This window comes from Pelagihabitans pacificus (assembly GCF_009371985.2).
Taxonomy (GTDB): domain Bacteria; phylum Bacteroidota; class Bacteroidia; order Flavobacteriales; family Flavobacteriaceae; genus Pelagihabitans; species Pelagihabitans pacificus.
In genome coordinates, this window is sequence record NZ_VIKU02000002.1 from 115,344 (window position 1) to 230,686 (window position 115,343).

A 115,343-nucleotide genomic window follows, 5' to 3' on the forward strand; every position below is an offset into this window, starting at 1 on the left:
AGAACCGGAATACGGTCACCAACGCAAATGGGTCGATGCCTGTAAAGCCGGTTTCGACAGTCCGGAACACAGGGCCCTTACCTCCTCGTTCGACTATGCGGGGCCCATGACCGAAACAGTGCTGATGGGGAACCTCGCCATTCGTAGTTATATGCTCCGTGAGGAAAACAGTGATGGGAAGATGGAATTTTTTGCCCGTAAAAAGTTGTTATGGGACGGGGAGAACATGAGAATCACCAATTTGGAGGAGGCCAATCAATTTGTAGGCCGTACTTATCGTGAGGGCTGGAAAGTATAGAAAATAGAACGTCGGAACGTTTCGATTCGATATAGTAGGATGTTGCCTCCGCTGATATCTTTTGGGACGCCTGCCAGTTCATTTGACCTCTCTACCTACTATTCACAACCCTCGGTGCGACGGGTATCGATGAGGTATACGATTTTCCAATCTTCCTTGTGTTTGACCAATTGAAACGAATTCACGCCGCAGTGGTGGAAGGCGTTGTTCAAACGAAACTCATAGGGAGTCCATGCATTGGCCATTGGTCCGTCGATTTGAATCGAGTACCCTTTGATCACTTCCTGAAATTGAGTGGTTTTGGGTATGCCTACAATCGATTTAAGGAATTTGGAAAACGCCTCCGTACGCACAAAATTATTTCCAGCGGAATCCTTGGAAATAGTTTGCAGTACCATATCCCGGGTCGCTGTTTCTTTGATCATTAAAGAATCTTGTCGATGAAAACCTTCAAAGAAAGCCTCGATGGTTTTTTGTACCGCTACCTCGTCGGAATCCTGGGCTTTTACAGAACCTACAAGAAGGAAAAGAAGAACTAAGAAGCCATTTTTCATATGGAAGTATTGGATTAAAATAAGCAAAAAAAACCAAATCATCATTCCCTAATCCCACTTGTACAGAACCCTTAAACAAATTCCTTACTTTTATCCCACTTAAACAAAACCGAATGTCAACCGCAAAAAAAGAATACAAAAGGGTCACCGTAAAGTCATTGGTCGAGATGAAAAAGAACGGTGAAAAAATTTCGATGCTTACCGCCTATGACTACTCGATGGCAAAGATCGTCGACTCTGCCAACGTTGACGTCATCTTGGTAGGCGACTCCGCCAGTAATGTGATGGCAGGTCACGAAACCACCTTGCCGATTACCCTGGACCAAATGATCTATCATGCCTCCTCGGTCATCAGGGCCGTAGAAAGGGCTTTGGTAGTGGTCGACATTCCTTTTGGCAGTTACCAAAGCGATCCCAAAGAGGCGTTGCGTTCCGCAATTCGAATTATGAAGGAAAGTGGTGCCCATGCGGTAAAATTGGAAGGTGGCGAGGAAGTCAAGGAATCGGTAAAGCGAATATTGAATGCAGGTATTCCAGTAATGGGCCATCTGGGATTGATTCCCCAATCCATCTATAAATTTGGCACTTACACGGTACGCGCAAAAGAAGAACACGAGGCAAAAAAACTGATAGAGGATGCCAAACTATTGGAAAAACTAGGTTGTTTCGCTGTAGTTCTTGAGAAAATACCCGCCAGCTTGACAAAGAGGGTTTCCGAAAGCCTCTCTATCCCGACCATCGGAATCGGTGGTGGCAAATATGCCGATGGCCAGGTATTGGTCATACACGACCTTTTGGGGATGACCCACGAGTTCAATCCAAGGTTTCTAAGAAGGTATATGAACCTTTATGAAGACATGGGAAATGCTATCTCGCAGTATGTAAAAGATGTGAAAAGCAGGGATTTTCCCAGCGACGAGGAACAGTATTAAATACATCCGTATGAAAAACACCACCTTACTAAAACGATGGGGGATTGTTTTTTTGGTATTCCTGAATATTGGCTGTGATCAAATTTCAAAGGAAATTGTTCGTAAAAGGGTAAATCCCAGTGATTATATTCAGTTGATAGATGATCATTTTATACTGACCAATGTAGAGAATACGGGCGCCATGCTGGGGTTTGGGGATACCCTCCCCCCTATCCTCAAAATCATCTTGCTTCAGATACTTCCGGTACTTGTTCTGATGATCCTACTCGTACGCGTTTTTCGGAAAACAAATATGGACCAATGGTTGATTGTGGCATTTGCTTTTATCATTGGCGGTGGTATTGGAAATTTGATCGACCGCATCGCATATGGTTCAGTGACCGATTTCTTGCAAATCAATTTAGGCGTTTTTCGAACAGGAATCTTCAATATGGCCGATGTTTCGGTCACTATGGGAGTATTATTATTACTGTTTTTATCGCTCACCGATAAAAAGATGTCATTTTAGTGGCGGCCAAAATCCATTCTACACCTCAAAACCTTCAAGTCTTGTACGAAGACAATCATCTGATCGCCATTAATAAGCGTCCCGGTGATATCGTACAAGGTGACAAAACCGGTGACCCACCACTAAGTGAAGTGGTAAAAGCCTACCTTAAAGAGAAGTACCGTAAACCAGGCAACGTGTACCTTGGCGTGGCACATCGGCTGGATCGGCCAACCTCGGGTATTGTAGTTTTTGCCAAAACTTCCAAGGCACTGCCCCGTTTAAATAAGATATTCGCTGAAAAAAGTGCAAAAAAAGTATACTGGGCCATTGTAAAAAAGCGACCCGATCCGGAGAGCGGAACACTAACCCATTGGCTGAGGCGCAATCCGAAACAAAACAAGTCGTATGCCTTTCAAAAAGAGGTTTCCGACAGCAAAAAAGCCATTCTGGAATATCGGTTAATCAAACAATTAAATTCCTATTTTATGCTGGAAATCGACCTAAAAACCGGAAGACACCATCAGATACGGTCACAATTGGCCGCCATCGGAAGTAGTATTAAAGGTGACCTGAAATACGGTTTTGATCGAAGCAACAAAGACGGAAGCATTCACCTGCACGCCAGAAGTCTGTCGTTCATACATCCTGTAAAAAAGGAAACGCTGACCCTCGTGGCGCCTCCACCAGAAGACACGATTTGGAACGCTTGTTGCAAGATTTAGTACATTTAATGACATTAACACTATACGCCATGTTGAGAAGAACACTATTCCTTTTTTGCCTAACCCTCTTGATTTCCTGTAGTAGCTATAACTCTATCGACAGTTTTTACAATGCCCATAAAAATGACAATCAGGTCACTGCCGTTCGAGTACCGCGGTTTATGTTATCATTGATTAGTAATATATCGCCGGAAATGAAGTCGCTTGTCGGCAATACCAAAGACCTTCGTTATATGCAGTTCCCGAGCGCAACTCCGGCGCGAACCGAGTTCCTGAACAAACAAATGAACGGCATCACTGGAAATTCGTTCATCGAAGTGTATCGCAAAAACGACAATTTAAAGCGAAACGTGGTGTCAATTCGAGAGAAAAGGAATGCCGTGAAGGAAATATTGATTTACAATAACAATGCGGTAAACGGTTCTTTTTTATACTTCAACGGCAATTTTGACCCGGTAAAAGTACGTGAAATGGCCAAGAGCGACGAATTTCAGAAGCTTGGGGATGGTTTGATCGACCAGTTCAATATGGGCACACCCGGAATCAACAGCCAGGAAGGAGATAATCAATCCGATGGAGGTTCCTAAAATCGCTTTCTTTCTTTTGAAAGTCGATTCTCATCAAAGAATACTAGCTGAAAGGCGTTCAAAAAATTTTCTGATGAATGGGGCAGATTCGTTGGAACCTCCTCTAGGTTTTAATCCGTAAATTCAAGATTGGCTACAACGCCGATGTACGATATCATCATATATGAATCTGCATAACTACCACGATAGAAGCCACTATATGGTTTACCGATACGATCGAATGCTTTCAATTACGACGGAAAACAAAATCAATATGCCACCAAGAACGGTAGACCAATAGGGGATTTCTGCCATGAAAAGAACGCCGATAATAATTCCATAGACGGGTTGAATACTACTTAGTATGCTGATAGTGGTTACGGAAAAACTCCTAAAAGTGTTGATGAACATGGTATGGCCCATGGCCGTAGTTATCAAGGCCACCCCCAATAAACCTTTCCATTGGCCGACTACGGGCCCCAAATCATAAAAGAAGTAAGTTGGAAACAATACAATACATGTAATGAACAATTGATAGCTCATTAAAACCGACCCTTGATAGATTGCCACCTTGGTCTTCAAAATCAAGTTTCGCACGGCATAGCAAAGCGCCGAGCAAATACCAAACCCAATGGCCAAGGTTTGGGAATTGCCGAAGCTTATCTCCGGAACAAGCAAGTAAATGCCGGCTAAAACCAAAATGCCCAGAAGTAAATGTATTTTTTGAAATCTCGTTTTTAGAAACAGTGGTTCAAGGAAAGCGGTCCACACGGGGTAAGTGAACAAAGACAACATTCCTATAGCGACGTTCGATAATTGAAGCGATTTAAAATAAGTGGTCCAATGCAGGCACATTAAGAATCCGGAAAGTATGATCGGCCATACATCCTTCTGTCTTAGTCGAAAGGATAGTCCCTTCCATTTACAATAACCAAGCAAAAATAACAAGGCCAGTAAAGCCCTGATCTCAATAGTAAGCGGCACGGGCAGATCGATGTACTTCCCAAAAGGACCTGAAGTGCCTAACAACAGCATCGCCAAATTGATCTCGATAAAACTTCTGGTATTAAAAGTAGTAGGGGTATTCAAAGGCTATCGCGTATATGCCATTGCCTTTTCACGAATAATCTGGGCCACAGGCTTGTTTTCCAAATGGCTTTCCAACCAGGAAATAATGTCGAGGTATAGAAAGGCCCTTTTTTCGTAAGGATGGTCTTCATATTTTTTCAGTTGGGTATGCAGCTTTTTAAACTCATCCTGCAATTCGTGCGGATATATGTTTCCCAAATTCCTCAAAAATTTGATCATCTCCTTTTGGACAGCGTGCAAATCGTTCATTTTCAATAAGAACTTATAGGTACTCTTTAGCTGCACTTCCAAGTGGTAGTCCATTCCAGCTTCATAATGCGCAAAAAGACTCAGTACCCTCGCAAAGCACATCAGGTCTTCGCGCATTTTAAGGTTTTTGTTGTTAATGATCTTTTTGAGGTAAACAATACAGTTCCTATGGTCTCCCGCCCCAAAATACAAACAAGCGATTTTGTAGTACAGTACCATGATATGATGTGCATCGATACGATCTTGGTGTTTGTTGATGCCGTACTCCACGATTTTAATGAGATAGAGGCCCTTATGAAAAGTACCTTCCAGAAAATGAAGGTTCAGTTTGTTGGCATTGATGTACAGAAAGGCCAACGAGCCAATGTTGTCGTTTTTGGGGAAATCCTTACTGGCCACGACTGTTTCCAAATTTTCAAGTACTTCCCTAAACTGGGAACTGTACTTTACATAGAACAACGATTCGAGAAGATAGTGGTTTCCCTTTAAAAAGAACACAGGGTTTAGGTAGATCTGTTCCTCTTGATCGTAAAAAAGATCTACCCATTTACTGGCATATTTGTAGGAAGATAGAAAATCCTGAATTAAAAAACTGTACCATAGATGGGCTTTGTAAAGCCACAATTTCTCCCGGAAGCCTAAATCGCCTAATCTGTATTTGGGTAGATGGCTTTCAAAATATTCCTTGACCCTTTGATAATCGGCATCGTTCTGCACGTAACCTACCTTCAGCATAATCCCATACAGTTGAAGCGACAGATTTGAAAGTTTGCTGGTCATTACATTCATCGCTGAAAGCTCTTTGGCCTGCACTGCAAGTTCATCGGCACGGTCTGGAATACTTCGGGTAATATACTGGGTTTCTATAATCTTTTCCAGTTCCACTATTTCATAGGCGATGTTCTTTTCCTCGTTTTCAATGGCAACAGCCTTGGCTTTGTCCAAAATCTTCAGGCTCTGTTTGTAGAGTCCCTTCTGATAGAGAATGGTCGCGAAATCGAGTTGTTCCCTTATCTGTATCCGGATGTTCTGATTTACCGGATTCAGTCGTAGGCTTACCAAAATCTGTTTGTACAGGTGGGCCTTTAGATTCGAAAGCTGGGTTTTCTTCACGATTCCGCTATCCAAAATCACTTTTTCATCGTACTTCTTGATCTTATCGAGCAAATTGAAAAGAGCCAAAAATTTGGCGTCGGTATTTACCCCCAAGCGACCCACATACAACTTGAACTGACGCTTTTCGGATTTCGAAAGCGACTTCACCAATACAAAAAGGGCATCCCTGTGGGTACTTGTCATCGTAATAAACCGTATTTAAACACTTCTTTTTCAAATCGTTAAACTACCCTGAAGGTAATTTAACGTTGTAACTATTTTTTCGTAATTTCGATAGTTGTATCCTTATAAACTTATATTCGTAGAGGGTACTTAAAACTACACAAAAATAATGAGTAAAGATAAGGTAGATATTTTTGATACTACGCTAAGGGATGGGGAACAAGTGCCTGGCTGCAAATTAGACGCCGAGCAGAAACTGGTCATTGCCGAAAGGCTTGATGAGCTGGGTGTGGATATTATCGAGGCGGGATTTCCCATATCGAGTCCAGGTGATTTCAATTCAGTGAACGAAATTGCAAAGCTTGTCAAAAATGCCGCTGTTTGTGGGCTTACCAGGGCGGTAAGGAAAGATATCGAAGTAGCGGCCGAAGCCTTAAAACCAGCTAAAAAACCACGAATACACACCGGTATCGGTACATCGGATTCCCACATAAGGCATAAGTTTAATTCCGATAGAGAGAGTATCATCGAACGGGCGGTAGCGGCAGTGAGTTATGCCAAGAGCTTTGTAGAAGATGTCGAGTTCTACGCCGAAGATGCCGGGAGAACCGATAACGAATTCTTGGCAAGGGTCTGCGAGGCCGTCGTTAAGGCCGGCGCCACCGTGCTGAATATTCCAGATACGACAGGCTATTGTCTTCCCGAGGAATATGGGGCGAAAATAAGGTATCTGAAAGAGAATGTTACAGGGGTACATAAGGCCACACTCTCTTGCCATTGCCATAATGACTTGGGTTTGGCAACCGCAAATAGCATTGCAGGAGTAGTCAATGGAGCGCGACAAATAGAATGTACCATCAATGGAATTGGAGAGCGTGCCGGCAATACCTCCCTGGAAGAAGTGGTGATGATCTTGAGACAGCATCCTACCCTCGGATTGGACACGAATATTAACAGCAAACTATTGTACGATACCAGTCGAATGGTCTCCGAGAAAATGGGAATGATCGTACAGCCTAACAAGGCCATCGTAGGGGCCAACGCATTTGCCCACAGCTCTGGCATCCATCAAGATGGGGTCATCAAAAACAGGGAGACCTATGAGATTATCGACCCCGCCGATGTAGGGGTGAACGAATCCTCCATTGTACTTACCGCGAGAAGTGGTAGAGCCGCATTGGCTTACAGGGCTAAGTTGGTGGGTTATGAGCTTACCAAATTGCAACTCGATGAGGTGTATCAAGAATTTTTGAAATTCGCCGATCGTAAAAAGGAAATTCTCGATAGTGATATCCATGAAATCATCGAGGCGACCGAACTTGATATCGAAAGTGTATCATAGATGCAACTCAAAATAGCACTTTTAGGCGGGGATGGGATCGGCCCGGAGGTTTTGACCGAATCCGTCAAATGCCTCCAAGCGGTCGCTGAAACTTTTGATCATAGTTTCACTTACTCCAAAGCGTTAATAGGTGCGGCCGCCATGAAAAAGTTTCGCACACCCTTACCAGACCAAACGTTGGAAATCGCTTTGGAGGCCGATGCACTTCTTTTTGGGACCATCGGCACCCTACAATACGATAACAACCCAAGTTCGCCCATACGACCGGAACAGGGCTTGTTACGGCTGCGAAAGGAATTAGGCCTATACGCAAATATCAGACCAGTCAAAATGTTTCCGGAAATTATCAAGAACTCACCCTTGGATCGAGCGCTTGTTTCCGGCACCGATTTTGAAATATACCGGGAATTGACCGGTGGCATTTATTATGGGGAAAAGAAATTGAGCGACGATGGAACCGTTGCCACCGATATTTGCACGTACTCAGAGAAAGAAATTAGTCGTATTGCCCATAAAGCCTTTAAAGCCGCCAAAAAAAGGCGAAAAAAACTGACCCTGGTCGATAAAGCCAATGTATTGGAAACCTCAAGGTTATGGAGAAGGGTAGTCAAGACCCTATCGGAAAGTTATCCCGAAGTCACTTTGGAGTGTCTTTATATTGACAACGCAGCGGTACAGCTGCTTTTGAACCCCACGCATTTTGACATCATCCTCACCGATAATATGTTCGGAGATATGCTGTCGGATCAAGGTAGTGTTATCATTGGCTCTCAAGGGTTATTACCCTCTGCGTCAATTGGGGAAAAGCATTGTATGTTCGAACCTGTTCATGGTTCGTATCCGAAGGCGGAAGGCAAGAACAAGGCCAATCCCGTGGCCTCTATACTTAGTACGGCCCTTTTATTGGGACATTTTGGAATGAAGGAAGAATCCAGGGCGGTTATTGCCGCGGTACGCAAATCGTTCAAGAAAAAAATCGTCACCCCGGATATTTTGGGAAGCAGTAAATATGGCACCGACTATGTTGGTGACTTCATTGCGGACCATATCAACGATATCGACGATGACATGAATATGAACGACGAGAATATCGGATTGGGTAAATCCACGATTATCTAAAGGCTATTCGGCCAGTAGTTTTCTTACAAATGAATCGAACTCGTTCTGAAACTCGATGTATTTATCCCCGGTTGCCGGTCCGTTGAAACCTGTATGAATTTTTCTCACCGTTCCTTTTTTATCGATAAATATCGTTGTAGGATAGGAAAGCACATGGTTCAACATCGGCAATTTCTCTTGCGCCTTTCCCTTATCCGAAGTACCATATTGTGCCAAAACGATCGGATAGTTCACCCCTATGCGATCTTTTAATCGTTGTATGCTGTTAAAAGCCCCTTCCTTGGTCCTTGCATATTCGAATGCGAGCGCAATGACTTGCAAATCATCAGAGGGATTATTTTTCAGGTAATCGACGTAGAATTTGGTTTCGTCGAGGCAATTGGGACACCATGTTCCCATAATCTGCACCAACACCACTTTCTCCTTGAATCGCTGATCGCTTAGTGATACAAGCTTCCCCTCGGTGTCAGGAAAACGAAAATCCAGCCGGTCGTAGCCTTCTTTTAGAAAAGTCAGCGAATCGGCACTCGGTAATTCATAGGCTTCATTACGTTTGCCTTCAAAAGGCTCCTTAAAATGGTTTCCCGAATAAAATGTACCGATTAAGGTACTATCGGTTGCCTTCGCGGTAAACAAAAATGCATGGGCCCCGTCAAATGCCGATAACCTCAAGGAATCACCATCCATAACACCCTCAAGAAACCGGTAGTCGCCGGTGGTGGTACGGAACGTCCCGGTAACCAAATCTCCTTTCTGGGTAAAAATACCCTTACCCATATAACGCTCCTCCGTATTGGGACTGAACTCTGTCTCCCAGATACCGTTGATATCCTCGGTTGCCGAATGTGTTATATCGAACCGTGCCGCTTCGCCATAAACAGCGGTGAAAGGAACGATACGATCTAGACTTTCCTTTATGAATTCACCCTCTATGCGATTCTCGGTAAACTTTCCGCGGACAAAGCCCTCGAATACCGGCGTCTTGAATAGAATACTATCGCCGTTCGTTTCGATTTCATCAACATTTATGACCTCCTCCGCATTGTAGATTTCCATGGCATAATCGCCCGATCCGGTCTGGATGAGTTGAAAGTTAAAAGGAAGCACCTGATTATCCATCACCATCAGTTCGGCGCGCCATATACCCTCAGAAAGTTTTACCGGGGCCGATTGTTGGCATCCAATCAATCCTACAGTCAATAAAAGAGACAGCCATAGTTTCCACATGGTTTGAAAATTTAATTAAGAAATCGAAATAACGATTAAAAACTTACAATAAAAAATTAAAGTCAAATCGAAGATTCCGAAGTTGAATGTCTAATCCCATTGTTTTATCTTTACGCCCTTTAATACCGACCAATGAACATTTCATATAACTGGCTCAAACAGTTTCTAAAAATAGACTGGGATGCCCAAAAAACGGGAGAGCTTCTTACCGACCTAGGCCTTGAAGTAGAAGGTATTAGCCATTTTGAATCTGTCAAAGGCGGTCTTAAGGGTGTAGTGGTAGGCCATGTGCTTCAATGTAAAAAACATCCCAATGCCGACAAATTAAAGCTAACCCTCGTCGATATCGGGCAAGACGAGCCGGTCCAGATTGTCTGTGGTGCCCCAAATGTTGCACAAGGACAGAAAGTGCCGGTAGCCACCATAGGGACCACGTTGTATTCGCAAGATGGGGAGCCCTGGATCATTAAAAAAGGGAAGATACGTGGCGAGGAAAGCTATGGAATGATTTGTGCCGAGGATGAACTTGGTCTTGGCAAAGATCATGATGGCATTATGGTCCTTGATGATTCCCTAGCCGTGGGCACTCCTTGTACCACAGTTTTTGAAGTAGAAGAGGACGAAGTATTCGAAATCGGCCTCACGCCCAACAGGGCCGATGCCATGAGTCATTTTGGGGTTGCCAGGGATTTAAGGGCAGGGCTCAAACAAAAGGAGACCTCCATAGAACTAATAACCCCTTCGGTCAGCAAATTCAATGTGGACAATCGCTCTTTACGAATCGAAGTGGAGGTCGAGGAGGCGGATCTTGCACCTCGCTATTGCGGGGTTACCATGAAGAACTTAATCGTACAACCTTCTCCCGATTGGTTGAAAAATAGATTAAGGGCCATTGGTCTGACCCCAAAGAACAATGTGGTCGATGCCACCAACTACGTGCTTCACGAGCTGGGACAGCCGCTGCACGCATTCGATGCCGACAGGATTTACGGAAAGAAAGTAATCGTTAAAAGAGTCGAGTCCGGTACCAAGTTTATGACTTTGGACGGGGAAGAAAGGGAATTGCATGAAGATGACCTCATGATATGTGACGATGAGAAACCAATGTGTATCGCGGGGGTTTTCGGAGGCATTAATACAGGGGTCACTGAAGATACGACATCCATATTTTTGGAAAGCGCCTATTTTGATCCGGTCTCCATTCGTAAGACCGCCAAGAGACATGGCCTTAACACCGATGCCTCTTTTCGTTTTGAACGGGGTATTGATATCGAAAATGTGGAGTACGCCTTAAAGCGCACTGCCTTGTTGATCAAAGAGATTGCAGGAGGGTATATCACTTCGGATGTCATCGACCTTTATACAAAAAGAAAAGATGACCATCACGTTTTTCTTTCGTTTGAAAAGGTGAACGCCCTAATCGGACAGGAAATTCCAAAGGATACTATCAAGTCTATTCTGGCATCTTTGGAGATTCAGGTGAAAAATGTGACCGAAGCCGGTCTAGGGCTTACTATACCATCCTACCGGGTCGACGTGCAGCGTGAAGTGGACGTCATCGAGGAAATCCTGAGAATCTATGGATACAATACCATCGCTTTCAAGGAAAAGCTCAACGCCTCTATAGCGCCCGTTTCAAAATTGGAAGATTACCGTATACAATCGATAATCGGCGACCAACTGGCTTCGGTGGGTTTCTTCGAAATCATGACCAATAGCCTAACTAGCCCGCACTATTCCGAATACGCTGGGAGTTCGAAGCCCAGCGAAGCGGTACAGATGCTGAATCCTTTGAGTACCGACTTGTCCGTTTTAAGACAGTCTATGCTGTTCAACGGTTTGGAGATTGTCGTATATAACGTAAACCGTAAAAAACAGGACTTGAAACTCTTCGAATTCGGCAAAACCTATCATCAAATCGAAGGAACCAGGGAAGAGCACAAGCATCTTTCCCTAGTGGTGACCGGCAATCGCCATGACGATAGCTGGACGGTCGTCACACGAAAATCTGATTTCTTCTACCTAAGAGCCATTGTCGAAAATATTTTGAAGCGTTTGGGAATCGACGGGACAGAACCCTTCCCTGCCGAAAATGATGTCTTTTCCGAAGGAATTTCGCTGCATTCCCAAAAATTGAATCTGGTAGAAATAGGAACTGTAAAAAAATCGATTTTAAAAAAATTCGATTTGAAAAATGAGGTGCTCTTCGCTGATTTTAATTGGGATGCGGTATTGGAATTGGCCGGTAAAAAACCGATTGTATTCAAGGAAATTCCAAAATACCCTGAAGTAAAGAGAGATTTTGCGCTGTTGTTAGACGATTCGGTCGCCTTTAAAGAGGTCTATAATTTGGCGCGTCAGACAGAACGTAGGCATTTAAAGGAGGTGAACCTTTTTGATGTCTATACCGGTGCCAAGTTGCCAAAAGGTAAAAAGTCGTACGCGGTAAGTTTTACATTGCAAGACGAAAAAGGCACTTTAACGGACAAGCAAATCGACAAGATAATGAAAAAGCTTCAAGCCAAATACGAAAAGGAGCTTAAGGCGGAACTACGTTAGTTTTCTAAATCTTTCCAGGCAGTATCACGCTGTCAATTTCGTGAATGACTCCGTTGCATTGATTGGCATCTGCTGAGGTTATCTTCGCCGTATTTCCACTGCTGTCGGTCAAAATGATATCGATGCCGTTCATAGTGGCAGTGATTATATCGCCCTGCACCGTTGTAAAAGTAGCTTTTCCCTTGCCCCTGCACATCGCCTTTAAGATGTGGGAGGCGGTTATGTTACCCGCAACAATGTGATAGGTCAAAAGTGCATGAAGCTCTTTCTTGTTTTCAGGCTTCATTAAACGGGTAATCCTATCCTTCGAAAACTTGTTAAAGGCCCGATCGGAAGGTGCAAATACGGTGAAAGGACCTTCACTCCCAAGAATCGCCTCGAGATTCGCAGCCCTCACCGCGGTTAACAAGGTTTTATGGTTATCGGAGTTTTTGGTATTGGTGATAATCGATTCCTCCGGATTCATCCCGGAAGGTTCCGAGTGGTTGCTTTGTGCAAAAGCGGAAGTAGTAAAAGCAAACAAGGAACATAAAAAAAGAAGGTGCGCAGTACACTTCATAGTCTCAAGATTTGGGTTTAGAATGAGGAATGAAATCGATAAACGACCAATTTCATCGACAATATACAATCCTCAACCCGTTTTACATGTTAAAGGAAAAGGTCGTTCATAGAATTTAACATTATATTAACACTTGGGTTTTGATCTTAATTCTGAAAGAAAATAGAATTCGTTAAATTTGACATGCTAAAGAAAAAGAAATGGTGCTAAAAAAAACGAATATCGAGGAAAAACTCGAAAAGCTAAAAGCGAAAAGTAACGATTCGGAACACATTCTGGATACTGTATATCGTATCTTGAAGGAAGATTCCAAAGAACGGGACCGAATAGCGAAAACCCTCAACGGTGGTAGATCGGCGATTACCAATCAATTCGATTTTGATCTACTGGAATCCCATCGAATCTATCACATTGATCAAATCAAGACCATCTGTATCGATTATAGGCTTCGCTTTTTGGATTCCAAATATTTTAAAAGTAAAATCCCCCAAGAAGCCTACTCCAAAATAAAGGAGTTGGAAAAAGCTCACAACACCGAGTTAAAAGGCTTCAAAATTGTTGCTCCTTCCAAATTGTTCAAATTGGACGATAAGGATGACCCCTTACTCTTTGCCCCGATCGGCAACAACTACTTTTATTTGATTCATAAGTGGGGCAACGATCTTCATCCATTACGTAAAGCCTTGGTATGGCCCTTCAAGAATATTGTCAATCTAGGTCTACTGGTGGTTCTCATCAGCTATTTATGTACACTATTAGTGCCAGACGGGCTATTTTCAAAATCGGGGTCTAGTACCGAGTTTTGGATTATCTTTTTCTTCATGTTCAAGAGTATTGCCTCTGTTGTAATTTTTTATGGCTTTGCCCTGGGTAAGAATTTTAATCCTGCGATTTGGAATAGCAAATATTTCAATGCCTAGAACCATCGGAAAATAAAAAAGCATCTCAAAATTGTTTTGAGATGCTTTTTTTTGTGGTTTTGATCGCTACTTCACTATAATGGCATAAGGAATGCCATCCACATCCAAATTATCGATTACTGCAGGTTCTGAACCGGTCTTGACCCGTAATAGACCTCCCTTGTCAAGCCCGACTTTTTTGTAACCGATTAACATGTATCCGTTTTTTGTATCAAAATCGACCATGGTAGTCGTCTCAATTTCATACTCGATGGTCCGCTGCGCCTCGGTCAAAAAATTCTCATAGGCGTACAAAATAACAATATCGTTGGCAAAGTCATAAATACCGGGGACCTTAGGGTAGCTACTATTTTCACCAGGCGACATTTCATAATATAGTCTTCCCTCGTTATCGAAATTATTCGATCTAGAGGAAACAAACCGCGGTTCCTTGCCTTCTTGGTAATTCACGTACTGTATCGAAAGCGTTTGGCTATTCAATAGCGTATGTAGTTCGTCGTAGCTAATAACAAGGTTTCCGTCGCTATTTTTGATCAGTCGCTGTGCATCAAACCCCAGATTCATTTCAATGATCATGGTATTAGTGGCAGCATCCATCACAAACAATGCGTTCTCATCGGTAACAGCTTCATCGAGGGCAAGAACAAATAGACGATTATTCGTAAATACCAAATCTAGAGGTTTTTTGTCTAATGGGACATCGACAAAATTTTCGTCGGTTGAATCCAAATCGACCACACGTACAAAGTATTTGGTGTCTTTTGCATCAACTTCCAATCCGTAAGCTACGTATACCCTGGTTTCCGTATGGGCGATGGCATAGGCGGTAAGTCCACAGTCTCCTAAATCCTCGAAGAGTGCTAGCTCGGTAGCGGTATCATTGATGAAATCGTACTTCAGGATCTCACCACCACAAACCCCAGTTCTTTGATAGAAGGACATTTCTAAACCCTCCCTGTAGGTAAGGTCGGGAATACCGGTGTTTTTAAAATCACTATCAGCAGGGTTAACGGTTACCAGCTCGGCGCCAGCATTCAACAACTGGCTTTTCAGAGTAGTACCGGAAGTAAGCAACAAAACGTAATCGGCGTCGGTGCCCGGGTTGGTGGGCCCTTCCCCTACCCCTGTACCTTCATCCGAGGTACTACATGACATCAATACAAGGCACGCCAATAGCAGGTTAAAAAGATTGTAGGTTCGCATGATATAAGAATTTGGGTTTCTCAAAAACTATGCAGGAACTGCATACATTTTCTCACGCAGCTCCTTTATGGCCTTCTCGGACATATATTCATCGAACGTTAAATGTCTGTCTATATTGCCTTTAGGTGTTAATTCGATGATACGATCGGCAACCGTTTGGGCAAACTCATGGTCATGGGTAGTAAAGAGAACGGTACCCTTGAAATTCTTTAGGGAATTGTTAAAAGCTGTGATACTTTCCAAATCTAAATGGTTGGTAGGCTCGTCGAGCATCAGCACATTGGCTCTTAGCATCATCATTCTGCTCAGCATACATCGAACCTTCTCTCCGCCAGAAAGAACCGTGCTCTTCTTCAGGGCCTCTTCGCCACTAAACAACATCTTTCCCAAGAACCCACGAATGTAGACCTCCTCGCGCTCTTCCTCGGTCTTTGCCCATTGCCGTAGCCAATCGACCAGATTAATGTTTTGAGTAAAAAAGTCCGAATTGTCGGCGGGAAGGTACGACTGTGAAGTTGTGATACCCCATTGATAATCACCTTTGGCCGCTTCCTTGTTACCGTTTATTATCTCATAGAAAGCAGTGGTCGCCCTTGAATCTTTTGAGATGATTGCAACCTTGTCCCCTTTGTTGAGGTTAATATTTACATTTTGAAACAGGAGGTCGCCATCTTCCGAATAGGCAGTTAAACCATTTACGTTCAGAATTTGGTCCCCAGCTTCCCGTTCCCTGTCAAAAATTATCGCCGGATATCTCCTACTCGATGGTTTGATGTCCTCTACCTTAAGTTTGGACAGCATTTTCTTGCGGCTAGTCGCCTGCTTGCTTTTCGCCACGTTGGCACTAAAACGCATAATAAACTCCTGTAATTCCTTGGCCTTTTCTTCGGCCTTTTTATTCTGCTGGGCTCTTTGACGCGCTGCCAACTGACTACTTTCATACCAAAAGGTGTAATTGCCGCTATACAAGTTGATTTTTCCAAAGTCAATATCCCCGATATGCGTACAGACCGCGTCAAGAAAATGACGGTCGTGCGATACTACGATTACCGTATTCTCGTATTCCGCCAGAAAATTTTCCAACCAACTAATGGTTTCATAGTCCAAATCGTTGGTAGGTTCGTCCATAATCAAAACATCAGGGTTTCCAAACAACGCCTGTGCTAACAATACCCTCACCTTGAGCTTGGAATCCATATCGCTCATGGCCGTATAATGCAACTCTTCGGAGATACCCAAATTGGATAAAAGGGCGGCCGCGTCGCTGTCGGCATTCCAACCGTTCATTTCTTCGAATTGTACCTGAAGCTCCCCTATTCTGTCCGCATTTTCATCCGAATAATCGGCGTAGAGCGCGTCTATTTCCTGTTTAATGGTAAATAAGGGTTTATTGCCCATGACCACGGTTTCAAGAACGGTGTAATCGTCGTAGGCATTGTGGTTTTGTTCCAAGATGGACATACGCTTGCCCGGCTCTAAATGCACATGTCCCGAGGTAGGTTCAATCTGTCCGGACAATACCTTTAAAAATGTGGACTTACCAGCCCCGTTGGCACCGATTATTCCGTAGCAATTGCCTTGGGTAAACGAGATATTGACCTCATCGAACAAGACCCTTTTCCCAAACTGAACCGACAAATTCGAAACCGATAACATATTTTTTCTTTTAAAATTTCGCGCAAAAATACGTAAAAATAGTTCCTTTGACCAATAAACCTACTTGGTATGTTGTTAGACCAAAAGATTAACGTAACTGCCTAACATTTAACGTGCTATTAACAGCAACAGGATTAGCGCTTACGTAATTTTACGCGCTAAAGAGATATTCTTTTTATGGATAAACAAATACTTTATCTGTTTCTTTTCATTTTGGCAGGTTGCAGTAAAGGAGAGAGAAATTCCCCCAACGTTTTTTTCGCCGGTGAAATCGTAAATCCCACAAGTACCCACATTGTACTTTATAAAGGCGATAAGGTGATAGATTCCGCGGCCCTGGATGAACAGAATCGTTTTTCCTTTCGATTTGACTCCTTACCGAAAGGGCTTTACCATTTTAACCATACACCCGAATTGCAATACGTTTACCTAGAAGGAGGCGATAGCGTCATGATACGCTTAAATACCATTGATTTTGATGAATCGCTCGCATTTTCCGGTAGAGGAAGCGAAATTAGCAGTTTTCTTCTGGAGCTTTTTCTTGCCCAGGAAGCCGAGCTTCAGGCGATCAACACCTACTTCAATCTGGAAGCGAATGAGTTTGCCAAAAAAGTCGACTCCTTAAAGCAACTTAAACTGATACTCCTGGAAGACCTTGTCGAAGATGGGGATATTTCGAAGCATGAGGAAAGTATTGCCAAGACCAGTATAGAATATGCCTATAATACCCATAAGGAAAAATACCCATTTCGTCATAAAAATTTGGCGCACGCGGGTGTAATGGAAAAACTTCCGAAAGGGTTTTACGACTACCGATCCACATTGGAGTTCGGGAACGAGGAGCTCACTTATTTGAGGCCCTACTATAATTTTATGCTGAACCATATTCAAAATGTGGCGTTTATGGACTGTTCCGAACGCTGCAAGGTGAAAAAGAAGATTGTTAAAAATCAGCTTCATTTCAACGAACACAAATTGCATATCATCGACAGCCTTGTCACTGCAAAGGAGCTTAAAGACAATCTGTTCAGGTACGTTGCGTTCAACTATTTGCTGAAAGTTCATGATCCGGAAGAAAATAAAAAGTTCATCAAAGAATTTCACCGGTTGTCAAGAAACAACAAACATCTGGAAGAAATTGAAAACCTGTACCAGGGCATCGAGAACATTCAGCCTAACAAAATGGTGCCTGACGTCTATGTTTCAAAAGTGAACGGGGATACGGTATCACTTAGGAAAATCGCCGAAGAGGGCAAAACAGTTTTTTATTTTTGGTCCGGTGTTGAAAAACAACATTTTGAAAATACCAAAAAACGGATTGCTTTGCTTACCGAACAACGCCCCGAGTATCGCTATGTGGGAATCAATGTGAATACGAGTGAAAAGGCTTGGAAGTCGATGCTCGAAATCTCTTCTTTGGACAAGGAACTTCAGTATAGGGCTATTGACTTCGAAGAACTGACCAACTCTCTGATTATTTACCCCCCCAATAAGTGTGTGATTACCAAGGACGCCATGATCGTAGATGCTTTTTCAAACCTTTATGCTTCCTTCTAGTACTGACGGAAACGAGTACTCTGGGATGGCCATAAAAAAGTGTGGACATATACAACACCCACACTTTTTATAATAACTATTCCTTATTAGTTCCCTTTTTTGTAATCCGCTAAAAATTTCTCCAGACCAATATCGGTCAAAGGATGCTTCAATAAGCCCTCAATTGCAGACAATGGCCCTGTCATAACGTCGGCGCCCAGCTTGGCACAGTCGATGACATGCATGGTATGCCTTACCGATGCGGCGAGGATTTGGGTCTCAAACGCATAGTTGTCATAAATCATCCTGATTTCGGCAATCAGGTTTAATCCATCCGTGGAGACATCGTCTAACCTGCCAATAAAGGGAGATACATAGGTAGCGCCTGCTTTGGCGGCCAATAAGGCCTGTCCAGGAGAAAAGACCAGGGTACAATTCGTGCGGATACCTTTGTCCGAAAAATATTTAAGGGCTTTGACCCCATCTTTAATCATGGGTACCTTTACCACAATCTGGTCATGCAGTTCGGCCAGTTCCTCTCCTTCCTTGACCATGGCATCGAACTCCGTAGCAATTACTTCCGCCGAAACATCGCCTTCGACGATATTACAAATATCCACATAGTGTTTCAGTATATTGTTACGTCCAGTTATTCCTTCCTTCGCCATTAGGGAGGGGTTGGTGGTAACACCATCCAAAACTCCCAAAGCTTGGGCCTCACGTATTTGATCTAGATTAGCAGTGTCGATAAAAAATTTCATTCCTTAAGATTTATTTGATGATAAAATTACTCGCAATTTCCAAACCCTTCCATCCCAAATCGTATAATCAGGGATGACAAATTCGGGTTTGTAAAACTACAACTTATAATGGTTCAATAACATTTTCTCAAATACTTTCTCGGGTAGTATCTTTTTCAAAAAAACCGATATTTTCTGGGAAAATGCACCTACTTTATAGTGTATACGCGGCTTTTGTGTTCGAATAATCTTAAAAACCTTTTTGGCTACCTCAATGGGGTCTTCCCCATCGTCTACGCCATCGTTGATGGCCTCCAGCGTACGGGCATATTGAACGTAAGGTGATCCCTTTACCGCCTTCACATGGTAGCGGCCTGCGGCGATATTGGTGGCAAAATCACCGGGGGCCAAGTTGGTGATTTGCACTCCGAATTCCTTGGTTTCCATCCGAAGTGCTTCCGTAATTATTTCCAACGCACCCTTAGAAGCTGAATAAACCCCCCGATAAGGTAAGCCCATGTATCCTGCGATGGAAGTAATATTAATGATAAGTCCGTATTTTTGCTCGCGCATCTGTGGCAGAACGGCCTTGATCATTCGGAGCGGTCCATGAAAATTGACATCGAAGGCATTCACTATTTGATCATGGGGCGTTTCTTCCAACGGTCCTGTTATTCCCACGCCGGCATTGTTTATCAAAACATCGACCCGACCCTCCAGCTCGATCAATCGATGGATGGCCGACTCGATACCGTCTGTTTTTCGCACATCCAACTCCAACAACTCGAAAGCGGTGAAATCGGCATGGCGCGACAAACTCCTTGTGGTTCCATACACCTTAAATTGCTTTGATTTCAAATAAATCCCTATGGATTTTCCGATGCCGGAAGATCCGCCGGTAATAAGTACAACCTTGTTTTGCATACGATTGCAAAATAACGAATAAAATAAGCGTTGAAAAAAGGAAAAGGAGGAAGTCTTTGCTCGACTTTAACGTACAAAAAAAGGCAAGCTACCTACATCGCACCGCTACGACCGTATACCCTTGCTGCGTTCCCACCCTGGGGGATTCTACAGGAGCTGGTCGTGTAGGACTTGCCTCATGCAAATATACGACCTTTTAAATGCCTTTTTAAAATTTGGAATAGGAATTTAACAGATAATTTTCCCTTCGAAAGCAAGCATCCATTTCTGATACGCTACTGAATATATTTTAAAGCCTTCCAAATAATCCTGTGGAAATGAAAAAAGATATCGGCCAGTTTATGAGGCCCTACCCATCCTTGCACCCGTTTTACTATCTAGAATTTATGAAGTACCTTGCTTTCCAATTAGTGGGCGATTGCGATTTGAATTGTACACTCGTCTTAGCTGTCAACAGCATCGCCAAAACATTTTTATACAATGAATATGATCAAATTTTTAATGACCAACTTCCTTTTGATAACCTTACTGGGATGTGGGGATATGGACAGGAAGAAATCTACACCATTCGCTATCGAAATCGATGGGAAAGAATTCAGAAAAAACGAACGTATTGCGGTAAGCATCAAGAATCCTGAAAATAAGGAAATAAGCAACATTAAATATTCTATCGATGGGAAAGAGCTGTTGCTTGTCGATGGTAAAATAATTTTGGATATTACGCAGCTGGGCACCAAAATGTTGAACGCCAAGGTAGACCATGATGGTACATCGACGACCCTATCAAAAAAAATCAAGGTCTTGGCGGAAAAGGCACCGGAGGTATATACCTATGAAATTTTAAACGAATACCCCCACGATAATAGGGCTTATACCCAGGGACTCGAATTTCACAACGGAGTCCTTTATGAAAGTACGGGCAAGAAAGATCGCTCATCGTTAAGAAAGGTAGACTATAACACGGGGGAAGTGCTTCAACAGGTCGATATGGACGGTACGGTTTTCGGTGAGGGAATCACTATTTTCAACGATAAAATCTATATGCTTACCTGGCAGAGTGGGCTTGGGTTTATTTACAATCTAAATGATTTAAAAAAGCTTGATAACTTTCAGTACGGGGAAAGCAAAGAGGGTTGGGGACTCACCAATAACGGTGAAAAGTTGATCAAGAGCGATGGTACGGAAAAAATTTGGTTCTTGAACCCGGAAACTCTGGTCGAAGAAGGCTATATCGAGACCGTTACCAACAAATCGATTTTCAATAGGGCCAATGAACTGGAATATGTTGATGGTAAAATATATGCCAATGTATACCAAAGACCCAGTGTTATGATCATCGACGCGATTAGTGGAGCCATTGAGGGCGTCGTCAATTTTAGCGGGCTCGACAAAAAAGTAAGCAAGCATGCAGGTTGGAGCTCCACGGAAAACGTCCTAAACGGCATTGCATACCATCCGGAGCGAAAAACTTTTTTTGTGACCGGGAAAGATTGGGATAAGCTATTCGAGGTAAAAATCGTCAAAAAGCAGTAATGGCCTACTTCGAGAAGATAATTGTCGTTTCGGAGGACGACCTTGATGAACTCGAGCATGTGAACAATGTTCGCTATGTCCAATGGATCCAGGATATCTCCAAGGCTCATTGGCAGACCATCGCGCCGCTATCCCTACAGCGATCGGTGGCTTGGGTGGTGATGCATCACGACATCACCTACAGGAATGCCGCCAAACTCAATGATGAGCTAAGAATTAAAACTTATATTGAAAAAAGTCGTGGAGCGATCTCGACGAGGATCGTGGAAATAAGTCTTCATAAAACAAATACCCTTTTAATTCGTTCCATTACCAAATGGTGTCTGTTAAATTCCAACACTTTTAAACCCATGCGAATTTCGGATGACATCATGAAACTATTTGAAAAGCATTGACTATCATTATGTTTGTCAAATAAAGAAAATTAGCGGCGAGAAACATCCTCAAAAGAATGCAGCGTACCTGTTACACATTGATCATCTTCTGTCTTATTATGCTCTGGAGTTCATGCAGAAAAGATTTTGAGTATGTGCGTAGCTCGGGCAACTTACAGTTCTCTAAAGATACCGTGTTCTTGGATACCGTTTTTTCCAACATCGGTAGCAGCACCTATACCCTGAAAGTATATAACCGTTCCCAAGATGATATCTTAATACCCAACATCCGCCTGGCGCAAGGGCAGGATAGCCGATATCGACTGAATGTGGATGGACGGGCCGGAAAAGAATTTACCAACGTAACGCTTTTGGCACAAGACAGTCTTTTTGTGTTTATAGAGACCACCTTTGACATTTCCTCAGTGGAAACATCAACCTTTTTGTACACTGATGTAATTCAATTCGACAATGGAGGCAACCAACAAGAGGTGCCATTGGTGACCTTGGTGCAGGATGCTGTTTTTATATTTCCCGGCACAAATGCCAATGGTGACAAAGAAACACTATTGCTCGGGGTGGATGTTGATGGCAATGAAATCCGGGTCCAAGGGGTGGCAATGGACCCTGACCAACTCAATTTCACCGATGAAAAACCATATGTAATCTATGGCTATGCGGCGGTTCCACAAAATGCCGTACTATCCATAGACGCCGGGGCCAGGGTACATTTTCACCAGAATTCGGGAATCTGGGTACAGCCTGGAGCCTCGATACAAATCAATGGTGAGCTCAGCACTGATAGTCTGTTGTTGGAGCAAGAAGTTATTTTTGAGGGAGACCGCCTGGAACCGGAATTTGAAGATGTTCCAGGTCAATGGGGCACCCTTTGGCTCTCAGAGGGAAGCTTGAATAATCAAATAGACCATCTTACCATTAAAAATGCTACCATAGGCCTGCTGGTAGAAGGCAACGACCCCCAAGGCGCTTCTACCCTTTCTATCAAGAATTCCCGAATATACAATTCTTCCAGCGTTAACCTGTGGGCAAGAACGGCTTCCATCGATGCTGAAAACCTGGTATTGGGCAGTGCAGGCAATATTTCACTCTATTGCAATTTAGGAGGTAGTTATGCCTTTACCCATACTACCATTGCCAACTATTGGTCTAATGGTTTTAGGGGAGGCGAAGCCCTACGCATCGACAATGTAGTGGGTCTCAACTCGGGGGAAACCTTAACCGGGGATTTGAGAAGGGCCGATTTTACCAATAGTATTATCGATGGCAATAGTTTTATAGAGTTGGCATTATCACGCAACGAGGATTATCCCTTTAATTTTTCGTTCACAAATTGTTTGATTCGGTTTGATGATCGTAACGGACTATTCGACGATAACCCCCTCTATGATTTTGGCGATTCCGACTTTTATGACACCGTTTTTCTCAACGAGCCTACCGAGTTTATAGCGCCTTCAAAGAACGATTTTAGACTCGGGGAAACTTCCGCTGCCATTGGAAGGGGCCTTCCCGAAGCTGCCCAATCGGTACCACTCGATATTTTGGGGTTTGACCGGACCACCAATGCCGATCTGGGAGCCTACCAGTTTTTCGTGGAATGAGATATTGGAAATGCTTCTTGACGTGGCCCCAAAAAGCATGTCGCCGACTGTCTTACCTGCTTTTTTCTAGAAATGAATTTCCAGTGTCTAAAAATCACTGCTTTTTTCGAATATGTTAAAATTTATAAAAATGAAAGTGTTTTCCTTCAAAAATGCTTGTTTTCAGCCTTTTAGCTAAAAAAACCATAGTTTTTATAAGGTAAATCTATAGTCTAGTCTCGTCCACTATCGCTAATTTGCACTAACAATAAACACCACAGTGGAATACAAATACATCATTATCGATTCCGATGCCACTTCCAAGTTGCAGTTGATGCATTATTTGGAGGAGCACGGTGATTTTGATTTTGTAGGACTTTCCAAGAATAGCGGGGAAGGCCTGGATTCCATTTTAAAATATTCCCCCGATGTGGTGTTTATTAACTTGAACGAAGTCGCTTCGGAATACTTTCAAATGGTAGCCGAACTACACCAATATATTAGTGAAATTCCCGTGATTATCGGTATTTCAAAAACCAAGGACTACGCCTACCAAGCTATCAAAAGTAACTTTTTCGATTATTGGCTCATGCCATATAACGAATTTGACATTCGTAAATCACTGCTGAAGCTTAAAAAGCAGACTCCGAAGGAACCGGTCCCTCAAAAGCTTTGCCTCCAGTCGTATCGGGACTATCACTATGTGGATACCAACGATATCCTCTACCTACAGGCCGATAACAATGCGACCAATTTCATCATGGCCGATGGTTCGGTAATCAATGCCTATAAAACTTTAAAGACCTTTGAACAACAATTACCGGAAAACTTCGTTAGGGTACATCAGAGCTATATCTTGAATACCAGATACGTAGCCAGAATCAATTATGGCAAAGCGGTCTGTAGTCTCAAGGGTCAAAAACTACAGCTACCTTTCTCCAAAACCTATAGGGAGAACGTTGACGGGCTCAAAAAGTCACTGTCAAAAAACAGTATTTCTGCCTTGAATTAATCAAATTCTAGTAGATTCCTATTAAATACTAGCAGAATCCGTTCGTTTACCAGATGTTTTTTAGGGAACTCCCAAGCCTGTAATCGTCTTGCTACTTTAGCAACGTATTTAATTGTAACCCCCTTAAACCATTAGGATTATGAAAAAAGTAGTATTGATTGCAGCAGTAGTATTAATGAATGTAGGTCTATATTCTTGTGAAAAAGAGAATACGATTGATGAGACTCAGGCCTTGTATGAAAATTTGGAGATATCTGCAAACGATGATGATTCCAGCGAAACCGATGATAGGGAAGATCCCAACAACTAAACGAACCCGTCACAGAATAAAATGGAGCCCTATCTAAAATGTTAGGGCTTTTTTTTATCTTGGTAATATGTATGCTAAGCCAAACCTTAAACTTTTCGCGTTTCTTTCCTTTTTGGCTTTGCAGGTCTTGTGTTTATCAAACTGCACCGGTAATAATTCCCAGAAGGTAAGGCAGTCGATATCACAGACGAATGATAGCATTGGTTATTGGTTAAAAAAGAGTAATGAAATATCCGATACAGAATACCGGAACCGACTTAGAAAGGCATATGATTGGGCGATTGGCGAAAAGGATGATTCTTTAAGAAGTCACTATTTTTCACGAATTTCCTATGCCTACCTCCAACTTAATGACTCCCTAGACTTTAGAAAGACCAACAAAACTACCATAGCACTTGCCAAAAAAATAAAAGATACGGCCACCCATGCTGCAGCACACTGGGACCTAGCTGCCTTTTTTAGACGGTATGCGGTACAGGATAGTGCTTACTATCATTACGCGGAAGCCCAAAAACTTTACGCTGAGAGCAATAACGATTTTTATGCGGGTCGGATGTTGTACAATATGGGGAAGGTACAAGCTGATGTGAAGGACTTTACGGGAAGTGAAATCAACCTCATTAGGGCAATAGAACTACTGAAACCATTGGATAAAAACGAGCAACTCTATAGATGTTATAATGTGTTGGGAATCGTTAGCAAAGGCCTGAAGGAATATGGGAATGCGATTGACTACTACCAGAAAGCCCTTCAATATGCAAACGAAGTCGGGCTTACTCCTAGCCGATTTTCTACTATTCAAAACAATATAGGGGTGGTCTATCAGGAAAAAGGAGAACATGCCAAAGCTGTCGCAATTTTTAACGAGGTCCTGAACAGGGATAACCTTTCCTTAAGTCCTGAAGACTATGCTCGAACATTGGATAATTTGGCCTATAACCAGTTTAAAGCTGGAATCAACGAGGAGGGTGTGCAGGAAAAACTAAAGCGCGCTTTGCAGATAAGGGATAGCATCCAGGACATTACCGGCGTAGCCGGAAGCTATTTTAGTCTTGCGGAGTTCTATCTACATCAAAACGATTCCACCAAAGCGTTGGAAACCGCTTTAAAAGCCCGGAATTTTGCGGAGGAAAGCAGTAATAATGAGCGCCTTCTTCAAGCTTTTGAACTTCTTGCAAGACTCGACCCCAAAAATGCGGTTATTCATGCAGAATCCTATATTAAATTGAACGATAGCTTGCAGCAAGACGAGCGCAAGGCCCGTAATAAATTTGCACGTATTCGCTTCGAAACCAACGAGACCATTGAACAAAACAGGCTGTTAGCCCAACAAAAGCAGTTATGGGTAGGTATTGCGGTTGCCCTTTTATTGATGGCATTGGCCGCCTTTTTATTTATCGATCAACGGGTCAAAAACCAAAAATTACGCTTTCAAAGGGAACAACAGGCGAGTAATGAAAAAATATTTAACCTACTCTTGGAACAAAAGCAAAAGGTAGAGGAAGGAAAGAAGATTGCACAAAAACGAATTTCCGAAGAATTACACGACGGCGTGCAAGGTAGAATTCAAGGCGTACGCATGCTATTGACCGGCCTCAATAAGCGAAACACCCCAGAGGCCATAGAAGAGCGATCGGAGGCCATCAAGGAATTACAAGACATTCAAGAAGAGGTGAGAGTAATTTCCCACGAATTAAGTCATGCCGCTTACCAAAAAATACATAACTTTATCAATACAATTGAAGAATTGCTCAGAGATGTACAGACGAGTGCCCAACTGCAATACACGTTTGAATATGACGAAAATTTTGATTGGGACATGTTGAACAGTGATATCAAGGTAAATCTGTACCGCGTGATTCAAGAAAGTCTTCAAAACTGTGTAAAACACGCCAAGGCAGGCAACGTTAAGGTTCGTTTTGAAATCGAAAATGACCAAATGTTGAACGTTTCCATTGCTGACGACGGCAAGGGTTTTGAAATAAGAAAGGGCAAAAAGGGAATTGGCTTGCGAAACATTGCCTCACGAATCGAAAAAATAGGGGGTGATTGGGATATTGGTAGTAGCATCGGGAAGGGTACTACGGTTTCCTTTTCCATACCTATTTTGTCATCCAAGGCAGGAGAGGATGCAATAAATGAAAAAGAATTTCAAGAAGCATAAGCGAAACAATGGAGGAGGTTGTAACAATTTTAACGGTCGATGATCATAAGATGACCGCTTTAGGTTATAAGTATATTCTGGAAGATGCCGTTTTCGATGATTTTAGCGTGAGGGTCGAGGTAGCCAATGGCTATTTGGAAGGTGAAAAGAGAATTAAGGACGCTGAAGGCACCAAGCGGTACGATATCATCTTACTCGACATTCAACTATTTCCTGCGGAGGCCAAGGATCAACGAACCGGTCAGGATTTGGGCAAACTAGCGCGAAAACTGGTACCTGAGAGTAAAGTCGTCTTTATGTCCTCTTTTAGTGATAGTTATCGAATAAATAGCATATGCCAAGCGGTCAACCCCGATGGATATTTGGTAAAATCCGAGATAGACGAACTATCGCTGATCGATATGGTCAAAACCGTGATATCCAAACCGCCTTACTATACCCACTTGGCTTTGGTCGCGGCCCGAAAAAATATCGCTCAGACCTTTAAGGTAGATGAGCATGATCAGGCAATCCTTTATCAGCTATCGATAGGAACAAAGACCAAGGACATGACCTCGGTAATTCCGCTTTCCCAAGCGACTATTGATAATAGAAAACGCGCCTTGAAATTGAATTTCGGCGTTCCCGATAAAAATGATTTGGCCTTGATCGAAGAAGCCCGGAACAGAGGTTTTATCTAAAAAATTAGACGAAATACACCCAATCAGGAAAAAAACCTAATTTTTCTAAGGTTTTTCTATAATGTACATGCCCATTTAACGGCTATTTTTGTATGGAGTTGAACCATTCGATAGCTGATTGTATGTCGTTGCACCTAGATAACTTCAAAAACCAACCTCCCATCTCTGTCATTGAAGACAATGATATTGCTGGGCTTTTTATGTTCAAAAAGAGCTTGGAAAAACTCTTTTTCTCCGAGGTGGTCATCAGAAATAGTGCCACTGAGGGCCAAACGGTAAAATTGATTATCGAGGTTTCGTGTAACTTCAACCTGATTGAAGGTATGACCAATCTAGAGCAAAATATTTGGGCTCAGTGTTTCAATGTTGAAGGTAGTTTCGAAAATTCCCGGTTTTATAATTTAGTCCGACAACTGCAACTGCTCAACAACTTTGAAATCGATGTGGAAGAATTTTCCATTATCTTCAACGATTGCAATTTGATTATTAACAAAATCTATGAGGGTAGCATCCCCGAGCAGCTGGGTTCCATTTTAACCAAGGTATCCCAGCACTATGTAAATCTTACCAAAAATTATTTAGAGGTTCCCTTTGAAATATTTATTCCAATTTTCGAGGAAATAAACAAAACCAACGAAGCTGATTCCCCACCCTTTAAAAGTGTTGAATTGGAAAAACAGAGAAAGAAAGCTTACTTCAACTATTGGGGGCTTTATTTCTATTCTGAAGACGATGGTTTGGTCTATACCCTACAAGAGGCATCGATTATCTCGGGTGAACTCAATATGTTGACCGAATAATCGTTCCCCCATGCCTTTTCTTCTAGGCATTAAAAAGAGGTCTCCCCTGCATTAATTCATTCACTTCGCCTTTCACCTCTTTAAGCTCCTGTTCATTTTCTGAATTCATCAACACCCGATCTACCAGATCTACGATATTATTCATATCAGTTTCCTTCAACCCGCGAGTCGTAATGGCAGCGGTGCCAAAGCGTATTCCCGAAGTAACGAAAGGAGACTTATCGTCGAAAGGAACCATATTCTTATTGGCCGTAATATCTGCCTTGACCAACGCGGCCTCCGCATCTTTCCCCGAGATATGCTTGTTCCTCAAATCGATTAGCATCATGTGGTTATCGGTACCTCCCGAAATAAGATGGTACCCTTTCGCTACAAAAGCTGCCGCCATTGCGGCGGCATTTTTCTTAACCTGAAGCATGTACCGTAAAAAATCATCTGAAAGCGCCTCTCCGAATGCAATGGCCTTGGCCGCGATAATATGTTCCAACGGACCGCCCTGATTACCGGGGAACACCGCTAGGTTCAAGAGCGCCGACATTTTTCGCAGCTTTCCATTCTTCAACTTAATTCCGAAAGGATTGTCGAAATCCTCACCCATCAGAATGAGTCCGCCCCTAGGTCCTCTTAAGGTCTTATGGGTGGTGGTCGTTACAATATGGCAATGTGGTAAGGGATCGTTCAAAATCCCTTTGGCTATCAACCCGGATGGGTGGGAAATATCGGCCAATAACAAGGCACCCACACTATCTGCGATCTCGCGAAACCTCTTAAAGTCCATGTCCCTGGAATAAGCAGAAGCCCCGGCAATGATCATCTTGGGTCTTTCCTTATCGGCTATTTCTTGTATGTTGTCGTAGTTCAACAGTCCCGTCTCCTCCTCTACCCCATAAAAAACAGGGTTGTAGAGACGTCCGGAGAAGTTCACGGGAGATCCATGGGTCAAATGTCCACCATGGGAAAGGTCAAAGCCTAAAATCTTATCGCCAGGTTGTAGACAGGCATGATATACCGACGCATTTGCCTGGGACCCTGAATGCGGTTGTACGTTTGCATAGGCCGCTCCGAAAAGCTCCTTGGCACGATCAATTGCAATCTGTTCAATAATATCGACAATTTCACAACCTCCATAGTACCGTTTCCCGGGATACCCCTCGGCATATTTGTTCGTCAGTACCGAACCGGCAGCCTCCATTACCTGTGGACTGGTAAAATTTTCCGAAGCAATGAGCTCTATCCCTTGGGTTTGGCGTTCCTCTTCAGCCGCTATGAGGTCAAAAATTTGATTGTCGCGTTGCATATTGAAAGTTTGTGTTAAATGAGTCGCAAAAATACAAATTGGCCGTAGTTAATAGGTATAAAATAATATATTTGATAAGGATTTTATTAAACAACAATTAACAATTTATGTATGCCCTGGAACACTAATGATCCTCAAATAAATTCATGGCTACCCGTGCCCGAAAACTCTGATTTCCCTATCCAAAATATTCCTTTTGGGGTATTCCTCACAAGGGATGATATCATTACCATCGGCACCCGAATTGGGGACCATGCCATCGACTTGGGTGCCCTACATCAATTAGGCTATTTCGAGGGCATCCCCTTGACCGATGATATTTTCCTACAGGATACCTTGAACGATTTTATTTCGGACGGAAAGAAAACGTGGCGTTTGGTACGGAATAGAATTAGTGAAATCTTTGATGTCGAAAATAAGACCTTACAACAAAACGACGATCACAGGAATACTGTACTGTTCTCCATGGATGAGATTGAAATGCAGCTTCCAGTGCAGATTGGCGACTATACCGACTTTTACTCGAGCAAAGAGCATGCTACCAATGTTGGAAGCATGTTTCGAGATCCCGACAAGGCATTAATGCCTAACTGGTTGCATATCCCGGTAGGCTACCATGGACGAAGCTCTACCATTGTACCCAGTGGCACACCTATTCGAAGACCCAAGGGACAGACGCTACCCAAGGGTGCCGACACTCCGGTTTTTGGTCCTTCGAAAAGGGTTGATTTCGAATTGGAAATGGCCTTTATCACCACCGACGCGAATGTGCTGGGCGAGCCTGTCCCTATCGATGAGGCGGAAGACTATATTTTTGGACTGGTACTTTTTAATGATTGGAGTGCACGGGACATTCAGAAGTGGGAATACGTTCCTCTGGGACCTTTTCTTGCAAAAAACTTTGCTTCCAGTATTTCCCCATGGATTGTGACCTTGGATGCGCTGGAACCTTTTCGGGTGCAAAGCCCAACGCAACATCCCACTCCGTTACCCTATCTTCAGCAAAAGGGCCTTCACAGTTTCGATATCAAACTGGAAGTGGCGATTACTCCTGAAAATGGCCAACCCAATACGGTAAGCCGATCGAATTTCAAATTTATGTATTGGACAATGGCCCAACAATTGGCCCATCATACCATAAACGGATGTAAGATCAATAGTGGGGACATGCTGGGGAGCGGCACTATTTCGGGGTCCACTCCCGACTCGTATGGGTCAATGCTCGAACTGGCCTGGCAGGGAACCAAACCCATACAGCTCAGTGATGGGAGCAAACGTAGTTTCATCGAAGATAATGACACCGTAATAATGAGGGGCTATTGCGAAAAAGATGGAATGCGCATCGGTTTCGGGGAGGTAAGTACCAAGCTACTTCCGGCCTTTACAAACAAGTAAAGTATCCCATTTATACATTTTTGGCGATAGAATACGATATTTCATCGTTTTGCGTTGTATACAAACACAATTTTGGCATGGCTGTTGAAATTGGGCATGTATAATCGTAAAAACTACCGTCATGAAAAAAATATTATTCTCCGGAATATTTTCGTTCCTATTACTTGCCTGTGGAGGAGTAAAAAAGACACAAGAGGCTGTCAATAGCGGCAATTACGGAAATGCAATCGACAAATCGATCCGTAATTTGGTCGGGAACAAATCAAAAAAGGGCAATCAGCCATACATCCTTTTACTAGAAGAGGCCTATCAGAAGAATACCGAACGTGAACTACAACGAATCGCCTTTTTGGAAAAAGAGGAGAATCCTGCAAATTATGAAGCGATCTTTAAGGGATATTCGAAGCTTCGTACCATCCAACAACGAATAAGGCCACTTTTGCCCCTTTACATCATCGAGGAAAACAGGGATGCAAAATTCTCGTTTAGGAATTATGAAAACGAGCTGTTGGACGCCAAAGATCAGCTCTCTGAATATCTTTATGACAATGCATCGGATTTGTTAGAAAATGCCACCAACAAACAGGACTATCGTAAAGCATACGATGATTTTACCTATTTGAACGAAATCAACCCTGGTTTTGAGGATACGAAACAGCGGATGGAGGAAGCTCATGCGAAAGGCTTGGACTACGTGAAAGTAGCAATGGTGAACGAGACAGATCAAATTATTCCCGAAAGACTTCAAGAGGAATTATTGAATTTCAATACCTATGGACTGGATGAATTATGGACCCGATACCATACCACCATCTTACCTAACGTTGCTTATGATTATGATATGCAGGTCGCTTTCAGGGAAATAAATATTTCTCCGGAACAGGTAAATGAGAAACAGATCATCAAGGAGAAGCAGGTCAAAGATGGCTACCGATATGCTGTAGACACCAACGGTAACGTCGTGCGGGATAGCCTCGGCAACAAAATCAAGATAGACAACTTTAAAACGGTCCGATGCGATTTCTACCAGTTTACCCAATTCAAGGCTGCGCAAGTAACCGGTCAGGTTCGATACAAAGACCTAAGTACCGAACAGGAAATCAATTCTTATCCGTTATCGAGTGAATTCGTTTTTGAACATGTCTACGCCGATTACAATGGGGACAAAAGAGCCCTGGACACCGATTTGGTCCCGTTGCTCAATCTTGCGGCCGTCCCATTTCCCACCAATGAGCAAATGGTGTATGATGCAGGTGAAGATTTAAAGTCCAGATTAAAGAATATCATTCTCAGACATCGATTCAATTAATTGGAAAGGGCGCCTTTTGGCGCCCTTTTTTTCTTAAAGATACCTTTCCAAATCTACTTCCGTAATCGCTCCATGGGAGGCATGCGCGACCACTGTTCCATTTCGTATCACCAGTAATTGGGGTGACTGATGTACGACCTGAAAATGATGGCCGATCTCATTTGAAACCTCACGGTACGCATGTATGTCAAGGTAATACAAGTCGATTTGATCATTCGTAAAACGATAATTTCCTCCGAACAGGTTCATCACCATCCGGCTAATGCCGCAAGTGTTGGAATGCTTAAAGATCAGTTGGGTTTTGGAACTTGATTTCTGGCCAATCTCGCTTAATTGGTCCAAGGAAGTTAAAGGAATCCAGGGTACAACTTTCTTGGCCGTCTTCTCTTTTTCACCTTTCCCTCCAAATAAACTATCGAATACACCCATACTTTATAAACTACTAATTACTGTTATTTCCAACGTAACCGGGTCGTCATACTTCTAAAAAACGAAGCCGGCCCATCACTCACAGACTGCCGTAATGTCTTGCTATTGCCGTGTTTAACCGTCATTTTGTCTGCTTGACCTCGTTGGTAAGATTATTGACCTTTAAGAATCAAAAATAGACAATAACGGCAAAAAAATAAATCATGAATAGTAACAATTATACCATAAAATCACAAGAAGCCTTGCAACTGGCGCAACAGCTCGCACAAGGTATGGGTCATCAGCAGATAGAGAACGAACATCTTTTCAAGGCCATCCTAGAGGTCGATGAAAACGTGGTTCCGTTTATCCTGAAGAAGCTCAATGTGAACGTTTCCTTAGTACAACAGATTCTGGAAAAGGAGCTCGAAAGCTTTCCGAAAGTTTCTGGCGGAAATCTCATGTTTTCGAACGAAGCGGGCAAAACGGTGAACGAAGCCAACATCATCGCCAAAAAAATGGAAGATGAATTCGTTTCCATAGAGCATCTTTTTTTGGCCATTTTTAAGTCCAAGAGTAAAATCGCCCGAATCCTGAAAGACCAAGGTGTCACCGAAAAAGACCTTAAGGTCGCGATAGATGAGCTACGAAAAGGCGGCAAGGTAACCTCACAAAGTGCCGAGGATACCTATAATTCCCTAGATAAATATGCCAAAAACCTAAATCGGTTGGCAGATAGCGGCAAGTTAGATCCGGTCATTGGACGGGATGAGGAAATTCGCCGAATTTTACAGATTTTATCAAGAAGAACCAAGAATAACCCCATGTTGGTCGGTGAACCCGGAGTGGGTAAAACGGCTATTGCCGAAGGCCTCGCCCATCGTATCGTTCAAGGTGATATTCCAGAGAATTTAAAAGACAAGGTCATTTACTCGCTCGATATGGGTGCCTTGATCGCGGGGGCTAAATACAAAGGTGAATTTGAGGAACGACTCAAGTCGGTCATTAAAGAAGTGGTTTCGTCAGATGGTAACATTGTCTTGTTCATCGATGAGATCCATACATTGGTAGGTGCAGGTGGCGGTCAAGGTGCCATGGACGCGGCAAACATCCTTAAACCTGCCTTGGCACGTGGGGAGCTTCGCGCCATAGGGGCAACCACCTTGGATGAATACCAGAAGTATTTCGAGAAAGACAAGGCGCTGGAACGCCGCTTTCAAAAGGTTATGGTCGACGAACCCGATACCGAGAGTGCCATATCTATTCTAAGGGGTATCAAGGAAAAGTATGAGGCCCATCATAAGGTACGCATCAAAGACGAGGCGGTCATTGCAGCGGTAGAACTTTCACAGCGTTATATCACGAACCGTTTTCTGCCCGATAAGGCCATTGACCTAATGGACGAAGCGGCCTCCAAATTGCGAATGGAAATTAATTCAAAACCCGAGGAACTCGATGTGCTCGACCGGAAAATCATGCAATTGGAAATCGAGATCGAGGCCATTAAACGTGAAGAAGACCACGCAAAGTTAAAGTTGCTCAATGTAGACCTTGCTAATTTAAAGGAAGAACGCAACCAGATTTTTGCCCAATGGGAAAGTGAAAAAACGGTGGTCGATAACATTCAGCAGACCAAGCAGGATATCGAAAACTATAAGCTTGAGGCTGAACGGGCCGAACGGGAAGGTGACTACGGCAAAGTAGCGGAACTACGCTACGGAAAGACCAAAGAAGCACAAGAAAGGCTTGAATTACTCCAAAAGGAATTGGCAGAACAGCAAAGCAGCGGCGTATTGATCAAGGAAGAGGTCACAAACGAAGATATTGCCGAGGTAGTTGCTAAATGGACTGGTATCCCCGTAACCAAAATGTTGCAGAGCGAAAGGGAAAAGTTGTTAAAACTGGAAGAAGTGCTTCATAAACGCGTTGTGGGACAAGAAGAGGCGATTCAAGCCGTATCCGATGCGATTCGTAGAAGCAGGGCTGGCTTGCAAGACGCAAAGCGTCCGATTGGTTCCTTTCTTTTTTTGGGAACTACCGGTGTCGGAAAAACGGAGCTGGCAAAGACCTTGGCGGCCTACTTGTTCGATGATGAAAACGCCATGACCCGCATCGATATGAGTGAGTATCAAGAAAGGCACTCCGTGAGTCGACTGGTAGGTGCCCCTCCAGGATATGTAGGCTATGATGAAGGTGGTCAATTGACCGAAGCGGTTCGGCGCAGACCCTATTCGGTGGTTTTATTGGACGAAATTGAAAAAGCCCATCCTGATACTTTTAATATTCTTTTGCAGGTATTGGACGAAGGAAGATTGACCGACAATAAAGGTCGGGTGGCCGATTTTAAGAATACCATTATTATCATGACCAGCAATATGGGTAGTCATATAATACAAGAGCAGTTCGAAAACAGTAATGACATCTATAGCGCTACTGAAACCGCTCGCATCGAGGTCCTGGGTTTGTTGCGCAAAACAATACGACCTGAATTTCTTAACAGAATCGATGACATTATTATGTTCACACCATTGAGCGAGGAAGATATCACCAAAATCGTTTCCTTACAGCTAGCTCAATTGAAAAAAATGTTGAACAAACAACACATTACCATTGATGCGACGGAAGAGGCGATCGCGTATCTTGCGAAGAAAGGGTACGATCCCCAATACGGCGCTAGACCTATTAAAAGGGTAATTCAGAAAGAGGTGCTCAATAACCTTTCAAAAGAATTGCTCAGCGGTACCATTAAGGCAGATAGTATTGTACTTATCGATTCGTTTGAGGATTCCTTGGTATTTCGAAATCAAAACGAGTTGGTGGAATAAATGGGCAAATTGACAATTTTATCTAGAATTTTTGTAAAAAGAGCGGTCAAAAATTGACCGCTCTTTTTTATCCTCGGTATATACCATACAGTATATAATTTTTTTATCTTCGTAGGAAATTGCTTGAAATATGTCTACCAAAGCCGAACGAACCACAGCCTATATTATTGAAACCGTAGCCCCCGTATTCAACAAGCATGGATTTGCAGGAACGAGCATGAGTGACCTCACCGAGGCTACCGGCTTGACCAAAGGGGCTCTATATGGTAATTTCGAAAATAAGGAGGCCCTGGCCTTGGCGGCTTTCGAATACAACAGCAAACGCTTGCTGGAAGCAATCGATGAACAGTTAGACAGCGCGGATAATGCCCTTGACCGGATTTTTAAACTGACCGACTTTTACCGCTCCTATAACGAATTTACAGAGTCTATGGGAGGATGCCCAGTATTAAACGTAGGGGTAGATGCCCTTCACAACAATAGGATGTTGAGCGCGGCCACTAAAGAAACCATTAAAACCATTGAGGGTAAAATCGCCTTGGTTTTTGAGAAAGGGGTCAGCAATGGTGAATTACGATTACCTGTGACTCCCCTGCAATTCGCCAAACAACTATTTACGATGCTACAAGGTGCTGTCTCAATGGCCACCATGACCGGGGATCGAAAGTACTTGCTTAATACGGTCGCCTATCTAGAGCAACTAATAAAAAGAGAACTCAAGAAATAGGTACATTAAAAAACCAATGGCTAGGTTCTCTATTTCCCGACTACACGGAAAATCCACGTTTTGCCAGTGTAACGACCTCCGAACTGACTGTCCCTTGCCCTTCGCGCCTCACCGATGCTATCGTATCTTTCCAAATAGACGTAATTGTAATTGTTAAGGCTCCGAAGGAACGACTGTGGCTGCAATCCTTGATTCGATAAGTCTCGCATGAACGCCTCGAAATATTTCTTGGTGCCGAAAACATTAGCAATGAGATAGAATCCAGGTTCTAGTCCGTCTTCGGTAGTCACCTCCTCATACTTCTCGCCCTTCCGGGGCGTTACCGTGTCCTTTTGTGTCTCGGCCGCCTTTTGTTCCGTCTCAGCTAGTTTCTTTGCGGCTTCGGCTGCTGCCTGCACAGTTGAATCCTGTATTCTTTGTTGTTCAATCGCAAGCTTTTCCCGAGTCTTTGCCCTTTCAATAGAGTCCAGCCTGTTCCTTTGCAGCTCGGCCAGCGCTTTTCTTCTTTCTTCCTCTGCTGCCAATGCGTCGATTGAATCCTGCATCCGCTGTTTCTTCAAAGCTGCCGCTTTTTGTTCTTCCTCAAGGGCTTTCTCTTGTTGTTTACGCAGCTTTTCGGCCTCTATCTTCTCTTGCTCCAGTGCTTCGGCTTTTTCTTTCTCCAATCGTTCTTTTTTCAAGACTTCCTCTTGCTGCCTACGCAATTTTTCGGCTTCTATCTTCTCTTTCTCGAGAGCTTCGGCCGCTGCTTTTTCCCGCTCTAGTCGTTCTCTTTCCAGGGCTTTTTCTTCCTTTGCAATCTTTTCCTCAGGTTCCTCGGCTTCTTCCGTTTCTTTCTCCTCCACAGGTACCTCCACGATGGCCTCTTCCTTCTTGATTAGCGGTTCAGAATCGGACTTCGGTTTAAAATAATAGGCTGCGAATACCTCAAAGGTCGCATCCCTGCCGTCTAATTCAGCGTCAGTTGCAAATTCTACCAAGGCCCCGACCGATATTTTCTTCAAAAATCGCCCTCCGGCTCCTACTGAAATTCCATAAAAATCGTTGTATCCCACCTGACCCCAATACTTTTCGGTCGTATAGAGCGCGTTCAACCCGAATTGATTGTCCTGGTTGGGAATCGTCTTATAGTAAAGAGCCGGTCTTAGCGCGGAAGAAGGGTCCTGCCCCAACTGAAAATCGTACGAAGCCGATGTTAAAAAGATTCGGTCGGAGGGTCCCGTATTCCGCTCACTGGTCGCAAAATTAAAATCAAAAAGGTTCTCCGATGCCAGACCAATGTTTAGCTTGTTCCATTGCACAAAGATGCCAGGTGCCATCTGCAAAACAAAACCGTCCGCACTATCATTAATCGGTAACTGAATTTGCGGGTCGATAACAAACCGGTCATCCGCCAAATCTTGGTTAAAGCCAAAAAAGTTCATCCCGGCGCCAAAGCTTATCTTGGGATTGAATTCATATACAAAGGCATAATTCAAAATGCCACCGGTATTGACATAAACTCCCGTATTATGTTGATAAAAACCAGCACCAAATGCCGATTTGGCCTTTATTTTTCCAGTATAATTCAGAAAAATGGTAGTGGGATCTCCATCCACTTGTTGCCATTGCCACCTTGTCCACAAAGCAATAGACGGGGGACTGTTTCGCAACATTGAAAAAGCAGGATTAAACAGACTGGAATTATACTCTGTAAGATTATGCTGACGAAGGTCTGCCGGAACCGTAACCTCCTGAGCGGCAGACCTAAACAGCAACAACGATAACAGAAAAAATACCCATGGTTTAGTCATATGCAAAAAAACAAAAAACAATAGGCATCACATACTATTTTCGACTTATTTTAGTTAGATAAGAAGAAAAGTTTTCAACAATGATGAAAGCCTTTTATTAGAAGAGCTGCCTATAAGGTTTTGGGAGCGAGAAAAAGAATTGATACCATACTGACCATTAACTATGAACCTTTCAATAATGAAACAGACTCAGCTATTTGTTTTATCGCTCCTGTTAATTGTAATTGCCTCTTGTAAGGAAGACAGGAAAGTCGAGGATGTCCAAGCAACGATTGAAACCGGCACTTCCACTTTCTATCTTATTCGCCATGCGGAGAAAGACCGATCGGATGACCAAGACCCCGACCCCGAACTCACACAAAGAGGTCTTGGGAGAGCCATGCACTGGGCGGAAATTCTGAAGGATACGGAGTTGGATGCCATTTATAGCACCGATTACCAAAGGACTTCGATGACTGCGGCTCCGACCTCGGTGAAGCAGAATATCGACGTACAATACTACGATCCACAGACTATGGACATAGATCAGTTCAAGTCCGATAACCTGAACAAAAATGTATTGGTAGTCGGCCATAGCAATACGACACCCAGTTTTGCCAACCTTTTGTTGGGCGAAGACAAATACTACCAGATGGACGATACTGACAATGGCAGCCTTTATATCGTACAGATTGTGAATGGTGAGGCCACTTCGCAAAAACTATATTTCAACTGCAACTGCCCCAAACGCGAGTAAACATGCGCTAATATGTCGCCGACCTTTATTCGCAACAGATATTGGTTGACATGTTTTCGATAATTGTGCCTATTTTTGCAGGCAATGCAGCGAAACATCAACATTAAAAACAAGAAGGCGCGATTCGAGTATGAGCTGTTAGATCAATTTACAGCTGGTCTGGTATTGTCAGGTACCGAAATCAAATCGATTCGGTTAGGAAAAGCTTCTATTACCGAAAGCTTCTGTGAGTTTAATGACAAAGGGGAGCTGTTTGTGATCAACATGCAAATAGATGAATATATGCATGGTTCCCACTACAATCACAGGCCTAAGGCCGAGCGTAAGCTGTTATTGAACAAAAGAGAGCTTCAAAAATTACAAAAAGAGGTCAAGACTTCGGGCTTGACCATCGTTCCGCTTCAGCTATTCATCAACGACCGCGGACTTGCCAAGATGAAGATTGCACTAGCAAAAGGCAAGAAACTCTACGATAAAAGGGAAACCATTAAAGATCGCGACAACAAACGCAACCTTGATAGAATAAAAAAGAGTTTCAACAACTAGGGATATATCCGTCAGTTTTTGTCCTCCAACAGGGGTACAAAACGGAATGAGCCAAATTCTTTTTTCTCGAATTCCTTCTCCGATTTCCTTATAAACAGAGTCATAACCTGTTCGTTGGTCCCCACTGGTATTACCAGCCTACCCCCAATTTTAAGTTGTGCCATCAACGCCTTCGGCACCCGGGGTGCGCCGGCGGTGACGACGATTCCATCAAAAGGGGCTTCCTCCGGAAGTCCTTTATAACCATCTCCAAAAATGAATTTTTTTGGTCTATAACCCATTTTTTTAAAGAAGATTGTCGTTTTTTTAAATAACTCGAGCTGCCGCTCAATGGTATACACCTTGGTTTTTAGCCGCAAAAGCACAGCGGTTTGGTAGCCACTTCCGGTGCCGATTTCCAAGATTTTTTGGTCAGGTTCCAATTGAAGCAGTTCCGTCTGGAAAGCTACGGTGTACGGCTGCGAAATCGTCTGATCGGCCGCAATCGGAAAAGCCTTGTCCTGATAGGCGTGGCCTTCAAAACTACTGTCCATGAATAGATGCCTGGGGATAGTTCTAATGGCTTCGAGCACCTTTTGGTCGACAATGCCTTTCTCGACAAGGATATCGGCCAGTTTGTTGCGCATTCCGCGATGCTTAAGGGTATCTTTCAAAAGGTTTGGTTTTAATGCACAAAGTTAGGAAAGTTAATCAATTCAAGGATAGGAATAGTACGGATGCGGCGGACTTTTAAAAATAGCTTTTGGAAAGTTTTTAGTGGCGTATGCGTTCAAATTAAACAAACTTTGAAAAGGGAAACCGGGAACTCCTAAAACTCACAAACTATCCTTATTTTTGACATAAATCAAATACTATGTTGAAGGTCGGAGTGCTGGGCGCAGGACATTTAGGAAAAATACACTTACGCCTGCTCAATGAATCTGAAAAATATGAACTCGTCGGGTTCTACGACCCCGATGCTATAAACGGTCACAAAGTGTCCGCCGAATTTGGGTACAGCTACTTCGAAAATATCAATACCCTTATAGATTCAGTGGAAGTAGTCGATATCGTAACCCCCACCCTATCGCATTACGAATGTGCAAAAAAGGCCATTGAAAAGGGAAAGCACATTTTTATCGAAAAACCGATAACGAACACCTTGGAAGAGGCGGAAGACTTGATTTTATTATCTAGAAAATATGGCGTGAAAGGGCAGGTGGGGCATGTTGAACGATTTAATCCCGCATTTACCGCTGTAAAGGATAACATTCAAAATCCCATGTTCATCGAGACCCACCGGTTGGCAGAATTCAATCCAAGAGGTACCGATGTTCCGGTAGTACTCGATTTGATGATTCACGATATAGATGCCATCTTAAGTGTGGTAGCTTCCGAAGTGAAAAGCATTACCGCAAGTGGTGTTTCGGTCATCAGTAACTCTCCGGATATTGCAAACGCCCGAATCGAATTTGCAAACGGTTGTGTCGCGAACCTTACCGCAAGTAGGATTTCCTTAAAAAGCATGCGAAAATCCAGGTTTTTTCAGAAAGACGCTTACATTTCGGTCGACTTTCTCGAAAAAAAGGTCGAAGTGGTCAAAATGAAAGATGCACCCGAAAAACCCGGCGATTTTGATATGATTCTCCAGAATGCCGAGGGAGTCAAAAAACAAATCTATTTTGAAAATCCAGAGGTATCCGACAATAATGCTATCCTAGACGAATTGGAAACTTTTGCAGATGCCATAAACAACAATAGCGTTCCCGTAGTGACGCTCGAACAAGGTACCAATGCCCTTCGGGTCGCACTTCAAATCATACAATCCTTTTAATATGACCCCAATGAAACAGATAGCCGTTATCGGAGCCGGTACCATGGGTAACGGTATTGCCCATGTATTCGCCCAAAACGGATTTTTGGTGAATCTTATAGATATTGCCGAAGATTCGCTTGATAAGGGTATGGCAACGATATCAAGGAATTTAGATCGGATGTTGCAGAAGGAGAAGATTAACGTGGCCGATAAATCGAATACACTAAAAAACATTCAAACCTTTACCGATCTCGTCCGAGGTGTTCAGGAAGTTGGGCTGGTAGTAGAAGCGGCCACTGAAAATAGAACCCTAAAACTGGATATATTTAAACAACTCGATGCCTCTTGTCAAGAAAACTGCATCTTGGCAACCAATACTTCCTCTATTTCGATTACCCAAATCGCGGCGGCCACGCAAAGACCCGATAAGGTCATTGGAATGCATTTTATGAACCCCGTCCCGATGATGCGTTTAGTGGAAATTATTCGAGGTTACAGTACTTCCGATGCTACTACCCAAACTGTTATGCAGCTTTCCAAAACGTTGGGAAAAACACCCACAGAAGTGAACGATTATCCCGGTTTTGTGGCCAATCGAATCTTAATGCCGATGATCAATGAGGCTATCGAGACCCTCTATACGGGGGTTGGTGGCGTATCGGAAATAGATACCGTTATGAAATTGGGGATGGCGCATCCTATGGGACCCTTACAATTGGCAGATTTTATCGGGCTCGATGTATGCCTTTCTATACTTAACGTGATGCATGAAGGTTTTAAGAATCCAAAATATGCTCCTTGCCCCTTATTGGCGAATATGGTCAGTGCGGGGAAACTTGGTGTGAAATCCGGGGAAGGTTTTTACGATTATTCCGAATCGAGAAAAGCAGAAAAGGTAGCCGCACGCTTTCGCTAAAACATCTTTTAATCAACCCTGGGCGCCACTTTTTGTATTAAAAATGCAATTGCGCCGTTAACCTCTCTATTTACAACATGGCCATCATAAAACCATTCCAAGCGATAAGACCTACCACAGACAAGGTGGCCCATGTGGTTTCACGTTCCTATCAAAATTATTCGCGACGGGAACTGAATGCGGTATTGTCCTATAATCCTTTTTCCTTTTTACACATTATTAACCCCGGATACAAATACCACAAAAATGTTAAGGGGCAAGAACGGTTTCAATTGGTACACAATCGGTATTTGGAGTTCTTGGAAGATAACGTTCTGACGAAAGACCCCCAGGATAGTTTTTATCTTTATCAGGTCGAAAGTGCACATTTCAACTGTTCGGGTTTGTTTTGTGCCGCAAGTGTGAACGATTATCGAACTAATGTTATAAAAAAGCATGAGACTACCCTGCAGCGTAGGGAATCGCTTTTCGCCAAGTACCTGGAAACGGTAAAGTTCAATGCAGAACCTGTTTTGATGACCTATGAAGATAACGAGGAAATTGCCCGAATCCTGGCCAAAGAAAGAGGGCGACCCCCAGCCTACTATTTCACCACGACCGATAAGGTTACGCACCGCTTGTGGACCCTATCGGACAAAAAAACGATTACCTCGCTTCAATCCGCCTTTGCTAACATTGATTCACTTTATATAGCAGACGGACACCATCGAAGTGCCTCGTCCAATCTCTTGGCCGAGAATTCCGAGAGGCACAACCCCTCGCATACGGGAAACGAGCCTTACAATTTCTTTATGGGGTATCTCATCCCGGATTCCCAAATCCGTATTTTTGAGTTCAATCGTATGGTGAAGGGTCTAAACGGACTTTCCAAAGAGGAATTTCTGATTAAGCTTGATGCATTGTACCGTATCGAAAACCAAGGCGACATTTTGTACAAACCTACTAAAAAACATCACTTTAGTATGTACTTGGATGGGGAATTCTATTCGCTCTACCTCCGAAAAAAAGTTTATCAATTCACTGATGCCCTTAGCAAATTGGATACACAGATTTTATACAAAACAGTTTTAGAACCTATTTTGGGCATTCACGATCTGCGAAAGGATAAAAGAATACAGTACGGCCATGGCAAACACAATGCGATTAAAATGAAGGATGCCATTGACCGGGGACGTTTTACCGTCGGCTTTGGTCTGGTTCCCGTTAGCATACAGGAGATTAAAGCAATTGCCGACGCAGGTCTGGTAATGCCGCCAAAGAGTACCTATATTGAACCCAAACTGAGAAGTGGCCTGGCCATCTACGAATTATAACTTTTAGGAACGGAACATATGTCAATAAAGGAGAATTTAGCGAAGGTTAAGGAAACACTTGATGAAGGCGTGACCCTGGTTGCCGTATCAAAAACCAAACCAGTAGCCGATTTAATGGAAGCCTATGAAGCAGGGCAACGCGTTTTTGGGGAAAACAAAATCCAGGAAATGACCCAAAAATGGGAGACGATGCCCAAGGACATTCAATGGCATATGGTCGGTCATGTTCAGCGAAATAAGGTCAAATACATGGCCGAATATGTTTCTTTGATTCATGGTGCGGACAGTTTAAAGCTATTACGCGAAATCGATAAGCAGGCAAAAAAATACAGCAGGGTTATCCACTGCCTCTTGCAAGTTCATATAGCAGCGGAAGATACCAAGTATGGATTGGATGAAAACGAGCTTCTCGAAATAGTACACTCGGAAGAATTCCGACAAATGAAAAATATTCGCGTTGTCGGGCTCATGGGCATGGCCACCTTCACAAAAGACGAGGGCCAAATTCGGAAGGAATTCAAATATCTAAAATCGCTTTTTGACCAGACTAAAGGTTCCCTACCCGGACTAAAAGTTCTTTCGATGGGCATGAGCGGAGATTACCGGATAGCCCTGGAAGAAGGCAGTAACATGGTACGCATAGGAAGTAGTATCTTTGGAGCTAGGGATTAGTAAAAAAACAAAGAAAGGAGAGCTGCAGATGTACGCCATAGTCGATATCGAGACAACAGGAGGGAAATATAATGAGGAAGGTATAACAGAAATCGCTATCCACAGGTTCGATGGGCACCAGGTAGTCGATCAATTTATAAGTCTGGTCAATCCTGAGAGGGAGATTCAACCTTTTGTTAAGAAGCTCACCGGCATCAATAACAAAATGCTTCATACCGCACCTAAATTTCATGAAGTAGCCAAACGAATTGTCGAGATCACCCAAGACACCGTCATCGTTGCACATAATGCGCAATTCGATTATAGAATCCTGCGTACCGAATTTAGACGATTGGGATATAATTACGAACGTAAAACGCTGTGCACCGTAGATCTTTCAAAAAAACTGATTCCCGAAGCGGAATCGCATAGTCTCGGAAAATTGGTCCGTTCGTTGGGTATTCCCGTCAGCGACCGTCACCGTGCCAACGGGGACGCCCTCGCTACCTTGAAACTCTTTAAACTGCTTTTAGCCAAGGACACAAAAAAAACCATCATCCAAGATATTATTCGAACCGAAACGACCGGAGAGCTTTCGCAACGACAGCTGGATATTGTGGAATCGCTACCTTCCGACACGGGCGTGTACTACATGCATAACAAAGACGGGGACATCATCTTTCTTGGAAAGAGCAATAATATCAAGAAACGCGTCAATCAGCATTTCACCAAAAATGGCGAACAGGCCAGAAAACTGCAGAAAGAAACGAAAAAAGTGAGCTATGAAAAAACGGGAAGTGAACTGGTGGCCATGCTGAAGGAATATGAAGAATTAAAAAGAAACAAACCCCTTTTTGCACAATCGGGCCCAAAGGAATTGTTCTCCCATGCGCTCTACCGTGCCGTCGACCAGAACGGTTATCTAACCTTGGAAATCGGAAAGGCTGATGCACAAAAAACGCCCGTTCTAACTTTCAAGGGATGGCAATCCGCTGAAAAGTTTCTGCAACGTATCGTAGCCGATTTTCAACTGTGTTTAAAACTTACAGGACTATCAGAAGCAAAGTACAACTGTTCTGGCTATGAAAATCAAAAGTGTAATGGCGCCTGTATCCGAAAAGAGGATGTAACCGACTACAACGCAAAAGTAACCACCGCCATTCGTCGGTATAGCCTGCAGGGCAAGAATGTGGTATTGGTCGATAAAGGCAGGGAAATAGGTGAATACAGTGCGCTTCTCATCAAGGAGGGCCGTTTTCGAGGTCTGGGGTTCTACAACCTCAACCATCAAATAAATAATTTGCATATCTTAGAATCGATAATCACGCCGATGCGGGCCGATGCCAATACCCGACATCTTATCGAAGATTACCTGAGAAAAAGGCGTATTCTTAAAGTTCTTGAACTAGAAGTATAGAAAATTGAGCGAGGAGCAATTTCAGAAAGGATGGAGATTAAAACTCCATGAAATTATCTACGGCACCCATACGCCTGCCGGAAAGTTGTTCGATATTATTTTGTTGGTGGTTATTCTCTACAGTATTATCATCGTTATGCTGGAGAGCGTTCCCAGGTTCGATTTGAAATACCATGGCTTTCTTAATGTTTCCGAATGGGTGGTAACCATCTTGTTCTCCGTAGAGTACGTGCTTCGAATCATCTGCATCAAGAGGCCCAGTAAGTATATTTTCAGCTTTTTTGGATTTATCGATTTTGTATCCACCATTCCAAAATATTTATCATTTTTTATTGGAGGGTCACAGTACATTACGGCTTTTCGTGCCTTACGGTTGCTCAGGGTCTTTAGAATATTAAAATTGGTCCGCTTTGTCGGGGAGTCGAACAATTTGGTAAGAGCGCTCAAAGCCAGTCGAACGAAAATATTCGTTTTTGTCTTCTTTGTACTCATCGTCTCCGTGCTATTAGGAACGATTATGTATTTGGTCGAAGGTCCTGAACACGGCTTTAACAGTATTCCCCACAGTGTGTATTGGACCATCGTTACTTTAACTACCGTCGGGTATGGCGACATATCACCAGAAACTCCCTTGGGGCAGTTTATCGCTACGCTCATCATGATTATAGGATACGGTATTATCGCTGTACCCACAGGGATTGTATCCGCGGAATATGCTTCTGCAAGAAAAGTTGATAAAACGGTGGATGAGGGTCGTTCCTGTCATAACTGCGGTGCCGACATCGTTCGGAGCGATGCGGAATATTGCAGGAAATGTGGACAAAAATTAAATGACGATTGATGTCAAAGAAGGTATTGGTTTCGATCGTAGGTCCGACCGGTATTGGCAAAACGACCCTGGCCATTGCGGTAGCAAAATATTTTGACACCGAAATAGTCTCTGCCGACTCCCGACAATTTTATAAGGAAATCACCATAGGTACCGCCGTGCCTTCGGTTGCCGAGTTACATGAAGTACCACACCACTTTATTCAACATCGCAGTATCTTGGAAGATTATTCGGTGGGGGACTATGAAAGGGATGCCATGAAACTGCTAAGGCAATTGTTTCAAACGCATGATATCGTTGTCTTGGTGGGTGGTAGCGGACTCTATGTAGATGCTGTTACAAAGGGGCTCGATGACTTTCCTGAAATCGACAAATCCATACGACTTGGTTTAAACGAACTGCTACAGGAAAAAGGCCTTCCGGTCTTGCAAAGACGGCTTAAACAATTAGATCCCGATTACTACCACAAGGTAGACTTGGAAAATCCTCATAGGGTAATTAGGGCCCTGGAGGTATGTATCGGTTCCGGACGCCCCTACTCGTCATTTTTAACAGAGAAAAGACCAAATCGTTTTTTCAAGAATCTGACGGTCGGTATCCAAGCGGAGAGAGAAATCATCTATAAACGCATCGACCAAAGGGTGGATGCGATGATGCGGCAGGGCTTACTGAAAGAGGCCAAGGCCCTCTATCCCCAAAAATCGTTGAACGCATTACAAACTGTGGGGTATCGGGAACTGTTCCAATACTTTGATGGGAAGTGTGACTTGGACTTTGCCGTATCCGAAATAAAAAAAAACACCAGGAGGTTTGCCAAAAGACAGCTCACTTGGTATCGACGACGGGAGGACATTCTTTGGGTAGCCTATAACCAGTCTTTCGATGATGTACTAAGTAAAATAGAAGAGCAAATAACAGCTTTTTCCGATGAACGAAAATAGAATCATTTATGTGATGGGCGTATCGGGTAGCGGTAAGTCCACTGTTGGAAAGCTCTTGGCAGAACAATTGGGATATCCATTTTTCGATGGAGACGACTATCATTCGAAGGCCAATGTAAAAAAAATGGCCGATGGCCATCCACTAAATGACGATGACCGTAGGGATTGGCTCGAAGCCTTGAATCAACTTGCACGTTCCAAACAACACGATGGGGCCGTTATTGCCTGTTCCGCGTTAAAGGAAAGATACCGAACGATATTAGAAAATAAAATCCAAGAAAAGACACTCTTTGTATACCTGCAAGGTACTTTTGACCAAGTATTGGAAAGACTACAAGCCCGAAGGGGCCATTTTATGCCGATCGATCTGTTAAAATCACAATTTGAGACCTTGGAACCTCCCAAGAAAGCCATTACCGTTTCAATTGGCAAAACGCCTCGTGAAATCGCATCCGAGATATTTTTACGGATGCAAGGTCTCTAGTTCGATTAAAAAAAGCATTCATTTTCATGAATGCCTTATATTGCTGAGGACCTTTTAAGGTCATCTACTCATTTTTTACCACTAAACGGAATCCCTCGCCATGAATGTTAAGGATCTCTACCGAGTCATCGCGTTTTAAGTATTTACGGAGTTTGGCAATGTATACATCCATACTTCGGGAAGTGAAGTAATTATCATCGCGCCAAATTTTTGTCAACGCCAATTCCCTTGGCATCAAATCATTTTCATGCAAGGCCAATAATCTCAAAAGTTCGTTCTCCTTTGGAGAAAGCTTTATGGGCTCCTCATCTTTATACTTTAGGAATCTGAGTTTTGAATTCAAATGAAAGTTTCCTATTTGAAACTCAAATTTCTTACTATCCGCCAAGGTATTGGAAGATTTTCTCTGAATGATCGCCTTGAGTTTCATCAGCAGTACTTCGGAGTCGAAAGGCTTGTTCAAATAGTCATCGGCACCCGCCTTATACCCTTTTAGAACATCTTCTTTCATGGTCTTGGCCGTTAAGAAGATGATAGGAACGTTCTCGTTTTTCTCCCTTATTTCCTTTGCGAGGGTAAAACCATCCTTGTAAGGCATCATGACGTCTAAAATGCAGACGTCGAAGTTGTCTTTTTTAAATTTTTCAAAACCTTCCATTCCGTTCTTTGCCAAAGTGACGTCGAAATCGTTCATTGAAAGGTAGTCTTTTAGAACAATCCCAAAATTGGGATCATCCTCCACTAAAAGTATTTTCTTGTTTACAGTTTCCATAGTTTGTTTTAGATTAAGGGTAATTTTACGTAGAAAGTGCTTCCTTTTCCTTTTTCACTCTCTGCATAGACCTCACCTTGATGGTCGTCTATAATTTTTTTTACGTAGGCCAGACCAAGTCCGTGTCCTTTCACGTTATGTATGTCCCCGGTATGTTCCCGGTAGAATTTTTCAAAAACCTTTTTTAAGACCGCCTTACTCATACCCGCTCCTTGGTCCTGAATTTTTATGATAATAAAGTTTTTGGCCACCTCGGTGAATACATCGATTTTAGGCGCCTCGGGGGAATATTTTATGGCGTTGTCCAGAATGTTCACTATAACGTTGGTCAAATGCATCTCATTTGCCAACACTTCTTTTCTTGCTGCATCAAGATGGGTTTTGATATACCCTCCCCGGTCCTGTACAATTAATTCGATATGGGCAATGGCGTCCTTAATAATGTGGTGTGCGTCTATTCTATCCTTACTGATATCCAGTTGATTCTTTTCAAGTTTCGAAATTCGGAGTACGTTTTCTACCTGGGCATGCATACGCTTGTTCTCATCCCGAATCATCCCAAGGTAACGCATCACCTTTTCCTTATCATCGATAGTCTGAGGGTTTTTTATCGCCTCGACGGCGAGGTTGATAGTGGCTATCGGCGTCTTGAATTCATGGGTCATGTTATTGATGAAATCGGACTTAATCTCCGAAATCTGTTTTTGCTTGATCAACTGATAAATTGCCCCCGAATAGGAGGCAACGATTACCAAAGTGAAAAGAAGCGATAATACCGCCATTCCCAATATTTGCTGAATCAAAAAACCTTTCTTTTTTGGAAAGGTAAGCAGTAATGAGAAATCGGTATCGCCATCGCTATCCTCGAAAATAGGTGCTTTGTACAAGGTGCTGTTTGCGAACTTGAATTTTCTGGATTTTACCTTTGTAGGGAGCCCTTTACTATAAATTCCGTATTCATATTCGACATTCAACCCCCTATCGGTAAGCTCTCTATCCAAGAGTAGTTCCAATTCTTGCTTAGATACCCGTTTGTGAATGGGCACTCGCTTTGCACTTTCACTGAAAACATCGTCAAATTGAGCCTTTTCAATGCTGGAGAGCGTTCCTATCTTTTCTAATTTTTCAATAGGATTGAGCCTCAAACCCTTGCCATCAAGGTCGTAATCTTCCTTGAAAATCGTCCTTTGACGCCTACTGGAAAAATTTGATATCAGTGTACTATCCTCACCACTGTCGTTGTCAAAGAACGTAGATGCAATATTGTAATTCTCCTCTAAGATACCATGGGAATAAAATAATACCTCGTTCGAATTATTATCGCGGTCAATAAAAAAGATATTTCTAAGTCTGGAAGCCACTGGCTCTCCTAAGCTGTCTTGTGAAAGATATCGGTCATAGTAATCTCTTCTTTCCCGCTCCTCGACCTTGTCGGTTACCCTTGTCAATACTTGGGATACCGCATTGGAGAATTGTTCTTCCTTATCCTCGACCGACTTCTTGATCCAAAAGCCTTGCACAAAAATGATCCCGATTAGGGACAGGCTCATGAGGATAACCATAAGAACAAATAACTTCTTGTTCATCTTTTGAGTAAAATTAAAGATTTAACATTTACCCCATTCCACGTTTAACCTAACCTTAACAAAAATGTTAAAATTTGTCAGCGCCCGTTATTCTCAAGCAGCGTAAGGTTTATAGCTGATACTTTTTGTTTTGTAGTTTCGATTTCCAGATTCTCTATGACGTAGTCGGCCAATGCTATTTTTTCAACATCGCTTCGTTGATGTTTCATACGCGCGCGTATGGCCTCTTTAGAGCTGCCATCCCTATTCATAACACGCTGTAAACGTGTATCTTGAGGTGCGATAACTAAAATCACACTATCATAAAAATCTTGCATTTGGTTCTCGAAGATAAGTGCCGTTTCCTGAATCACGTAAGGCGCTTTCTGTTTTACGGCCCATTCGAGAAAGTGCTTTCGAACGGCGGGATGGACAATGGCGTTGAGCTTTTTCAACATTTCCCCATTGTTGAAAACTTGATTCGAAAGATACTTTTTGTTTAACTTTTCGTTTTTATAGGCTTGCTCGCCGAACAGCTCAATAATTGCTTTTTTTACCTTTTTTGAAGACCTCATCAACCTTTTGGCCTCCTTGTCAGAATCGTAGACCGGAACCCCTAAATCGGCAAACATTTTAGCAACCGTGGTCTTTCCGCTTCCAATTCCGCCAGTAAGCCCAACTAGTTTCATTCGCGCTTAAGGATAAAGTCGGCCCTATCTTGCAATAACACCACACTGTAAATATCACCTGGCTTTTTAACCAATTTCAACTTAAACGAATTACCGCTTTGTTCCGGTAAGGAGGCGTAGTCCGCTATCACTTGAAAATCATCGGCATTCAAATCCTTCAGTCGATCTAAACTGGCTTTTACCAACACCTCGACCTTTTCGGGAAACAATTGTATAGCTACCCCCTCCGGTAAATTCACCACCGTGATCGACAAAGGAATCACCTTCTCGGAAAAACGGGATACCTTACCACTTATTTCAACAGTTTCGGTAGCGTATTCGGTATTTTCCAAATGTGGTTCTTTTGTCAAGCGGCTATTTATCAAAAAATCGGAGGTAAGATCGGTCAACGTGGTTTTCGCCGTCCGCACGGCGGTAATCGTATCGACCTCATTCTCAGGTCCTTTGACAATGACCGAATCAGGAACGATCTTTAATGCGCCCTCCATCAAATAGTTTTGTGGAAAAGACAAGTCTGTTCGTGCGATTACCGGTACCTTTTTTGAAACAACTTTGTAGAACTTAAAAAAGAGGGAGTCACCATCCGTATCTAAAAGCTGTACACCAGTTGGCAACTGTTTTTCAAGTTGTCGCCTACAATCGGTAGGAGAGATGTAGAAAATCCCATCCTCCCTAATCGCCTCGGACAAGTCTATGTTCAGATTTTGACTTCTCAGATTGAAAGCCAGGAACTGAAAACCGACTGCTTCCAGCTTTAATTCTATTTCCTTTTTTGATGCATTGACAAGCATCATACTATCAGGAGGATTTACGTAGCCAAGTTCAAAGGATGTATTACTTGAATATCTATCGGACAGGTTGCTGATAAACCAAGCCAACCCTGAACAAAGCAAAAATAGAAAGAAAAGCTTGACCTTTCTTTTTTTCAGGACGTTTTTGATTTTCTGTATCACACCTTCGGCTTCATTTAAAGAACAGTTTGGGAAATAGTTCCTGTGGCTTCTTCTTGCTAAAGTTAATCAAGATGGTCGACTTTAGAAAACCATAACCGTATCCCGCAAACTGAATGCATACGGCGACAATCGATAGGATTGCGATGGAGAGGCTTTTGTTTTTCATTAAAGAGTCGATGAAAATCAGGGCAAAATAAATCATGTAGCACCCAAGAGGAAGGATAATTCCTAGAATTGCCAATAGGAAGGATACCAAAAAACCAATACAGAACAAAGTAGGAAACCAATACGTAGCCTTTGCTGTTCCCGGGTGCCATTTATTGAGAATGGGCCGTACCATGCCAAATTTATTAACCTGAATAAAGAACTTCTTCCAATTAATACGCCTTTTGTGATAGACATAGGCTTCCGGTATCAACTTGGTCTTGAAGCCCTTGTTCCATATTCTTATGGTAAGGTCGGGATCTTCCCCCGGATGTATCTTCCCGTATCCTCCGACATTTTCAAAAGCTTCTTTTGAAATCCCCATGTTGAAACTTCTTGGTTGAAATTTTCCTACTGCGGTCCTATTTCCACGGATACCGCCTGTGGTCCATAAGGATGTCATGGCATAGTTGATGGCCTTTTGCACGATGCTGAACGATTCATGCGCAGCATCGGGCCCACCATAGCAATGCACGAAATCTTGTGATAACGATTTTTCGGCAGCCTCCAAATAATCGGGAGGTAGTATGCAATCCGAATCCAAAACGATGAAATAATTGCCACTGGCCCTCTGCATGCCATAATTTCTGGAATCGCCCGGACCGGAGTTGGGTTTTGCCAAATAGGTAATCGCAAGTCGATTTTTAAATAGGTCTACCTCCTTTTTTGAGTCCCGGGTAGAACCGTCCTCTACAATGACAATCTCATAGGGCTTTTGATAGGTCTGTCGTGAAAGACTCTCCAAAAGTTCCCGAATCTCCTCAGGTCTATTGTAAACGGGAATAATAAAGGAGAAGGCTAAATCCATTCGTATTTAAAGGGCAAGGCCATTTACCTAGTGGATGGCTTTGAACATTGTTATGGTGACTACTTGGAAAAATAATCGATGACCTCCTGACTAACCCCTGTAGATGAGAAACCGCCGTCGTGAAACAAATTTTGCATGGTTACTTTTCTGGTCAAATCAGAAAATAAAGAAACCGTATAGTCTGCACAATCCTGGGCAGTTGCATTTCCCAAGGGAGACATTTTTTCGGCATAACTAATGAAGCCATCAAACCCTTTGACGCCCTGGCCGGCGGTTGTTGGTGTTGGCGATTGTGAAATGGTATTCACCCGTACTTTTTTTTCCTTTCCAAAGAAATAACCAAAACTGCGTGCTACCGATTCCAAATAAGCCTTGTTGTCGGCCATATCGTTGTAATCGGGAAAAACACGTTGGGCAGCCATGTAGGTGAGGGCCACAATGCTCCCCCATTCGTTCATGGCATCCGCTTTGTAAAGACTCTGCATTACCTTATGGAAAGAAAGTGCCGAAACGTCCCAACCCTTTGCGGTAAAATCGTATTTCTCATCGGTATAGTGGCGCCCTTTACGAACATTGACCGACATACCGATAGAGTGAAGCACAAAATCGAGCTTGCCACCGAGAATTTCCATCGACTTGGCTATCAAAGCGTTCAAATCATCTTCCGAAGTCGCATCCGCAGGAACAATCTGAGATCCTGTTTTGGCCGCCAGGTCTTTGATTTGACCCATCCGCATGGCAATGGGCGCATTGCTCAGTACAAAAGTGCCCCCTTCCGCATGTACGCTTTCAGCAGTTTTCCATGCAATGGAATTTTCATCCAACGCTCCGAAAATGATTCCTTTTTTTCCCTTTAGTAAGTCGTATGCCATGTTGAGTTTTCTTTAGTGTTCGTTGGCTTCAAAGATATTTAAAAAAGTTGGCAGTGGACAGTTGCGATCCTCAGAAAGTTTAATAAGAATTCCCTGTTCGACCTGGCTGACCACTCATCGATGGCTCCTTGGATTTAATTATCGGTTACGCCAACCGGGGTTTAATTCAGCAATTGTTTGGCATGTGCCAGGGCAGCGTCGGATAGTGATTTACCTCCCAACATTTCCGCCAGTTCCACCACCCGCTCGTCTTGGCTCAATCGACGCATTCTGGTATGTGTAGTGTTGCCATCCTCCTCCTTGAATACCTTGAAATGCTGGTGCCCTTTGGAAGCTACTTGCGGTAAATGTGTGATAGAAAACACCTGCATGCCGCTGCTCATTGCCTGCATGATGTCACCCATTTTGTGTGAAATCTCCCCAGAGACGCCAGTGTCTATCTCATCGAACATCATGGTAGGTAGTTGTTCGTATCGTGCCAAAATCGATTTGATAGTCAGCATTATACGTGAAAGCTCCCCACCGGAAGCTATTTTCTTAAGCTCCCCGAAATTTGTTCCTTTGTTTGCCGAAAACAAAAAAGTAAGGTCATCTTTTCCACTATCCTTGAAACTTTCCGACGGATGCAATTCGATATTGAAGGAAGCACTCGACATTCCTAAGTTGGATAGGTTTTCCAGTAGTTGCCTTTGAAGTTCGGGAATCGCTTTTTGCCTCTTCATATGAATACTGGAGGCTAGTTTCTCCAATACTTCCTTCTGGGATAGAAGTAGTTCTCCTTTTTCTTGGATATCCGCCGCCAAATTTTCCGTGGCACTTACTTTTTCCGAAATCCTTTTTTTGACGGCCAATAGTTCATCGACATCCTGGGCATCATGCTTTCTTTGAAGGTCGTATAGTAATTGCAGCTTAGCATTTACTTCCTCCAACTGTGCCGGATTTGCCTCAGTGGTGTCCCTGAACGATTCCAGTTCGTTGGAGATATCGTCGATCTCGATGAAAACGGATTGTATACGCTCGTTCAATTGCGCATATTGATTTCCGTAATCGGAAAGTTTGTTGGAAGCCTGTTTTAATTCCGCCAATAGGGTGAGTACCCCGACTTGCTCATCATTCAGTAATTGATACCCCTTTGACAATTGTTCCAAGATGGTCTCCACGTTGTTCAACTGTTCATATTGGGCTTCCAAGTCTTCCTGCATTCCTTCCTGTAAGGAAGCTTGCTCGAGCTCTTGCAATAAAAATGTATTGTAATCGTGTTCCTTATCCGCTTCCTTTTGGAAATCGATTAATTCTTGAAGCGCCTTCGAGGTTTCCTTGTAAGTGGCAAGTTGTTTTTGATAATCCAAAAGATCTTTACTATTGTTGGCCAGGGCATCGATTACCTTTAATTGGAATTCGTTCTCGGTAAGTTTCAATGTCTGGTGCTGCGAATGCACATCGATAAGACGTCCTCCCAAATCGGTCAATATGTCTAAAGTTACGGGAGAGTCGTTGATAAAAGCACGGGACTTTCCGCTGGGATGTATCTCCCTTCGAATAATCGTACTTGCAGCGTATTCAAGGTCGTTCTTATCGAAAAAGGAATTGAGACCGTACTTGTCGATTTGGAACTCCGCTTCGATCACACATTTGGTGTCCTTATCCCGCAAAGAACCAAGGTCTGCCCTTTTTCCCAGGACAAGGGAAAGTCCGCCCAACAAAATAGACTTACCAGCACCGGTTTCACCCGTAATTACCGTAAATCCATCGGTGAACGATACGTTTAAATCATCGATGAGGGCATAATTTTTTATAGCGAGATTGGTCAGCACGATTTAAAGTGAATAAGGGTACAAAGATATACTTATTCCCATTCAATTCTGAATTTTAAATGGATGCTTAACATCTACCGATAAATAAGCAAGTGGGAGGAAATCAAAACGTTCAAGGGTAGAAACCTCAGTACTTGATGTCGTTCCAGGTACCGGAATAGAGAGGTGCTATTCGGTTCAAGGTTTCCTTTAGGGCTACGATATCGGTTTTGGGTCCGTCGGAGAAGATATTTTGGATTTCCTCTGATTTGGCATCGAAGAATGTTTGAATCAAAAATGCATTGGGTCTTCGTTTAATCATGGTCTCAAACAACCTCATCGTGCCCGAAATTACTTGTTTACCGGTACTATTGTTATCCGCCAACACGTCCATACCTTTTCTATGGTAGTTGTACATCGCCACCCGATACTCCCGATACGTGTTCGACATTAGATTGTCGACAAGTTCAAATCGGCTTCTATCGGTAGATTGTTCCCATCCGCTGGCATTGCTGCCCTGCGCCTGTGCGACGATGGCCTGTGCTGTTCTAAAGCTCTCATTGCCGCCCTCCAAGGAAAAAGTATCGGCATCCAGACCAAGAATCATGTACACATAAAATGAGATAACACTTACTAGGTTCGATTCGTATACATTGCGATTAAAAACCAGTGGCTGGAACTCGATGTATTCGAAATCAAAGTCGTTATCCTTATAATTAAATATGGGGGTTTGGTACGAGGTATTATATACCGGCCTTGAGGATTGTACCTGTAATGTACCTTTAAATCGATTGTTTTCGAATTCGGTAATGGTAATGAACATCTGCGCATTGACCCGTTCATTTTCCTTATAGGTCCGATTGGTCCATTTATTCTTATTGATAAAATCGTTCAACGAACGCTCCAGGGTTTTGAATATCTGTTGATTCGTCTGCGATACCTGATCGGAATTGACGGTAACGGTACAATTCAGTTCCTGGGCTCTTATTCCCAGGGAAAAGACCACCAAAACGAACAAGGAAAGGATACTACGCATTTATTCTACTTAAGATTTCGTTCCAGATATCGACCGCCACGGCAGCTTTACTTTTTAAATCAAACGTTTTTATATCCAAATTCTTATCTATGAACCGTATTTTGTTGGTAGGTTGACCGAATCCGGCGCCAGTGTCATTTAAGGAGTTGAGGACGATGGCATCCAAATTCTTTCGAACCAACTTATCCTTGGCATTTGCCAATTCATTTTCAGTCTCCAAAGCAAAGCCCACCAGGAACTGTTTTCGTTTATTATTTCCCAACGAAAGTAAGATATCCCTATTCTTGACTAAGGTAATGGACAACTCGGAATCGGATTTTTTTATCTTTTGATCCGCTACGGTCTTGGGTCTATAGTCCGATACGGCGGCCGCACAGATGACAATATCCATATTTACATAGTGTTCATGTACTGCTTCGTACATCTCTTCGGCAGAAATCACCCTTATCAGACGGATGTTACCATGCATCACCTTCAGATGGGAAGGTCCGGAAACCAGTAATACCTCTGCTCCCAGCTTGGCAGCAGCCTCTGCCAACTCAAAACCCATTAGACCCGTAGAGTGGTTCCCGATGAACCGAACCGGATCGATCGCTTCGTAGGTAGGTCCGGCCGTGATGAGCACTCTCTTATCGGTCAAAAGTAATTCCCGCGAAAGGTAATCCGTGACAAACCTGACGATATCTTCCGGCTCCGCCATGCGACCTTCACCGTGCAAGCCACTGGCCAACTCACCCGAAGTAGCAGGAATCATGAGATTACCAAAAGATTGTAATTTTTCAAAAGATGCTTTGGTCGATGGATGTTGGTACATATCCAAATCCATTGCCGGAGCAAAGAAAACAGGACACTTGGCCGAAAGATAGGTCGCTACCAAGAGATTATCACAGGTACCGTTGACCATTTTTGACAGGGTGTTGGCTGTAGCGGGAGCAATAAGCATTAAATCGGCCCATAGGCCCAACTCCACGTGGTTGTTCCAATCGGTCATATCGTCCTCTTCCTTAACGAAAGACGTCAGAACCGGGTTTTTTGATAAGGTAGCAAGGGTAAGCGGGGAAACAAAGGAAGCGGCGCTTTCAGTTAAGACAATCTTAACTTCGGCGCCCGCCTTTATTAGTAATCGAACAAGAAAAGTGGTTTTGTAAGCCGCGATGCCTCCCGTAATTCCAAGGAGGATATGCTTGCCGGCCAACATAGTACTAGGCGTCTTTATCTGTGTTCCTATGGTAGATTTTTTCGTTTAACCACTCCTCCACTGCCAAGGCATGTGGTTTAGGAAGTTTTTCGTAGAATTTAGATACTTCGATTTGCTCCTTGTTCTCGAACACCTCCTCCAAGCTATCGCTGTAGGTAGCAAATTCCTCCAATTTCTCGAGCAACTCTTTTTTAATCTCGGAATTGATCTGAACCGCTCTTTTGGCAGCAATGGAAATCGCTTCGTAAATGTTATTGGTCTCTTTGTCGAATTCGTTTCTATTGATTGTTACCGTTGAGACGGGTGCTTTCGAATTTTTAAGGTCATTCATATTCATGATATCAAATTATTTATTTGGCATCCGCTTGGCGTTGCCCCTGCAAGTCTTCATCAATTTTTTCCAACAATTTAGCCGCATCTTCCGCAAACTTCGTATCAGGAAATTGTTTTTTAAGCTGGTCGTAGGCCAATTTCGCCTTTTTCAACCGTTCGGGCTTGAGTCTTTCGGTACTATTTAAACCATATTCCGTAGTCGATTCAAACTTATAAAAGAGGGCCGGTTCCTTATAAATAGAGCCCGGGTAATCGGTGATAAAATTATCAAAGGCTTCAATTGCCGGAACCAAAAAAGACAAATCGAACTTACCTAATTTATTAAACTGTTTCGCTATTTCGTATGCTTTTCTTTCCTTTTTGGTGGTTAGTTGCTTGGCCATTTGATTGGCTTCCGGAAAATATTCCGAATCCGGATACGTATTGATGAACGATTGAAGTTTGGCCAAGGCCTTGTCGGTATCGGTCTGGTCAAGGGAATATTCCGGACTCAACTTATAATAGCATTTTGCCCCCAGAAAGGATGCCTGCGCTATCTTCTCGCTCTTGGGATAAGACTTTACAAAGCGCTCGAACTGATAGCCGGCCATGTTGTAATCCTTTCTTTGAAAATAAGTATCCGCCAGAAAAAACATCACCCGTTCTCCCTGTGGTTTTCCAACATACTTCGGTGCAATCTGCTCGAACAATCGATTGGACCTTTTATAATCTCCCTCGTCGTAAAACTTTTGGGCCAAATCGTACTTGGGTTTTACTTCTTCATTTTTAAGAACTTTTTGGTACTCGCTGCACGAACCCAAAACAAACACTAAAACCAACAAGGACAGTATGCTATCGATTTTCAAAAACATTTTGCAAAATTACGGATAATCAACGGATTAAAAAAACAATTTTAAAACAGCTAAGGTAGAGAGTCTTGAAGGTTTTTTTACTGTTTTTGTGGAAGATTTAACGTACTAGGCATGGCTTACCATTTGATCGACAAATTGTGACAAGATAGCCTTTAAACCTGGGGTTGCCTCGACCAGCGGTAATCGCACCTTGGCGCTACATAGACCTAAAATTTCGAGTATTCCCTTAATTCCGGCCGGATTCCCTTCCTTAAAAATCAAATCCATCCCCTCTGCCATAGAAAGGTGAAGTGCCCTTGCCTGATCTTCTTTTCCTTGAAGTCCCATCCGAATCATTTTTGAAAAGGCTGTTGGCAAGCCTTGTCCCAATACGGAAATCACCCCGGCACCTCCGGCAAGTACTGTTGGAAGTGCGGTCATGTCGTCTCCCGAAAGTATTTGAAATTTCTTTGGTTTCTTTTTTATCAAGGTTCTTATCTGCTCTAAATCGCCCGATGCTTCTTTGATCGCCACCACGGTCGGACAATCGTTGGCAAGTCGTAAAACCGTCTCTGGGACCATATTGCTTCCCGTTCTCCCCGGTACATTGTACAGAATGATTGGAGTTTCCGTACTAGCGGCAATCGCTTTGAAATGTTGGTAAATTCCTTCTTGGGTAGGTTTGTTGTAATAGGGCGAGACCGAAAGAATGGCGTGGAACGCACTAAGGTCTATCGTTTGTAGTTCTTCGATTACTGCTGCGGTATTATTACCTCCTACTCCCAAAACCAACGGGAGCCTTCCCGCATTCGCCGCAACCACCGTGTCGGCAACCAATTGTTTCTCCGACTTGTCGAGGGTAACCGATTCGCCAGTCGTGCCCAAAACGACCAGGTAACCCACCCCACCGGCAATACAATGCTCTACGATACGGCCTAAAGCGTCAACGTCGACCTGTAAATCGTCGGTAAAAGGAGTTACAAGGGCCACGCCTGTGCCCACCAGCTCTTTCATTTGTTCTTAGTTCTTATACGTTTAGGACCCATACGGCAACCAAAGGAGTCTAATGATGTCCTGCTATGTTATCATGAGCACGAAATCAATGGTCGATTTCATTGAGTACTCCCAAATACTTTTTTAACTCTTGCTTGAACACCTTAAAGTCGTTTAAGGGCACGTCCAAAATCAGGTCATTAAAATAGCTATCAACCTCGGTAAATCCTACCCTAAAACGGGCTTTGGTCTTTACACTCATCAACTTCATCAATAAGTTATCTTTCTTGTAATAATTGATCAACAAATCATATTCCCTACTCAAAAACTCCAAGGCATAACTATTTTCGATATTTCCGTTCCACCCCAAATCCTTATCGGAAAAAACGGGGGTCGAATACGGGGAATTTTTATCATAATAGTTCTTGTAGCCAATAATTTTTACAGCATTGGGCCTCAAGGAATACTCCTCCTGAAGTTGGAAAAACACGTCGGTGTTGTCAAATTCATCCATGTCCACGATACATCCAACCGAGGTAATCCCATGCGTACGTTCTGCGGGCACTACCGGTTGCTGAAGCGCCTCATTGAGGAATTTTACCCCTGATTTATACTTCAGCTTATCTTTTATTCCCTTAAACATGTATTTTTACATTTTGTGTTCCCGACCTTTATATTTCTAACGAAAAAAAGTGCCACAGGGTATTACAAATGTAAAGAATATCCGCTCACAAGACCATGCGAAGATAAAAAGGATAATGATTTTAAAAATACAACATTTTGTTTTATTTGTAACTATTGGATGGGTGATGTCCTGCCGACCCGAGGTTTCCGGACTCGCTAAAATAGAGGCCCATCGACTCACCATCAACGATTCAATCATATCCGACCAGGCTATTGAAACCTTTATAATCCCCTATCGTAAACGTGTTAATGAGGTATTGGATAGTACGCTGGCCTTTGCGCCAAAGACTATCTCGAAAGATGATGGAATCTACAATACCCCGGCTGGAAATCTTATGGCAGACATCGTTTTGGAGCAGGCCGAACCCGTCTTTCATTCCCGCACTGGCAAACACCTGGATTTTGTGTTATTGAACCATGGGGGTATACGATCTATTATTTCGAAAGGGCCCGTGTCGGCCAGAACCGCTTATGAGGTGATGCCTTTTGAGAACAATATTGCCGTAGTTGAACTTTCAGGTAAATCGGTCCAAGCCCTCGTTGAATATCTAGTACGCTCAAAACGTGCCCATCCCATTGCCGGTCTGCAAGTCATACTAGATAAAAACGACGAAATTAGAACCATTACGATCAGGGGAAAAGATTTCGATGCGGGCCGTACGTATTACGTCGCCACAAGCGATTATCTGACCATGGGAGGCGACAGTATGGTTTTCTTTAAGGATGCGCTGTCAGTGACAAGTGTCGATTATTTGATTAGAAATGCGATGATCGATTACTTTAAAAAGGTAGATACGCTCAATCCTGTGATTGACAATCGATATTACAAAATGGAATGATAGCGTATGGAACACAAAACGTCTCTTCAATCCCCAAAGCGATTGTCAATAGGTTATAGCAATAAGTAGAATTTGCATGTACTATTCATGAAACGAAGAAAATTTTTAAAGAAGGTAACGGCTTCCAGCGCCTTGGTGGGCTTGGGAGGGCTCGCACTGAATTCTTGCCTACATAGCGCCAAAAAGCACGTTACTATTTTGCACACCAACGACGTGCACAGCCATATCGATGCGTTTCCAAAGGAACATAGTACATTTCCGAACTTGGGAGGATTGGCAAGAAGGGCCACTCTGGTGGAACGGATACGTACGGAAAATCCGAATACCCTCTTGCTCGATGCGGGTGATATTTTTCAAGGCACTCCCTATTTTAACTTTTATGGCGGCGAATTGGAATTTAAATTGATGTCGATGCTCAAATATGATGCTGCCACCATCGGAAATCATGATTTTGACAATGGCGTCGACGGACTCTATGCGCAGTTACCACATGCCAAATTCGAGCTGCTTTCGGCCAACTATGATTTTAGCAATACTTTAATGGAAGGGCATGTACAGCCCTACCAAACCTATGTAAGGGATGGAATCAAAATCGGGGTCTACGGTCTGGGCATTAAATTGGACGGATTGGTTACAAAGGCGCTTTATAAAGAGACCAAATACCTACCTCCTTATGAGATTGCCCAGGATTGCGAACGCAAGCTAAAAACGGAAGAGCAATGTGATATCATAGTATGTTTATCGCACCTTGGCTATCGCTATCTGGCGGAACACCGGCCAAACGACCTTGAGCTGGCTTCGAAAACCAAGAATACCGACCTGATCATCGGTGGGCACACCCATACCTTCCTGGACAAACCGACTATCGCCAAGAATATTGTTGGCAACAACGTACTAGTGAACCAAGTAGGTTGTTACGGGGTGCATTTGGGGCGTATTGATTTTTATTTTGACGATGCAAAGAACGTGGCAACAACTGGTACCAGCATTATTGTATAACGGACAAAAGTAGCTTTTAATGTTCGATTTTCGCAGAACCGATTCTACGGACAAAGACTTCATCGAACTCGTAGCCCTGCTCGACAGCGATCTCGCCCAGCGTGACGGGGAAGACCATGCCTTTTACCATCAGTTCAATTCGATAAGCCAACTCAACCATTGCATCGTCGGATATTCGGAAAATAAGCCCGTCGCCTGCGGAGCTATCAAAACCTTTAACCAAATCGCCACGGAAGTCAAACGTATGTATGTTTTGCCAGACTTTCGGGGAAAGGGGATCGCGACCCGATTGCTTCAAGGGTTGGAACATTGGGCAAACGAATTGGGATATGAATATTGCATATTGGAAACAGGGAAGCGACAACCCGAGGCCATCGCTTTGTATCGAAAGAACGGCTATGAGATCATTCCCAACTATGGGCAATATCAGGGGATTGAAAATAGTGTTTGTTTTCAAAAAATGGTATCTTCCTGAGCACAAACGGTTCCACACATAGAATTCCAATCAAAAAAATAACCCATGAAAACGCTGTTATTCTCCTTTACCTTGCTCCTATTTTTTTCCAAAGCGGTATTGTCACAGGGTACCGCCCGTGAGTACTACCAACTTAAAATCTATTCTTTTGAAACCGAGGAACAGGTGCAAACCACTGATGCCTATCTTGAAAATGCTTACCTGCCTGCTTTAAAGCGAATGGGGATCGGTCCGGTCGGTGTCTTTAAACCGAGGCCTACGGATTCCGTTGCTCCTAAAAAGACCTATGTGCTCATCCCTTTCGATACCTTGGATGAACTTTCCGAACTGGAAAACCAATTATTGAAAGATATGGCGTATTCGTCCTCGGGAAAAGACTATTTGGAAGCTCCTCATGATCGTCCCCCTTATCATAGAATAGAAGGTATTATTCTAAAGGCCTTTGTCGACATGCCCGAAATGGAGGCCTCCAAACTCAGCGGACCGAGGGAGGATAGGGTGTATGAACTACGCAGTTATGAATCGGCCACCGAGGCCATCTACAGGAACAAAGTGGATATGTTCAACGCCGGGGGGGAAATCAAGCTTTTTGAAAAACTAGGGTTCAACGCAGTGTTCTATGCAGAAGTCGTTTCCGGTTGCAAGATGCCGAATTTAATGTATATGACCACCCATGCCAACAAAGAAAGTCGGGATGCCAATTGGAAGTCATTTGTCGACGCTCCCGAGTGGAATACGCTTAAAGCGATGCCCAAATACCAGAACAATGTATCGCATATTGATATTTTTTTGCTATATCCAACGGCCTATTCGGATTACTGATTTCCCAATACATCCTCAAAAATCTGCCGATGCTCTTCGTCCAAGCTTATTTTGGGAAATGGCCTTCCCGCCCTTCGGTACCAATAGCCGGCGTTGAACCCGTCCCCTTCTTTTCGATGTAAATAGGCATGTATCCAACTTCCCAAATCGCTGTATATCTCCTGGGCAATATTATGGGAGGCCCCCCAATCACCCTTGGCATCGTACCAAAGGGCCTTCAGGGCTTCCGGCCATGTTGGTCTTGGCCTATCGAACCCTAATGAATCTTGAAAAGCACCGTAATCCGTAAGCTCCTTGTCCATATTGTTTCAATTATTTGTTTATCGTAGCCAACAATCCGGATTTAAGTAGAACATCCGCTTCCACCCTTGCACCGCTTCATCGTCGTATAGATGTGGATAGGGAAAGGGTGAAGTAATCGCATAATGTAAGTGGGGCGGTTTCCCTTTGGCATTTCCGGTATCACCGACGGCACCAATAACCTCCCCTCTTTTTAGGGGTTTGAAGACGAAGGTCTTTACCTCTTCTAAATGGGCATAATAATGAAAACGCCATTTGGGACCCAAGACCATCACCGACTTCCCACCTTTTCCCCCTTCATGGGTATACACGACGATTCCGTACGTCGAAGAAATTACGTCGGTATCGCGATCGGCAAAAATATCGATTCCCTTATGGGTAATGGAACTCCCCCATGGGTAGGCCCAAAACGATTTTTCGTCCCAGCTCTTGGTCGTGGCACCCTTGACCGGAACAATCATATGCTGTGGGATTAAAAAGCCAATAGCCAAAATTAATACAGGCACCCAAAACCATTTGCGAAAAGAGCGGTTTCGGATGATGAACGCAAAGGTGGTCAACAAGGCGAACCAAAAACGACGGGTGGTGTTGGTGATCATACCGAAACCGATTTAGATCATTGCCAAAAACTCCTGTTCCGAAACAATGGGAATGTCTAAGTTCTCGGCCTTGGCACGTTTGCTTGGTCCCATCTTATCCCCCGCGACCAGATAGGAGGTTTTGGAGGAAATACTCGACCCAACCTTACCCCCATTGTCTTCTATCAGCTTTTTGAGTTCGGTACGACCTATGGTTTCAAATACCCCGGAGACCACGATGGTGAGCCCTTTTAGTTTATCGGTTTGATTTTGCAGTTGGGATTCCGATAAAGAAAACTGAATGCCATAGTCCTTTAAACGTTCGATGATGATCCGGTTATTTTCATTTTGGAAAAACTCCACCACCGATTCGGCAATACGTTCCCCGATTTCGTTCACGGTGGTCAGTTCCTCGACGGTGGCCGCCATGAGTGCATCGATATTCCTATAGGCCTTGGCCAATTTCTTAGCCACGGTCTCCCCCACAAAACGAATGCCCAAAGCGAATAGTACCCTTTCAAATGGAATCTGTACCGAGGCAGCTATCCCGTTAACCAAATTCTCTGCGGACTTCTCTGCCATTCGCTCCAAGGGCATGACCTGTTCTTTGGTCAACCCGTACAGATCGGCATAATTGGTAATCAATCCTTCCTTGAATAACAACTCAACGGTCTCGCTGCCCATTCCCTCGATGTCCATCGCCTTTCGCGAAATATAATGTTGAATACGACCTGTAATCTGTGGCGGACAACCGTAGTAATTTACACAGTAATGTTTTGCGTCACCAGGGGTCCGAACCAATTCGGTATGGCACTCGGGGCAATGCGTAATGTATACCGTGGGTTTGGAATCAGCCGGTCTTTTCGTAAAATCGACCCCGACAATCTTGGGAATGATTTCCCCTCCTTTTTCTACAAACACCGTATCGCCTTCCCGTATGTCAAACTTGGCGATTTGGTCGGCATTGTGTAGGGAAGCCCTTTTAACCGTGGTACCGGCCAACAACACGGGCTGTAGATTGGCCACCGGAGTAATTGCCCCGGTACGCCCAACCTGATAGGTAATCTCATTCAAAACCGTTGATGCCTGCTCCGCCTTGAACTTGTAGGCCATCGCCCATCGCGGAGACTTGGAGGTGTAGCCCAGTTCGTCTTGCTGCTGCAAGCTATTTACCTTGACCACCACCCCGTCTGTTTCATACGGCAGGTCGTGACGATGCACATCCCAATAATCGACAAACTGCATCACCTCCTGTGTTGAGGCACACAATTTAGCTGCGGTCGGGACCTTGAAACCCCATTCCCTGGCTTTTTCCAACATTTGCCACTGTGAGGATATACCGGTGTTCGTACCAACGACGCCATATAAAAGACAGTCTAAAGGACGCTCGGCGACCAAGGCGCTATCCTGCAGTTTCAAACTACCCGAAGCAGTGTTTCTTGGATTCATATAGGGATCTTCCCCATTTGCGATGCGCTCTTTGTTCATTTCGGCAAAACCCTCTAGGGGCAACACGATTTCTCCCCGGATATCGAATTTAGGTGGGTAACTTCCTTTAAGTCGTAGAGGAACCGATTTAATGGTCTTTACATTCGTGGTCACATCGTCCCCTTGGGTACCATCCCCACGGGTGACAGCCCTTACTAATCGACCGTTTTCATAGGTGAGACTAATGGAGGCGCCGTCGTATTTGAGTTCACAAGTGAACTCGACCTCCGAATTCCCCAAGATTCGTTGGATGCGCTTTTCCCAATCTTCCAAATCTTCCTTGGAATACGAATTGTCGAGCGAGTACATGGGGTGGTCATGTACCACCGTTTCAAAACTTTTGGTAACCATGCCACCTACCCTTAAGCTTGGCGAGGTAGGGTCGTAAAATTCCGGATGTTTGGATTCCAAGTCCTGGAGCGCTTTCAATTTCATATCGAACTCAAAGTCCGATATGGTGGGATTATCCAACACGTAGTAGTTGTAATTATGCTCACGCAATTCTTGGCGTAACGCCTCGATTCTTTCTTCAGTGGTCATATTTCGTTTGATATTGACAGTAGCTATTTTATCTTCTAGGGGCTATTTCCACATAAACCCTTTATCCCGATCGGTACTTCTTTCTTCAATGAGAGGGCTCAAATTCAACTTTTTTACATTGGCTTTTGACATCAACCATACCTCGAACCTACAAACTAAACCTGGTCTTTTTGTATCCATTTGGGTAAAGGCAGGGGCTTGTACTCCTCCATTTGTTGCAATAGTCCGTCTACGGAATCGTCGACCAGGAGCATCCTATAATTTTCCTGTTTTAGGAAACCTTGATTCACCATTTTCCGCAGCATGGCCAGCAGGTCGTCGTAGAAGCCATTGGTATTCAGGATCCCAATCGGTTTTTGATGTAGTCCCAACTGGGCCCATGTAATCATTTCAAATAGTTCTTCCAAGGTGCCATAGCCACCGGGAAGGGTGATGATTCCGTCTGACAGTTCGTGCATCCTTAACTTGCGTTCATGCATGTTTTCAGTGATGATCAGTTCGGTTAGTCCAGGATGGTATACTTCCTTCATCATTAAAAAATCAGGGATTACCCCGATTACCTTGCCATTGCCATTCAAAGCGCCTTGTGCCACTTTGCCCATGACCCCGATAAACGCTGCACCGTATACCAAGGTGATGTCCCTTTTTGCCAAGGTTTCCCCCAAGAGCACGGCATTCTCCAAAACTACCGGGTCATTGCCTTCACTGCTTCCACAAAATACGACGATGCTTTCCATGACATTTGTTTTACTGTTCAGCGAAAATGGGGAAACCAGGGACCCATCGCTCGGACTTCTTGCTAATTTCTTTTTGCTTACGTAGCTACAAGGTGTCCTTTTACCATCCGCTCGTTACCAAATAAATCTGTTCGGACTTCAATATCAGTAAAATTATGGTCTTCTAAAAGTTGTCTCGTCTCTTTTGCCAAATATTGATTGATTTCGAGATACAAGCGTCCTTCCGGTTTTAAATTTTCCAAGGCAAAATGAACAATTCGCTTGTAAAACACCAAAGGGTTGTCATCGGAAACGAACAATGCCAAATCAGGTTCGTGCTCCAAAACGTTTTGATGCATGTGTTTTTTCTCCAACTCACGAACATAGGGCGGGTTCGACACGATAATATCAAATTTCTCACCTAAAGAATCCAGCGTTAGGATATCGGCTTGGGTCAACTTGATGTCCGCCTGATGCCTTAATGCGTTTTGTGTGGCTACCTCCAAAGCTGCTTCGGAAACATCAAGGGCATGAACTTCTGCCTCCGGTAGCTGTTTTGCCAAGGAAATCGCGATACAACCACTTCCGGTGCCAATGTCCAGAATCACCGTTCCGGAGCGATGATCGCCCCGACTGCCATCGGATATCGAACTCCGGGTTTTTTCCCTATCTTGGACTTGAAAGTCCGGTGGACTAATTTCTTCAACGACCCACCGTACCAACTCCTCGGTTTCCGGTCTTGGAATGAGCACGTTTTCGTTTACGTGAAAGTCCAATCCCATAAAATGACTTTGCCCAATGATATACTGCACGGGCCTATTCAGCTTTAGTTCCGACAAGGCCTCGAATAGTGGCTGCTCCTCTTCTTTGGTTAGGACAAGTTTGGGCCGTAGGGCAAGCATAAAACGCTCCACTCCCAAATAATGTCCTGTGAGCAGATAAAAAAAACCATCCACTTCTTCCTTCGGGTAGAGCGAATCCAATTCTTTATGAAAAATGGTCTTGATTTCCTTAAGTAACATGCTTTTAAATGCCTTTCTTGTTCGGGAAAACTTTCAAAACAAACGAACTACTTACCTTGGTTGTTTTGATGTGGAACCAATACTTTTTATTATCCTATTTTTGCGGTGTGAAGATACTCGAAATACGCCCAATCCTAAAATTTGACACACCACAAAATGTCCGTTAGTACCTCCCACGAAAAATACATGCGGCGATGTATCGAAATCGCCAAAAATGGGTTGGGAACCAGCGCTCCAAATCCCATGGTGGGCGCTGTTATCGTGAACGGGGAACGGATCATCGGGGAAGGATTTACAAGTCCTTATGGAGGACCACATGCGGAAGTCAATGCCATTCAATCCGTTAAGGAGGGTTCCCTTTTATCCTCGAGCACCCTGTATGTGACCTTAGAACCTTGTTCCCATTTTGGAAAAACCCCGCCCTGTGCAGATCTCATTGTGAATAGCAGGATTCCGAAAGTGGTAGTCGGACTTATGGACCCTAACCCGAAAGTAGCCGGAAAGGGAATTCAACGATTAAGGGATAGCGAATGCCAGGTGACCGTTGGGGTATTGGAAACCGAATGTCGGGAACATCACAAACGTTTCTTGACCTTCCATGAAAAAAAAAGGCCCCTTATCATTTTAAAATGGGCAATGACCGCTGATGGTTTTATTGCTCCTGAATCAAAGAAAAGAACCCAGGCGCCACAACCTTATTGGATTACCAATCCAAGCTCACGACAACTGGTACATCAATGGCGAAGCGAAGAACAGGCAATCTTGGTGGGTACCAACACCGTTCTACAGGATAATCCCCGACTCGACATAAGACAGTGGACCGGTAAAAACCCTATGAGGGTTATATTGGACCAGGATTTGAAAATTGATGGTAACTTTCACGTTTTGGATGGCAACATTCCCACTTTGGTATTGACAGCCATTGCCGATTCCTCCAAATACATCAATGGAATCAATTATGAGTTATTGGATTTTTCAAAGGAAATTGCCCCGCAAATATGTGACGTACTGCATCGGTACGAAATCAATAGCGTCCTAATCGAAGGCGGCACACAGACATTGACCACTTTTATCAAAGCAGGACTATGGGACGAGGCAAGGGTGTTTACGGGAAAATCCCGATTTACAAAGGGCATCGAGGGGCCAAGTTTAAAGGCAACTCTACTTAATTCGATAAGAATAGACACCGATATTCTAAACCTGTATGGCAATGACTAAAAACATCATTTTCGACTTCGGCGATATCTTCATCAACCTCGACAAGCAGGTTATCTTTCGTGAAATAGGATCCTTTGGAGGTGTACCTACATTGACACCGGAACTGATAGCGGTGAACAATAGTTTCGAGGTAGGCGGTATTTCTCCTGATCAGTTCGTTGAACAACTGGCAGTGATTTACCCAAAAGCCAGTCCTGAACAAATTAAAGATATCTGGAACTCGATGTTACTGGATTTCCCGGACTATCGCCTGGAGTTTATAGAGAACTTGGCCAACGAGGGAACATATCGGCTATTCTTATTGAGTAATACCAATGCGCTACATATTCCCCATGTCGAGAAAATAATGGGCTCCGAAAAATTCAATCGTTTCAAAAACAGCTTTGAACAATTCTATCTGTCCCATGAAATAAACCTTCGAAAACCTGATGCCGAAGTTTTTGAATTTGTGATAGGGCAAAATAATCTAAGTCCCTCAGAAACCCTATTTATAGATGATTCCAAGGAAAATACCGATGCCGCCGCCCTAATGGGAATTAGGTGCTGGAACCTGCAAGTAGGCAAGGAAGACATCATACAGCTTAAAAACAGACTATAAGATGCTAGACCTTGCCCTGAGTGTTCTCTTTTCAAGTCTTATTTTTGTCATTTTCAAGCTCTTCAAGGTTTATAAAATTGAAACCTTGTATGCCATTATTACGAATTATGTGGTGGCATGCGTGGTGGGACTACTGTTTTACAATGGGGAACTATCGGTGGTGGAAGTTCTGGGAAAGCCGTGGTTTCCGGGTACCTTGTTGTTGGGTTTTTTGTTCATTGCCGTGTTTAATCTAATGGCCGCTACTGCACAGAAAGTCGGGGTTTCGGTAGCCTCTGTTGCTACCAAGATGTCGCTCGTAATCCCAGTGCTCTTCGGGGTACTTGTCTACAAGGAAGCATTAGGTCCTTGGAAGATTGTAGGGGTCCTATTGGCGTTGGCGGCGGTGTATTTTGCCTCGGTCAAACCGCGGCCCGTAGACTTTAAAAATACATCCTTGTTTTTGCCTTTGCTTGTTTTTTTAGGCTCTGGACTCATTGATACCAGTATCAAATATGTCCAGGAAGTCTATATTGAAGAGCGTGAGTTTTCCTTATTTTCCGCCACCGTCTTTGCATCGGCCGCATTAATGGGAATTCTGTTTGTTCTGCTCAGATCGTACAGAACTCCCATACGAATGAATCTTCGCAATGCTCTGGGCGGGGTAGCCCTGGGGGTTCCCAATTACTTTTCCATTTACTTTCTATTGCGCGCTTTACAGAACCAAGAACTCAACAGTGCATCGGTCTTCACCATTAACAACGTTGCCATTGTGATGTTTTCCACTCTATTGGGAATTTTGTTGTTCAAGGAACACCTAAGCGTAAAGAATTGGAGTGGCATCGCTTTGGCGATAGTGAGTATTGTCTTAGTCGCTTTGTTTTAATGGAAGGGCTAACGGATACATACAAGACCTTGGACGGACCCTCTCCGGAAGTGCTGTACAAAAATAAAAAAAGCAAATTCTACGGGTATGCCTTCCCTATTACTGATGAGACCGAAGTGAAACCGATTATCACCTCCTTAAGAAGGAAGCATCCAGCTGCGAACCATGTTTGTTACGCATGGCGATTAGGGGTCGCCAACAGCAGCTATCGGGCGAACGATGATGGCGAGCCAAAAAATTCCGCAGGGATTCCCATCTACGGACAACTACAGTCTTTCGGGGTAACCAATTTAATAGTAGCCGTCGCCAGGGTTTTTGGGGGCACTAAGTTGGGTGTTAACGGACTTATTACTTCTTATCGCGCTGCGGCGCAAATGGCCTTGGAGGCCTCCCACTTGGTAGAAAAGGTGCTTCAAACCACATTTGTGCTCGCTTTTGACTATCCTCTGATGGATGTGGTCATGCGACTTATCAAACAGCATCACCTTGAGGTTGTTTCACAACGTTTGGAGCTGGGCTGCGAATTGGTGGTTGCCGTGAGAAAAGACCATAGCCAAAAAATCATGGGGAAATTCAAGATGATTTATGGGGTTCGGATAAAGGAGTTTTGAGTTTCCCATACCTCTGGTACCTTTCAAGATCTTTACCCGGTACGAATTTTTTCCATCAAGTAATCGGGACATCTAATGGGGCGGTTGGTCTGTCGATCAATAAATGCCAAAACGGTGCGCGCCTCGACCAGAAGTTCGTTTTTTTCGTTATAGATTTCAAATTCAAATTCGATTTTTACAGTAGGTATTTTTATCAAACGGGTACGAACTCGAAGCAAGTCGTCGTACACCGCGGATTTTCTAAAATCGACATGTAAGGATATTACCGGAAGCATCACCCCCCTTTCCTCCATGCTCTTGTAAGAAATGCCAAACTGCCTTAACCACTCTACCCTGCCCATCTCTAGATATTGCGCATAATTCCCATGGTATACCACTCCCATCTGGTCGGTTTCGGAATAGCGTACCCGAAAAGAAATTTCGTTAAAATCCATATTTTTTGGCTTAAAAAGTATATATTTAGAAATGTCCGAAGTGGCTCCGGAACATGGGAAAAAAAAAGCGTAAATTCAATAGCTTTTGATTTTTTTTTTAGATTTTTTGTTCACATATTTGTCCCACTTTGAAACCGAGGTTTGCTCCGACCTCTTTTCGACCTACTGATTAGAAACTAACCAACAAAATAAGAAAAGTTCAGAATGAGTGTTACTGCAAATTCCGTATGGAACAATTGTTTGGCCTTTATCCAAGATAATATCCAACCGCAGGCATTCAAAACATGGTTTGAACCCATTAAACCAATAAAACTTTCCGACAATGCTTTGAGCATTCAAGTTCCGAGTAAATTTTTTTACGAATGGCTCGAAGAGCACTACGTAAAATTGCTAAAGGTAGCCCTTACCAAAGAATTGGGCGATACCGCCAAATTGGTGTACATTATCAAGATGGAAAATACATACGGGAACCGGGAGCCCTTTACCGAAAAAATACCAAGTTCGAACAGGGGAAATATGACCGCTCAGGAAATGGATGTTCCGATTAAATCAAAAAATCCCGAGTTAAAGAATCCATTTGTGATTCCGGGAATCCGAAACATCAAAATAGAATCACAACTCAATCCAAATTATAATTTCGACAACTTTCTCGAGGGTGACTCGAATCGTTTGGCGAGGTCTGCAGGTATGGCGGTTGCCAATAAGCCTGGCGGAACCTCTTTCAATCCCTTATTGGTGTTCGGTGGTGTCGGACTTGGAAAAACCCATTTGGCCCACGCCATTGGGGTCGAAATCAAGGATAAATATCCAGAACGAACCGTACTTTACATTTCGGCAGAGAAATTTACCCAACAATACATCGAATCGGTCAAAAAGAATACCAGAAATGATTTCATCCATTTCTACCAACTCATCGATGTCTTGATTATTGATGATGTCCAATTCTTTTCCGGAAAATCAGGTACCCAGGATGTCTTCTTTCACATTTTTAACCATTTACACCAAAACGGGAAGCAGGTCATCCTAACCTCGGACAAAGCGCCCGTTGACATGCAGGATATCGAGCAGCGGCTTTTGTCGAGGTTCAAATGGGGGCTTTCCGCGGAGCTGCAGAATCCTGATTATGAAACACGGATTTCGATTCTTAAGAATAAATTATACCGCGATGGGGTAGAGATGCCCGATGATATTGTTGAATATGTCGCCAAACATATCAAAACAAATATAAGGGAACTGGAAGGTGCCATTATTTCCCTCATTGCGCAGTCCTCGTTCAATAAGAAGGAAGTAACGTTGGAACTGGCGCAGCAGGTGGTTGAAAAATTTGTCAAGAATACCAAACGGGAGGTCTCGATAGACTATATTCAAAAAGTGGTTTCCGACTATTTCGAGATGGACGTGGCCACTTTACAATCCAAAACGCGAAAGAGACACATCGTACAAGCAAGACAGTTGGCCATGTTCTTCGCGAAAAAGTTCACCAAAGCCTCCTTGGCGAGCATAGGTTCACAAATAGGCAAACGAGATCACGCAACGGTGCTGCACGCCTGCAAAACGGTGGATAACTTGGCCGAGACCGATAAACAGTTCAGAAAGTATATCGAAGACCTTACCAAGAAATTTTCCTAAAACTTAATGGCCACGAAAGTCTTAATGGTATGCCTTGGAAACATCTGTAGGTCGCCATTGGCCGAAGGGTTGCTCCAAAGCAAAGTAGACCCGGAGCTCGTTTCGGTCGACTCGGCGGGTACTGGTGGATATCATATCGGGGAAAGGCCCGATGAACGTAGTATTGCCGTTGCGGCGAAATACGGATTGGATATCAGCAGGCAGCGATGTAGAAAATTAACCCGAAGAGATCTTGACATATTTGACCTGATCTTTGCAATGGATCGGAGTAACTTCCAAAATATCTTGGAATTGGCCGAGACGAAAGCCCAGGTAGCAAAAGTTCGATTGCTTTTGGAATCGGTAGATTTAGGAACCAACGAAGTACCAGACCCTTACTACGGAGGCAAGGACGGATTTGAGCATGTATATATGCTCATTGATGTTGCCTGCGACCATATTGCCAAACAACTAGAAAACAAAAATTAGATGGCCCAGGACCCAACCGCTCGGGGCAAATTATACCTGATTCCCACTACGTTGGGGGATACAGAGCCCCTAGAAGTATTACCCATCTCAATTAAGCGAGCTATTGAACAAGTTGACCATTATATCGTCGAAAATGAGAAATCTGCTAGACGATTCATCAAAAAAATAAGTCCCAGAAAATCGCAGCCCGGGTTGCATCTCGAAGTGCTGAATAAATATACCGAGGAGGAAGTGATCCCGAGTTTTCTTAAACCATGTTTCGACGGCTATGACGTTGGTATACTATCGGAAGCCGGTTCACCAGGAATAGCGGACCCCGGTGCGGCGGTAGTTAAAATTGCCCATGAAAAGGGCATCCAGGTCGTGCCTTTGGTCGGACCCTCCTCCATTATACTAGCCTTAATGGCCAGCGGTATGAACGGTCAAAACTTCGCATTCAACGGATACTTGCCCATCGAGGCCAACGAACGAAAAAGTGCTATTAAACTTTTGGAGAAACGGTCTAGAGAGCTTCAACAAAGCCAAATATTTATTGAGACCCCATATAGAAACGACAAATTGTTCGCCGAACTTTGTAAAACCCTTTCTACCGGCACCCTATTGTGCATCGCCTGTGATATAACGCTATCGACCGAATATATTGCCACTAAACCCATGGGGAAATGGCGTACCGAAACGCCAAACTTTCATAAGAGACCCGCTATTTTTATTATCCAGGGATAACTAGTTGAAGGTGGTTGTACCGCCATAAAAAACAAACCCCGACATTGTCATGTCAGGGAACGTTCCATTTTCATATTTGGGCTCCACTCAAAGAGGGAACATTCGTTGAAAAAGTCAAATGGTCATAATTACACCTTTGGATTACGCCTAGGAGCAACATAGGATAGATCGTAGCCAGAAAATTTTCGAATGTAATGGGCAATGGTCGTACCGTAACTATCCGCTACATCGACCCGCCCCCAGGAACGAAGGTATTTTTTGACGTTACCGGGCCCCGCAAGGTGAGCTGCTGCCAACATACCCGATTCGGTAATTTCCACACCTCTGATTCGCTTTCCGACAAATCTGTCTATATCCCTTCTAAGTATCCATTTGTTTCTGGCCATGTTGGTATAAAAAGCCTTTTCCTGAAGTACTGGATCGTTCAAAAAGCGCGTTGCACTATACACCCCCATTAGCTGTAAGGTGCCGATACCAAACTGGTATTTTCCCAAATAACCCAATGTATTGGTCGTAAAATAATTGCCTTGAGACTCTTTAAAGGCCAGCGCTTCCTTAAACCCGATGTAGGAACTTCCTAAAAATGGTGGAGTCACCATGGTAGCGTTAAAAACCGTTTTCTTCTTAGGATAAATAACTTCGGACGGGCAAGTAACCTTCAGATTGTCAGGCACTTCTACCTTTTTAGATGAAACTAGATTAAAACTCATCAAAAACAATAGTACCAAAAGCGCGCAAAAAGAAATTACACATCTTCCCATATTCTCGTTTTAATAAGACTAACGACTCCTGCGAAGGAGACTGCTTACATTTTTTCACTTTACAAAGATACGTTTGGATAGGGGCTATGGTCGGTAAGAATTCGTTAAAAAAAGCCAAATTTAGTTAACAGGCCCCAAAAGTTGGATGACCTGTTATCGATTGATCTGTTGGGAATTTATCCATCGGATGTACTGCTCTTTATTTCGGTTATGCTGCGCCAATGTCTTGGCAAACTTGTGGTAGCCGAAATTTTCCACATTGGCCACCATGTACAAATACTCGTGTTCCTCGGGATCAAGGACCGCTTCAATAGCTGAAATATCGGGCATGGTTATCGGTCCGGGAGGCAGACCGGCGTATTTGTAGGTGTTATAGGGCGAATCTATTTCGAGGTCTTTATAAAGCACCCTCTTAATAACCAAGTCGAAATCGTTTTGGTGTTTTTTCAATGCGTAGATGACAGTCGGGTCTGCTTGGAGGGCATTGTTCTTTTTCAACCGGTTCAAATATAAACCGGCCACGCGTGGTCGCTCGTCTATCTTTGAAGTTTCTTTATGTACAATCGACGCCAAAGTAATAGCCTCATTGGGGGTGAGCCCCTGTTCTTTAGCCTTTTCCACGCGTTCAGGAGTCCAGAAGCGCTGGTATTCCTTTAGCATTCGATCTCTGAATTTCTCGGCAGAGGTGTTCCAAAAGAACTCATAACTGTTGGGAAGATAAATGGCCAATTGGGTAGGCTCGGTCAAATCATTGGCCGCCAAAAAATCAGGGTCTTTCATCGCCTTGACCAAGGAAACGCTATCGGCCTCTATCTGGGCCGCGATCCGGCCCGCTAAATTCTCTACTCTCTCCTGATTATTAAATGAAACCCTCACTGGAATGTTATTGCTGCGGAGTGAATTGATGATCTGGTTGTTATTCATACCTTTGGCAATGACATACTTTCCTGCCTTTATGTTTGCCGCGTAGCCTTTCCTGGTTGCAAGTTGCTCGAACGATATCATATCGGTTAGCAAGGGCCTCAATGAATCCCTTACTTGGTCGAAGTCCGCATCGGAAGGTATAAAGACAACTTGCTCAGGCGCTTCAAAACGGGTGTTGGGCGAAAAAATAGCGGTATACACCTTGTACGCAAACATTCCTCCGCCAATAACCCCTAAGCCCACTATGACCAATAAAATCTTCTTGATATACATTTAACTATTTATTTTTTGAAATAAAATTTCATCTTTATAGACTCCGTTCTCAAAAATCCAATCTTTTTTCACGCCTACTTGGGAAAATCCCAGCTTTTTGAAAAGGTGCAGACTAACCTCGTTGTCGGCCCCAACGTTGGCAAATAGTTGCCTTAGGTCCAAGGTGGCAAAGGCATAATCGATCAACAACGAAATGGCCTCGCCCCCTACCCCCTTATTTCTATTTGCGGTTTCCTTCACTACGATGCCAACACCTGCCCGACGGTTTTGCGGATCGAAATCAAAGAGGTCTATTAATCCTAAAACCTCATCCTTCAGGGAACAAATTGCCAATCGCAGCTGTTTCACATCGTAGATATCCCGATGAGCATTTTCCAGATACTGGCGCAATACATGTTTTGAATAGGGTGTTATCGTACCGCTAACTTCCCAAATTGTAGGGTCGTTTTCCAGCTGATACAAGAATTCCAGATCGGTAGGCTCCAATGCCCTCAGATAAATATGTCGTCCTTTCAGTCGCTGCATATGATTTCCCCCTTAAAAACCAATTGTGCAGGTCCGGTAAGGTGCACGTTTTTATATCCCTCTCCATCTTTTTCGAATGTAACCTCCAAATCCCCGCCAAGCGTATGTAATATAATATTGGTGGCGTCTGTAACTTTCGAATGGTGCATTGCCAATGCTGCCGCAGTTACACCGGTACCACACGATAGCGTCTCATTTTCAACACCTCTTTCATAAGTACGGATCGAAAAACCTTCGCCAGGGTCGGGCTCCACGAAATTTATGTTGCTTCCTTTTTGGCCGTACAACCCAAAACGCAGTTTGGCACCCTCTTTTCTAACGTTGAATTCCTGCAATTGTTCCACCAACTGAACATGGTGCGGTGAACCCGTATCCAAAAATGTGTAATTGGGTTTTTGTCTAACATGGGGTACGTCCTGCATTTGAAGACACACCCTATTGGCACTATCAACGGTAGCCGTATGCAAACCGTCGGTAGCGCTGAAAGATGCCTTATCCTCAATAATACCTAAAAGTTTCGCAAAGGCAACCAAACATCGCCCACCATTTCCGCACATACTACTCGGGTTGCCATCGGAGTTATAGTAGATCATTTTAAAATCCGCTTCGGAATCATTCTCCAAAAGAATTAGGCCGTCTGCCCCGATACCAAAATGTCGGTCGCACAGAGAAGAAACCAGTTTGGTATTGTTCTTGGGAAAGAAATCCGTGCGATTATCGATCAAGACAAAATCGTTCCCCGTTCCTTGGTATTTATAAAACTGAAGTAGCATGTTGAATTTTGAACGACAAAGATAGGACTTTATTTAACGAAACCTTAGCCGTTAAAAAGTCGTTAAACCCCTCATAAAACATACGGAAATCTGTTAATTTTACCTTTAAAATCCCAAGTAAACAGTCTTGAATTATGAAAAAAATAAGCAGCTTATTGTTGGTTTCCATATTTGCTGGGGCAATCACCCTTGGAGCCTATAAACTTTTCATTGAAAAGCCAAATTATGCCCTTGTTACGGAAGCCAATCAGCCGACCACCTTTAATACAAGTTATACTCCCACTTCTGCCAAGGGAGCTGGCATCAATGAGGTCGACTTCACGATTGCAGCCGAAAAGACAGTAAATGCGGTCGTACATGTGAAGAATGTTGCCGTAAGTTCAGGGCCAACCTCCTTGATGGATTTTTTCTATGGTTCAGGAGGAAGTCAACGGGCCCAGGTAGGCACGGGTTCCGGGGTAATCATTACTCCTGACGGCTATATCGTCACCAATAATCACGTGGTTGCCAAGGCAAGTCAGTTACAAATAACCTTGAATAATAACAAAACGTACGAAGCGGAACTCGTTGGTGCCGATCCCACAACCGATGTAGCGCTCTTGAAAATCGATGCAGAGGAGTCGTTACCCTATTTGGCTTTTGGTGACTCTGACAATACCAAGATCGGCGAGTGGGTGTTGGCCGTGGGGAATCCGTTTAATTTAACTTCGACCGTTACCGCTGGAATTGTGAGTGCCAAGGCACGTAACTTAGGACGAAACCAATCCTTTATACAGACCGATGCCGCAGTAAATCCAGGCAACAGTGGTGGGGCCTTGGTGAATACAAATGGGGATTTGGTAGGCATTAATACCGCAATCAGTTCCCAAACGGGCTCCTACGTGGGCTATTCTTTCGCCATACCAAGCAACATAGCCAAAAAGATCGTTGAGGATATCATGGAGTACGGAAATGTTAGAAAAGGGGTACTTGGTATCAGCTCGGTTCAACCGAATAGCAGTTATGCCCTCGAAAACGGATTAAGTGAGGTAGATGGGGTATATGTCAATAAGATTGAGGAAGATTCGGGGGCCGATGACGCCGACTTAAAGGAGGGGGATGTAATCAAGATGGTTGACAATATCAGGGTCCGCAAGTTCCCTGATTTAACGGGATATATTTCCTCTAAAAGACCTGGCGACAAAATACAGGTAAAAGTAGACAGAGGCGGCGAGGAAATAATCGCATACGTGACCTTAAAGGAGGTGCAGACCATTCAATTACCTATGATTGGGTTAACGGTGAAAGACGTGTCGAAAGAGGATCAAAAGAAATTCAAGATCAAAGAAGGTGTCAAAATCACCGATGTTCCGGAGCGGCTCAAAGGGTATGGCCTAGAAGGAAAGATTTTAATAGGGCTCGACGACGAAAAAATTGAAGATAAAGAAGATGCGAAAAATTTGTTTAGTCAAATTTCCAGATATGGGACTACCAGTCTTACGATTCTCAATGAAGACGGGGAACGTGAACGCATTATTTTTCAATAAAGAATAGTCGCTCGAAAAAACGCTCCATACAGGGGCGTTTTTTATTTTAAAATGCTATACGAAAACGTTTGAAAAAGTTAGTTTTGCAGCCACAATCTTAACCGATAAATTACTGTATTAATGGAACAGATAAGTTCTTATGAAAAAGAATTGGCCTTTCAGGCGGATAGAAGAAAAGCGACCACCGAATTCATAAAATTGACCAGTGACCTCTGGTATGATAAATCGATAGAAGTTGTCTTATTTAAAAACCAGGTGATCGATAAGAATGTCAGCGATATTATCAACTTACATGAATATGCGGGGGAATTTGTGCAAAAGCCGATCTCTATTTTCGATTCCGTAGAAATACTAAGGGCAATCAACGACCTACCCCTACCCCCTTCCAAATTGGATATTGGAAAATTAACCTATGAATACCATTCCGATGACAATGGTTATGAAGAGGTAAAGGGTTTCGTAATCGATAAACTCAAGGGGGCCAGCAAGGTCGATGAGTTACAGGCGAAGGATGTCGTTCTGTACGGTTTCGGAAGAATTGGGCGTTTAGTAGCCCGCGAACTAATGGCAAAAACCGGAAAGGGCAATCAGCTCCGCTTGCGTGCGATTGTCATTCGTGGACCGATTACGGAGGAAGTACTCGAGAAAAGAGCCAATTTACTACGTGCCGATTCAATTCACGGTCAATTTATGGGAACCGTGAATATCGATGCAAAAAAAGGGGCATTGATCATTAATGGTACCACTGTATACGTATTAAGTGCCAATACACCGGAAGACCTTGATTATACCAAGTATGGCATTACCGATGCGCTGGTCATAGACAACACGGGAGTATTTCGAGACAGGGACCAGCTGTCAAGACACCTTAAATCGAAAGGGGTCTCGAAAGTATTACTCACAGCACCCGGCAAATCGGTGCCCAATATCGTTCACGGAATCAACCACCTTAAATACGATCCGGATGGAACCGACATTTTTTCGGCGGCTTCCTGCACTACCAATGCCATTACGCCCATTTTAAAAGTGATTGACGATTCCCTTGGAATTTCAAAAGGGCATTTGGAGACCATACACGCCTATACGAACGATCAAAACCTGATGGACAATATGCACGGAAAATATCGCAGAGGTCGCGCAGCGGCATTAAATATGGTCATTACCGAAACCGGTGCCGGAAAGGCAGTTACCGAGGCCTTACCGGCTTTGAAGGGCAAACTGACCTCTAATGCAATCCGAGTTCCGGTACCCAATGGCTCTTTGGCCGTACTTAATCTTGAGATAAAAAGCAAGACTTCCGTTGAGAGCATCAATACCATTTTGAAAAAATATGCCCTTGAGGGCGATCTGGTCGAGCAAATCAAGTATTCTTTGAGCAAAGAGGTAGTTTCATCCGATATCATAGGTACCTCCGCACCGGCTATCTATGATAGTACCGCTACGATTGTCTCGCCAAACGGAAAAAATATCGTACTCTATATCTGGTACGACAATGAATACGGTTATTCCCATCAGGTGATTCGATTGGCAAAATATATCGCGAAGGTAAGACGATTTACCTATTACTAAATATTGACTTAAGTGGATTTTTCGTCTTGATCAACATCTTTTTTAAGGCTATTTCCGTACATATAGAATTTAAGGGATTAAATGGTCGCGCTTTTGGTTTTTTGTCTTAAACATAGCTTGTGGTCAAATTTTTTTCTTAATTGATATTATTGGATTACTTTAGTCCCCTCTAAATCATATTTATTAATACTTAGCAACCGCACTAGACATGAAGGGTTTAAGAATACTATTTATTTTTACCGCCTTGTTGACAGTTAACCTACAATTTGCCCAGGAAGCCGACGCACCGGAATTATCGCTTGACAAAGGACCTATCAGCAGCCAGTTTGACTATATTGCCAAAAAATCCGGTAATTATCGGGCCGAAGGTGTCCGATATGAGGTAGTCAAGGAAGCCAATCTCTTTAAAATAAGGAAGAACGTTCTCGACACCATAAACGCGATCAACAAGAAAACAATTGAGTTGAAATCGACCATTTCTGAAAATGAAGAGACGATCGAGGAACTCAATAAAAAATTGGAGGAAACTACGGGTAACCTTGCCGCGGTGACCGAGGAAAAAGACAGTATGTCATTTTTAGGTATCCAAGTTTCGAAAGGTACTTATAATTTCATTCTTTGGACAATGATTGCCGCTTTGTTGTTGACGCTGCTATTTTTTATTTATAAGTTCCGTAAAAGCAACATCCTTACCCAAGAGGCCCGCACCAATCTCGCCGAACTCGAGGTAGAATACGAAGATCATCGCCGAAGAGCATTGGAACGGGAACAAAAAATTAGCCGGCAACTTCAGGATGAAATCAACAAATACAAAAAACAAAAATAAAACGAAAAGCTCCGAAAGGAGTTTTTTTTTGCTCTCGAGATGATTACCATTATCCCAGCCACAAAAGACCATATCGAACAGGTCGCCCCCCTTTTCGATCGCTACAGGATATTCTATGGGCAAGATTCTAATCTTTCGGCCGCTACTCGTTTTTTGGAGCAACGAATGTCTAGAAACGAATCGGTGATTTTCCTTGCCCTCGATGAGCAAGAGGCCGTCGGTTTCACACAGCTCTATACTACTTTCTCATCCGTATCCATGGAGCGTGTTTTTATTCTTAATGATCTTTTTGTCTTGAATTCACATCGAAAAAAAGGAATCGGGGAAGCCCTTCTCAACAGGGCAAAGACCCATTGCAAAGAGAGAGGCTATAAGGGGTTGGCCCTGGAGACGGCCACGAATAATCCGGCACAACAGTTATACGAGCGGTTAGGATGGAAAAAAGATGCGCACTGTTTTCACTATTTTTGGACCGCCTAAATACCAGGAAAATACATCTCTAATGCGAATAGACATCATCACTGTTTTGCCCGAACTCCTACGAAGCCCATTCGAGGCTTCCATTCTTAAAAGAGCAATAGAAAAGGGCCTAGTGGAAGTTCACCTGCACAATCTACGGGATTATACCGATAAAAGCTATAAGCAGGTCGACGACTATCAATTTGGAGGGGGAGCCGGTATGGTCCTCATGATAGAACCCATTGACAAATGCATTACCGAGCTCAAATCAGAGCGGCAGTATGATGAGGTTATATATATGACTCCCGATGGGCAGACCTTGAACCAGCAAATGGCCAATAGCCTGTCGCTTTGTGGAAATATTATCATCCTATGTGGGCACTACAAAGGTGTGGATCAGCGGGTGAGGGACACTTTTATAACCAAGGAGATTTCCTTGGGTGATTATGTACTGTCCGGTGGGGAACTCGGGGCAGCGGTTCTTTGCGATACGATTATTCGACTAATTCCAGGAGTGCTGAACGATGAGACCTCGGCTCTTACGGATAGTTTTCAAGATGGACTTTTAGCTCCACCTGTGTATACCCGGCCTGCCGACTATAAAGGAATGAAGGTTCCAGAAGTATTATTGAGCGGAAACTTTCCTAAAATCGAGGAATGGCGGGAACAACAAGCCTTGAAGCGAACCGAACGGCTTCGTCCTGATCTATTGAAATAGCCTTCTATCATAGAGCCTACGGCAAAAAATTGAACAAAAACACTTGTCGGTTATCAATTATAGCGTATTTTTGCATCCGGTAAAATCAACCGCTGACGAAAATCGTGAATGTTGCTCTTTACATAACAGTAAATTTGAATCATGGAATCATTAATCAATTTTGTGGAAAACGAATTTGTAGCCAAAAAGGAATTCCCAAATTTCTCTGCCGGTGATACAATTACGGTTTATTACGAAATTAAGGAGGGTGAAAAAACACGTACCCAGTTCTTTAAGGGAGTGGTCATCCAAAGAAGGGGTAGCGGCGCAACAGAGACTTTTACCATTCGTAAGATGTCGGGAACTGTTGGGGTAGAGCGTATATTCCCTATCAACATGCCAGCACTGCAAAAAATCGAAGTGAACAAAAAAGGGAAAGTACGTAGGGCACGTATCTTCTACTTTAGAGGACTTACTGGTAAGAAAGCGCGCATCAAAGAAGTTCGCTCTTAGTTCGCCTCAGAAACAACTTGAATGCGCCCTAAAGAATCAGGGCGCATTTTTTATGAACAATTGTTAATATCCTACGTTCATATATTGTTGATTTTAAATCTGTTAAATATTTTGGCGCTCTCGTGTTTTAAAGTACATTTACCCTGTAATCAAAAGAAAGCCGTCAAAAGCGAAGTAAGTTGATTATTATAAAGTTCACGTAATTTATACTGTTGATTTAGTTTTTTCAGGATTCGGTGGAAACACAGAGAATAGAAAAAACGAGCAAAAAGGTAAAGACATCGGTTTTTACGTTACTTTTTGTGAATGACACTGTATCTTTTTTGAAACTTCGGTTTCAGGTTGGATAAAAAGACATGAAGTCAATGGGAATAGATATCGATTACGACTTGGTTGAAAAATTAAGTGTAAAGATATCTTAAACGTGGAGATAGTGAAGTGGATGCAATCAATGGTTGCAGTTTTGCCTTAGGGCGGAACAAAAAGTTCACTAGCTATTTCAAAAAAGCCATGTCAGTGTACTTGTACCATGACATGGCTTTTATTTTTACTGCCCTCGGCTGATGTTCAAAGCCACCGCTTTTTAGCTCGTATACCCTTTTAAGTTGGGTTTTCTGCCATTTTTTTAGCCCATTAAATGTATATTTGCTGCGCTTTAAATAAAAACCGCAGAACTCAATGCCTAAGATTTTATATACCCGTACCGATGAAGCACCAGCTTTGGCGACACAGTCCTTTTTGCCAATCGTAAAAGCATACACCAAAACTGCCGGAATCGCTGTTGAAACCAAGGATATTTCCTTAGCCGCGAGAATCATATCGGCCTTCCCGGATTTTCTCGAAAAAGACCAACAGCTGCCCGATGACCTTGCCATACTCGGGGAGATGGCCAAAAATCCCGATGCGAATATCATCAAACTACCCAATATCAGTGCTTCCGTTCCCCAACTAAAGGAAGCGATCTCAGAGCTGCAATCCAAAGGGTACGCCCTGCCCGACTACCCATCAAAGGCAACCGATGAAAAATCCGAAGACATCAAATCCCGATATGACAAAATTAAAGGGAGCGCCGTGAACCCGGTCTTAAGGGAAGGGAATTCCGACCGTCGCGCGCCAAGGGCGGTTAAAAACTACGCAAAGCAAAATCCACATTCAATGGGAGCATGGAGTTCCAACTCCAAGACCCATGTGGCTACTATGGGCGACGGTGATTTCAAATCGAACGAAAAGTCGATGACGCTAAGCACCCCTACCTCGGTACGGATTATCCTGGAACGGAACGATGGTTCTACTGAAATCTTGAAAGAGAAAATCGATTTGTTACAGGGCGAGATTATCGATGCCACGGTCATGCGAAAACAAGCACTGGTCGCCTTTTTGAAAGAGCAGGTAGCTGATGCAAAGGCAAAGGGAGTACTTTTTTCCCTACACATGAAGGCAACCATGATGAAGGTTTCCGATCCCATCATTTTTGGCCATGCACTACGCGTATTTTTCTCAAAAGTATTCGAAAAACATGGGAATACTTTTAAGTCTCTCGGCATCAACGCCAATGAGGGGCTTGAGGTTCTTTTGAACAAATTGGGGCAATTGGATTCGGATAAGCGGGCTGAAATTGAAAACGATATTCGGAAAGCCATTGCGGAAGGGCCGGATTTGGCTATGGTAAACTCGGACAAGGGTATTACCAACCTGCATGTCCCCAGTGACGTAATCATCGATGCCTCGATGCCCGCCATGATTCGAAACTCCGGACAAATGTGGAACGCGGATGGAAAATCCCAGGATACCAAAGCCGTAATACCCGATAGTAGCTATGCCGGGGTGTATACGGCCACTATCGAGTTTTGTAAGCAACACGGTGCGTTCGACCCAACTACTATGGGTACAGTTCCGAATGTAGGGCTTATGGCCCAAAAAGCAGAGGAATACGGCTCACACGACAAAACCTTTGAGATAAAGAAGGAAGGAATCGTTAAAGTAGTGGATGTACCCTCGGGGACCACCCTTTTAGAGCATGCGGTGGACGAAGGGGATATTTGGAGAATGTGCCAAGTAAAGGACGCTCCTGTGCAGGACTGGGTAAAACTGGCTGTATCCCGTGCCAGAGCCACTAAAGTGCCAGCTATTTTCTGGCTCGATGAAAATCGCGCCCATGATCGGGAACTGATTAAGAAAGTGAACCGATACCTACCAGATCACGATACATCAGGATTGGATATCCGCATCTTATCCCCTGTTGAAGCAACCAAATTTACACTAAAAAGAATCAAAGACGGAAAAGACACCATTTCGGTATCGGGTAATGTATTACGTGATTACCTGACAGATCTTTTTCCGATTTTGGAGGTCGGCACCAGTGCCAAAATGTTGTCTATCGTTCCCCTAATGAACGGTGGTGGACTCTTCGAGACAGGAGCCGGGGGATCGGCTCCAAAACATGTTGAGCAGTTTTTGGAAGAAGGTCATTTGCGATGGGATTCCCTGGGTGAATTTTTGGCTTTGGGGGTATCCTTGGAGTTTTATGGGGAAAAGTACAACAACAACAAAGCAAAGATCATGGGAGATGCGCTTGACAGCGCAACCGAAAAGTTCTTGGTCAATGATCGATCTCCCTCGAGGAAGGTCAAGGAACTGGATACCCGGGGCAGCCATTTTTATCTGGCACTCTACTGGGCAGAGGCATTGGCATCGCAGGAGAAGGATGCCGATTTAAAGACGGTATTTGCCAAGGTGGCAAGCCAATTGAAAGAAAATGAGGTTTCAATTATATCGGAACTGAACGATGCACAAGGTGATAAGCAGGATATCGGAGGATACTACAAACCCGATTATTCCATGATTTCAAACGTTATGAGGCCCAGTGAAACCTTTAATCGAATCCTCGGTTCTATTTAAAAATTAATCACCGTTATTCTGGTCGGCCCCTTCCCTGATGTAGGGGCCTTGTCTTTCCTAAATTAATGTTAAGCCTTGCTTTCTACTCCTACTCATACCTATTTTTATAAAAAATAGAACCGAATGACTGCACCGACCAAGTTCCTCTTTTTTTTATTCCTAAATTTCACGCTTCTTTCCTTTTCCCAACAAAAATTTACGCTTAGCGGTACCGTATCGGAAGCCTCGAGTAACGAAACCCTGATCGGGGTAACGGTGGCCGTTCCGGAATTAAGAACGGGTGTTACCACCAATGAATATGGATTTTATTCCATTACCCTGCCGGAGGGAACATACAAAGTATTGGTGAGTTATTTAGGATTTAAGGATATCGTTCGGGAAATCGCCCTTACCCAAAATCTAAAAATCAATTTCCAGATGATCGAGGAAGCAGAACAACTGGAAGAAGTGGTGGTCACCGAAGATGTGGAAAAGATGGACATTCGCACCCCACAAATGAGTGTGAACACACTATCAGTGGAAACCATTAAAAGTATTCCGGTTATACTGGGTGAGGCAGACGTAGTGAAATCCATCCTTCTCCTTCCGGGCGTGACCAACGCGGGTGAAGGCGCCTCTGGTTTTAATGTTCGTGGAGGGGCCGTGGATCAAAATCTTATTTTATTGGACGAGGCGATTATTTTCAATTCTTCCCACCTATTCGGTTTTTTTTCGGTTTTTAATCCAGATGCCATCAAGGACATTAAACTGTACAAGGGAGGAATTCCGGCGCGATATGGTGGGCGTTTATCCTCGGTACTGGATATTTTTCAAAAGGAGGGTAACAGTAAGGAATTACACGCAAATGGCGGTATCGGGGCGGTTGCGAGCCGTTTGCTCATCGAGGGGCCCTTAAAAAAAGACAAAGCGGCATTTTTAGTGGGTGGCAGAGGGTCCTATGCCCACTTGTTCCTTCCGCTGTTTGATCAAGACAACACCGCTTACTTTTTTGATTTGAACACCAAGCTCAACTACAATATCAACGAACGTAATAGTATCTACTTATCCGGCTATTTTGGAAGGGATGTATTCGGTATAAGTGAAAGCTTTGTCAATACGTACGGCAATGCCGTGGGGAACTTTCGATGGAACCATCTTTTTTCGGATAAGCTGTTTTCGAATCTTTCCTTGATATATTCGGACTATTATTACGGTTTAAAGCTCGATTTTATAGGTTTCGACTGGAATTCCGGTATCCGGAACTTTAACATAAAATACGATTTAAAACACTATCTAAGCAATAAGCTGCAGATCAATTATGGCCTAAACAATATTTATTATTCCTTCAATCCCGGAAAGATCGAACCCAGCAGCCCCGAATCCGGAATCATCGAGGAACAGCTGACCCAAAAATATGCGAATGAATCGGCAGCGTACATCGACATTGAGCACGACATTACCGACAACTTTAGCGTACAGTACGGTTTACGGTTCAGCCATTTTATCCGATTCGGGCAAGATGAACTTTTTACGTACGCCAACGACAACCCCGTCGAATTCGACCCTTTGGCGCTCGTTTACCGAGAAGCCGAACCAACGGGGGTACTCAGTTCGAGCAGATCGGAAACCTTGGCCTCTTTTTCCAATTTTGAGCCACGCCTGTCGTTATCATATACCTTCGGTCCCAGTAGCTCGGTAAAAGCCAGTTATACGCGGTTGGCCCAGTATCTACATTTATTATCGAACACCAGTTCCCCTACGCCATTGGATGTATGGACCCCTAGCGGGCCCTTTGTTGAGCCCCAATTACTTGACCAATATGCAATCGGATATTTTCAAAATATTAAGAAAGGCGAATATAGCCTGGAAACGGAAGCTTTCTATAAGGATATTCAAAATCGCATCGATTACATTGACGGGGCAAACCTAATCGCGAACGATGCAATCGAACAAGTAATTCTGAACGGGGAGGCACGTGCCTACGGCCTTGAACTTCTACTGCGTAAAAACGAAGGGCGTTTTCAAGGGTGGTTGGCATATACGCTCTCCCGTTCTGAACAACGTACTCCGGGTAGAACCCCCACTGTTGATAACGGCCGGTCGAATTTGGAAACAGGAATCAATTTTGGCAATTGGTACAATACCCCTTTTGATAAAACCCATGATATTTCATTTTATGGCAATTATGATTTGAACAAAAAGTGGAACTTCAACACCAATTTCGTCTATCAAACAGGACAACCTACCAATTACCCAATCGGACAATTTGAATTTCAGGGACTTACGGTACCATATTTCGGATTACGAAATAAAGAACGTCTTCCCGATTATCACAGAATCGATGTAGCTGCCACCCTAACACCAAAGAAAAACGAAGGGAGAAAATGGAAGACGGAATGGGTATTCAGCATTTATAACGTATACAATAGAAGAAATGCCGCCTCTATTAATTTTAGGCGCAATCAAGATACGGGTGTCAATGAAGCAATTCGAACTTCTATTTTTGGAATCGTCCCTGCTGTAACCTATAATTTTAAATTTTAAACTACATGAAACTGTTCTCCGTACTTTTGGGTTTGTTGTTGGTAATCACATCCTGTGAAGACGTTATAGAAGTCGATACCCCAAGTGAACCGCCCAGATTGGCGATAGATGGTCTTATAAGAATCTCGGACACAACGGCCACAGCCCAGACCGTTCGCATAAAAGCGGAACTCACGAGTTCCTTTTTCGGGGAAGTATCCCCCGCCAATTTGGAATCCATTTCTATCACGAATCTCGATTATGTACCCAGCGGCCCTCTTGATTCCAATGTTAGGCAACTGACTGAGGTCGTGCCAGGTGTTTACGAAAGTAACATCAACACACGTTTTCTTGTTGAGGGGGAATTAAATCTAAGTATCACCCACGAGGGTCAACGGTATCTGGCCATAACCGAATTTGCCCCTTCCTCGCCCATTGATGAAGTAAGTCAAGGCGACGGTACCCTTTTTGGTGGCGAGGAGACAGAGGTCATTATCTCCTTTACCGACGATGCGGAACGAAATGACTATTACCTTTTTGACTTTGATTTTGATGAGTACTTGGTAACCGAGGACGAATTTTATAATGGGCAGACTTTTGAATTTTCGTATTTCTACGATGACGATGTTATACCGGGGATGGAGGTGGAAATCAGTATCCTTGGAATCGATGAATCATTTTACAACTATATGAACCAATTGATCGTGCAGGCCGATAGCGGTTCCCAAGGGCCGTTCCAAACCCCTTCCGCTACCGTAAGAGGTAATATCATTAACGTTACGAACATCGACAACATCGATACATTCGACAATGTGGAAGACAGTAATAATTTTGCCCTAGGCTATTTTGCCGTGAGCCAGACCTTTAGCCAAAGCCTAACGATAGAATAAGCTTTATGGTACAAAATTTGATTGTTGGATATCATGAGGTATTTTATACTTATACTGTGTCTATTATTTTGTTTCTATGGTTGTGAAGACGTCATAGAGCCTGAGCTTTCAGAAACCTTAAGAAACATTGTAATAGACGGTCAAATCCATACATTTTATGGAGATGAATCGGGAATAACTAGAGTTTTTGTTCAAATTCAATATTCCAATCCTTATTTTGTAGAGAACATTGATTATGTTAATGATGCCGATATAATACTTGTCAACCTTAATACAAATGATACATTATTATTCGATTCAAAAAATGTTTCCAACGGTTTGTACCGATTAAAGCAACCGCTGGCAGATTTCGATAAAATGGCGTCCTACGAACTTACAGTTCTTCATAAAAACCAAATATTCAGGGCTACTAATCACTGGCAACGAACGGTATCTATTGATACAATCGTGAACTTGGGACCAATAGCACTGGACGAATTTGATAGGGCCGAACTAAAGGTTTATTTTACGGATTTATCCGACAGGAAAGACTATTATTTGGCAACTGTGACGTCCTACGAAGAACCTTTACTTTTCGATGATCGTTTCTTTAATGGAAATCAGTTCAGTTTTTCAATCTATCCTGTAAGGAAGAACTCTTCAAAAGATACGCTTAGCGGTGCTGTTATTCTCCAAGGAGTAGACCCCTCCTACTTTACCTACTGGGACATATTACTGGAACTAGGCAATCCTGCAATATCCGGACCTTTTGCCACCCCTCGCCCGAATAGTTATGGTAATTTTATAAATGTTTCAGATAAGACGAATCCCCCTTTTGGATATTTTGCTATTTCAGAAATAGACCGGTATACCTTTAACTTTCAATAGTATTTCTACTTTTCATTTCATCAACTTGTATGCACCTATGAAGTACTATGCCTTATCATTGTGTATTCTGAAACATCACGATCACGGTTTAGCATTTTTCAATCCCATGTTTAAAATTCGACCTAAAAGTTGAATCCAAACTCTTGATGATATTAAGGGCATTCGCTACTTTTGAAAAATTTCTGAGGAACTTTATGAAGACCAACAGGGAACTGCTTTTAAAAGGAATTAAATTTTTAGGCTATACCGTAGCCTTGATGTTTACTGCCCCTTTCACTATTTACCAAGCCTTCAAAAATGACGGACATCCGCTTTATTTGCCAGTACTGATCTTGGGTTTTATCCTTGCCGTCGGAGCCATATTTATGGGATTCCGAAGCATAAAAACGATTATGGACGCGTTTTTTGGCAAAAAATAAGAACTACAGTAACAGGGCATCGGCCCTATACGAATGCCATCTTTCCTTTTTCTTTACTTATCGGTATTTTTTTTGACTTTGGTACCCCATTTGTCCGTAAGGGTGGCGTAATCATAATCCAAGACCGACTCCTGTCGTTGGAGGCGATTGGCTGCGAAAGCGCGTTGCAGGATGTCTTCGATGAGATAGTCTTCCTGTACCTGGTCTGGATGAAATTCTTCCTTGATGCTGATGCTGAACATTTTGGCGGTCGTATTGTACCAAAACGCCCTCCATCCACTTCTGAGCTCCTTTACCAAATCAAAGGCCGTACTCCCGGTCTGGCGGTGAATGAGTTTCACTAGAATCTGTCCCTCGGTCCTAGTCAGTTTTTTCAATTCCGCGGAAAACTCCTCTTCGATGTATTTTTGGACTTTTTTAGTATATCTTTTTCGATGGCGTCTCTTTTTGATCTTATCGATACTATCATTCAATTCTACCAACCGCTCCGCGGCCATTTTTGCATACGGATACACCTTGATCGTTTTTCGACGAAGAATGTAATACCGAAGTTTGGACTGGTAATCATCGAATTTAAGTTTTCCGAAAACATATACTTCCGGCAAATCAATGGCGCTTCTTAGGATAGAGTCACCTTCAATGATTATCATTTTTTCGGCTATCGAATCGATCGGTTCTTCCTTCACTTGGGACCAACCCATTAGGCCGAACAATACGAATACTATAAATATCGGTTGTTTTGTCATCTTATCGCTGAAAGCAAAAGCCTTGCCAAAATTAACGATTAATAACAAGGCTTATTATTAAAGATTAGTGAATATTGCTAAGTTTGTAGCTAAAATTTGAATAAATGGCCGACAAGAAGATTCTTACCAAAAAATCACTTGATTTCTTTGAAAAATATTTGAACAACGCCTCCCCGACCGGATATGAGTGGGAAGGGCAGAAACTGTGGATGAACTACCTCAAGCCCTACGTGGATACCTTTATCACGGACACCTATGGTACAGCGGTAGGGGTCATTAATCCAGACGCGGCATACAAGGTGGTCATAGAAGGGCATTCGGATGAAATTTCATGGTATGTGAACTATATCACCGATAACGGACTGCTTTATGTCATTCGAAACGGTGGAAGCGATCATCAAATCGCACCTTCAAAGTGGGTGAATATCCATACCAAAAAGGGATTGGTAAAAGGAGTGTTCGGCTGGCCGGCGATACATACCCGAAAAAATGATAAAGAGGAGCCGCCGAAACTAAATAATATCTTTATCGATATAGGGGCCAAGGACAAAGAAGAGGTAGAAAAAATGGGGGTGCATGTCGGTTGTGTAATTACCTACCCGGATGAATTTCAGATCCTAAACGAAGACAAGTTTGTATGCCGTGCCATCGACAATCGCGCTGGGGGTTTCATGGTCGCTCAAGTAGCCAGATTGCTGCATGAGAACAAAAAGAAACTTCCTTTCGGATTGTACGTCACCAACTCCGTCCAGGAAGAAATCGGACTCCGGGGCGCCGAAATGATCACCCAGACTATCAAACCTAACGTAGCCATAATCACCGATGTGTGCCATGACACCACCACCCCGATGATAGAGAAAAAAGTGCAAGGGCACACCGAAATTGGTGCCGGTCCCGTAATTTCCTATGCGCCTGCGGTGCAGAACAAACTTCGCGAACGCATTTTGGAGACCGCCGAGACAAAGAAAATCCCGTTTCAACGCATGGCAGCCTCCAGGTCCACAGGTACGGATACGGATGCATTTGCATACAGCAACGGTGGGGTAGCATCGGCCCTGATTTCTCTGCCATTGCGGTATATGCATACCACGGTAGAAATAGTTCATAGGGATGACGTGGAGAACGTGATCCGATTGATTTATGAGACCTTGCTGACCATACAATCCGGGGAGACGTTCAGCTATTTCGACTAAAGTCGATTCAGGGCCCTCCCCAAACAGGATGGTTTTTCTTTTTAAGCTATGGATGAGCTGATTGATATTTTGGATTCCGAAGGCAACCCAACCGGGGAAACCACTATGAAGTCCGTCGCACACCGAGAGGGACTTTACCACCCTACCGTGCATGTATGGTTCTATACTAAAAATGGAAAAGTGCTGCTGCAACAACGGGGGAAAAACAAGGAAACCCATCCACTGCTTTGGGATGTTTCGGTAGCGGGGCATGTTGGGGCGGGAGAGGAAATCGAAGAATCCGCGATACGTGAAGTCGCCGAAGAAATTGGGCTTTCCATACACAGGAACGATCTAGAAAAAATAGGGGTTTTCAAATCGGTTCACCGACATAGTGAACAAATGATCGACCGTGAATTTCATCACACCTTTTTATGCGAACTCAGCGTACCCTTGTCCACCTTAAAAAAGCAAGACAGTGAGGTGGAAACTTTGGAGCTGTTTTCCTTGTTACAATTCTCGGAGGAAACCTGGGGCTTGGCCAATGTACAACGCTATGTTCCACACGGAAAGCCCTATTACAGTACGGTAATACAAGAAATCAAGAAACGCTTATGATTTAATTGACAAATTGCCCACCTCTTTTTGCGGTTTGATTTCCTGTTGCCCCGTTCGCATGTCTTTGAGGACAAAAGTACCCTCTTCCATTTCTTTCTCCCCGAGCAAAATTACATAGGGTACCTGTCGTTTATCCGCATATTTCAATTGCTTTTGGATTTTCGCAGCTTCAGGATATACTTCGCACAACACACCTGATTTCCGAAGTTTGGTAGCCATTTTGAATGCTGTCAATGCTTCTTTCTCACCAAAATTTAAGAAAAGAAGCTCTAGTGAGCGGTCTATCCCGGAAGGAAACAGCCCCAGTTCTTCCATCACCAAATAAATACGATCTAATCCAAAAGAGATGCCAACCCCACTGACATTCTGAAGCCCAAAGATTCCGGTAAGGTCGTCATAACGGCCACCACCGCCGATAGAACCCATTTGTACGTGTTCCGGGGCCGCTACCTCGAAGATGGCTCCAGTGTAATAATCGAGTCCGCGGGCCAGTGTTACATCGATGGCCAACTGGGCCGATTGTAAACCGATTTCTTCAAGTGTATTTAAAATGAACCCCAATTCATCCACTCCTTTACTGCCCGCTTCCGTAACCGAAAGCATATTTCGCAAAACTTCCAGTTGTTCCGAGTTACTCCCCGAAAGCGAAAATAACGGATTGGCCTTTTCGATCGCTGCTTCGGGAATACCCTTTGACAACATTTCGTTTTTAACGCCTCCCTCCCCTATTTTATCCAGCTTATCCAAGGCTACCGTAAAGGGCACCAAGTGATTCCCCGCTCCGATAACCTCGGCGATGCCGGCCAGTATCTTTCGGTTGTTAAGTTTTATCGTTATTCCGTGCAAACCCAAACTTGTAAATACGGCATCGTACAACTGTACCAATTCGACTTCCTGTAACAAGGAATTGGAGCCCACCACATCGGCATCACATTGGTAAAACTCCCTGAAACGCCCTCTTTGAGGGCGGTCTGCACGCCATACCGGTTGAATCTGATACCGTTTAAAAGGGAAATCAATCTCATTCTGGTGCATGACCACGTATCGGGCAAAGGGTACGGTCAAGTCGTAACGGAGTGCCTTCTCCGAAATTTTAGGGGCTATCGACGCGGAATTCTTGGAGCTATAGGTAACATCATCAACTTTGTCAATAAAATCCCCCGAGTTCAATATTCTAAAAATCAAACGATCTCCTTCGTCCCCATATTTGCCCAACAGCGTTTCCGAGTTTTCGAAAGCCGGCGTTTCGATAGGTTGAAAACCAAACGTTCGAAAGTGCTTCCTTACGATATCGAAAATATAGTTTCGCTTGCTGACTTCGGAAGGGGAAAAATCCCTGGTGCCTTTGGGAATACTCGGTTTTCGTGCCATTATTGGTTTACTTCTGATGAACGTCCCTATAAATTCCTTCAGGTTGAAATTTAGGGGTTGTTTTAAGCTTTAGGTAGTGTTGCCTGCAAATATCGACTTATCCGATCACTTTTTCAAACCACTGGTATAAATCACCCTTGGTGATGACCGCTCCCTGTTGTATAAGCCCGAATTTATCGAGGTTTTTATCTTCGGAGTAGGCTTTGGAGGCAACAAGGTATTCCACAAAATCGGATTGCCAGTTTTTTTAAACCAGCCAAAACCTGTTTTGGTGGTCAGATCGATATCGGGGTTCATGACCTTTACCGAAATGAGCTTCATTTCCTTTTCGGCACAGTCAAAGAGGTGCATGTGCCGGGCCGAAATATTTTCCAAATAGATAACCTTTGAAAGTACCCCTTCCCAAATCAGGTCGCTAAATACATCCAGTTCCTGTTCGGCGACTTCGGGCTTTGTCTCCTTAATTTCCCGCCATTCGCTGGCGGTAATCGATTGTGTTGCCAAAAAGTTGATGAACTCCGGGTGCAGTTCCTCCAACTGTTGTTTGGTAAGCCTTGAGTATTTCATTTTGCAAAAATAAAAAGGCCGTGCGACATGCACGGCCTTAAAAATGTTTTAAACCATGAATTTCTAGTTAAAAATGTAACGCACCCCTATCTGGGCCCTCCATCTGGAAAGTGCACCAGTGTTAAAGGCGAACGTTTCCCTTCGGTTCGGGTCGAACGAATAGGTGGGTATGTTGTTCTCATCGACGGTGACTCCCAGCACTTGATCGAAGGCCGGTTCTTGTACCAAGCCCCATTTGGAAGTGATCAGGTTGCCTGCATTCAAAATGTCCAAGCTTAATTGAAACTTGTTTTTATCGTTGATCTTTATGTCCTGAAGGATTTTTACGTCCCATCTTCCACGCCATGGTGCCAATGCACCGTAGCGCTCCGCATACTCTCCCCTTCGATCATTTAGGTAATCGTCTTGCTGTATAAAGGCCTCAAAAGCCTCTGCCTGTCCGGGACCTTCAAAATTCATTTGCGATACCTCGCTTTGGGTCGGTATGTATAACAAATCATTAATGCTAGAACCATCGTTGTTGATGTCACCACCATAAATGTAGTTATATCGTCCACTCTTGGCATATTCAAAGAAAGTAGAGATGGTAGTACCAGTTTTCTTGAATTCCTTGGAAAGCACCCCGATAAATCGATGTGTATCCCCATATCTGGAGAAAGAAAGCACGTCTGTGTTCGCATTGCCAACTATGGCGTTTCCCGCAAAGGCATCCCCAGTGATCTCAGCATCTACAGAGTTCACTTCCTTGGCGTTGAGGAAACTATAGGCCAGTTGCGCATAAAGACCATTTTCCCAAGTTTTTTGTGCTTTCAGGGAAGCGTTGATAATTCGACCTTGATCCGAATTCGTGAAAACGTAGGCATTGGTGGGACCCCCAAAGATCTGTGCCTTATCCTCATTGGTATATACCGCCCTATTGTCGACTCCGTTCAATGTGGCAGACGGATTGTTCAAACCCCAGTTTTGTACGTGGGCTGCGTTGATATCCTTGGTATATGCTACATCTGCCGTGAGGATAACTCCGTTATCGAACCGTTTGTCCAAGCCCAGGTTGGTGCGCCATACCTGTGGCCATTGAAAATCGGGATCGACCAATTGGTAAAAGAAGAAATCGACACCTTGTACCTGATTGCCCAACCATACAAAAGGAAAGCGTCCCGTAAAAAGTCCGGATCCACCTCTTATCTGGAGGGTCTTGTCTCCATTCATATCCCAATTGAAACCAACCCTCGGGGAAATCAACCAGTCGGTACTCGGTAATTGCTCTGAATCTAAAAAGATGCCTTCACCGGTATCCGGGTCAAAATACTCAATGGAAGGAATATACGTTCCGTTCGCCCCTCCCTTACGTTCAATATTCTCCCTGATTTTCTCAGCGGTATCGAAATATAGGGGACGATCAAAGCGCACTCCATACGTTAGCTTAAAGTTCTCCGTGGCGTCCCACTGATCTTGTAGGTAAAACGACAATTGCCCTACATTGGTTTCCGCCAAGGCCCATCCTCCTGGGTTTCCGGTTCCGTTCGCCTCAAAGGAACGATTGGCCGCAATCGCCGTATCAAAGGCCTCCTGTAACTGACCCGAAGCGGCGAATTCCGGAAAATCGGTAATCGTCGTAGTCGGGAAGAAAACACCTTGGGCGCCGTAGGCCCCTAGATTAAAAGAGTTGTCGAATTGAAATTTCTCGAATGAGAACCCTATCGTGTAGGTATGGTTCCCTTTGAAAATATTAAAATTGTCGGTAATCTGAAATACCTTTTGGTCCAAGCGGTTGTTGATCGAAAACGGTTCGTGTCCTGCAATGATGTAGCTCGACGAACCCGTAGCATCAAGGATTTGGATACTGGGGGCAGGGGTCGAGAAAGGATTTCTGAAATCGTCGAAATGGGTATAGCCCACTTGCAGTTTGTTGGTCGCTTCGTCAGAAACCGTTGAGTTCAATTCCACTTGAACAGATTGGATATTGTTATTGATTTCATATCCAGCGTTTTCAAACTGTAAAGTCTGCGTATTCGGACCCCGGAAGGCGATTGCATTTCGATTGGCCGGCTTTCCCTTAGAAGCGTTCAAGAAGTTATAGATCAATGCCAAACGGTTTTTATCATTGATATTCCAATCGAGCTTGATAATTCCCTTGGTCGATTCTTGATCAAAATTAAAACCCTCAAATCTTCCCGGATTGTAGAAAATGTCGTTTCCTTGCGCATTTTGACCGATAACTACCTGACGAAGCAGATTGTCTACCAATTCAAAGTCGGAGGCCAAAACCCGTGATTCATTAATGGCTCCGGTACCACGATTGGGTACAAACCCATCGGTACCCAGTTCGGTGAGCTCGTCCCTTTCAAAGTTCATGAAGAAAAAGAGCTTGTTCTTAACGATAGGGCCGCCGACACTAAACCCGTACTGTTTTTGTTCCAAACCGGTTTTAAAAACGTCGTCGCCATCGATTTTTCCGCCCGTAAGATCATCGTTTCTAAAAAACCCGTAGACGGTTCCATAGAATTCATTGGTACCGCTCTTGGTGACAGCATTGACCGAAGCACCCGTAAAACCGGCTTGGGTCACATCATAAGGAGCCGTGGTCACTTGAATCTGGTCGATAGCGTCGAGCGATATAGGCTGCGCGTTGGTCTGTCCCCCGGGTGTCGCGGCATCCAAGCCGAAAGGATTATTGAAAATAGCACCATCCAAGGAGAAATTGTTGTACTGATCGTTTCGGCCTCCAAAAGAAAGGCCCGACGCTCCCGAAGATGCGGAGGGATCTAATCGGATAAAGTCGCTCGCCGAACGTGATATGGTAGGTAAACGGGTAAGTTCCCTTCTTCCGACACTGGTCTCGGCTCCGGTGCGGTCGCTCCCAAAAGTACCCCCTTGGTCGGAAACCACCACTACTTCGTCCAACACCTGACTTTCAGATACCAATTGCACATCTACATTAAACGTCTTTCCCAGTGTCAGGAAAACATCGTCCCGTGTTTGATTCCTGAAACCGACATAGGAAATAGTAATTTCGTAGGGACCGCCCACCCGAAGGTTCAATAAATTAAATCGGCCATCTTCGTTGGATATGGCTCCATATTTGGTTCCAGTCGGTGTATGCACAGCAACAATATTGGCACCGAACAGCGGTTCTCCCTGGTCATCGGAGACAGTTCCTTTAACATTAGCGGTAGTAGTCTGCGCATAGGATGCCAGACACATAAATGAGAAGACAATGAGGGGTAGAATTTTTTTCATATGTTTCTTTTTGATCAGATGAATAACTAAGTGCAATGTAGCCATAAAAAAAGAGCTATGCGCGCATAGCTCTTAACAATTTATTCACAATCGTAATTGCCTATTTCTCAGCGATTACTTCGAATTCAAAATCGACCACTACGTCTCTATGGAGTCTGATTTTGGCGTTGTACGGGCCTAGTCGTTTTACGCTGCCTCCTTGAATACTGATAAACTTCTTGTCAATCTCGTGACCTTCCTTCTCCAGTGCAGCTGCCAGGTCGATATTCGTAACCGAACCGAACAATTTGTCTCCTGCACCGGCCTTGGAGGCAATCTTGATTTCCAAGTTTTTGATGGCCTCGGCCGTTTTGTTTGCAGAGTCGACAATCTCCTTCTCCTTGTGTGCACGTTGTCTCAGGTTTTCTTCCAAAACTTTCTTCGCAGAAGGTGTTGCCATAGTAGCCATTCCCCTGGGAATCAAATAGTTTCTTCCGTAACCGTTCTTTACCTTTACGACGTCGTCTTTAAACCCTAAATGCTCTACGTCTTGTTTTAGTATAAGTTCCATCGGATTTCCTTCTTTATTTTAATAAATCCCCAACATAGGGCATTAACGCGATATGACGGGCTCTTTTTACCGCCTGTGCCACCTTTCTTTGATATTTCAAAGAGGTTCCGGTAAGTCTCCTAGGAAGTAATTTGCCTTGCTCGTTTACCAGTTTCATCAAAAAATCAGGGTCTTTGTAGTCGATATATTTAATGCCCGATTTCTTAAAACGACAATATTTCTTTTTGGTACTTGTCTCAATATTCAATGGGGTCAAATACCTGATTTCCCCATCTTTTTTTCCTTTTGCTTGTTGCTGTAATGTTGCCATACCCTTATGCCTTTGATTTTAACCTTGTTCTTCTTTTTTCTGCCCACTCGATGGCGTGCTTATCCAATTTGACCGTTAAAAAACGCATTACACGCTCGTCCCTTCTAAATTCTTGCTCATAAGGACCAACAATTTCGCCAGGGCCGGCAAACTCGAACAAGTGGTAAAAACCACTTTTTTTGTGCTGAATAGGATATGCCAATTTCTTTAGGCCCCAATTCTCTTTGGAGACCATTTTGGCTCCATTCTTAATTAAGAAATCCTCAAATTTCTTAACTGTTTCCTCTATCTGGACATCGGATAGAACGGGATTCAAAATGAAAACAGTTTCGTAATGGTTCATATTATATGTTATTTTTAGGAGTGCAAAAATAGGAATATTTGCCAGTATTCACAAGAAAACGAAATTTTCTTCGTTATAGGTTCAATAGAATCACAAAATCGAACTTAACCAAATCTTAACCTATGGTCATTGGTATTGACATAAAATGGAATGCATTGTTAACACTTTTTGTTGCAGTTCATCGCATTTTTTAAGTACTTTACCGATGATTTAACCCCACAAATCAACCCTTTTATGAAATTAAGAAGTATTATCGTAGACGATTCGTCCATGCAACGGATGGCTGTCGCGAAGCTGGTGAACAACCACCCGAACCTTGCTATGGTAGCGGAATACAGCAATGCGATCGAAGCCAAAAATGGCATTAGAAACAATGAAATCGACTTAATCTTTCTTGATGTAGAAATGCCGATCATCAGCGGATTCGACCTACTCGAATCGCTGGAGAACAGTCCACAGGTCATTTTGATTACCGGAAAGCCCGATTACGCCCTTAAAGCTTTCGATTATGACGTAACCGATTACTTGCACAAACCAATTACCATGGCCCGGTTTGATGCCTCGGTTAAACGCGCCGTAGCGAAATATGAGCAAATGAACAAGGTGAACGAAGACGAGGAGCACATCTTTGTCAAAAGCAACCTTAAGAAAAGAAAAGTTATATTGAACGATATCAAGTGGATAGAAGCACTTGGCGATTACATCAAATTGGTTACGGATGAGGCCAATATTGTCATCTTATCGACCATGAAATCGTTTGAAAAGCAACTCCCGGAAGAGAAGTTTTTAAGAATCCATAAATCGTATATCGTGAATTTGGAGAAGATCGAAAAGTTCAACAGCAAAAACGTTGAGGTCAGCGGACGATCCATTCCCTTGAGTAGAAACAAAAAGACCGAACTGGCCGAGGCATTGAGCAACGTCTAAACATCAGGTCTGCCACCGCAATAAACCGCTATTTTGTTTAAGATGTAGCGGTTTTTTTATGCCACTAAGGTTGTGTAGATCCGCAGTATGCTTTGCTATGGGATAAGTTTCACGGGGCAGAACGTCATGAACCGGTGCTTTATCAGATATGATCGACATTGTATATGACCCGGATACTTCTGTATTGGGAAATGGCTTTAAAGGATTTTTCGATTCGTTTGATGCTGGCTTTTGTCTTTGACAGCGATCGGCGGGGAGGTATCTTGACCATTACGTGCTTCAGGTATTGATTACGAATACGGGCCACAGGTGGAAATTCAGGCCCTAAGATGCTTCCCTCTAGAATATTTCGTAAGGCTTTGGCAAACCATTCAGAAGCCTCGTTGACTCGATTGTATTCCTTGTGCTTAAAGGTGATTTTTATAATCCTGTTGTTAGGTGGATAACGATACTGCTGTCTTTCATACAATTGATCTTTGAACATGCCTTCATAATCGTTCGTAGAGACCTGTTTTAATATCTCATGGTACGGATTGTATGTCTGCACAATCACTTTTCCCCTTTTTTTAGTACGTCCTGCCCTACCCGATACCTGTGTCAATAGTTGAAAACAGCGCTCGTGGGCTCGGTAATCCGGAAAGTTCAAAAGAGAATCGGCATTCATGACACCCACTAGCCCTACATTTCTAAAATCCAACCCTTTTGTAAGCATTTGGGTTCCTACCAGAATATCCATCTCTCGTTGCTCAAAAGCGGTGATAATTTTTTCATAGGCATACTTTCCCCTAGTGGTATCGAAGTCCATACGCCCCACTTTGACCTCCGCAAACAGCTTGGACAGTTCTTGTTCAACCTGTTCCGTACCGAAGCCTTTAGTGTCCAAGGTCGGGTTACCACACGCCTCACAGCCTTCCGGTAAAGCGATATGATGTCCACAATAATGACAGCGTAGTTCCTTTCGGTACTGATGGTAGGTAAGGCTCACATCACAGTTGGGACATTGTGGGGAGTGTCCGCATGTGGTACACTCCACTATGGGTGCATAGCCGCGACGATTTTGAAAAAGAATAATCTGTTCCCCCAACTGCAAGGCATCCTGTATTTCCGTTAACAAACGTTCCGAAAAATGGCCTTTCATTCTTTTTTTTCGGGTCTGCTCCTTGATATCGACCAATTCGATATCCGGCATCAACACATTCCCAAAACGACGGTCGATACTGGCATAGCCATACTTGCCTATCCGGGTATTGTAAAACGTTTCCACGCTAGGTGTCGCAGAGCCTAGCAAGATTTTCGCCCCATGCATATTACCCAATACAATAGCTGCATCACGGGCATGATATCGGGGCGCAGGGTCAAATTGTTTGTAGGAGTCCTCATGCTCCTCATCCACGATGATCAATCCCAAATCGGAAAATGGCAAAAACAATGAAGATCTTGCGCCGATTACAATTTGGGCTTTGGACTTTTTTGTAAGTACGTTGTTCCAAACTTCTACCCGTTCCTGGATGCTGTACTTGGAATGATACACGGATATCTTTTCACCAAAGTAATGCCGTAGACGAGCAATGAGTTGGGTTGTAAGGGCAATTTCGGGCAGTAGGTACAATGCCTGCCTACCTACCGCAAGACAGTCTTCGATCAATTTTACATAGACCTCGGTTTTGCCCGAGGATGTCACCCCGTGTAGCAAGGTCACCTTATTGGCATCGAAATGCCGCTGTATATCTTCAATGGCAAGTTGCTGGTGTTCGGTCAACGCCTTGATTTCCTCCTTACCCTCAGTACCTTCGTAGCCGATGCGATCGGTACGGATATGATATTCCCGTAAAATTCCCTTGTCAATGAGGGACTTAATTACTGCTTTGGATGCACCACCAGCTTTTTCCAAATCGGAGACCTTTATTGGTTTTTTAGTCTCCGCTTGCAGTTGAAACAGCGCTAAAACCACCTGGCTCTGTTTTGGTGCCCTGGTGAGCGAATGTAGTAATGCCTCCAATTTTTCTTCAGAACGATACGTCTCGCCCAATGCTACATAACGTACCAATTTCGGCCTATACTGCTCATGGAGCTCCTCTTTTAAAAGGATTATCTTCTTTTCCAGCAACCGGTTCAGAACCGGTAAGATATTTTTTCTATCGACAATGGTACTCACTTCATGTACTTTCAACGCCGATTGATGTTGTAGCGCCTCGAACACCAAGAACTCATCATCCTTTAAATCACCCTCATCTACAGCTGTATAATTATTTTTTAGAATCAAGGTTTCACTCTCCAACAAGAAAGCACTGGGCAGCGCACTGCGGACCACCTCCCCGATAGTGCACATATAGTAATCGGCAATCCATTGCCAATGTTTTAACTGCGTCTCATTGACAATTACCTGCCCATCAAGGATGCGGTCAATTTCCTTGGCCTCATAGGCTGTCGGTGGATTGTGATGTATTTCGGAAACCAAGGCTGTATAAATTTTGGATTTGCCGAAGGGAACGGCCACGCGCATACCGGGGAGCAGCAAGTCGGCCTCGGCCTCGGAAACAGCATAGGTAAACAACTTCTCCAAAGGAATGGGTAGAATAACATTGATAAATTGTTGCATACCTAACAATTACTGTCAATCGACTCGAAGCCAAGTCTGGGTACGATACAGAAAGGCAAGATAGCCCCGTACTTTTAATTCATCGGAGTTATCCGGATTTAACCAAATCTTACAGCGAAAAGTCATGGCTTGCTCCGGATCGAAGAGGGTATCGCCTTTATACACACCTTCTGATTTTTCCTCTGCAGCTTCGATAATCGTCATGCCTACGACGGGCTTGTTCTTACGGTCACCATCACACTTGGTGCAAAGAGAGTCTTCCTTCCCTTTCTCCAAAATCTCAAGCACGTGACCGTACATTAGCCCGTCTTTTTCATAAATATCGATAACTGCTTTGGGTTTACCCGTACGATCGTCGATTGTCTTCCATTTACCGAATATCCCTTGGCCGTAAGAAGTTGAAATGGAAAAAATCGTTAATAGCACTAATTTAATCAGGGTCCGCATCTTTATTATAGTTTTTTCGTAGCCAGTTCAATGAAGCGTTCAACTCAAAGCCAAGCAAGAGTATATTCGAATTTAACCAGATATAAATCATTAATATCATTAATCCGCCCAAGGCACCGTACAATTCGTTGTAGCGTGCGAATTTTTCAACATACACCCCAAATAAGTAAGAGGTCAATATAAACAAAATCGTGGTCATTAAGGCACCTGCGGAAAAGAATCGCGCCTGCTTGCCCTCAAGGGTGCCAAAATAGTACAGGGTAGCAGTAGTCAAATACGATAGGATAATGAAAAACAAGAATTTGGCGATCTGTACACCGATGACTTCATCTTCCCCTAATACACTGCCACTGGTTCGCTCGGCAAACTCCTTTAAGTAGCCCAGAACATATACTTCGAAATAAACAAAGGCTACGAAACCGACTATAATCAAAATTGAAAGTATGAGCCCAACCATCAACGCGTAGAGATACTGTCTGAAAAAATTCCGGGTCAGGTTCACATGGTATGAATTTTCAAACCCCCCAAATATGGCATTGACGCCGTTGGCCATCAAAAATATCGATATCAGGAAAGAAGAGGAAAGTAGCCCCCCCCTTTTCTGATCTTTGATCTGTTGATAAATATCACCGAAATACTCCCCGGTGGCGGTTGGTAGGAACGATTCCAAAAAAGACAAAAATTCGGCATCGAAATTGGCATTTTCCAAACTGATGTACGACACCAAAAAAGGCACCAAGGTCACCATAAAAATCAACAACGGAAATATGGCAATGAAAAGGCTAAAGGCGATTGAACTTGCCCTGGTTGACAAGGCCCCCTGTACGATACCACGAATATACATTTCGGAAAGATCGTAGATGGACAATCCCTCAAACCCGGGAAGCTTTATGGTTTTCAGTAGCTTAACAATCCAGTTGACTACCGGAATCCTTTCGAGCTTCTTTTCGATTTCGACCGACATCTAGACTGCTTTAAGGCTCAGATCCATATTATAAACCGAATGGGTCAACGCCCCGGAGGAAATGTAATCGACCCCACAATCCGCGTATTTTCTCAGCGTATTTTCATTAATGTTTCCCGATGATTCGGTAAGACATTGGCTGCCGATCATCTCCACTGCCCTTAGAGTGTCCCGGTAGTTAAAGTTATCCAATAGGATACGATATACACCCTGTGATTTCAGAATCTCCGCGACCTCTTCCAAATTTCTGGCTTCAACGATAATCTTTAAGTCCCTTCCCGTGTCGGTAAGATACTGTTTGGTCTTTGCAATGGCTTTTGTAATGCCTCCTGCGAAATCGATATGATTGTCTTTGAGCATGATCATGTCATACAGGGCAAATCGGTGGTTCTCCCCTCCCCCGATTTTTACCGCCCATTTCTCCAAGGCCCGAAGCCCTGGAGTTGTTTTGCGTGTATCCAATATTTTGGTATCGGTTCCCTGTAACAGCTTCACATACGAACTGGTTTTAGTGGCAATGGCGCTCATTCGTTGCATCGCATTCAATACCAAACGTTCCGCTTTTAAGATACTTTGTGAACTCCCTTCCACATAGAAAGCAATATCACCATATTTTACCGAAGACCCGTCGGGAATTAAAATATCGATGGTCATCGAATCATCCACATACTCAAAAACCTGTTTTGCAAAGTCGATTCCGGCAATAATACCGTCATCCTTCACCAAAAGTTTTGCCTTTCCCGTAGCGGTCTCGGGAATACAGGCCAGCGAGCTATGGTCGCCATCACCCACATCTTCACGAATGGCATTGGCAATAATCAAATCTATTTCTTTCCGGAATTGCTCTTTTGAAATCATCTGGCTTTTTTTGGCACGCGCTAAATTACTAAATTGTTCGGGCTTCCCGCTTTGAAAAACCAAGAACCAAATTTCAATTCTGTAGGCAATTTAAAATTTGCCACTTACATTTGCGCCATGACCATTAAACTCATCGCCATAGGCAAGACCGATAGCAAACCACTGCAGCAGCTTATTTTGGAATATGAAAGTAGGTTGGGGCACTATGTCAAGTTTGAGTTGGAGACCATACCCGATATTAAAAACGCAAAAAACCTTTCTGAAGTACAACAAAAAGAGAAAGAAGGGGAACTGATTCTCAAAAGACTCCGCCCAACAGACCATTTGGTGTTGTTGGACGAAAATGGAAAACAGTATCATTCGGTTGATTTTTCCGCCTATTTACAAAAGAAGATGAATGCGGGTCTCAAACGAATGGTTTTAGTGATCGGTGGACCCTATGGTTTTAGTGATGCAGTCTATAAAAAATCCCACGAACTATTAAGCCTCTCCAAAATGACTTTCTCCCATCAAATGGTACGCCTTTTTGCGATAGAACAATTGTACCGGGCATTTACCATTCTAAGAAATGAGCCGTATCATCATAGATAGGAATTTTTCAGTCAGTGATGAATATCGAACACCACCAGGAACTACACCGGACCTAGTAGAGGACCCGAAACTTGATGGTATGCTCAATTTTTTTCAATGCTTTGACGACCTCTTTGTTGTACTCCTTGTCCATATCACTGATGACATACCCCACCTCACTGTCTGTAGAAAGATACTGACCGGTAATATTCATCTCATATTTGGCAAGGACTTCGTTGATTTTCGCCATGACTCCGGGAACGTTATCATGAATGTGCAAGAAGCGATGTGCGTTAGACTGTTTGGGTAAACGAATATTGGGGAAGTTTACCGCATCGACCGTATCCCCGGAGTTGATATAGCCCATTATCTTATTGGGAACAAAGTCGGCAATATTGCGTTGCGCCTCTTCTGTGCTACCTCCTATGTGCGGCGTCAATATTACATTGGTCAATCCCTGTAATCGCGTATGGAATTCCCCATTGGCCATAGGTTCTTCGGGATATACATCCACAGCCGCGCCAGCCAGTTTTCCGGTTTTTAAAGCTTCGGCAAGGGCATCGATATCTACGACAAAACCACGGGAAAGATTTACCAATAGGGCACCCTCTTTCATTAGGTTGATTTCGCGTTCCCCGATAAAGTTTTTGTTGGCCTTATTATCATCGATGTGAAGGGTAACCACATCGGAAACTTTCAATAATTCTTCCAAGGTATTACATTTGGTAGCATTCCCAAGAGCCAACTTGTCATTGACATCGTAGTAATACACCATCATCCCGACAGACTCTGCCAATACCGAAAGTTGCTTTCCAATATTGCCATAACCTACAATTCCCAAGTTCTTACCGCGCACTTCCCGTGAACCTATCGCGGTTTTGTTCCACTGGCCATTGTGGATCTCCGTACTTCTAGGAAATACACTTCGCATGAGCATTATAATCTCACCGATTGCCAATTCGACTACAGAACGTGTATTGCTGTAAGGGGCATTGAAAACGACCACGCCTTTCTTCTTGCAATACTCCAAGTCGATTTGGGTCGTACCGATACAAAAGGCCCCGATAACCAAAAGCTTGTTCGCGGCATCCAATACCTTTTTGGTAACCTGCGTCTTCGAACGTATTCCGAGCACGTGAACACCCCTTACTTTTTCGATGAGTTCTTCCTCAGATAGACTGTGCTTGACCAATTCAACCGAAAAACCATCCTCGGACAGGTTATCAAAGGCAGCTGGATGCACATTCTCCAACAACAGAATTTTGATTCGGTTCTTTGGATAAGAGATACTCCTTGGCAAATCGTTTACGAATAAAAACTCGTCCAAGCTTGGGGCTACATGGTCGGCATTACTGGCTGCTTTCTCCCGATGCACATTCTCCGTGTAGGCGAAAAATTTATCGGCTATACCGGCTTCGCGCATTACATAGTCGCTATACCCGTCACCGATGACCTGTACCTCACCCTCCAAGTCCAAAGCCTTTAAACATTCGATTTTACCATTGTGGGAAGCTAAGGGATTGTCTTCATCAAAACCAATAATATTTCCCTCTTCATCGAACTCAAAAGTATTGGCGTACACCCTTTCCGACGGGATATTGTATTCTTCCACGATGGGATCGATAAACTCTTTAAAACCGCACGAGATTACATAAATATCATCGGAGTACTTTTCAAAAAATTCCTTGTTCGATTCAATAGACTTCGAGATTTTCTGACGAAGTTCGCTCACCAACCCTTCTAGGTCGGATTTATGGGCCTTCAATAATTTAATACGTCTCTCCAAGGATTCGGTGAATGAAATATCCCCATCAATCCCAAGATTAGTGATACGCTGAATCTCGTTCACCACCTCATCTTTGTTCGATTTACCTTCTAAGGTCATTTCTGCCAATACATCCAAGGCTTCGACCCGGGTTAGGGTACTATCAAAATCGAAAACATATTTTCGTGCCACTTCGGTAATCATTTTTATACTATTTCCTTATTCAATGCAATATCAACAAGGGATAAAAGTAAAAATTAAATCCCACGGATTTGGCGGAATGTTATTAAAAGTTATCCAATGGAACCATCCATACCCTTATAATGGGAATTTCATTTTTTAATAGGGTAAAAAATGATAAATCCATAATGGAAAGAATGGGGAAAATTTCATTGACTAGTCTACAAAAGAATGAATTGACCTTAAAACAACATTTGTGCCCGTGGATGGAAGTATGCTCTGGAACCTGATATTTATTGTCCGACTTCCTAAACACCCCTAGGTAGCTATGTTACTCTTTTGATCGGGTCAGCTCCTTGATAACCGTAATCTCTTCCGCCGAAAAAGGAGTACCATCCTGTCTGAGGATATCATGGTGCCAAATAGCAGGCTCCTCGGTAAAGGTAGAGTCCCAACTTTTCCATGGATAAATGGTGTTGGTCTTTCCCGAAACAAAACCCCAGTTGATAGCAGCGATTTTATGGGCTTTTAAAATCGGCATCACTTTTTCAAAGGTATTACCCGTACCCCGGGCCAAGTATTCCGTGCAAAACAAAGGTCTACCATAGGTTTGCAAGGCAGCGATTTTCTTTTGCACATCTTCAAGACTCCCATCATAGGCATGAAAAGAAATGACATCGGAATTTTCGAGCATATAACGGTCTAAAGACGGAAGACTGTCAAGATTTCCCCAATGGTCGATATTACCGCGCCAAATACCAGTGGTCAAAGGGTGGGAGGGATTTACTTCCCTTGACCAGCGGAACACTTTACGCAACAGTGCTAGCGAATAAATGTGCTTGTCCTGCACCTCCAACTCTTTTCTGCCCGGTTGTCCCGCCACGTTATCGGGTTCGTTGTAGAGGTCCCAAACCAACACGCGTTCATCGTCGAAGAATCTCCGAAGCACCCCTTTGATATAGCCTTCCAATTCTTTGTGCCGTGTGGTATCGCCAAGAATTTCCGCTCCCGGCGCCTGTACCCACCCTGAATTGTGTACGTGTGGCGTAGGCTCTGATTGTTTTCCCAGTTTTGGAACGGGATGCCAAACATCGTCTAACAGTACGAACATGGTTTTGATGCCGTAACCATCGGCGATTTCCAGATAGCGGTCCAATCGATTCAGGAAACCGACGGAATCTTGCTCCCACAACAGATTATGTAAGTACACGCGGTGCAGGTTCATTCCCAAATCCGCCGACCATTTCAATTCCCTTTCTATGGTAGCCGTGTCGAAAGTAGCCTTTTGCCAAAATTCCAGTTGATTGATCGAGGTGCTGGGGTTAAAATTAGTGCCTACGAACCACGGCTGCCTATCGTACCACTCCCATGCCTTTTCCTTTGACCAACGCTCGGATAAGGGGCTTTGAGCCTCGGGAACGCGTTCTTTCGTTTTGGTGGAGCATGCTAGCAATACAACTCCAAAAATCACGAGTAAAGTTGCTTTCATAATTTAGAGATATACGTAAATAAGCCCGGTGACGATGGCGATGCCGAAACTCAAAAGGGTCCCGATAAGGATATACTCCGTTAGTTTTCTATTGTTCTTTTCCTTTAAATCATTAAAGCGGAAAACCGACTTCGCGGTAATCAATAGTCCGATGGCTTCCCACTTGCCAAGTATGATGAACAACAACACAAAAAGCCGTTCGATGATACCGATATACTTTCCGGCATTCGGTAGCGATTCATGGTCTAGTTCAATTTGGTCGGACATCCTTTCAAGTAGCTTCCCCATGATGATCGCGGCGGGAAAGCTTACAAAAACCACACCGGCGACCAATGGCCAGGCGATACGTTCCGATAGCGATAGGGTGTGCTCCCAAAGGTCACCGTAATAGGCACATGCATACAGTACAAGTACGTGCAACAATTGGTCGATAAAAAAAGGAATGTTTTTATAGCTGAAATACTTGGTGGTATAAAGCTTGGCCAAGTCGATTATATAGTGGGAAGTAATGATAATCAAAGCTATGGGCCAATAGGACAGGTCCCACAACAATACCATGGTCACGACTAAGTGAAGTACTATGTGCAGATATAGGTACTTCGATTTGATTTTATGGGATTCCTTATGAAGTACCCAGGAATTAGGCTGAAGCACAAAATCACCGATAAGATGGGCCAAAAGCAGTTTTATAAATAAGGTCATTGTGGAACTTTTTTAAGAATTGTTCGGTAGTAGGCCAGCAGTTCGAGTACCAGATCCAAACGCGCTCGTTTTTGCCGTTGACTAACGGCAGACTGTTGAATACCTAGTTGTTTGGCTATTTCTTGTTGTGAGGCCATTGGATTTTCCAAGACCAAGGCCACGATTTCAGCAGAAACAATGCTCCAATCATCCATGAAATCAAGGGCAAGTTTTATCAAGAGGTTCAATGTATGGTCGTAAAAATCATCCCCGGTGGCAATGGTTAAGTTTATTTTATCTTCTTTCAATGTTTCAAAAGTTCTCCCTGAACGCTGATAGGCAGGCCCGTTCGATTCGCTCACCCCCGCCCCTACAAAAGTTTCTTGACCTATTCCGATACCCATTCGTACATCGAGACCCTTGATGGTCTTTATCAAAGCCTTGATGCTAACGGCTACCTCTAAGGCTTGGGCCTTGGGCACTCTTAATTGAAATTCATCCCCACGATAGATTTCCCAATCCCTTGGGGAATCACCTAAGGTCGCGAAGTATTTTTTAAGAATTCCCAACCACTCCGAAGCAGAATAGTTTTCAGAATTGATGATATCGCCGGTTATTACTGCTACTGTCATTTTATAAGCCAAAGCGCTAATATATAATATTATAAGCTAATATGCTAATATTTATGATTATAAGTTAAAAAGCTAATAAATTTCGGAAAAGATAAACAGGCCATTGTTTAAAACCAACGCCTGACTTTAACACAATACTGTACGTATTCCCTCCCGAACAGTTTGGTCAATGCCTCCTCTTCAGGTATGATCTGATATCTATTCATATACCCCACAAATCCCGCTGCAACCAAGGTATTAAATGCATTTCCCAACCAAATACCCCATGCCAACAAAACAAGTAACAAGGCCAGGTACATCGGATTTCTTGAAAATCGATAAAGACCCGTGGTAACCAAATTGGACGCCTTGGATGGAAGCATCGGGTCGATAGTCGTCTTCGAACCGAAAAAATGGAACAGCGCACCAACACCAAAAACAACGCTTAAGACAAGCAATGCTATAATGAGATACTTTCGTCCGAAAAAATCAAAATAGCCCACCGGCAAAAACTCGGCTAGCAAGTACATTAGGACACCAAAAAAGAGGAAAACAAGTGCAGGCGGTATTTTTAGCTTCATTTTATAAAATTAGTATTTTTGGCCTTATGGAACTCATTTTTGCTACCCATAACCAACATAAACTCGAAGAAGTAAAAAAACTATTTCCTTCCGATATCATCTTGAAATCGTTAAATGATATAGGCTGCGCAGAAGAAATTCCCGAAACCGGTAAGACCTTTGAGGAAAACGCACGCATCAAGGCAGATTATGTGACCAGCCATTACGCCCTGCCCTGTTTTGCGGATGACAGCGGACTCCTCGTAGATGCCCTTGACGGGGCGCCGGGAGTATACTCTGCCCGCTATGCAGGGCCACAAAAAAACCCCGACGACAATATGAGAAAGTTATTGGAAGCCATGAACGACGCCACCGATCGCTCGGCGCGGTTCCATTCGGTTATCGCATTGAACATGAACAACGCCCATCGGGTTTTTAAGGGAACGGTGGAAGGTGACATCACTACCGAAAAAAGAGGTACGGATGGATTCGGATATGACCCCATATTTCGACCAAAAGGCTACGAGCGCACCTTTGCCGAACTTTCAACACAAACAAAAAATAGTATTAGCCATCGTGGGAAGGCCATGAGACAACTGATTACCTACCTAAAACAACAACTGTAATGCTTCAAGACAAGGATAAAAATGAAATGGTCGAGGTTTCCGTTGCCTCGGAACGGGCCGAGGCCATTGGCGGCGTGTTGATAGCTATTTTTGCCGCTTTGATGGCCATTTCCCAGCTAGTAAACGGGGAATTGGAGGAAGAAATGATGATCGCCCATAATAAAGTTGTGAACTATTCGAGCTGGTACCAGTCAAAAAGTATTAAGGAAAGTCTTAAGGAAAGTGAACTCGACTACCTCCAAACTTTGATAAGTACCGATATCGTTCCCGAGGAAAAACAAGCCGAGGTGGCAAAGAAAATAGAGGCTACCAAAGAGAAAATACAAAAGTATGAGGCGGAAAAGACCGAAATATTGGTGGGGTCGGCCAATATTTCCGAGGAACAATGGGCACAGGACTTGGATGGTGAAATGGGGCAAATTGTTGGTGTAAAGGAATGGGAACAACTTGCTGATGAATACGACAACGCCACCAAGAAGTTCGATTTGGGATTATTATTCTTTCAAATAAGCATCGTATTGGGCGCGGTCTGCATAATCATCTATGACAATCCCTTTTTGCAGAAAACCTTCATAGTGCTAATGATCGTGTTCGGAATCATAGGGGTATCACTCTCCAGCTATGGCTACTATATCGCCCCCTAAGACCAAAAATTTATCTTTCAAACGAAATGTAAATAATTAGCAGTACCTTTGCAGCCTAAAATTATGCCGCCGGTATGGCAGGTGTTGCGCTGAGTCCAATGGGTTATATACGATAATCGCTCTATGCAACACACCTATTAGCGATTAACGTAAAAACACATTATGACAAAGTTTGAAGCATTGGGGCTTCAGCAATCCCTATTGGATGCTGTTGCCGACATGGGGTTCGAAACCCCATCCGAAGTACAGGAAAAAGCTATTCCCCTTTTATTGGAAGACGAAATCGATTTGGTAGCGCTTGCCCAAACAGGAACGGGCAAAACCGCCGCTTTCGGTTTTCCGCTTATCCAAAAAATAGATACGGCCAGTAGAACTACCCAAGGACTGATCCTTTCCCCTACAAGAGAACTCTGCTTGCAGATTACCAATGAGCTACAACTCTATGCGAAATACGAAAAGAGTGTCAACGTAGTTGCCATCTATGGGGGTGCAAGCATTACGGAACAGGCAAGGCAGATAAAAAGGGGTGCCCAAATCGTGGTCGCCACACCAGGTCGGATGAAAGATATGATTGGCCGTGGGCTGGTTGATATCTCCAAAATTGACTATTGTATTTTGGATGAGGCCGATGAGATGCTGAATATGGGCTTCTATGAGGACATAAAGGATATTCTATCGAACACCCCAAAGGAAAAATCCACTTGGCTGTTCTCGGCAACGATGCCTAAGGAGGTGTCGATAATCGCCAAGAAATTTATGCATAGCCCCCATGAAATCACAGTGGGAACCAAAAACTCAGGGGCTACTACCGTTCAGCACGAGTACTACGTAGTCGGCGGCAGGGATCGTTACCCGGCGCTCAAAAGGCTAGCCGATGCCCATCCTGATATTTTTTCCGTAGTTTTTTGTCGAACTAAAAGGGATACACAGAAGGTTGCGGAAAACCTAATCGAGGATGGGTACAATGCAGGTGCCCTTCATGGCGATCTTAGCCAGAACCAGCGCGATCTTGTTATGAACGCTTTTCGCAAAAAACAGATACAAATGTTGGTCGCTACCGATGTTGCGGCACGTGGAATAGATGTCGACGATATCACCCATGTCATCAACTACCAACTTCCCGACGAGATAGAGACTTATACACACCGAAGTGGACGAACCGGAAGGGCAGGGAAATCCGGTATTTCGATGGTAATAATTACCCGTAGTGAAATGCGGAAGATACACGCGATCGAGAAAAAAGTCAAACAGCAATTCATCGCGAAGAAAATCCCAACGGGACCCGAAATCTGCGAAATACAGTTGTACCATTTGGTCAATAAAATCAAAGACACGGAAATTAATGAAGATGTGGAAAGCTATCTACCGGCCATCAACGATGTACTACAAGGAATCGACAGGGATGAGCTCATCAAAAAAATCGTGTCGGTGGAATTTACCCGTTTTTCGAATTACTACAGCAAGGCCAAAGATCTGAATACCGATTCGAAGGATCGCAAGGGGGATCGAAGTAACCGTGATGGAATTCCAAGCAGGGGATCTGTGCGCTATTTCATCAATGTTGGTGAGAAAGATGGATATGATTGGATGTCGTTAAAAGATTTCATCCGGGATACCGCCAGACTGGGAAGAGAAGATATCTTCAAGGTCGACGTAAAAGACAGTTTTTCGTTTTTCAATTCCGAAGTCGATGTCACCGAGCAAATATTGGGCACTTTTACTGATTTTAAGGTCGACGGTCGGTTCGTAAATGTCGAGGTTTCCAAAAGTCCGGGTGGCGGAAGACGCAGTGGGGGAAGGGACAGAGGTCGCCGAAAAGAAAAGGCAGGTTACGGGAAAAAACGTGGCGACCGACGAGGTACCCGTGGCCAGGCCACCAATTCCGGGAAACGAAGAAGTACGAGAAGAAGCGATTTTTTTTAAAACCGTTACAATGTTAATTCTTCACTAAAATATACGCTCCGGCGTATTTTTTGGTTTTGTTTAGTATTTTTATGGGCCATATTGTAAGAATGACAAAGCACATCAAATGGTTTCTATTTTTTCTAACCCTTACCGCGTATTGCCAAGAAGCGACCGAAAAGGTAGATACCAAGCAAATTGAGGCCCTCGTGCTCAACGCACAGACCGATGAGCCTTTGGAAAGTGTTCACGTAATCAACCTCAATCAGGTAATCGGTACCATCACCAACGAAGACGGTAAGTTTTCTAT

Annotated in this window: 113 protein-coding genes, 1 other RNA gene and 1 pseudogene (2 of these 115 cut by a window edge); 62 read left to right on the forward strand and 53 right to left on the reverse strand. The window is 43.5% G+C overall.

Annotation, left to right across the window (positions count from 1 at the left end; all coding sequences use genetic code 11):
* Positions 1 to 298, forward strand: partial view of a Gfo/Idh/MocA family protein gene (locus FK220_RS07860; protein WP_152573769.1) — the final stretch only. The gene continues 1,181 nt to the left of window position 1, outside the view; 298 of the gene's 1,479 nt are visible here — the last part of the coding sequence; its start codon lies beyond the left edge, outside the window; it ends in the stop codon at positions 296 to 298.
* 98 nt (positions 299 to 396) lie between these two features.
* Here FK220_RS07860 and FK220_RS07865 read toward each other — a convergent pair whose 3' ends face one another.
* Positions 397 to 852: a nuclear transport factor 2 family protein gene (locus FK220_RS07865; protein WP_152573770.1), complete on the reverse strand. Its 456-nt coding sequence runs from the start codon at positions 850 to 852 to the stop codon at positions 397 to 399.
* Positions 853 to 965: 113 nt separating this feature from the next.
* Here FK220_RS07865 and panB point away from each other — a divergent pair, with 113 nt between their 5' ends.
* The 4 genes from panB to FK220_RS07885 are packed head-to-tail and all read left to right on the forward strand — an operon-like array spanning position 966 to position 3,583.
* Complete coding sequence (panB, locus tag FK220_RS07870) at positions 966 to 1,784, forward strand: 3-methyl-2-oxobutanoate hydroxymethyltransferase (RefSeq protein ID WP_152573771.1); 819 nt, start codon at positions 966 to 968, stop codon at positions 1,782 to 1,784.
* Between the two features lie 10 nt (positions 1,785 to 1,794).
* Entirely contained in the window at positions 1,795 to 2,292 is a 498-nt protein-coding gene (lspA, locus tag FK220_RS07875; protein WP_152573772.1) for a signal peptidase II, read from the forward strand.
* A 41-nt stretch (positions 2,293 to 2,333) separates the two neighbouring features.
* Positions 2,334 to 2,996 (forward strand): RluA family pseudouridine synthase, encoded by a 663-nt coding sequence (locus FK220_RS07880; protein ID WP_238718950.1) that lies wholly within the window; start codon positions 2,334 to 2,336, stop codon positions 2,994 to 2,996.
* An 8-nt stretch (positions 2,997 to 3,004) separates the two neighbouring features.
* Entirely contained in the window at positions 3,005 to 3,583 is a 579-nt protein-coding gene (locus tag FK220_RS07885; RefSeq protein WP_238718951.1) for a DUF4252 domain-containing protein, read from the forward strand.
* A 204-nt stretch (positions 3,584 to 3,787) separates the two neighbouring features.
* Here FK220_RS07885 and FK220_RS07890 read toward each other — a convergent pair whose 3' ends face one another.
* Positions 3,788 to 4,651: a DMT family transporter gene (locus FK220_RS07890; RefSeq protein ID WP_238718952.1), complete on the reverse strand. Its 864-nt coding sequence runs from the start codon at positions 4,649 to 4,651 to the stop codon at positions 3,788 to 3,790.
* 3 nt (positions 4,652 to 4,654) lie between these two features.
* Positions 4,655 to 6,199, reverse strand: coding sequence for a hypothetical protein (locus FK220_RS07895; protein ID WP_152573774.1), 1,545 nt, complete (start codon positions 6,197 to 6,199; stop codon positions 4,655 to 4,657).
* Positions 6,200 to 6,347: 148 nt separating this feature from the next.
* On the opposite strand from FK220_RS07895, the gene FK220_RS07900 reads away from it, so the two are divergent.
* Both FK220_RS07900 and leuB read left to right on the forward strand, forming a co-directional pair.
* The gene (locus tag FK220_RS07900) at positions 6,348 to 7,520 is read left to right on the forward strand and encodes a 2-isopropylmalate synthase (RefSeq protein WP_152573775.1); all 1,173 of its coding nucleotides are present in this window, start codon (positions 6,348 to 6,350) and stop codon (positions 7,518 to 7,520) included.
* Positions 7,521 to 8,639 (forward strand): 3-isopropylmalate dehydrogenase, encoded by a 1,119-nt coding sequence (gene leuB, locus FK220_RS07905; RefSeq protein WP_152573776.1) that lies wholly within the window; start codon positions 7,521 to 7,523, stop codon positions 8,637 to 8,639.
* 3 nt (positions 8,640 to 8,642) lie between these two features.
* Here leuB and FK220_RS07910 read toward each other — a convergent pair whose 3' ends face one another.
* A complete protein-coding gene (locus FK220_RS07910; protein ID WP_152573777.1) occupies positions 8,643 to 9,866 on the reverse strand; it encodes a peroxiredoxin family protein in 1,224 nt (407 codons plus the stop codon).
* A 132-nt stretch (positions 9,867 to 9,998) separates the two neighbouring features.
* On the opposite strand from FK220_RS07910, the gene pheT reads away from it, so the two are divergent.
* Positions 9,999 to 12,425 (forward strand): phenylalanine--tRNA ligase subunit beta, encoded by a 2,427-nt coding sequence (gene pheT, locus FK220_RS07915; protein WP_152573778.1) that lies wholly within the window; start codon positions 9,999 to 10,001, stop codon positions 12,423 to 12,425.
* A 4-nt stretch (positions 12,426 to 12,429) separates the two neighbouring features.
* On the opposite strand, the gene FK220_RS07920 is transcribed toward pheT, so the two are convergent.
* The gene (locus FK220_RS07920) at positions 12,430 to 12,984 is read right to left on the reverse strand and encodes a fasciclin domain-containing protein (RefSeq protein ID WP_152573779.1); all 555 of its coding nucleotides are present in this window, start codon (positions 12,982 to 12,984) and stop codon (positions 12,430 to 12,432) included.
* A gap of 200 nt (positions 12,985 to 13,184) precedes the next feature.
* Between FK220_RS07920 and FK220_RS07925 the strand changes: the two genes are divergently transcribed.
* A complete protein-coding gene (locus FK220_RS07925; protein WP_152573780.1) occupies positions 13,185 to 13,904 on the forward strand; it encodes a hypothetical protein in 720 nt (239 codons plus the stop codon).
* Positions 13,905 to 13,970: 66 nt separating this feature from the next.
* Here the strand turns inward: FK220_RS07925 and FK220_RS07930 are convergent, their stop codons facing one another.
* Together FK220_RS07930 and FK220_RS07935 are read right to left on the reverse strand one after the other, a co-directional pair.
* Complete coding sequence (locus tag FK220_RS07930; protein WP_152573781.1) at positions 13,971 to 15,107, reverse strand: hypothetical protein; 1,137 nt, start codon at positions 15,105 to 15,107, stop codon at positions 13,971 to 13,973.
* Between the two features lie 27 nt (positions 15,108 to 15,134).
* Complete coding sequence (locus FK220_RS07935) at positions 15,135 to 16,763, reverse strand: ABC-F family ATP-binding cassette domain-containing protein (RefSeq protein ID WP_152573782.1); 1,629 nt, start codon at positions 16,761 to 16,763, stop codon at positions 15,135 to 15,137.
* A 177-nt stretch (positions 16,764 to 16,940) separates the two neighbouring features.
* On the opposite strand from FK220_RS07935, the gene FK220_RS07940 reads away from it, so the two are divergent.
* Positions 16,941 to 18,320 (forward strand): transaldolase, encoded by a 1,380-nt coding sequence (locus FK220_RS07940; protein ID WP_152573783.1) that lies wholly within the window; start codon positions 16,941 to 16,943, stop codon positions 18,318 to 18,320.
* A gap of 86 nt (positions 18,321 to 18,406) precedes the next feature.
* Here the strand turns inward: FK220_RS07940 and fsa are convergent, their stop codons facing one another.
* The 3 genes from fsa to ffs all read right to left on the reverse strand — a co-directional run bounded on the left by fsa (position 18,407) and on the right by ffs (position 20,140).
* A complete protein-coding gene (fsa, locus tag FK220_RS07945; protein WP_152573784.1) occupies positions 18,407 to 19,060 on the reverse strand; it encodes a fructose-6-phosphate aldolase in 654 nt (217 codons plus the stop codon).
* Positions 19,061 to 19,156: 96 nt separating this feature from the next.
* Positions 19,157 to 19,963 (reverse strand): SDR family oxidoreductase, encoded by an 807-nt coding sequence (locus FK220_RS07950; protein WP_152573785.1) that lies wholly within the window; start codon positions 19,961 to 19,963, stop codon positions 19,157 to 19,159.
* Between the two features lie 78 nt (positions 19,964 to 20,041).
* Positions 20,042 to 20,140, reverse strand: an RNA gene (gene ffs / locus FK220_RS07955) — signal recognition particle sRNA small type.
* Between the two features lie 309 nt (positions 20,141 to 20,449).
* Here ffs and FK220_RS07960 point away from each other — a divergent pair.
* From FK220_RS07960 to FK220_RS07995, 8 genes are all read left to right on the forward strand, one after another.
* Complete coding sequence (locus FK220_RS07960) at positions 20,450 to 21,496, forward strand: glutaminyl-peptide cyclotransferase (RefSeq protein WP_317168314.1); 1,047 nt, start codon at positions 20,450 to 20,452, stop codon at positions 21,494 to 21,496.
* Positions 21,496 to 21,891, forward strand: coding sequence for an acyl-CoA thioesterase (locus FK220_RS07965; RefSeq protein ID WP_152573787.1), 396 nt, complete (start codon positions 21,496 to 21,498; stop codon positions 21,889 to 21,891). Before FK220_RS07960 ends, FK220_RS07965 begins: the two co-directional genes overlap by 1 nt.
* Before the next feature lie 56 nt (positions 21,892 to 21,947).
* A complete protein-coding gene (locus tag FK220_RS07970) occupies positions 21,948 to 23,489 on the forward strand; it encodes a hypothetical protein (RefSeq protein ID WP_152573788.1) in 1,542 nt (513 codons plus the stop codon).
* 259 nt (positions 23,490 to 23,748) lie between these two features.
* On the forward strand, positions 23,749 to 24,480 hold the full coding sequence (locus FK220_RS07975; RefSeq protein ID WP_152573789.1) for a LytR/AlgR family response regulator transcription factor: 732 nt from the start codon (positions 23,749 to 23,751) through the stop codon (positions 24,478 to 24,480).
* 139 nt (positions 24,481 to 24,619) lie between these two features.
* Complete coding sequence (locus tag FK220_RS07980; protein WP_166204835.1) at positions 24,620 to 24,790, forward strand: hypothetical protein; 171 nt, start codon at positions 24,620 to 24,622, stop codon at positions 24,788 to 24,790.
* A gap of 67 nt (positions 24,791 to 24,857) precedes the next feature.
* Positions 24,858 to 26,954, forward strand: coding sequence for a tetratricopeptide repeat-containing sensor histidine kinase (locus tag FK220_RS07985; protein WP_152573790.1), 2,097 nt, complete (start codon positions 24,858 to 24,860; stop codon positions 26,952 to 26,954).
* A gap of 8 nt (positions 26,955 to 26,962) precedes the next feature.
* A complete protein-coding gene (locus tag FK220_RS07990; protein ID WP_152573791.1) occupies positions 26,963 to 27,634 on the forward strand; it encodes a response regulator in 672 nt (223 codons plus the stop codon).
* A 122-nt stretch (positions 27,635 to 27,756) separates the two neighbouring features.
* Positions 27,757 to 28,434: a hypothetical protein gene (locus tag FK220_RS07995; RefSeq protein ID WP_152573792.1), complete on the forward strand. Its 678-nt coding sequence runs from the start codon at positions 27,757 to 27,759 to the stop codon at positions 28,432 to 28,434.
* Between the two features lie 22 nt (positions 28,435 to 28,456).
* Here the strand turns inward: FK220_RS07995 and glyA are convergent, their stop codons facing one another.
* Positions 28,457 to 29,731, reverse strand: coding sequence for a serine hydroxymethyltransferase (gene glyA / locus FK220_RS08000; RefSeq protein ID WP_152573793.1), 1,275 nt, complete (start codon positions 29,729 to 29,731; stop codon positions 28,457 to 28,459).
* A 111-nt stretch (positions 29,732 to 29,842) separates the two neighbouring features.
* Between glyA and fahA the strand changes: the two genes are divergently transcribed.
* Both fahA and FK220_RS08010 read left to right on the forward strand, forming a co-directional pair.
* Positions 29,843 to 31,126, forward strand: a complete 1,284-nt coding sequence (gene fahA, locus FK220_RS08005; protein WP_152573794.1) for a fumarylacetoacetase — start codon at positions 29,843 to 29,845, stop codon at positions 31,124 to 31,126.
* A 121-nt stretch (positions 31,127 to 31,247) separates the two neighbouring features.
* The gene (locus FK220_RS08010) at positions 31,248 to 32,435 is read left to right on the forward strand and encodes a hypothetical protein (RefSeq protein ID WP_152573795.1); all 1,188 of its coding nucleotides are present in this window, start codon (positions 31,248 to 31,250) and stop codon (positions 32,433 to 32,435) included.
* A gap of 33 nt (positions 32,436 to 32,468) precedes the next feature.
* On the opposite strand, the gene ytxJ is transcribed toward FK220_RS08010, so the two are convergent.
* On the reverse strand, positions 32,469 to 32,864 hold the full coding sequence (gene ytxJ / locus FK220_RS08015) for a bacillithiol system redox-active protein YtxJ (protein WP_152573796.1): 396 nt from the start codon (positions 32,862 to 32,864) through the stop codon (positions 32,469 to 32,471).
* A gap of 203 nt (positions 32,865 to 33,067) precedes the next feature.
* Between ytxJ and clpB the strand changes: the two genes are divergently transcribed.
* Together clpB and FK220_RS08025 are read left to right on the forward strand one after the other, a co-directional pair.
* Positions 33,068 to 35,668: an ATP-dependent chaperone ClpB gene (clpB, locus tag FK220_RS08020; protein ID WP_152573797.1), complete on the forward strand. Its 2,601-nt coding sequence runs from the start codon at positions 33,068 to 33,070 to the stop codon at positions 35,666 to 35,668.
* A gap of 130 nt (positions 35,669 to 35,798) precedes the next feature.
* The gene (locus FK220_RS08025; RefSeq protein WP_152573798.1) at positions 35,799 to 36,395 is read left to right on the forward strand and encodes a TetR/AcrR family transcriptional regulator; all 597 of its coding nucleotides are present in this window, start codon (positions 35,799 to 35,801) and stop codon (positions 36,393 to 36,395) included.
* A gap of 29 nt (positions 36,396 to 36,424) precedes the next feature.
* Here FK220_RS08025 and FK220_RS08030 read toward each other — a convergent pair whose 3' ends face one another.
* Entirely contained in the window at positions 36,425 to 38,188 is a 1,764-nt protein-coding gene (locus tag FK220_RS08030) for a PorP/SprF family type IX secretion system membrane protein (protein ID WP_152573799.1), read from the reverse strand.
* A 178-nt stretch (positions 38,189 to 38,366) separates the two neighbouring features.
* Between FK220_RS08030 and FK220_RS08035 the strand changes: the two genes are divergently transcribed.
* Together FK220_RS08035 and smpB are read left to right on the forward strand one after the other, a co-directional pair.
* Complete coding sequence (locus tag FK220_RS08035) at positions 38,367 to 38,924, forward strand: SixA phosphatase family protein (protein WP_152573800.1); 558 nt, start codon at positions 38,367 to 38,369, stop codon at positions 38,922 to 38,924.
* Between the two features lie 84 nt (positions 38,925 to 39,008).
* A complete protein-coding gene (gene smpB / locus FK220_RS08040; RefSeq protein WP_152573801.1) occupies positions 39,009 to 39,470 on the forward strand; it encodes an SsrA-binding protein SmpB in 462 nt (153 codons plus the stop codon).
* 11 nt (positions 39,471 to 39,481) lie between these two features.
* On the opposite strand, the gene FK220_RS08045 is transcribed toward smpB, so the two are convergent.
* Entirely contained in the window at positions 39,482 to 40,123 is a 642-nt protein-coding gene (locus FK220_RS08045) for a protein-L-isoaspartate(D-aspartate) O-methyltransferase (protein ID WP_152573802.1), read from the reverse strand.
* A gap of 200 nt (positions 40,124 to 40,323) precedes the next feature.
* Here FK220_RS08045 and FK220_RS08050 point away from each other — a divergent pair, with 200 nt between their 5' ends.
* The 8 genes from FK220_RS08050 (at position 40,324) to FK220_RS08085 (ending at position 47,816) form a co-directional block, all read left to right on the forward strand.
* The gene (locus FK220_RS08050) at positions 40,324 to 41,283 is read left to right on the forward strand and encodes a Gfo/Idh/MocA family protein (protein ID WP_152573803.1); all 960 of its coding nucleotides are present in this window, start codon (positions 40,324 to 40,326) and stop codon (positions 41,281 to 41,283) included.
* Positions 41,284 to 41,293: 10 nt separating this feature from the next.
* Positions 41,294 to 42,181: a 3-hydroxybutyryl-CoA dehydrogenase gene (locus FK220_RS08055; RefSeq protein WP_152573804.1), complete on the forward strand. Its 888-nt coding sequence runs from the start codon at positions 41,294 to 41,296 to the stop codon at positions 42,179 to 42,181.
* Positions 42,182 to 42,258: 77 nt separating this feature from the next.
* Entirely contained in the window at positions 42,259 to 43,494 is a 1,236-nt protein-coding gene (locus FK220_RS08060) for a DUF1015 domain-containing protein (RefSeq protein ID WP_152573805.1), read from the forward strand.
* An 18-nt stretch (positions 43,495 to 43,512) separates the two neighbouring features.
* Positions 43,513 to 44,166: a YggS family pyridoxal phosphate-dependent enzyme gene (locus tag FK220_RS08065; protein WP_152573806.1), complete on the forward strand. Its 654-nt coding sequence runs from the start codon at positions 43,513 to 43,515 to the stop codon at positions 44,164 to 44,166.
* Between the two features lie 28 nt (positions 44,167 to 44,194).
* Positions 44,195 to 45,562, forward strand: a complete 1,368-nt coding sequence (locus FK220_RS08070) for an exonuclease domain-containing protein (RefSeq protein ID WP_152573807.1) — start codon at positions 44,195 to 44,197, stop codon at positions 45,560 to 45,562.
* 4 nt (positions 45,563 to 45,566) lie between these two features.
* Positions 45,567 to 46,403, forward strand: coding sequence for an ion transporter (locus tag FK220_RS08075; RefSeq protein WP_152573808.1), 837 nt, complete (start codon positions 45,567 to 45,569; stop codon positions 46,401 to 46,403).
* Complete coding sequence (miaA, locus tag FK220_RS08080; protein ID WP_152573809.1) at positions 46,403 to 47,332, forward strand: tRNA (adenosine(37)-N6)-dimethylallyltransferase MiaA; 930 nt, start codon at positions 46,403 to 46,405, stop codon at positions 47,330 to 47,332. Before FK220_RS08075 ends, miaA begins: the two co-directional genes overlap by 1 nt.
* On the forward strand, positions 47,319 to 47,816 hold the full coding sequence (locus FK220_RS08085) for a gluconokinase (protein ID WP_152573810.1): 498 nt from the start codon (positions 47,319 to 47,321) through the stop codon (positions 47,814 to 47,816). Before miaA ends, FK220_RS08085 begins: the two co-directional genes overlap by 14 nt.
* Before the next feature lie 64 nt (positions 47,817 to 47,880).
* Here FK220_RS08085 and FK220_RS08090 read toward each other — a convergent pair whose 3' ends face one another.
* From FK220_RS08090 to FK220_RS08150, 13 genes are all read right to left on the reverse strand, one after another.
* The gene (locus FK220_RS08090; protein WP_152573811.1) at positions 47,881 to 48,588 is read right to left on the reverse strand and encodes a response regulator transcription factor; all 708 of its coding nucleotides are present in this window, start codon (positions 48,586 to 48,588) and stop codon (positions 47,881 to 47,883) included.
* A gap of 8 nt (positions 48,589 to 48,596) precedes the next feature.
* On the reverse strand, positions 48,597 to 50,174 hold the full coding sequence (locus tag FK220_RS08095; RefSeq protein WP_152573812.1) for a sensor histidine kinase: 1,578 nt from the start codon (positions 50,172 to 50,174) through the stop codon (positions 48,597 to 48,599).
* Positions 50,175 to 50,251: 77 nt separating this feature from the next.
* Complete coding sequence (gene coaE, locus FK220_RS08100; protein ID WP_152573813.1) at positions 50,252 to 50,842, reverse strand: dephospho-CoA kinase; 591 nt, start codon at positions 50,840 to 50,842, stop codon at positions 50,252 to 50,254.
* Positions 50,839 to 51,636 (reverse strand): YbbR-like domain-containing protein, encoded by a 798-nt coding sequence (locus tag FK220_RS08105; protein ID WP_152573814.1) that lies wholly within the window; start codon positions 51,634 to 51,636, stop codon positions 50,839 to 50,841. The genes coaE and FK220_RS08105 overlap by 4 nt, the downstream gene beginning before the upstream one ends.
* 169 nt (positions 51,637 to 51,805) lie before the next feature.
* A complete protein-coding gene (locus tag FK220_RS08110; protein ID WP_152573815.1) occupies positions 51,806 to 52,807 on the reverse strand; it encodes a glycosyltransferase in 1,002 nt (333 codons plus the stop codon).
* Positions 52,808 to 52,866: 59 nt separating this feature from the next.
* Positions 52,867 to 53,679 carry an enoyl-ACP reductase FabI gene (locus tag FK220_RS08115; RefSeq protein WP_152573816.1) on the reverse strand — a complete coding sequence of 271 codons (813 nt, stop codon included), beginning with the start codon at positions 53,677 to 53,679 and terminating at the stop codon, positions 52,867 to 52,869.
* 161 nt (positions 53,680 to 53,840) lie between these two features.
* A complete protein-coding gene (gene recN, locus FK220_RS08120; RefSeq protein WP_152573817.1) occupies positions 53,841 to 55,493 on the reverse strand; it encodes a DNA repair protein RecN in 1,653 nt (550 codons plus the stop codon).
* 127 nt (positions 55,494 to 55,620) lie between these two features.
* Complete coding sequence (gene porD, locus FK220_RS08125) at positions 55,621 to 56,508, reverse strand: type IX secretion system protein PorD (RefSeq protein ID WP_152573818.1); 888 nt, start codon at positions 56,506 to 56,508, stop codon at positions 55,621 to 55,623.
* Positions 56,501 to 57,706, reverse strand: a complete 1,206-nt coding sequence (coaBC, locus tag FK220_RS08130; RefSeq protein ID WP_152573819.1) for a bifunctional phosphopantothenoylcysteine decarboxylase/phosphopantothenate--cysteine ligase CoaBC — start codon at positions 57,704 to 57,706, stop codon at positions 56,501 to 56,503. Before coaBC ends, porD begins: the two co-directional genes overlap by 8 nt.
* Before the next feature lie 4 nt (positions 57,707 to 57,710).
* Complete coding sequence (locus FK220_RS08135) at positions 57,711 to 58,043, reverse strand: DNA-directed RNA polymerase subunit omega (RefSeq protein ID WP_238718953.1); 333 nt, start codon at positions 58,041 to 58,043, stop codon at positions 57,711 to 57,713.
* 13 nt (positions 58,044 to 58,056) lie between these two features.
* Entirely contained in the window at positions 58,057 to 58,890 is an 834-nt protein-coding gene (locus tag FK220_RS08140; protein ID WP_152573820.1) for an outer membrane protein assembly factor BamD, read from the reverse strand.
* Positions 58,891 to 58,995: 105 nt separating this feature from the next.
* Positions 58,996 to 59,883, reverse strand: a complete 888-nt coding sequence (dapA, locus tag FK220_RS08145; RefSeq protein ID WP_152573821.1) for a 4-hydroxy-tetrahydrodipicolinate synthase — start codon at positions 59,881 to 59,883, stop codon at positions 58,996 to 58,998.
* A gap of 85 nt (positions 59,884 to 59,968) precedes the next feature.
* Positions 59,969 to 60,505, reverse strand: a complete 537-nt coding sequence (locus FK220_RS08150; RefSeq protein ID WP_152573822.1) for a DUF6913 domain-containing protein — start codon at positions 60,503 to 60,505, stop codon at positions 59,969 to 59,971.
* A gap of 115 nt (positions 60,506 to 60,620) precedes the next feature.
* On the opposite strand from FK220_RS08150, the gene FK220_RS08155 reads away from it, so the two are divergent.
* From FK220_RS08155 to FK220_RS08170, 4 genes are all read left to right on the forward strand, one after another.
* On the forward strand, positions 60,621 to 61,385 hold the full coding sequence (locus FK220_RS08155; protein ID WP_152573823.1) for a 5'-nucleotidase C-terminal domain-containing protein: 765 nt from the start codon (positions 60,621 to 60,623) through the stop codon (positions 61,383 to 61,385).
* Positions 61,386 to 61,472: 87 nt separating this feature from the next.
* Positions 61,473 to 62,384, forward strand: coding sequence for a bifunctional metallophosphatase/5'-nucleotidase (locus FK220_RS08160; RefSeq protein ID WP_152573824.1), 912 nt, complete (start codon positions 61,473 to 61,475; stop codon positions 62,382 to 62,384).
* A gap of 19 nt (positions 62,385 to 62,403) precedes the next feature.
* Positions 62,404 to 62,859: a GNAT family N-acetyltransferase gene (locus tag FK220_RS08165; RefSeq protein WP_152573825.1), complete on the forward strand. Its 456-nt coding sequence runs from the start codon at positions 62,404 to 62,406 to the stop codon at positions 62,857 to 62,859.
* A gap of 45 nt (positions 62,860 to 62,904) precedes the next feature.
* Positions 62,905 to 63,681 (forward strand): NIPSNAP family protein, encoded by a 777-nt coding sequence (locus FK220_RS08170; protein WP_152573826.1) that lies wholly within the window; start codon positions 62,905 to 62,907, stop codon positions 63,679 to 63,681.
* Here the strand turns inward: FK220_RS08170 and FK220_RS08175 are convergent.
* The 5 genes from FK220_RS08175 to prmC form a co-directional block, all read right to left on the reverse strand.
* Positions 63,675 to 63,983: a hypothetical protein gene (locus FK220_RS08175; protein ID WP_152573827.1), complete on the reverse strand. Its 309-nt coding sequence runs from the start codon at positions 63,981 to 63,983 to the stop codon at positions 63,675 to 63,677. The two genes, FK220_RS08170 and FK220_RS08175, sit on opposite strands and share 7 nt — an antisense overlap.
* An 18-nt stretch (positions 63,984 to 64,001) precedes the next feature.
* Positions 64,002 to 64,580: a M23 family metallopeptidase gene (locus FK220_RS08180; RefSeq protein WP_152573828.1), complete on the reverse strand. Its 579-nt coding sequence runs from the start codon at positions 64,578 to 64,580 to the stop codon at positions 64,002 to 64,004.
* 12 nt (positions 64,581 to 64,592) lie between these two features.
* Positions 64,593 to 66,587, reverse strand: coding sequence for an NAD-dependent DNA ligase LigA (gene ligA, locus FK220_RS08185; protein WP_152573829.1), 1,995 nt, complete (start codon positions 66,585 to 66,587; stop codon positions 64,593 to 64,595).
* Positions 66,588 to 66,742: 155 nt separating this feature from the next.
* A complete protein-coding gene (locus FK220_RS08190; protein WP_152573830.1) occupies positions 66,743 to 67,324 on the reverse strand; it encodes an LOG family protein in 582 nt (193 codons plus the stop codon).
* A 77-nt stretch (positions 67,325 to 67,401) separates the two neighbouring features.
* Positions 67,402 to 68,325, reverse strand: a complete 924-nt coding sequence (gene prmC, locus FK220_RS08195; RefSeq protein WP_152573831.1) for a peptide chain release factor N(5)-glutamine methyltransferase — start codon at positions 68,323 to 68,325, stop codon at positions 67,402 to 67,404.
* A gap of 156 nt (positions 68,326 to 68,481) precedes the next feature.
* Here prmC and ribD point away from each other — a divergent pair, with 156 nt between their 5' ends.
* Genes ribD through FK220_RS08215 form a run of 4 tightly spaced genes read left to right on the forward strand, consistent with a single transcriptional unit; the run spans position 68,482 to position 71,617 of the window.
* Positions 68,482 to 69,543, forward strand: coding sequence for a bifunctional diaminohydroxyphosphoribosylaminopyrimidine deaminase/5-amino-6-(5-phosphoribosylamino)uracil reductase RibD (ribD, locus tag FK220_RS08200; protein ID WP_238718954.1), 1,062 nt, complete (start codon positions 68,482 to 68,484; stop codon positions 69,541 to 69,543).
* On the forward strand, positions 69,536 to 70,141 hold the full coding sequence (locus FK220_RS08205; protein ID WP_152573832.1) for an HAD-IA family hydrolase: 606 nt from the start codon (positions 69,536 to 69,538) through the stop codon (positions 70,139 to 70,141). Before ribD ends, FK220_RS08205 begins: the two co-directional genes overlap by 8 nt.
* Before the next feature lies 1 nt (position 70,142).
* The gene (locus FK220_RS08210) at positions 70,143 to 71,006 is read left to right on the forward strand and encodes a DMT family transporter (protein WP_152573833.1); all 864 of its coding nucleotides are present in this window, start codon (positions 70,143 to 70,145) and stop codon (positions 71,004 to 71,006) included.
* Positions 71,006 to 71,617: an IMPACT family protein gene (locus FK220_RS08215; protein ID WP_152573834.1), complete on the forward strand. Its 612-nt coding sequence runs from the start codon at positions 71,006 to 71,008 to the stop codon at positions 71,615 to 71,617. The genes FK220_RS08210 and FK220_RS08215 overlap by 1 nt, the downstream gene beginning before the upstream one ends.
* A 32-nt stretch (positions 71,618 to 71,649) precedes the next feature.
* Here the strand turns inward: FK220_RS08215 and FK220_RS08220 are convergent, their stop codons facing one another.
* Positions 71,650 to 72,051: an acyl-CoA thioesterase gene (locus tag FK220_RS08220; RefSeq protein ID WP_152573835.1), complete on the reverse strand. Its 402-nt coding sequence runs from the start codon at positions 72,049 to 72,051 to the stop codon at positions 71,650 to 71,652.
* A 204-nt stretch (positions 72,052 to 72,255) separates the two neighbouring features.
* On the opposite strand from FK220_RS08220, the gene dnaA reads away from it, so the two are divergent.
* Genes dnaA through FK220_RS08235 form a run of 3 tightly spaced genes read left to right on the forward strand, consistent with a single transcriptional unit; the run spans position 72,256 to position 74,871 of the window.
* Positions 72,256 to 73,680 (forward strand): chromosomal replication initiator protein DnaA, encoded by a 1,425-nt coding sequence (dnaA, locus tag FK220_RS08225; RefSeq protein ID WP_152573836.1) that lies wholly within the window; start codon positions 72,256 to 72,258, stop codon positions 73,678 to 73,680.
* Positions 73,681 to 73,686: 6 nt separating this feature from the next.
* The gene (locus tag FK220_RS08230) at positions 73,687 to 74,148 is read left to right on the forward strand and encodes a low molecular weight protein-tyrosine-phosphatase (protein ID WP_152573837.1); all 462 of its coding nucleotides are present in this window, start codon (positions 73,687 to 73,689) and stop codon (positions 74,146 to 74,148) included.
* Positions 74,149 to 74,871, forward strand: coding sequence for an SAM-dependent methyltransferase (locus FK220_RS08235; protein ID WP_152573838.1), 723 nt, complete (start codon positions 74,149 to 74,151; stop codon positions 74,869 to 74,871).
* A 128-nt stretch (positions 74,872 to 74,999) separates the two neighbouring features.
* Here FK220_RS08235 and FK220_RS08240 read toward each other — a convergent pair whose 3' ends face one another.
* The 4 genes from FK220_RS08240 to dapF form a co-directional block, all read right to left on the reverse strand.
* A complete protein-coding gene (locus FK220_RS08240; RefSeq protein ID WP_152573839.1) occupies positions 75,000 to 75,632 on the reverse strand; it encodes a hypothetical protein in 633 nt (210 codons plus the stop codon).
* A gap of 153 nt (positions 75,633 to 75,785) precedes the next feature.
* Complete coding sequence (mltG, locus tag FK220_RS08245; RefSeq protein ID WP_152573840.1) at positions 75,786 to 76,829, reverse strand: endolytic transglycosylase MltG; 1,044 nt, start codon at positions 76,827 to 76,829, stop codon at positions 75,786 to 75,788.
* Entirely contained in the window at positions 76,830 to 77,354 is a 525-nt protein-coding gene (locus FK220_RS08250) for a GNAT family N-acetyltransferase (RefSeq protein WP_152573841.1), read from the reverse strand. It lies immediately after the preceding gene.
* Positions 77,342 to 78,127, reverse strand: a complete 786-nt coding sequence (gene dapF / locus FK220_RS08255; protein WP_152573842.1) for a diaminopimelate epimerase — start codon at positions 78,125 to 78,127, stop codon at positions 77,342 to 77,344. Before dapF ends, FK220_RS08250 begins: the two co-directional genes overlap by 13 nt.
* 134 nt (positions 78,128 to 78,261) lie before the next feature.
* On the opposite strand from dapF, the gene FK220_RS08260 reads away from it, so the two are divergent.
* The 11 genes from FK220_RS08260 (at position 78,262) to FK220_RS08310 (ending at position 91,293) form a co-directional block, all read left to right on the forward strand.
* A complete protein-coding gene (locus FK220_RS08260; protein ID WP_152573843.1) occupies positions 78,262 to 79,653 on the forward strand; it encodes a S1C family serine protease in 1,392 nt (463 codons plus the stop codon).
* A 120-nt stretch (positions 79,654 to 79,773) separates the two neighbouring features.
* On the forward strand, positions 79,774 to 81,222 hold the full coding sequence (locus FK220_RS08265; protein ID WP_152573844.1) for a glyceraldehyde-3-phosphate dehydrogenase: 1,449 nt from the start codon (positions 79,774 to 79,776) through the stop codon (positions 81,220 to 81,222).
* 208 nt (positions 81,223 to 81,430) lie between these two features.
* Positions 81,431 to 82,048 carry a tRNA (guanine-N1)-methyltransferase gene (locus tag FK220_RS08270; protein ID WP_152573845.1) on the forward strand — a complete coding sequence of 206 codons (618 nt, stop codon included), beginning with the start codon at positions 81,431 to 81,433 and terminating at the stop codon, positions 82,046 to 82,048.
* A 39-nt stretch (positions 82,049 to 82,087) separates the two neighbouring features.
* On the forward strand, positions 82,088 to 82,528 hold the full coding sequence (locus tag FK220_RS08275) for a GNAT family N-acetyltransferase (protein WP_152573846.1): 441 nt from the start codon (positions 82,088 to 82,090) through the stop codon (positions 82,526 to 82,528).
* A gap of 22 nt (positions 82,529 to 82,550) precedes the next feature.
* Positions 82,551 to 83,225 carry a tRNA (guanosine(37)-N1)-methyltransferase TrmD gene (trmD, locus tag FK220_RS08280; protein ID WP_152573847.1) on the forward strand — a complete coding sequence of 225 codons (675 nt, stop codon included), beginning with the start codon at positions 82,551 to 82,553 and terminating at the stop codon, positions 83,223 to 83,225.
* A 141-nt stretch (positions 83,226 to 83,366) separates the two neighbouring features.
* Positions 83,367 to 83,717: a 50S ribosomal protein L19 gene (gene rplS / locus FK220_RS08285; protein ID WP_152573848.1), complete on the forward strand. Its 351-nt coding sequence runs from the start codon at positions 83,367 to 83,369 to the stop codon at positions 83,715 to 83,717.
* 678 nt (positions 83,718 to 84,395) lie between these two features.
* Positions 84,396 to 86,615, forward strand: coding sequence for an NADP-dependent isocitrate dehydrogenase (locus FK220_RS08290; protein WP_152573849.1), 2,220 nt, complete (start codon positions 84,396 to 84,398; stop codon positions 86,613 to 86,615).
* Between the two features lie 123 nt (positions 86,616 to 86,738).
* Positions 86,739 to 89,138, forward strand: coding sequence for a TonB-dependent receptor (locus FK220_RS08295; protein ID WP_152573850.1), 2,400 nt, complete (start codon positions 86,739 to 86,741; stop codon positions 89,136 to 89,138).
* Between the two features lie 5 nt (positions 89,139 to 89,143).
* Positions 89,144 to 90,007, forward strand: a complete 864-nt coding sequence (locus FK220_RS08300) for a DUF4249 family protein (RefSeq protein WP_152573851.1) — start codon at positions 89,144 to 89,146, stop codon at positions 90,005 to 90,007.
* Positions 90,008 to 90,040: 33 nt separating this feature from the next.
* A complete protein-coding gene (locus FK220_RS08305; protein ID WP_152573852.1) occupies positions 90,041 to 90,874 on the forward strand; it encodes a DUF4249 family protein in 834 nt (277 codons plus the stop codon).
* A gap of 194 nt (positions 90,875 to 91,068) precedes the next feature.
* Entirely contained in the window at positions 91,069 to 91,293 is a 225-nt protein-coding gene (locus FK220_RS08310; RefSeq protein WP_152573853.1) for a DUF6095 family protein, read from the forward strand.
* A gap of 53 nt (positions 91,294 to 91,346) precedes the next feature.
* Here the strand turns inward: FK220_RS08310 and FK220_RS08315 are convergent, their stop codons facing one another.
* A complete protein-coding gene (locus FK220_RS08315; protein WP_152574291.1) occupies positions 91,347 to 92,039 on the reverse strand; it encodes a DUF4294 domain-containing protein in 693 nt (230 codons plus the stop codon).
* Positions 92,040 to 92,143: 104 nt separating this feature from the next.
* On the opposite strand from FK220_RS08315, the gene FK220_RS08320 reads away from it, so the two are divergent.
* Entirely contained in the window at positions 92,144 to 93,232 is a 1,089-nt protein-coding gene (locus FK220_RS08320; RefSeq protein ID WP_152573854.1) for a M42 family metallopeptidase, read from the forward strand.
* A 48-nt stretch (positions 93,233 to 93,280) separates the two neighbouring features.
* Positions 93,281 to 93,829: an NUDIX hydrolase gene (locus tag FK220_RS08325; RefSeq protein ID WP_152573855.1), complete on the forward strand. Its 549-nt coding sequence runs from the start codon at positions 93,281 to 93,283 to the stop codon at positions 93,827 to 93,829.
* Here FK220_RS08325 and hisS read toward each other — a convergent pair.
* From hisS to rpsF, 6 genes and pseudogenes are all read right to left on the reverse strand, one after another.
* A complete protein-coding gene (hisS, locus tag FK220_RS08330; protein ID WP_152573856.1) occupies positions 93,824 to 95,200 on the reverse strand; it encodes a histidine--tRNA ligase in 1,377 nt (458 codons plus the stop codon). The two genes, FK220_RS08325 and hisS, sit on opposite strands and share 6 nt — an antisense overlap.
* Before the next feature lie 97 nt (positions 95,201 to 95,297).
* Positions 95,298 to 95,767, reverse strand: a pseudogene (locus FK220_RS08335) (DUF6495 family protein).
* Positions 95,768 to 95,830: 63 nt separating this feature from the next.
* Positions 95,831 to 99,007 carry a TonB-dependent receptor gene (locus FK220_RS08340; RefSeq protein ID WP_152573857.1) on the reverse strand — a complete coding sequence of 1,059 codons (3,177 nt, stop codon included), beginning with the start codon at positions 99,005 to 99,007 and terminating at the stop codon, positions 95,831 to 95,833.
* 100 nt (positions 99,008 to 99,107) lie between these two features.
* Positions 99,108 to 99,557: a 50S ribosomal protein L9 gene (gene rplI / locus FK220_RS08345; RefSeq protein ID WP_152573858.1), complete on the reverse strand. Its 450-nt coding sequence runs from the start codon at positions 99,555 to 99,557 to the stop codon at positions 99,108 to 99,110.
* Between the two features lie 13 nt (positions 99,558 to 99,570).
* Positions 99,571 to 99,867 carry a 30S ribosomal protein S18 gene (gene rpsR, locus FK220_RS08350; protein WP_152573859.1) on the reverse strand — a complete coding sequence of 99 codons (297 nt, stop codon included), beginning with the start codon at positions 99,865 to 99,867 and terminating at the stop codon, positions 99,571 to 99,573.
* A 4-nt stretch (positions 99,868 to 99,871) separates the two neighbouring features.
* On the reverse strand, positions 99,872 to 100,210 hold the full coding sequence (gene rpsF, locus FK220_RS08355; RefSeq protein WP_152573860.1) for a 30S ribosomal protein S6: 339 nt from the start codon (positions 100,208 to 100,210) through the stop codon (positions 99,872 to 99,874).
* Positions 100,211 to 100,444: 234 nt separating this feature from the next.
* Here rpsF and FK220_RS08360 point away from each other — a divergent pair, with 234 nt between their 5' ends.
* Positions 100,445 to 101,137 carry a LytR/AlgR family response regulator transcription factor gene (locus FK220_RS08360; protein WP_152573861.1) on the forward strand — a complete coding sequence of 231 codons (693 nt, stop codon included), beginning with the start codon at positions 100,445 to 100,447 and terminating at the stop codon, positions 101,135 to 101,137.
* Between the two features lie 142 nt (positions 101,138 to 101,279).
* Here the strand turns inward: FK220_RS08360 and priA are convergent, their stop codons facing one another.
* Genes priA through nadC form a run of 4 tightly spaced genes read right to left on the reverse strand, consistent with a single transcriptional unit; the run spans position 101,280 to position 106,005 of the window.
* Positions 101,280 to 103,736: a replication restart helicase PriA gene (gene priA, locus FK220_RS08365; protein WP_152573862.1), complete on the reverse strand. Its 2,457-nt coding sequence runs from the start codon at positions 103,734 to 103,736 to the stop codon at positions 101,280 to 101,282.
* 15 nt (positions 103,737 to 103,751) lie between these two features.
* Positions 103,752 to 104,183, reverse strand: coding sequence for a DUF2147 domain-containing protein (locus tag FK220_RS08370; RefSeq protein WP_152573863.1), 432 nt, complete (start codon positions 104,181 to 104,183; stop codon positions 103,752 to 103,754).
* A complete protein-coding gene (locus FK220_RS08375) occupies positions 104,167 to 105,147 on the reverse strand; it encodes a YihY/virulence factor BrkB family protein (RefSeq protein WP_152573864.1) in 981 nt (326 codons plus the stop codon). Before FK220_RS08375 ends, FK220_RS08370 begins: the two co-directional genes overlap by 17 nt.
* Positions 105,148 to 106,005, reverse strand: a complete 858-nt coding sequence (gene nadC, locus FK220_RS08380) for a carboxylating nicotinate-nucleotide diphosphorylase (protein ID WP_152573865.1) — start codon at positions 106,003 to 106,005, stop codon at positions 105,148 to 105,150. It abuts the gene before it with no gap.
* A 117-nt stretch (positions 106,006 to 106,122) separates the two neighbouring features.
* On the opposite strand from nadC, the gene rlmH reads away from it, so the two are divergent.
* The gene (gene rlmH, locus FK220_RS08385) at positions 106,123 to 106,596 is read left to right on the forward strand and encodes a 23S rRNA (pseudouridine(1915)-N(3))-methyltransferase RlmH (RefSeq protein WP_152573866.1); all 474 of its coding nucleotides are present in this window, start codon (positions 106,123 to 106,125) and stop codon (positions 106,594 to 106,596) included.
* A 52-nt stretch (positions 106,597 to 106,648) separates the two neighbouring features.
* Here the strand turns inward: rlmH and serA are convergent, their stop codons facing one another.
* The 5 genes from serA to FK220_RS08410 form a co-directional block, all read right to left on the reverse strand.
* A complete protein-coding gene (gene serA, locus FK220_RS08390; protein WP_238718955.1) occupies positions 106,649 to 108,544 on the reverse strand; it encodes a phosphoglycerate dehydrogenase in 1,896 nt (631 codons plus the stop codon).
* Positions 108,545 to 108,851: 307 nt separating this feature from the next.
* The gene (locus FK220_RS08395; RefSeq protein WP_152573867.1) at positions 108,852 to 110,009 is read right to left on the reverse strand and encodes a cellulase family glycosylhydrolase; all 1,158 of its coding nucleotides are present in this window, start codon (positions 110,007 to 110,009) and stop codon (positions 108,852 to 108,854) included.
* 3 nt (positions 110,010 to 110,012) lie between these two features.
* A complete protein-coding gene (locus FK220_RS08400) occupies positions 110,013 to 110,711 on the reverse strand; it encodes a DUF3307 domain-containing protein (protein WP_152573868.1) in 699 nt (232 codons plus the stop codon).
* Positions 110,708 to 111,322 (reverse strand): SatD family protein, encoded by a 615-nt coding sequence (locus tag FK220_RS08405; protein WP_152573869.1) that lies wholly within the window; start codon positions 111,320 to 111,322, stop codon positions 110,708 to 110,710. Before FK220_RS08405 ends, FK220_RS08400 begins: the two co-directional genes overlap by 4 nt.
* Positions 111,323 to 111,429: 107 nt before the next feature.
* Entirely contained in the window at positions 111,430 to 111,882 is a 453-nt protein-coding gene (locus tag FK220_RS08410; RefSeq protein WP_152573870.1) for a methyltransferase family protein, read from the reverse strand.
* A gap of 26 nt (positions 111,883 to 111,908) precedes the next feature.
* On the opposite strand from FK220_RS08410, the gene FK220_RS08415 reads away from it, so the two are divergent.
* The 4 genes from FK220_RS08415 to FK220_RS08430 form a co-directional block, all read left to right on the forward strand.
* A complete protein-coding gene (locus tag FK220_RS08415; protein WP_152573871.1) occupies positions 111,909 to 112,487 on the forward strand; it encodes a non-canonical purine NTP diphosphatase in 579 nt (192 codons plus the stop codon).
* A complete protein-coding gene (locus FK220_RS08420; RefSeq protein ID WP_152573872.1) occupies positions 112,487 to 113,131 on the forward strand; it encodes a DUF4337 domain-containing protein in 645 nt (214 codons plus the stop codon). The genes FK220_RS08415 and FK220_RS08420 overlap by 1 nt, the downstream gene beginning before the upstream one ends.
* A 162-nt stretch (positions 113,132 to 113,293) precedes the next feature.
* Complete coding sequence (locus FK220_RS08425; protein WP_152573873.1) at positions 113,294 to 115,054, forward strand: DEAD/DEAH box helicase; 1,761 nt, start codon at positions 113,294 to 113,296, stop codon at positions 115,052 to 115,054.
* A gap of 89 nt (positions 115,055 to 115,143) precedes the next feature.
* Positions 115,144 to 115,343: the 5' end (the start) of a carboxypeptidase-like regulatory domain-containing protein gene (locus tag FK220_RS08430; protein ID WP_152573874.1), read on the forward strand. Its footprint extends 580 nt past the window's final position; the window shows 200 of its 780 coding nt (coding positions 1–200); the start codon lies at positions 115,144 to 115,146; its stop codon lies off the right edge, out of view.

Coding starts and splice junctions, on each gene's coding strand:
- FK220_RS07865 (WP_152573770.1), bottom strand. CDS start 852: ATGAAAAATGGCTTCTTAGTTCTTCTTTTCCTTCTTGTAGGTTCTGTA.
- panB (WP_152573771.1), top strand. CDS start 966: ATGTCAACCGCAAAAAAAGAATACAAAAGGGTCACCGTAAAGTCATTG.
- lspA (WP_152573772.1), top strand. CDS start 1,795: ATGAAAAACACCACCTTACTAAAACGATGGGGGATTGTTTTTTTGGTA.
- FK220_RS07885 (WP_238718951.1), top strand. CDS start 3,005: ATGACATTAACACTATACGCCATGTTGAGAAGAACACTATTCCTTTTT.
- FK220_RS07895 (WP_152573774.1), bottom strand. CDS start 6,199: ATGACAAGTACCCACAGGGATGCCCTTTTTGTATTGGTGAAGTCGCTT.
- FK220_RS07900 (WP_152573775.1), top strand. CDS start 6,348: ATGAGTAAAGATAAGGTAGATATTTTTGATACTACGCTAAGGGATGGG.
- leuB (WP_152573776.1), top strand. CDS start 7,521: ATGCAACTCAAAATAGCACTTTTAGGCGGGGATGGGATCGGCCCGGAG.
- FK220_RS07910 (WP_152573777.1), bottom strand. CDS start 9,866: ATGTGGAAACTATGGCTGTCTCTTTTATTGACTGTAGGATTGATTGGA.
- pheT (WP_152573778.1), top strand. CDS start 9,999: ATGAACATTTCATATAACTGGCTCAAACAGTTTCTAAAAATAGACTGG.
- FK220_RS07920 (WP_152573779.1), bottom strand. CDS start 12,984: ATGAAGTGTACTGCGCACCTTCTTTTTTTATGTTCCTTGTTTGCTTTT.
- FK220_RS07925 (WP_152573780.1), top strand. CDS start 13,185: ATGGTGCTAAAAAAAACGAATATCGAGGAAAAACTCGAAAAGCTAAAA.
- FK220_RS07930 (WP_152573781.1), bottom strand. CDS start 15,107: ATGCGAACCTACAATCTTTTTAACCTGCTATTGGCGTGCCTTGTATTG.
- FK220_RS07935 (WP_152573782.1), bottom strand. CDS start 16,763: ATGTTATCGGTTTCGAATTTGTCGGTTCAGTTTGGGAAAAGGGTCTTG.
- FK220_RS07940 (WP_152573783.1), top strand. CDS start 16,941: ATGGATAAACAAATACTTTATCTGTTTCTTTTCATTTTGGCAGGTTGC.
- fsa (WP_152573784.1), bottom strand. CDS start 19,060: ATGAAATTTTTTATCGACACTGCTAATCTAGATCAAATACGTGAGGCC.
- FK220_RS07950 (WP_152573785.1), bottom strand. CDS start 19,963: ATGCAAAACAAGGTTGTACTTATTACCGGCGGATCTTCCGGCATCGGA.
- FK220_RS07960 (WP_317168314.1), top strand. CDS start 20,450: ATGATCAAATTTTTAATGACCAACTTCCTTTTGATAACCTTACTGGGA.
- FK220_RS07965 (WP_152573787.1), top strand. CDS start 21,496: ATGGCCTACTTCGAGAAGATAATTGTCGTTTCGGAGGACGACCTTGAT.
- FK220_RS07970 (WP_152573788.1), top strand. CDS start 21,948: ATGCAGCGTACCTGTTACACATTGATCATCTTCTGTCTTATTATGCTC.
- FK220_RS07980 (WP_166204835.1), top strand. CDS start 24,620: ATGAAAAAAGTAGTATTGATTGCAGCAGTAGTATTAATGAATGTAGGT.
- FK220_RS07985 (WP_152573790.1), top strand. CDS start 24,858: ATGTATGCTAAGCCAAACCTTAAACTTTTCGCGTTTCTTTCCTTTTTG.
- FK220_RS07990 (WP_152573791.1), top strand. CDS start 26,963: ATGGAGGAGGTTGTAACAATTTTAACGGTCGATGATCATAAGATGACC.
- FK220_RS07995 (WP_152573792.1), top strand. CDS start 27,757: ATGTCGTTGCACCTAGATAACTTCAAAAACCAACCTCCCATCTCTGTC.
- glyA (WP_152573793.1), bottom strand. CDS start 29,731: ATGCAACGCGACAATCAAATTTTTGACCTCATAGCGGCTGAAGAGGAA.
- fahA (WP_152573794.1), top strand. CDS start 29,843: ATGCCCTGGAACACTAATGATCCTCAAATAAATTCATGGCTACCCGTG.
- FK220_RS08010 (WP_152573795.1), top strand. CDS start 31,248: ATGAAAAAAATATTATTCTCCGGAATATTTTCGTTCCTATTACTTGCC.
- ytxJ (WP_152573796.1), bottom strand. CDS start 32,864: ATGGGTGTATTCGATAGTTTATTTGGAGGGAAAGGTGAAAAAGAGAAG.
- clpB (WP_152573797.1), top strand. CDS start 33,068: ATGAATAGTAACAATTATACCATAAAATCACAAGAAGCCTTGCAACTG.
- FK220_RS08025 (WP_152573798.1), top strand. CDS start 35,799: ATGTCTACCAAAGCCGAACGAACCACAGCCTATATTATTGAAACCGTA.
- FK220_RS08030 (WP_152573799.1), bottom strand. CDS start 38,188: ATGACTAAACCATGGGTATTTTTTCTGTTATCGTTGTTGCTGTTTAGG.
- FK220_RS08035 (WP_152573800.1), top strand. CDS start 38,367: ATGAAACAGACTCAGCTATTTGTTTTATCGCTCCTGTTAATTGTAATT.
- smpB (WP_152573801.1), top strand. CDS start 39,009: ATGCAGCGAAACATCAACATTAAAAACAAGAAGGCGCGATTCGAGTAT.
- FK220_RS08050 (WP_152573803.1), top strand. CDS start 40,324: ATGTTGAAGGTCGGAGTGCTGGGCGCAGGACATTTAGGAAAAATACAC.
- FK220_RS08055 (WP_152573804.1), top strand. CDS start 41,294: ATGAAACAGATAGCCGTTATCGGAGCCGGTACCATGGGTAACGGTATT.
- FK220_RS08060 (WP_152573805.1), top strand. CDS start 42,259: ATGGCCATCATAAAACCATTCCAAGCGATAAGACCTACCACAGACAAG.
- FK220_RS08065 (WP_152573806.1), top strand. CDS start 43,513: ATGTCAATAAAGGAGAATTTAGCGAAGGTTAAGGAAACACTTGATGAA.
- FK220_RS08070 (WP_152573807.1), top strand. CDS start 44,195: ATGTACGCCATAGTCGATATCGAGACAACAGGAGGGAAATATAATGAG.
- miaA (WP_152573809.1), top strand. CDS start 46,403: ATGTCAAAGAAGGTATTGGTTTCGATCGTAGGTCCGACCGGTATTGGC.
- FK220_RS08085 (WP_152573810.1), top strand. CDS start 47,319: ATGAACGAAAATAGAATCATTTATGTGATGGGCGTATCGGGTAGCGGT.
- FK220_RS08090 (WP_152573811.1), bottom strand. CDS start 48,588: ATGGAAACTGTAAACAAGAAAATACTTTTAGTGGAGGATGATCCCAAT.
- FK220_RS08095 (WP_152573812.1), bottom strand. CDS start 50,174: ATGAACAAGAAGTTATTTGTTCTTATGGTTATCCTCATGAGCCTGTCC.
- coaE (WP_152573813.1), bottom strand. CDS start 50,842: ATGAAACTAGTTGGGCTTACTGGCGGAATTGGAAGCGGAAAGACCACG.
- FK220_RS08105 (WP_152573814.1), bottom strand. CDS start 51,636: ATGATGCTTGTCAATGCATCAAAAAAGGAAATAGAATTAAAGCTGGAA.
- FK220_RS08110 (WP_152573815.1), bottom strand. CDS start 52,807: ATGGATTTAGCCTTCTCCTTTATTATTCCCGTTTACAATAGACCTGAG.
- FK220_RS08115 (WP_152573816.1), bottom strand. CDS start 53,679: ATGGCATACGACTTACTAAAGGGAAAAAAAGGAATCATTTTCGGAGCG.
- porD (WP_152573818.1), bottom strand. CDS start 56,508: ATGCGTAGTATCCTTTCCTTGTTCGTTTTGGTGGTCTTTTCCCTGGGA.
- coaBC (WP_152573819.1), bottom strand. CDS start 57,706: ATGTTGGCCGGCAAGCATATCCTCCTTGGAATTACGGGAGGCATCGCG.
- FK220_RS08135 (WP_238718953.1), bottom strand. CDS start 58,043: ATGAATATGAATGACCTTAAAAATTCGAAAGCACCCGTCTCAACGGTA.
- FK220_RS08140 (WP_152573820.1), bottom strand. CDS start 58,890: ATGTTTTTGAAAATCGATAGCATACTGTCCTTGTTGGTTTTAGTGTTT.
- dapA (WP_152573821.1), bottom strand. CDS start 59,883: ATGAAAGAGCTGGTGGGCACAGGCGTGGCCCTTGTAACTCCTTTTACC.
- FK220_RS08150 (WP_152573822.1), bottom strand. CDS start 60,505: ATGTTTAAGGGAATAAAAGATAAGCTGAAGTATAAATCAGGGGTAAAA.
- FK220_RS08155 (WP_152573823.1), top strand. CDS start 60,621: ATGATTTTAAAAATACAACATTTTGTTTTATTTGTAACTATTGGATGG.
- FK220_RS08160 (WP_152573824.1), top strand. CDS start 61,473: ATGAAACGAAGAAAATTTTTAAAGAAGGTAACGGCTTCCAGCGCCTTG.
- FK220_RS08165 (WP_152573825.1), top strand. CDS start 62,404: ATGTTCGATTTTCGCAGAACCGATTCTACGGACAAAGACTTCATCGAA.
- FK220_RS08170 (WP_152573826.1), top strand. CDS start 62,905: ATGAAAACGCTGTTATTCTCCTTTACCTTGCTCCTATTTTTTTCCAAA.
- FK220_RS08175 (WP_152573827.1), bottom strand. CDS start 63,983: ATGGACAAGGAGCTTACGGATTACGGTGCTTTTCAAGATTCATTAGGG.
- FK220_RS08180 (WP_152573828.1), bottom strand. CDS start 64,580: ATGATCACCAACACCACCCGTCGTTTTTGGTTCGCCTTGTTGACCACC.
- ligA (WP_152573829.1), bottom strand. CDS start 66,587: ATGACCACTGAAGAAAGAATCGAGGCGTTACGCCAAGAATTGCGTGAG.
- FK220_RS08190 (WP_152573830.1), bottom strand. CDS start 67,324: ATGGAAAGCATCGTCGTATTTTGTGGAAGCAGTGAAGGCAATGACCCG.
- prmC (WP_152573831.1), bottom strand. CDS start 68,325: ATGTTACTTAAGGAAATCAAGACCATTTTTCATAAAGAATTGGATTCG.
- ribD (WP_238718954.1), top strand. CDS start 68,482: ATGTCCGTTAGTACCTCCCACGAAAAATACATGCGGCGATGTATCGAA.
- FK220_RS08205 (WP_152573832.1), top strand. CDS start 69,536: ATGACTAAAAACATCATTTTCGACTTCGGCGATATCTTCATCAACCTC.
- FK220_RS08210 (WP_152573833.1), top strand. CDS start 70,143: ATGCTAGACCTTGCCCTGAGTGTTCTCTTTTCAAGTCTTATTTTTGTC.
- FK220_RS08215 (WP_152573834.1), top strand. CDS start 71,006: ATGGAAGGGCTAACGGATACATACAAGACCTTGGACGGACCCTCTCCG.
- FK220_RS08220 (WP_152573835.1), bottom strand. CDS start 72,051: ATGGATTTTAACGAAATTTCTTTTCGGGTACGCTATTCCGAAACCGAC.
- dnaA (WP_152573836.1), top strand. CDS start 72,256: ATGAGTGTTACTGCAAATTCCGTATGGAACAATTGTTTGGCCTTTATC.
- FK220_RS08230 (WP_152573837.1), top strand. CDS start 73,687: ATGGCCACGAAAGTCTTAATGGTATGCCTTGGAAACATCTGTAGGTCG.
- FK220_RS08235 (WP_152573838.1), top strand. CDS start 74,149: ATGGCCCAGGACCCAACCGCTCGGGGCAAATTATACCTGATTCCCACT.
- FK220_RS08240 (WP_152573839.1), bottom strand. CDS start 75,632: ATGGGAAGATGTGTAATTTCTTTTTGCGCGCTTTTGGTACTATTGTTT.
- mltG (WP_152573840.1), bottom strand. CDS start 76,829: ATGTATATCAAGAAGATTTTATTGGTCATAGTGGGCTTAGGGGTTATT.
- FK220_RS08250 (WP_152573841.1), bottom strand. CDS start 77,354: ATGCAGCGACTGAAAGGACGACATATTTATCTGAGGGCATTGGAGCCT.
- dapF (WP_152573842.1), bottom strand. CDS start 78,127: ATGCTACTTCAGTTTTATAAATACCAAGGAACGGGGAACGATTTTGTC.
- FK220_RS08260 (WP_152573843.1), top strand. CDS start 78,262: ATGAAAAAAATAAGCAGCTTATTGTTGGTTTCCATATTTGCTGGGGCA.
- FK220_RS08265 (WP_152573844.1), top strand. CDS start 79,774: ATGGAACAGATAAGTTCTTATGAAAAAGAATTGGCCTTTCAGGCGGAT.
- FK220_RS08270 (WP_152573845.1), top strand. CDS start 81,431: ATGAAGGGTTTAAGAATACTATTTATTTTTACCGCCTTGTTGACAGTT.
- FK220_RS08275 (WP_152573846.1), top strand. CDS start 82,088: ATGATTACCATTATCCCAGCCACAAAAGACCATATCGAACAGGTCGCC.
- trmD (WP_152573847.1), top strand. CDS start 82,551: ATGCGAATAGACATCATCACTGTTTTGCCCGAACTCCTACGAAGCCCA.
- rplS (WP_152573848.1), top strand. CDS start 83,367: ATGGAATCATTAATCAATTTTGTGGAAAACGAATTTGTAGCCAAAAAG.
- FK220_RS08290 (WP_152573849.1), top strand. CDS start 84,396: ATGCCTAAGATTTTATATACCCGTACCGATGAAGCACCAGCTTTGGCG.
- FK220_RS08295 (WP_152573850.1), top strand. CDS start 86,739: ATGACTGCACCGACCAAGTTCCTCTTTTTTTTATTCCTAAATTTCACG.
- FK220_RS08300 (WP_152573851.1), top strand. CDS start 89,144: ATGAAACTGTTCTCCGTACTTTTGGGTTTGTTGTTGGTAATCACATCC.
- FK220_RS08305 (WP_152573852.1), top strand. CDS start 90,041: ATGAGGTATTTTATACTTATACTGTGTCTATTATTTTGTTTCTATGGT.
- FK220_RS08310 (WP_152573853.1), top strand. CDS start 91,069: ATGAAGACCAACAGGGAACTGCTTTTAAAAGGAATTAAATTTTTAGGC.
- FK220_RS08315 (WP_152574291.1), bottom strand. CDS start 92,039: ATGACAAAACAACCGATATTTATAGTATTCGTATTGTTCGGCCTAATG.
- FK220_RS08320 (WP_152573854.1), top strand. CDS start 92,144: ATGGCCGACAAGAAGATTCTTACCAAAAAATCACTTGATTTCTTTGAA.
- FK220_RS08325 (WP_152573855.1), top strand. CDS start 93,281: ATGGATGAGCTGATTGATATTTTGGATTCCGAAGGCAACCCAACCGGG.
- hisS (WP_152573856.1), bottom strand. CDS start 95,200: ATGGCACGAAAACCGAGTATTCCCAAAGGCACCAGGGATTTTTCCCCT.
- FK220_RS08340 (WP_152573857.1), bottom strand. CDS start 99,007: ATGAAAAAAATTCTACCCCTCATTGTCTTCTCATTTATGTGTCTGGCA.
- rplI (WP_152573858.1), bottom strand. CDS start 99,557: ATGGAACTTATACTAAAACAAGACGTAGAGCATTTAGGGTTTAAAGAC.
- rpsR (WP_152573859.1), bottom strand. CDS start 99,867: ATGGCAACATTACAGCAACAAGCAAAAGGAAAAAAAGATGGGGAAATC.
- rpsF (WP_152573860.1), bottom strand. CDS start 100,210: ATGAACCATTACGAAACTGTTTTCATTTTGAATCCCGTTCTATCCGAT.
- FK220_RS08360 (WP_152573861.1), top strand. CDS start 100,445: ATGAAATTAAGAAGTATTATCGTAGACGATTCGTCCATGCAACGGATG.
- priA (WP_152573862.1), bottom strand. CDS start 103,736: ATGCAACAATTTATCAATGTTATTCTACCCATTCCTTTGGAGAAGTTG.
- FK220_RS08370 (WP_152573863.1), bottom strand. CDS start 104,183: ATGCGGACCCTGATTAAATTAGTGCTATTAACGATTTTTTCCATTTCA.
- FK220_RS08375 (WP_152573864.1), bottom strand. CDS start 105,147: ATGTCGGTCGAAATCGAAAAGAAGCTCGAAAGGATTCCGGTAGTCAAC.
- nadC (WP_152573865.1), bottom strand. CDS start 106,005: ATGATTTCAAAAGAGCAATTCCGGAAAGAAATAGATTTGATTATTGCC.
- rlmH (WP_152573866.1), top strand. CDS start 106,123: ATGACCATTAAACTCATCGCCATAGGCAAGACCGATAGCAAACCACTG.
- serA (WP_238718955.1), bottom strand. CDS start 108,544: ATGATTACCGAAGTGGCACGAAAATATGTTTTCGATTTTGATAGTACC.
- FK220_RS08395 (WP_152573867.1), bottom strand. CDS start 110,009: ATGAAAGCAACTTTACTCGTGATTTTTGGAGTTGTATTGCTAGCATGC.
- FK220_RS08400 (WP_152573868.1), bottom strand. CDS start 110,711: ATGACCTTATTTATAAAACTGCTTTTGGCCCATCTTATCGGTGATTTT.
- FK220_RS08405 (WP_152573869.1), bottom strand. CDS start 111,322: ATGACAGTAGCAGTAATAACCGGCGATATCATCAATTCTGAAAACTAT.
- FK220_RS08410 (WP_152573870.1), bottom strand. CDS start 111,882: ATGAAGCTAAAAATACCGCCTGCACTTGTTTTCCTCTTTTTTGGTGTC.
- FK220_RS08415 (WP_152573871.1), top strand. CDS start 111,909: ATGGAACTCATTTTTGCTACCCATAACCAACATAAACTCGAAGAAGTA.
- FK220_RS08420 (WP_152573872.1), top strand. CDS start 112,487: ATGCTTCAAGACAAGGATAAAAATGAAATGGTCGAGGTTTCCGTTGCC.
- FK220_RS08425 (WP_152573873.1), top strand. CDS start 113,294: ATGACAAAGTTTGAAGCATTGGGGCTTCAGCAATCCCTATTGGATGCT.